This is a genomic window from Lutibacter agarilyticus, from assembly GCF_900188235.1.
Classification (GTDB): Bacteria; Bacteroidota; Bacteroidia; order Flavobacteriales; family Flavobacteriaceae; genus Lutibacter; species Lutibacter agarilyticus.
Genome location: NZ_FZNT01000003.1, coordinates 173,014 through 288,356 on the forward strand (window position 1 = coordinate 173,014; position 115,343 = coordinate 288,356).

Below are 115,343 nucleotides of genomic sequence, written 5' to 3' on the forward strand. Positions count from 1 at the left end.
AGGTTAAATTGTTTTAAAAACCAAATAAAAGTTAGATATTTGCTTGCTTAAAATTTTATAAATGAAAAAATTATTATACTTATTTATTGTAGTTAGTTTAGTTATTTCTTGTGGCAAAAGTCACAAAGGCTCAATGCTTGTAAAGGGAAACATTGATGGTTTTAAAAAAGGAACCATTTATTTACAAAAATATGTTGACACCTTATTAGTATTTGTAGATTCTATTCAACTAAATGGTGAAAGTGACTTTATACTTGGTGATGATGTACAAAGTGCTGAGATTTATTACTTAGCTATTAATGAAGTTCCTAATGAAAGCATTCCATTTTTTGGAGAAAAAGGTGAAATTACCATTACTTCAAAGCTTCCAAAACTTGAATATTCAGCAAAAATAAGCGGTTCAAAAAATCAAGATTTATTTGATGACTACAAGGAAATGTCTTCTAAATTCCAAGACAAACAATTAGATAATATCAAAGCTAAATTTGAAGCTCAAAAAGAGAACGATGAAAAACTGCTGGTTGAACTTGAAAAAAATGAAAACAGCTTATTAAAACGTAGATATTTGTACACAGCTAATTTTGCAATGACACATCCAGATGCTGAAGTTTCGCCTTATTTAGCTATTACTGAATTATATTACGCCAATGTAAAATTATTAGACACTGTAAATAACTCACTTTCAAAAAGAGTTAAAACAACAAAATACGGTTTACAACTTGAAGAATTTATTCAAAATATTAAAAAATCAGAATAAGGAATTTTATTTCTTTTAACTTAAAAGCAGCTTAATTAAGCTGCTTTTTTTATTTTTAAAAATTATTGTAACAATTCAACTATTTTATCTACTTATACATTGAACCCAAAACAAACTTGTGACGAAAGACCTTGAACATAAATTTATAGCTGAATTTGAAAAAAATCAGAATATAATTCATAAAGTCTGTAGGATTTATACCAACAATCAAGATGCACACAATGATTTGTTTCAGGAAATTACCATACAACTTTGGAAAGCATATCCAAAATTTAGAGGTGATTCAAAATTAAGTACTTGGATGTACAGAATTGGCTTAAACACTGCCATAACACTGTATAGAAAATCTAAACGTACTATACAAACACAAGACTTTGACAGTGTTTTACACAGAATTCAAGCAACAGAATATGATGCCACTGAAGAGGAACAGCTAAAAATAATGTACAAAGCAATACATCAATTGTCTGATATTGATAAAGCACTAATTTTCTTGTATTTGGAAGATAAAAATTATACTGAAATATCTGAAACTCTCGGTATTTCTGAAGTGAATGCACGCGTGAAGATGAACAGAATTAAAACTCGCTTAAAAAAAATACTAAATCCGTAATTATGAAGGAATTAGATTTACTTAAAAAAGATTGGAATAAAAAGGAAACTAAGTTCCCTAAGCTTTCCTATAACGATATTTATAAATTAATTCATAAAAAATCGTCATCAATTGTAAAATGGATTTTTATTATATGTATCGCTGAACTTTTGTTTTGGACAGCACTTAATTTAGTAATACCCGAAAGTTACCTTGATATTTATGCAAAGTTTCATTTAAAGAAATTTTTATTGATTACACAGGTTTTACATTATGTAATTCTATTTGTATTTATCTTTTTGTTTTACAAAAACTTTAAAGGTATATGCGTAAATGATACTACGAACGATTTAATGAAAAACATTATAAAAACTCGTAGAACTGTTAATTGTTACGTATATTATAACATTATTTTATACGCTATCATTTCAATTGTATTTAATATTACGATGTTTTCTCAACCTGAAATTTTACTTGAAGTTATGAGTCCTAAAGATGTTGATGTGGACAGTAACACATTTATAAATGTACTTTTAATTGTACAAATAGCCACCTTTTTTATTATTTGTGGATTACTATGGCTTTATTATAGAATAATTTATGGAATTTTATTAAAACGCTTAAATAAAAATTATAAAGAATTAGAAAATTTAGATTTTTAAACCATAAAAAAAGTAACACCTCGGTGTTGGTTTTTTATGGTTTATTATTTCTTTGTTCTTAACTTAATACTCCACTCAAATTCATAAGCAGAAACCTGATCTCCTTGTGCATCAATGCCAAAAGATTTCATTTGAATAGTTTCCCCTTCACCTGTTTCAATAGTTCTTTTTAATGCTTCATCAATTAAATGACCATCAGCACAAGTAAATGTAATTCTACCAACAGCCTTTTTTGTAAAAGCACCCGAATGATTGGTTACCAACATTGAAATTTTCTGTCCACTTTCCTGAATTTTCTGAATTACAATAGTTCCAGTAGTTAATTCAGCAGCCATAGATTGCACTGCGAAATACATAGAATTAAATGGATTTTGATTAATCCATCTATATTTAACAGTTGCTACTGCTTTTTCAGCATCTAACTCTTTCAATCGTACTCCACATAAATAAGCTGATGGTAATTTAAACATTAAAAACCTATTCATTTTTTTAACTGTAATTTTCATAAGGCAATATCAAAACGTTAAATCATTAAAACCCTTAAAATTAATTGGTTATCACTTAATCCTTTATGAGGATTGCTATATTTCGTACTTCAAATTTACAATAAGTTTCTTGAAATTGGTTTTTTAAATGAACTCGAAGCACCTTGGTTTAACCATCTACAAAAAATACAATAAAAAAGCTCAGGATTGAATTTAATCTTGAGCTTTTTAAAAAATTACATTAATTATAACTTAAAACAAAAACATTCTTTTTTTAGGCCGAACAAGCTAGGTCAAAAATAAATCTACTACCAACAGCTAACTCACTCTCAACTCTAATATGACCATCATTTTGTGAAATAAACTCTTTACAAAGTACCAATCCTAAACCTGTTCCACTTTCATTATTAGTTCCTTTAGAACAAACGTTATGTTCAATTTTAAATAATTTATTCATTTGATCATAAGACATTCCAACTCCGGTATCTTTAATTTCAGTTTCAATTACTTTAATATTATTTATAAATTTCTCTTTTGAAGAAACAAATATTTGGCCACCTATTGGCGTAAATTTAATAGCATTTGAAATTAAATTTCGAATTACTGTAGATATCATTTTTTCATCTGCACACACAGGTAAGTTTTCATCAATATCATAAGCAACTTTAATATTTTTTGCTGATGCTTGCGGAATATGACCTTCAATATTGCTATTTAATAAACTGCTTAAATTACAATTTGTTTTTTCTGATCTTAAATTACCACCTTGCAGTCTTGACCAATCTAGAAGATTGTTCAAAATTTCAATAGAAAACTTGGAAGATTCATATATATAATGGACAAATTTCTTAATATCATCGTGCGCTAATTCATCTAAATCTTCGTGAAGTAATTCAGAAAAACCTATAACAGAAGACAATGGATTTTTTAAATCGTGGGATATAATTGAGAAAAATTTATCCTTTGTTTTGTTTTGATAAGCAAGCTCCTCAGTTTGAGTTTTTAACTTTATATGCGTGCCTATACGAGCCAGAAGCTCATTGCTATTAAATGGTTTTGTAACAAAATCTACTCCACCAACTTCAAAAGCTTTAGAAATACTTTGAGCATCGGTATTTGCAGTTAAAAATATAATTGGTATCGTTGCTAAAGACGCATTCTCTTTAATTTTTAAGCAGGTTTCAAACCCGTCCATTTCGGGCATTTGAATGTCTAATAAAATTAAATCTGGAATTGTTTTATCTAAAACGCTTAAAGCTTGTTTACCACTTTTTGCCATTCTAAGGTTATACCCTACTCCTTTTAATACTCCAGCAACAACTTTTAAATTGTTTGAATTATCATCTACGATCAATATAGTGTTATCATTTGTAGCCATAATATTAAGATTTTAACCAATTAATTAATTCATCGAACTCCATTTCTTTAATACAATCGTCTAGATGTTTAAATGTTTTATTTGTACTATTTTCTAGATCAATCAATAACTCTTCAAGCAATAAAAAATCGCCTTCTAGTGCTGCATTTATAAATTTTTCTTTTTCATCTTCTGAAATTTCAGAAGCTTCACCATAATGAATTTCAATTTTTTTCTTAATTTCATACTCAAATTTTACGCCACCTTTATCAACCATTTCAGCTAATAAATCAACAAAATTTACTGGCTTTTTTATAAAAACAGTTGCTCCTATTTCCATAACCTCTTGTTGTTCAGACTCCAAAGCACTGGCGCTTACTATAAAAATCTTTACATCATGGTCTCCTTTCATTTGCAATATTTGTCTTGTAGCTTCAATACCATTTAACACTGGCATTACTACATCCATTAATATAATATCAGGTTTCCATTTTTTATACAATTCAACAGCTTCTAGTCCATTTTCAGCCTGTTTAATATCAAAACCTAAAGGATTTAATTTTTGAAGTAAAATATCTCTGTTTTCAAAACGATCATCAACAACCGCTAGTTTTAAACCTTTCATTTCAGGAATTAAACTAACAACCTTTACATCTTCTGTTTCTTCAATATTTTCACTTTTTTTACTTTCTTTAAACCCAAATGTAAAACTAAACTCAGATCCTTCTCCATAAGTACTTTTAATAGTAATATCACCTTCCATTAGATTCGCAAATTTTTTACTTATTGCCAATCCTAATCCTGTTCCTCCACTAACTCTTGCACCTTTTTGAGCTTGTTCAAATGGTTTAAAAACATTTTCCTGTTCTTCTTCTAAAATACCTACACCACTATCTTTTACTGCAACATTAATAAAGTTATTTTTTAAAACATCAATCGTAATTCTTACAAAACCTTTTGAAGTAAATTTTAAAGCGTTTCCTATAAGATTAATTATTACTTGCCTTATTTTAGATTCATCAGCAAAAATATTTTCAGGGATATAATTCTTCGGAATTATATTTAATTCTATGTTTTTCTGTGCCGCTTTAAACTTAAAAAGTCCTTCTACTTCTTTAAGCATCACAGCAAAATTAAAATCAGCTTCTTTTAAAGTAATTCGTCCTGCTTCAATTTTAGACATATCCAGAATATCATTTATCAAAGCCAATAAATGCTCTCCACTTCTATTTATTGTTTGTAAATTTTCGTATTGAACTTTTGTTAAATTATCTCCGTCTTGTAACAACTGAGAATATCCTAAAATTGCATTTAAAGGAGTCCTAATTTCATGACTCATATTAGATAAGAAGATAGACTTTGAAAGATTTGCTGAAATGGCTGCATTCGTCGCTTTTTTTAATTTCTTTTCGTTTTCTAAACGCTCTGTAATATCTTCTGATGCGCCTAAAACACCTATTACCTCATTGTTATTATTAAAAAAAGGCAGTTTACTTGTTAAAACAATTTGTTTTTTATCAGGATGATTTATATACTCTGTATATTTTATTCTAGGCTGAGCACTCTGCATAATTTCAAGTTCATTTGCTCTAAATCGTTCTGCATCTTTTTTAAGATGTATTTCAAAATCTGTTTTACCAATAACATCATCTTCACTATCAAATCCCATTTCTGCTAAATACGCTTTATTACAACCTAAAAATTTTGATTCAGTATCTTTCCAAAAAATCCTAATTGGTATATTATCTAAAACTTTTCTTAAAACTTCTTTAGCAAGCGTAGCCTCGTTTGTTACTTTTCTTAACTTTTTTTCAGTAGCTTTTTGTAAAGTTACATCTTCTTTAATTGCCATATAATTTGTTACAACTCCTTCTTTATTTTTAATTGGAGTAATAGCAGCTCGTTCCCAATAAAGTTTTCCGCTCTTAGATTTATTTTGAAATTCACCCTTCCATACTTTTCCAGATGAAATAGTTTCCCACATATCAGCATAATATGTTGCTGGTTGTTTCCCTGAATTCAAAATTCGCGGATTAGCACCTAAAGCCTCTTCTTTTGTATAACCTGTTGACTCTGTAAACTTAGAATTTACATATTCAATGTTTCCTTTTATATCAGTAATAGCAATAGTATTTGAACTTTGCTCAACTGCTAATGAAAACTTTTTTAATTCAAGTATTTGTTTATTTTTTTCGATTGCAGAACTTATATAAGTTGAAACAAATTCTAGCAATTCAATATCTTGTTGATTGTATGCATTTTCATTATCATAACTTTGCACCACAATAGCTCCGATAACTTCATTTTCAACAATTAACGGAACACCTAACCATATTTTACAAGCTATTCCTACTAATTCTATTTCACCAGCGGCTTCTAGTTCCTTAAATTCTTTTAAGCCAACTAATAAAGGCTTTCTACTATTAATTACATAACCCGTTAATGTTTTAGTTACTGGAAACTCTTCATCAGCTTCTTCTCCTGAAATAAATGGTATTGAGATTGTTTCTTTGCCCTTGTTATAATAAGCAATATATGAATTAGAAACATCAATCAACTTACCTAATTCACTTATAATAAACCTATTGTAGCTCTTTAAATCTTCTTGTTTATAACCATTCTGAGAAATATTTAAAAGTACCTTTTGTATGTCACTTGCTTTTTTAATTTCGGTAACATCACGTACAATACCTTCATAGTATAAAAGTTCTCCATTAGTATCGGTTATGTTTTCACCATGATTTTCTACCCAAATAATAGAGCCATCTTTTTTATAAAGTCTGTGTCGAAATTTTTCGGATTCATAAAAATGATTTACAACCTCTTTTCTATCGTTATCATCAAAATAAAGTTCCTTTCTAATGTTTATTTTTAACAATTCTCCTTTTGAATTGTAACCTAACATTTTAACTAAAGCAGTGTTTACATTGATGAATTTTCCGTCGGGAGTACTTCTGTAAATTCCGTCTAAAGAATTATTAAAAAGGTTTTCATATTTTCTATCGTTATGCTGTAAGGCATAAATTGTTCGGTCTTGCTTTTTTATTAAAGCTACTAAATCATCTTTAGTTTGACATTCATTAAGGCTAGTAAGTGTACTCATGTTGGCAGTTTTGGGGTTTAGCACGCATACCGTTTAACTAAATATACATACCGTTTATTACACTAATCAAACCAAATATACAAATTATAATGTAAATACACAATTTAATTAAGATTATTTAGTCTTATAACATATTGCACTACGCTTAAATGTTAAATAAATGTTAAATACAAGTACTATGTGTTGCATACTACCTTCTTTTATCCATATATTTGTATAAGAAATTAGTAAAACTATAATTATGATAACTCAAAATGATAAAAATTACAGCTCAATTACACATTTAAGTGGTTTTGCGGGTTGGTTTTTTCCTTTCGGAAATATTATAGCTCCATTAATTATGTGGGCCGCTAAAAAAAATGAAAGTAACTATATTGATGCCCACGGAAAAGCAGCTATAAATTTTCAACTTAGTTTAATACTATATGGTTTTTTACTTGCAATTCTTATTTTACCAATTACTATTTTAACCTTAGGCCTAGGTTTGATAGCAATTATTATAGCTATAATTCCGGCAATTATTTTAAAAATTGTTTTAATTATTTCAGCAAGTATGAAAGCCAATAATGGCGAATATTATGATTATCCCTTTACAATTGAATTTATAAAATAATTCATGACTTTTAATTATTAAATATCAACTTATGAAGATAGAAAACACAAAAGCACAAATGCGAAAAGGAGTTTTGGAGTTTTGCATACTATCCATATTGCAACATGGTGATGCATATACTTCTGAAATTTTGTCGCAGCTTAAAGACGCAAAGTTATTAGTTGTTGAAGGCACTATTTATCCTTTACTAACTAGATTAAAAAATGCAGGACTACTCAGTTACCGGTGGGAAGAATCAACATCTGGACCACCAAGAAAATATTATCTATTAACTGAAACAGGCAACTTATTTTTAAAAGAATTAACCACAACTTGGAGTGAACTGGTTGAAGCAGTAAACCTAGTAACTACCACTAAACCATCTGAAAAATGAACAAAACAATAAATATAAACTTAGGAGGTATCTTCTTTCATATTGATGAAATAGCTTATCAAAAACTAAAACGCTATTTGGATGCCATTAGACGCTCTTTAAGTGACGATCCACAAGGTAGAGATGAAATTATTAATGATATTGAACATAGAATTGGTGAATTACTTTCAGAAAGAATTAAAGACGAGCGCCAGGTTGTTAATGAAAACGACATTGACGAAATCACTAAAATCATGGGAAAACCTGAAGATTATTTAGTTGATGAAGAAATTTTTGAAGATGAAACTGGTTATTATAAAACTAGAACTTCAAATAAAAAATTATACAGAGATGGTGAAGACAAATTTTTAGGTGGTGTATCATCTGGAATTGCGCATTATTTTGGTATTGATGCGCTTTGGGTACGCATTTTATGGATTGTATTAGTTGTTGCAGGGTTTGGTTCTGGAATACCTATTTATATATTACTTTGGATTTTAATACCTGAAGCTACTACAACTGCCGAAAAATTACAAATGAAAGGTGAAGCAGTAAATATTAGTAATATTGAAAAGAAAATTAGAGAAGAATTTAATGAGGTGACTTCACGTGTTAAAGACGGTGTAAATGATGTTACTGAGAAAGTAAAACGGTCAAACTTTAAAAAAAACGTAAGTAGCAAAAGTAAGTCGGGTTTAGATGAAATTATAGATGTTTTATCAAAAATAATTTTAACTATATTTAAAGTTTTCGGAAAGTTTATTGGCATTATTTTAATATTAATTGCCTCCCTAACATTAATCGGACTTATTTTTGGGATACTTTCTGTTGGAAGTATTGGTATTTTAGATTTCGGTCACGATTGGGTAGATTATCCACCGTTCTTTTTTGACTCTGTAATTCCTTCTTGGTTACTTATATTATTTACTTTTATTGCTGCTGGAATTCCTTTTGTAGTATTGTTTATGCTTGGGTTAAAAATACTATCAAGCAATATAAATTCTTTTAGTACAACCACAAAATTATCTTTATTAGGTGTTTGGATTATCGCTTTATTAGGCTTGGGTTTTGCCGGAATTAATTTCGCTACACAAAGGGCTTATGACGGTGTGTATAATGAAACACAAGAGCTACCAATAACAAGTATGGATACGTTGAAAATTAAAATGGTTGGTGCTGAAAATTTATCAAACAGAACAGAATTAAGACGTGAGTGGGGTTTTGAAACCGTGTATGATAACGACCAACAAAAACTATATTCAACAAAATTAAATGTGGATATTAAAACTACTGAAAAATTGGAAGCTTTTGTAAAAGTTAGAAAAGAGTCACAGGGGAACAATAGATTAAACGCAAATAATGACGCTGAAGCTATTGAATATCAATTCAATTTAAACGATAAAAATTTATTACTAAATGGGTACTTTTTATCAGATTTTAAAAATAAATTTAAAGATCAATTAGTAGACATCACTGTTTATTTACCAATTAATTCAGTGGTTTATTTAGACAGATCTACACGCACTTTTTTAGATGATGTTGACAATGTTCAAAATATTTACGATAGAGATATGCCAAAGCATTATTATAAAATGACTGAAAACGGGTTACAATGTTTAGACTGTGACGCAGCCATTTTTGGAGATGATTACAAAAAGAAGCATGAAAACTTTAATTTGAAAATTGATGAAGATGGTGTTGAAGTTAAAATTAATGCTAAGAACGGGAAAAGTGATGCTAAAGTGAAAATTGATGAAAACGGAATTATTATTCAATAGTTACAATTCAACCATAAAAAACAACAACTCAAACAATATTTTTATAAAAGCACACACTTGTAATATACATTTGAACTAACAAACAATTGAACCATGAAAACTTTAGTAAAAATTACAGTATTAATTACAACCTATTTAATCATCCTTTTCACAACGTCATCGTGTATGATGGATGGACTAACTGGAATAAAAGGAAGCAATAATGTTGTTTCTGAAGAAAGAAATATTAGTTCTAATTTTGAATCAATAAAGGTAGCGCAAGGTATAACGGTATATTTAACACAAGGGAATTCAACAGAAATTAACGTTGAAGCTGATGATAATATTATTGATTTACTAATAACAGAAGTGAAAAATAATGAGTTGAAAATATATTTTGAAAAAAACGTATACAGAGCAAAAGCACGAAATGTATATGTAACTGCAAAAGATATTTCACAAATAAAAACCTCTAGTGGCGCTCAAGTAAGATCCGAAAACACTCTACAAGCAACAATTTTAGATTTAGATGCAAGTAGTGGAAGTTCAATTAAAATTCGTGTAAATGCAAAAGAAATTAGAAGTCAAGCTTCTAGTGGTGCAAATCTAAAAATTGAAGGAAAAACAGCTGTATTTTCAGCAAAATCAAGCAGTGGAAGTTATATTAAAGCCAACGGTTTAAAAACAACAAATGCAAATGTGAAAGCTAGTAGCGGTGCAAATATGCATATAAACGTATCTGGGCAACTAACAGCAAAAGCTAGTAGTGGTGGCTCTATAAATTATGAAGGAAATCCTAAAGATATAGATAAAGACACTTCTTCAGGAGGCAGTATATCAAGCAACTAACTTAAAATAATTACTCCTTTAAAAAAAACCAGCTTCATACATTTAAGCTGGTTTTTTTTTGTTAATGTTATAATAATTTACATGAAATATGATAACTATCACTAAATTTGCATTACTGTTACTTATTTTTGCAGTTAACAATCATTTTAAATTAAAGTTATGAGCAATAAACCTCAAACTCATTCATTTCATATACCAGTAATGGGGCTAGCATACACTGTTGATAGTCCAATTAAAGTTGCCAAATATGGTATTTCATCAGTAATTTCAATTGTTGATGATTTTTTAATTGAAAAAATGAATGAATATTATTCGAATAAATTTAAGCTTCCATATAACGAAATTTCAACTAAAGTAGAAGACTACAGAGCAAAAAGAATCACCTCGTATTTAAATACGGTTGATACTATTGTAAAACAAAAATTCGAAAACCTTAAAAAAAGTTACGAAGATAAAAGTGGAGAATTAGAAAAATACATTGAAATGTTACCTGATTTTTCTGAGTTGAAACAAAATTTTAAAAAGAAGTTTGAAAATTACAATCTTAAAGAAGATGCTATTCACTGGATCAATAACAACCTAAAAGCAGGAAGTATTGATGTGAATATTATGACTAAATTAGATAAAGCTAATTATAGTAAAAACGAACAACTTCCAACAGAATTTAATGACGCACATGCCGCTTTAAGAGGATTTGCAAACAGTAATTTAGAATCTTCAATTATATTATCAGCAGGAATGAATCCTAGATTATATAGCTATTTTGAAAATTTTGAAGACTTTTTTCCTAACGAAAATAATTACTTGAAAAAGAAAATTATTTTAAAAGTGAGCGATTATCGTTCAGCGTTAATTCAAGGTAAATTTTTAGCAAAAAAAGGATTATGGGTTTCTGAATATCGTATTGAATCTGGATTAAATTGTGGTGGTCATGCCTTTGCATCTGATGGCTATTTATTAGGTCCTATTTTAGAGGAATTTAAAAACCATAAAGAAGCATTAATTAAAGATGTTCATACTATTTTAACTAGTGCGTTAGAATCTAAAGGGAAATCAGTTCCAACTGAACCTCTAAATTTAGATATCACAGTGCAAGGTGGTGTAGGTACTTCAGATGAACACGAGTTTTTGTTTAAAAAATATAATGTAGACTCTGTTGGTTGGGGAACACCTTTTTTATTGGTTCCTGAAGCTACTACTGTTGATTCACAAACAAGAAAAACATTAAGTGTTGCTAAAGAAAAAGATTTATACCTTAGTAATGTTTCGCCGTTGGGTGTTCCATTTAATAGTTTAAATGGAAATACAAATGATATTATTAGAAATGTAAGAATTGCTGCTGATAAATCTGGAAGTTCTTGTCCAAAAAAGTTTTTAGCACTTTGCTTAGATGAAAATGGAAGACCGCTTTGTACTGCTTCTAAAAAATATCAATCAAAAAAATTAGAAGAATTAAAGTCTGAAAATTTAGAAACTGAAGAATTTGCAAAACAAAAAGAGTTAATTACTGATAAAACTTGCTTATGTGAAGGTTTAGCTAACGCAGCATTCATCGATTATAATATTGAGAAAAAAGGGGAAGATCAAGGTGTTGCTATTTGTCCTGGACCTAATATGGCATATTTTGATAAGGAGTTATCATTAAAAGAAATGATTCAGCATATTTACGGGAAAACAAATGTGATTTCTCATAAAAACAGACCTCATATGTTTATTAAAGAGCTAGACATGTATGTTGATTATTTCTCTAATAAAGTTCATGAAGTTAAAGGTGCTTACAATTTAAAACAGCAAAAGTATTTAAAAACTTTTCAGAAAAATATGGTTGAAGGTATTGAATACTATCAACAGCTATTTTCTACATTTGAATTTAATAAGGAATCTTTATTAAATGATTTAAATCGTTTGAAAGACGATTTTTTGACTATTCAAATTCCTGTTTTTGAAAAAGCTTAAAACTAAAAAAGGTCTTTCATTTCTGAAAGACCTTTTTTATACCTATAAATTAAACTAATGATCACCGCAGTGAAAATTTGCAAGTGTTTTATTTTCTAATATTTTAAGTGTACTATCTCTAACCTCTGCCATTAAAATATTTAAGCTACAACGCTCTTCACTAGTACAGTCATCACATTTTTGATAATAGTTTAAACTAACGCAAGGCAACATGGCTATTGGCCCTTCTAACATTCTAATAATAGATGATATTTTAATATCCTCAGGCTGCTTTAGTAAGTAATAGCCGCCACCCTTTCCTTTTTTCGAAGCAAGAATTCCACTTTTCTTTAAAGTTAATAATATACTTTCTAAAAATTTCTTAGATATATTCTCTGATTCTGAAATTTCAGAAATCAAAACTGGCGTATGCTGTTCCTGTCTAGCTAAGTAACTTAAGGCTTTTAAGCCGTATTTTGTTTTTTTTGAAAGCATCCCTAAATTTACAACTTTTTGAATATTTTTTATACTCTTTTTGGTAAAAAAACTTCAGCCATCATACAACGTGCACTTCCTCCTCCACAAGCTTCAATCGTATCTAAAGAACTTGAAATAATTTTACAATGCTTTTCTATCGCATTAATTTGTTGTGTAGTTAAACTTTCATAAGCTGAGTTAGACATAACAAGAAATCGCTCATCATTTGCTCCTAAAACTTGTAACATATTTCCTGCAAAATTGGTTACTTGTTTTTCAGAAATAGCAATAATTTCCTTTCCGTCTTCTTTCAAATTTTTAACTACGTTTTTACGTTCCTTTTTATCATCAATACACTCTAAACAAATAACAGCAAAAGTTTCAGCCAAACACATCATTACATTGGTGTGGTAAATTGGAAGTCGTTCATTATTTACGGTTTGATACGCTACAAACGTAATTGGAGTATATTCAAAATCTTCACAAAACTCAATAAATAAATCTTCATCAGCTCTTGGTGATAATGCACAATAAGCCTTATCATTTTGTCTATCTAATAATAAACTTCCTGTACCCTCTAAAAATAATTCTTCAGATTCTGCCGAAGTATAATCAATTACATTTTCAATAGCAAACCCTTCTTCTTCTATACGATCTAAAATTTCTTCTCGCCTTTCTAAGCGTCTATTCTCAGCAAACATAGGGTATAAACCAACATCCCCGCTTTCGTGAAAGGAAATCCAATTATTAGGAAAAATAGAGTCTGGTGTATCTGTTTCTTTTGTATCGCTTACTACAATAACATTCACTCCAAAACTTCTTAGTTTATCAACATAAGTATCAAATTCTTGTAAAGCTTTAAATTGAACAGATTCTGGAGTTAAAGTATCTAAAACCTTTTGATAATAATTATTCACAGCTGTTTGTTCATTCATTCTAAATGAAACTGGTCGAATCATTAATATGGTATTGGTAACTTGTTTCATAAATTAATCTCTTACTAGTGGCATTGTTGAACACCTTAATAAACCTTCTTGTTTTCCTATTTCAGCATACGGAATTTCTTCAACTATAAACCCTTGTTCCCTTAACCAATTATTTAATCGTGTAAAATTTTGTTCAGAAACTACCACTTCAGGTGAAATAGAAAAAACATTAGAAAACATTTGATACATTTCATCTGCAGTAATATGAAATAAATTTTCAACTCCAAAAAGGTTTACTAAAAACTGATAATCTTCTTCATTTTTAAAACCTTCTTTATGAATAATGGCTTTGTTTTTTCCCACTGGTTGAAAACAACAATCTAAGTGTAATGCGTTTATTTTAGCATTGGTGTTTGATTTTACCAAATCAAATTCCTTCACTATTTTATTTGGAAACAAATCTTTAATAAAATTTACACCTTTCATATTTGTTCTGGCTGTAATAATATCAGCATAATCATGGCCTTTATAAGTACCAATAAAAATATAGTTATTCCACAACATAACATCACCTCCTTCAAAATGAACATCATCAGTTGTAGTTATTACATTTGATGCATCAACTTGGTCTATTACGTATTTAATTGCTTCAACTTCTTTCTCTCTGTCAGGAAGTATATTTGAGATAATTAATTTATCTTCAACCACAAATGCAATATCTCGTGAAAATATTTGATTGTAATTCTCAATAATACTTGGCCTATATACTTTAACATTGTATTTTTCAAATACCTTATTAAATGCTTCCATTTCTATATACATATCCTCTTCGGAGGGATAAGTTCCTGCCTTAATATTCTCAATTGATTTTGGATCATAAGCATCCTCTATTTTAGGAATAGGTCCACTACTTGTTGCGGTTCCTAAAACTACGGCTCTTAAGCGAGAAGTTTCATCTTGAACATTTAATTTTATCATATATATATAATATTAGCTTGTAAAAATAGCAAAACCCCATAAATTAATATGAGGTTTTCTTATTATATTAATATACTATAATAACCTTATCTTTCTTCTACAGGAACAAAAGCTCTTTCTGTAGCACCAATATATAATTGTCTTGGTCTTCCAATAGGCTCTTTGTTTAATCTCATTTCTCTCCATTGAGCAATCCAACCTGGTAAGCGTCCTAAAGCAAACATAACTGTAAACATAGGCACTGGAATACCAATTGCTCTATAAATAATACCAGAATAGAAATCTACATTTGGATATAAGTTTCTTTCTTTAAAATATTCATCACTTAAAGCAACTTCTGCTAATCCCCTAGCAATATCTAAAACTGGATCATCAATTCCCAAATCATTTAAAACTTCTTCAGCAGCTACTTTAATAATATTAGCTCTAGGATCAAAGTTTTTATAAACTCTATGCCCAAACCCCATTAAACGGAATGGATCATTTTTATCTTTCGCTTTATCAATATACTTTTGATAATCACCACCATCAGCTTTAATATCTTCTAACATTTCAATAACAGCTTGGTTAGCTCCTCCATGAAGACGTCCCCAAAGTGCAGAAATACCTGCAGAAATTGAGGCAAATAAACCAGCGTGAGATGAACCTGCAATTCTAACTGTAGATGTAGAACAATTTTGTTCGTGATCTGCATGTAAAATAAGTAACTTATCTAAAGCATTTACAATTACTGGATTCATTACATATTTTTCAACAGGAGATTCAAACATCATTTTCATGAAATTTTCAACATACCCTAAAGTATTGTCTCCATATGCTAATGGTAAGCCTTCTTCTTTTCTATATGCCCAAGAAACCAATACAGGAAATTTTCCAAGAATTTTACAGATTGCATTGTACATATCAGATTCAGAACTTACTTCTACACTTTGTGGGTTAAAAGCCGTAAGTGCACTTGTTAAAGCAGATAATACACCCATTGGATGTGCCGTTTTAGGAAATCCATCTAGAATTTTCTTAACATCGGCATCTACTAAAGATTTACTCTGAATGTCTTTATGAAATTTTTTCTTTTGCTCAGAAGTTGGTAATTCACCAAAAATCAATAAAAATATAACCTCTATAAAATCTGATTTATCAGCAAGTTCCTCAATTGTGTATCCTCTATATCTTAAAATACCTTTCTCTCCATCTAAAAAAGTAATAGCACTTTCACAAGAACTAGTATTTTTAAAACCAGCATCTAAAGTGGTAATACCACCTGTTACTGATCTAAGTGTTTTAATATCAATAGAAAGTTCATTCTCAGAACCTTTTTTAATTGGAAATTCATATCTTTTTCCATCAATTTCTAAAACTGCTGTTTTTGACATATTTTATCAGTGAATTTAGTTATTAGCTTAGTGTTTCATTCTAAGCGAATTTAATAATTTTTGAACTATTTTAAAAGTTTTTTAAATAATGTTTGGTAAATATGTATATATTGTTACAAACGCAAAAAAGCCGAGATAAAATCTCGGCTTTTTATATATTCAGTATGAATTATAGCATTAAATTTTGAATGCCTTAGCTTGAGGATAATAAGCTACGCTTCCTAACTCTTCTTCAATTCTTAATAACTGGTTATATTTCGCCATTCTATCAGAACGAGAAGCAGAACCTGTCTTAATTTGACCACAATTTAACGCAACAGCTAAATCAGCAATTGTGTTATCTTCTGTTTCACCTGAACGGTGAGACATAACAGAAGTATACCCCGCATTGTGTGCCATATTTACAGCGGCAATAGTTTCAGTTAAAGTTCCAATTTGGTTTACTTTAATTAAAATTGAATTTGCAATCTTGTTTTCGATACCTCTTGATAAACGCTCAACATTGGTTACAAATAAATCATCACCTACTAATTGAACTTTATCTCCAATTTTTTCAGTTAAAGATTTCCATCCTTCCCAATCGTTTTCATCCATACCATCTTCAATAGAAATAATTGGATATTTAGCAGATAATTCAGCTAAATATTCAGCTTGTTCTTCTGAAGTTCTTATTACACCTTTATCTCCTTCAAATTTTGTGTAATCGTATTTTCCATCAACAAAAAATTCTGCTGCTGCACAATCTAAAGCTAATTTCACTTCTTCACCTGGTTTGTAACCTGCATTTTCAATTGCTTTTAATACAGTTTCAATAGCATCTTCAGTACCATCAAAAGTTGGAGCAAATCCACCTTCATCACCAACTGCAGTACTTAAACCACGTGCGTGAATTAATGCTTTTAAGTTATGGAAAATTTCAGAACCCATTTTAATAGCTTCAGTAAAGTTTTTTGCCATAATTGGCATAACCATAAATTCTTGAAAAGCAATAGGAGCATCAGAGTGAGAACCTCCATTAATAATGTTCATCATTGGAACAGGTAAAGTGTTTCCACTTACTCCACCAACATAACGGTATAATGGTAATTCTAATTCATTTGCCGCTGCTTTTGCAACTGCTAATGAAACACCTAAAATAGCATTTGCTCCTAATTTAGATTTATTTGCAGTACCATCTAATTCGATCATAGTTTGATCAATCAAATTTTGTTCAAAAACTGAATAACCTACAATCTCTTCAGCAATAATTTCATTTACATTTTTAACAGCAGTTAAAACACCTTTCCCCATATAATCACTTCCACCATCACGTAACTCAACAGCTTCGTGTTCTCCAGTTGAAGCTCCTGATGGTACAGCTGCTCTTCCTAAAATTCCGTTTTCAGTTACTACATCAACTTCTACAGTTGGGTTTCCTCTTGAATCAAATATTTGACGTGCATGAACACTTAAAATCATACTCATTTTCTTATTGTTTTTAAATTATTATTCTCAGTCAAAGTTACGAATAAAAAGGTAAAATCATCTCAGAAATTTCATCTTTTATACGATAACGTTTTCGGTTTTATTATCTAAAAAAAAAGCCATTAACTTACTTAGTTAGTGGCTTTTAAATTTATTTTTTTACTTTTTGAATGTTCGCTATAAACTGATCAAACAAATAAGATGAATCATGTGGTCCTGGACTAGCCTCAGGATGATATTGTACTGAAAAACAGTTTTTATTTTTCATTTGCATACCAGCCAATGTATCGTCATTTAAATGTATATGTGTAATTTCAAAATCAGGGTGCTTCTCAACATCTTCTTTATTGACCACAAAACCATGATTTTGTGAAGTTACTTCTCCTTTCCCTGTCAACATATTTTTTACAGGATGATTAATTCCTCTATGTCCATTATGCATTTTGAAGGTTGAAATTCCGTTAGCTAATGCAATTACCTGATGTCCTAAACAAATACCAAATAACGGTAAATCCCGTTTTATTATTTCATTAGCTACTTCTTGTGCTTCTTTTAATGGATTTGGGTCTCCAGGTCCGTTTGATAAAAAGTAACCATCAGGATTGAAAGCTTCTAATTCTTCAAAACTTGAGTTGTAAGGGAATACTTTTATGTAACAACCTCTTTTAGCTAAGTTTCTTAAAATATTCTTCTTAATTCCTATATCCAGTGCTGAAATTTTAATAGGGGCATCTTCTTCTCCAAAAAAGTAAGGCTCTTTAGTAGATACTTTTGAAGCTAACTCTAACCCGTTCATTTCAGGAATGGATTTTAATTCTTCTTTTAAAGCTTCAATATCTGTATTTGTAGATATCACAGCATTCATAGCTCCTTTATCTCTAATATAACTAACAACAGCTCTTGTATCAATATCTGAAATTGCTAACAAATTTTCCTTTTCAAAGAAATTTTCTAATGAATCCTGCGCGTTTTCTCTTGAATAATTAAAACTGAAATTTTTACAAACCAATCCTGAAATTTTAATGGAATCAGATTCCATTTCATCATTATTGATTCCGTAATTTCCAATGTGTGCATTGGTAGTTAACATTAATTGCCCAAAATAAGAAGGATCAGTAAAAACTTCCTGATAACCTGTCATACCTGTATTGTAACAAATCTCTCCAAATGCTGTTCCATCGGTCCCAATAGATTTTCCTTCAAAAATTGTTCCGTCTGCTAAAAGTAAAATCGCTTTTTTACGTTTTGAATATTTCATAAATAAACTTATAACTTGTTCTTATTTTTTTTAGTTTTCAAATATAAAAAAAAGGATAAACTAAAAATAGTTTATCCTTTAATGTTATTAACGAATTATCATTAATTCTAATCTTATTTTTCTTCTGTTGACTCTTCTGTTTCAACAACTGGTGTCTCCACTTTTTTTGCTTTACCTCTACGGGTTGTTTTCTTTTTCTTAGCACCATTAGGGTTGTAAGTAGTATTGTAATCAACTAGTTCAACCATAGCCATAGGAGCATTATCTCCTTGACGGTTTCCTAATTTAATAATACGAACATATCCACCTGGTCTATCAGCAACTTTTACAGAAACTTCTTTAAATAATTCTGTAACCGCGTATTTATTTCTTAAATAACTAAAAACAACTCTACGATTGTGTGTTGTATCGTCTTTAGATTTTGTAATTAGAGGCTCAACAAATTGACGTAAAGCTTTCGCTTTAGCAACCGTTGTATTAATACGCTTGTGCTCAATTAATGAACAAGCCATATTAGCAAACATTGCTTTTCTGTGCGCAGTTTGTCTTCCTAAATGATTAAATTTCTTTCCGTGTCTCATCTGTCTTTATATCTTATCTTAACTAAAGTATCCTTTAATTAATCTTTGTCTAATTTATATTTACTTAAATCCATACCAAAGTTTAAACCTTTATTGTGAACTAATTCATCTAATTCAGTTAAAGATTTTTTACCAAAATTACGGAACTTCATCAAGTCGTTTTTATTGAACGATACTAAGTCTCCTAAAGTATCAACTTCTGCAGCTTTTAAACAGTTTAGTGCTCTTACAGATAAATCCATATCCACTAGTTTTGTTTTAAGCAACTGTCTCATATGTAAAGATTCTTCATCATATGTTTCAGTTTGTGCAATCTCATCAGCTTCTAATGTAATACGCTCATCAGAGAACAACATAAAGTGGTGAATTAAGATTTTTGCAGCTTCAGTTAATGCATCTTTTGGAGCAATTGATCCGTCAGTAGTAATATCAAATACTAATTTTTCATAATCAGTTTTTTGTTCTACACGGAAATTTTCAACAGCATATTTTACATTCTTAATAGGTGTAAAAATTGAGTCGGTAAAAATTGTTCCTAAAGCAACTCCAGATTTTTTATTTTCCTCAGCAGGTACAAATCCTCTACCTTTTTCAATTGTAATTTCAAAATCTAATGTTACAGATTTTTCCATATTACAAATTACTAGGTCGTGATTTAACACTTGAAATCCTGAAATATATTTTTGTAAATCTCCAGCAGTTAATTGTTCTTGATTAGAAATAGAAATATTTACAGTTTCTCTATCTGAATCTTCAATTTGCTTTTTAAAACGTACTTGCTTTAAATTTAAAATGATTTCAGTTACATCTTCAACAACACCTTTTACAGTAGAAAATTCGTGGTCAATACCTTCAATACGAAGCGATGTTATTGCAAACCCTTCTAGTGAAGATAATAATACTCTTCTTAAAGCATTACCAATTGTTAAACCAAATCCTGGTTCTAACGGTCTAAATTCGAATCTACCTTCAAAGTCAGTAGAATCAATCATTATCACTTTATCGGGTTTTTGAAAATTTAAAATTGCCATAATTAAATTGGTATCTTTAAAATTATTTAGAGTATAACTCTACGATTAATTGTTCCTTAATATTTTCAGGAATTTGTAGTCTTTCAGGAACACTTACAAAATTACCTTGTTTGGTATCTGCATTCCAAGTAAGCCATTCGTAAACTTCATTTCTATTCGCTAATGAAGCTTCGATAGTAACTAATGATTTTGACTTTTCTCTTACAGCAACAACATCTCCAGCATTTAAAGAATAAGAAGGTATGTTTACTAATTCACCATTTACAGTTATATGACGGTGAGATACTAATTGACGAGCAGCACTACGAGATGGTGCAATTCCTAATCTGTATACAACATTATCTAAACGAGATTCACAAAGTTGTAATAAAATTTCACCTGTAACTCCTGTTGAAGCAGATGCAGTTTTAAATAAATTTGAAAATTGTCTCTCTAAAATACCGTAAGTATATTTTGCTTTTTGCTTTTCAGCTAATTGGATAGCGTATTCAGATTTTTTTCCTCTACGTCTATTGTTTCCGTGTTGTCCTGGAGGATAATTTCTTTTTTCAAAAGATTTATCTTCTCCAAAAATTGCTTCGCCAAATTTACGAGCAATTTTAGTTTTTGGTCCTGTATATCTTGCCATTTCTTTTTATTATATAATAGGGATTATGAATTAAGGCTTAATCCTTCGATAATCAAATTCCTATCGGTTAAAATTTAATTAATTATACTCTTCTTCTTTTTGGAGGTCTACAACCGTTATGCGGCATAGGTGTAACGTCAATAATTTCTGAAACCTCAATTCCTAAATTGTGAATTGATCTGATTGCAGATTCTCTTCCATTACCTGGTCCTTTTACATATACTTTTACTTTTCTCATACCTGCTTCATGTGCAACTCGTGCACAATCTTCTGCAGCTAATTGAGCAGCATAAGGAGTGTTCTTTTTAGAACCTCTAAATCCCATTTTACCCGCTGATGACCAAGAAATTACATCACCTTTTTTATTAGTTAGTGATATAATAATGTTGTTGAATGAAGCTGTAATGTGTGCTTCACCAACTGCCTCAACAATAACTTTACGTTTTTTAGTACTTGCTTTCGCCATATTCTTTAGTTTTTAGTTGTTAGTTTTTAGTTGTTAGAATCCTAAACATTTCTATTTCGAACAGATTCATCTAACTTCTAATTACTAGGTGACTAACGCCTATTTTTATTATTTAGTTGCTTTTTTCTTATTTGCTACAGTCTTACGCTTACCTTTTCTAGTTCTAGAATTGTTTTTTGTTCTTTGACCTCTTAAAGGTAATCCTGATCTGTGACGAATTCCACGGTAACATCCAATATCCATTAAACGTTTGATGCTTAATTGAATTTCTGAACGTAATTCACCTTCTATTGTCAATTCACCAACTTGTTCACGAATTGAGTGAATTTCATCATCAGTCCAATCTTGAACTTTTGTACTTTCGTCAACTTTTGCCGCAGCTAAAATTTCTTTAGCTCTGCTTTTTCCAATTCCAAAAATATATGTTAATGCAATAACACCTCTTTTATTTTTAGGAATATCAATACCTGCTATTCTTGCCATAATTATCCTTGTCTTTGTTTAAATCTAGGATTCTTTTTATTGATTACATATAATCTGCCTTTTCTGCGCACAATCTTGCACTCGGCACTTCTCTTTTTTACTGATGTTCTAACTTTCATCCGTTTATACTTTAATATCTATAAGTAATTCTTGCTTTTGTTAAATCATATGGACTCATTTCAAGTTTCACTTTATCACCAGGTAATAATTTAATATAATGCATACGCATTTTACCTGAAATATGAGCTGTTACTATATGTCCGTTCTCCAACTCTACACGAAACATTGCATTAGACAACGCTTCTGTAATAGTTCCGTCTTGTTGTATTGCTGGTTGTTTTGCCATTATGCTACTGATTTTCTTTTAGTTCCTTTTTTCATTAAACCGTCGTAATGACGATTTAATAAGTGCGAGTTAATTTGCTGTATAGTATCTATTGCAACACCAACCATAATTAACAACGATGTACCCCCGTAAAATAATGCCCAAGATTGTGTTAATCCAAACTTAACAACAATAGCTGGTAAAATTGCAACTAATGCCAAAAATAAAGATCCTGGGAAAGTAATTAATGATAAAATTCTATCTAATAAATCACCTGTATCTTTTCCAGGTCTAATACCAGGAATAAAACCACCACTTCTTTTTAAATCATCAGCCATCTTGTTAGTAGGTATTGTAATTGCGGTGTAAAAATAACTAAAAATAATTATTAAAAACGCAAATAGTAAATTATACCATACTCCAAACATATTTGTAAACTCAATTCCTATTGCTTTTATAGTATTATTATCTGAACTAGCTAATAAAGCTGGCGCAAACATAATAGCCTGAGCAAATATAATTGGCATTACACCCGATGAATTTAATTTTAAAGGAATATAATCTCTAGCTCCTGAAGCAACATTTTTTATTGTACCAGCAACTGTTTTTCTTGCATACTGAACTGGAATTCTACGAACCGCAGTTACAAGATATACACAAACTAAGATTACAATAAACCATAGAATTACTTCTAACAGAATCATTATCATTCCTCCATTAGATGCAGTTACCTTAGATACTACTTCTTGAATAAATGAAGCTGGAAAACGAGCAATAATTCCAATCATAATTAATAATGAAATACCATTCCCTATACCTTTATCTGTAATTTTTTCACCTAGCCACATCGCAAAGATTGTGCCTGCAGTTAAAATTACCATAGAAGTAATCCAAAACATAGTTCCACTAATGTAGAAGGCTGATGAAGGAATTAATTGGTAAATATTAGTAATATATGCTGGTCCTTGAACCATTGTAATTGCAATTGTTAACCAACGTGTAATTTGGTTTATCTTTTTTCTACCGCTTTCACCGTCTTTTTGTAATTTTTGTAGATATGGAACTGCAATCCCCATCAACTGCACCACAATAGATGCAGAAATGTACGGCATAATACCCAAAGCTACAATTGAAGCTTGAGCAAATGCACCTCCAGTAAACATATCTAAAATACTTAAAATTCCTCCTCCGCTAGTTTGATTTTTTAAAGCAGCCTGTGCTACAGTAATATCAATACCTGGAAGTGGAACTTGAGCAGCAAAGCGATAAATAGCCATAAAACCAAGTGTCAATAAAATCTTATTTCTAAGTTCTTCTATTGTCCAAATGTCTTTAATGGTTTGTATGAAGTTTTTCATCTATAATAAATTATAACGTTTCAGCTGTACCTCCAGCATTTTCAATTGCAGCTTTTGCAGTTGCCGTATATTTGTGAACAGTTACATTCAATTTTGCTTTTAACTCACCATTTCCTAATATTTTTACTAGGTCATTTTTACGAGCTAAACGATTTTCAACTAAAACATCAAATGTTACTGTATCAGTAATTTTGTTATTGTCAACTAATTCTTGTAATTTATGTAAGTTTACACCAACATATTCTTTACGGTTGATATTAGTAAAACCAAATTTAGGTACACGTCTTTGTAAAGGCATTTGACCTCCTTCAAATCCAACTTTTCTTGAATATCCAGAACGAGATTTAGCTCCTTTATGTCCTCTTGTAGCGGTTCCACCTTTTCCAGATCCTTGACCTCTACCTATACGCTTTCCTTGCGTTTTAACCGATCCTGCAGCAGGTTTTAAGTTATTTAATGTCATCTTATATAAAATGTTATTTAACTTCTTCTACAGAAATTAAGTGTTTAACTGTATTTACCATTCCAAGGATAGACGGAGTAGCCTCATGTTCAACCACTTGATTCAACTTACGTAAACCTAGAGCTTCCAAAGTTCTTTTTTGGTTCTGAGGACGTCTAATTTGACTTTTTACTTGTGTTACTTTTATTTTTGCCATCGCTCCTTGTTTTATCCTTTAAATACTTTTTCTAAAGAAATTCCTCTTTCTTTAGCAATCATACTAGCACTACGCAATTGTAATAAAGCATCAAAAGTAGCTTTTACAACGTTGTGTGGGTTTGAAGATCCTTGAGATTTTGAAAGTACATCATGTACTCCTACTGAATCAAGTACCGCACGTACTGCACCACCCGCAATAACTCCTGTACCGTGTGAAGCTGGCTTTAAAAACACTTTTGCTCCACCAAATTTACCTTTTTGTTCGTGAGGTAAAGTTTGTTTAATAATAGGAATTCTTACTAAGTTTTTCTTTGCGTCTTCAATTGCTTTAGCAATTGCTGAAGCAACATCTTTAGATTTACCTAATCCGTGTCCAACTACACCATTTCCATCTCCTACTACAACAATAGCTGAAAATCCAAATGCTCTACCCCCTTTTGTTACTTTAGTAACTCTTTGTACACCTACTAAGTGATCTTGAAGTTCTAAACCGCTAGGTTTTACTCTTTCTACGTTTTTGTATTTATGATACATAATTTACTAAAATTTTAAACCTGCTTCTCTTGCAGCGTCTGCTAGAGCTTTTACTCTACCGTGATACAAAAATCCATTTCTATCAAATGCAACATTTTCTAAACCAGCCTTTATTGCTTTATCAGCAATAGCTTTACCAACAGTGTTAGCAACTTCTAATTTTGAACCTGTAGCTTCTATTTCTTTATCTCTTGATGATGCAGCAACTAATGTAGTTCCTGTATTGTCATCTACTAATTGAGCGTAAATTTCTTTGTTACTTCTAAAAACCGATAATCTAGGTTTTGTAGCTGTTCCAAAAGCGATTTTTCTAATTCTACGCTTAATTCTTTGTCTTCTCTCAAGCTTTGATAATGCCATAATACTTATATATTATTATGCAGATTTACCTGCTTTTCTTCTTAATTCTTCTCCTACAAATTTAACTCCTTTTCCTTTGTATGGTTCTGGTTTACGCATAGAACGAATCTTAGCGGCAACAGCTCCAACAAGTTGTTTATCAAATGAAGTTAATTTAATAATTGGGTTTTTCCCTTTTTCAGATATTGTTTCTACTTTTACTTCAGGAGCAACATCTAAGATAATATTGTGCGAGAAACCTAATGCTAAGTCTAAAACTTGACCTTGGTTACTTGCTCTATATCCTACACCAACTAATTCTAGTTCTTTAGTCCATCCTTTAGAAACACCTTCAATCATATTATTGAATAAAGCTCTGTATAAACCATGTTGTGCTCTATGGCTTTTACTTTCAGAAGGGCGTTCAACTATAACACTTCCCTCTTCAACCTTAACAGTAATATCATCTGTTAATTCTTGTGTTAGTTCACCTAACTTACCTTTTACAGTAATTACATTCTCATTAATTTCGAATGTAACACCTTCTGGCAATGTAATTGGATTTTTTCCTATTCTTGACATAATTCGTTTAATTCTTAATTAATATACGTAACATAAAACTTCACCACCAACATGAGCTTCACGAGCTTGTTTGTTAGTCATTACACCTCTAGATGTAGAAACTATTGCTATCCCTAATCCGTTTAATACACGTGGCATTTCATTTGCCCCAACATATTTACGTAATCCAGGTGTACTAATACGTTGTAATTTTTTAATTACTGACGCTTTAGTTGCTTTGTCATATTTTAAAGCTATTTTAATAGTTCCTTGGAACCCTGCATCTTCAAATTTATAACTTAAAATATAACCTTGATCAAATAAGATCTTAGTAATTTCTTTCGTAATTTTTGAAGCCGGAATTTCAACGACTCTATGGCTTGCCATAATGGCATTTCTAACTCTTGTTAGATAATCTGCGATCGGATCTGTAATCATTTTGATTTATTTATGGTTTTGGTTTTCAATATTTTATTGAACCTGAAACCTATTTAATTTTTTTACCAACTTGCTTTTCTAATACCAGGTATTAAGCCTTGATTAGCCATTTCACGAAATGTAACACGTGAAATACCAAACTGTCTCATATACCCTTTTGGTCTTCCTGTAAGTTTACAGCGATTGTGTAAACGAACTGGTGATGCATTTTTTGGTAGTTTTTGTAATGCTTCATAATCTCCAGCTTCTTTTAAAGCTTTACGTTTTTCAGCATACTTATCAACTAATTTTTGTCTTTTAACCTCACGGGCCTTCATTGATTCTTTAGCCATCCTTAGTTCTTTTTAAAAGGTAAACCTAGTTCCGTTAATAATGATTTTGCTTCTTTATCAGTAGCTGCAGATGTTACAAATGTAATATCCATACCTCCAATTTTGTTTACTTTATCAATATCAATTTCTGGGAAAATGATTTGTTCAGTAATACCTAAATTGTAGTTTCCTCTACCATCAAAACCATTTGCTTTGATTCCGCCGAAATCTCTTACACGAGGTAGAGATGCAGTAACCAATCTATCTAAAAATTCGTACATTTTTGTACCACGTAAAGTAACTTTTGCACCAATTGGTACACCTTTACGTAATTTAAAAGCTGCAACATCCTTTTTAGAAATTGTCGATACTGCTTGTTGACCAGAAATTGTAGTCAACTCATCAACAGCATAATCAATTAATTTCTTATCAGCTACAGCAGCACCAACTCCTTTACTAATTACAATTTTTTGTAATTTAGGAACTTGCATTACATTCTTGTAGCTAAATTCTTCAGTAAGAGCATTTATTACTCTACTATTATACTCTTCTTTAAGTCTTGGTATATAAGCCATAACTAAATTGCTTTATCAGATTTTTTTGAGAACCTAACTTTCTTATCTCCATCCATTCTATATCCAACTTTTACAGCTTCGCCATCTTCTAGCAACATTAAGTTTGAAATATGAATAGGTGCTTCCTTTTTTACAATTCCGCCTTGAGGATTTTGAGCACTAGGTTTTGTATGTTTAGATATCATATTAACACCTTCAACAATTGCTCTGTTTTTATTTAGAAAAATAGTAACTACTTTTCCTTCTTCTCCTTTATGGTCACCTGCCATTACTCTAACAGTATCTCCTGATTTTATCTTTAATTTCATCTCTCAACTAATTTATTAAAGCACTTCAGGTGCTAATGATACAATTTTCATAAATTGTTTTTCACGAAGTTCTCTAGCAACTGGACCAAATACACGAGTTCCTTTCATGTCTTCAGTATCAGCATTTAACAATACACAAGCATTGTCATCAAAACGAATATAAGATCCGTCTTTTCTTCTAATTTCTTTCTTCGTTCTAACAACTACCGCTCTAGAAACTTGACCTTTTTTAACAGTCCCGTTTGGAGTAGCATCTTTAATTGCTACTACAATTTTATCTCCAATAGAAGCGTAACGTTTTTTAGTTCCCCCTAACACACGTATAACTAAAACTTCTTTAGCTCCCGTGTTATCTGCTACTCTTAATCTTGATTCTGTTTGTAACATAATTATTTAGCTCTTTCTAGGATTTCTACTAATCTCCAACGTTTTGATTTACTCATTGGACGAGTTTCCATTATTCTAACAGTATCTCCAATATTGCAATCATTTGTCTCATCGTGTGCAACATATTTCTTAGTGCTTAACACGAATTTTCCGTACATAGGGTGTTTCACTTTTTTCACTTCAGCAACAACAATAGATTTCTCCATTTTGTTACTAGAAACTATACCTATTCTCTCTTTTCTAAGATTTCTTTTTTCCATCTTTACTGAATACAATTATTGTACTTCTCTTTTTGTTAATTCTGTAGCTAAACGCGCTACAGTTCTTCTAATTGCTCTCAATTGCATTGGAGTTTCCAATGGTGAAATTGCATGAGCCATTTTTAGATCAGTATAACTCTTTTTAAAACTTCCAAGTTTTTCTTGTAACTCTTCAGTTGATAATTCTATAATTTCAGATTGTTTCATTTTCTTAATCGGTTATTAAGCGTTATCAAAATCTCTAGCTACAACAAACTTTGTTTTCACAGGAAGTTTTTGTGCTGCTAAACGTAAAGCTTCTTTTGCTACGTGAGCTGGTACACCACCTACTTCAAACATAATTCTTCCAGGTTTCACTACTGCAACGAAATATTCAGGAGCACCTTTACCTTTACCCATACGTACTTCTAATGGTTTTTTGGTAATAGGCTTGTCTGGAAATATTTTAATCCATAGTTGACCTTCTCTTTTCATATGACGCGTTGCTGCAATACGAGCTGCCTCAATTTGTCTTGAAGTAAGTAGGTTTTGATCTAAAGATTTGATACCAAACGTTCCATTGGAAAGCTGGTGTCCTCTTTGAGAATTCCCAGTCATATTCCCTTTCGCCTTCTGTACTTTACGATATTTAACTCTCTTTGGCTGTAACATTTTTAATTTCTAAATTTTAAAAATTTATTTTCTTCTACGATTTTGTGGTCTTTTTGAGTTACCTCCTCTATCATTACCGCCCTTTCCTTGTTTTTTAGAAAGACCAACTAGTGGAGACAATTCTCTTTTACCATAAACTTCGCCTTTCATAATCCACACTTTCACACCTAAGCGTCCGTATGTAGTATGAGCCTCAACAAGTGCATAATCAATATCAGCTCTAAAAGTAGAAAGAGGAATTCTACCTTCTTTGTAATGCTCAGAACGTGCCATCTCAGCACCGTTTAAACGACCTGAAATTTGAACTTTAATACCTTCAGCATTCATACGCATTGTTGCAGCAATTGCCATTTTTATCGCTCTTCTGTATGAGATTCTATTCTCAATTTGACGGGCAATACTAGCACCTACTAAACGTGCGTCTAACTCTGGACGTTTAATTTCAAAAATGTTGATCTGAACTTCTTTCCCTGTAATTTTCTTAAGCTCTTCTTTTAACTTGTCTACCTCTTGTCCACCTTTCCCGATAATAATACCTGGTCTAGCAGTAGTGATAGTAACGGTTACAAGTCTAAGCGTACGCTCAATAATTACCGATGAAACACTTGCTTTTGATAATCTGGCATGAATATACCTTCTTATCTTATCATCTTCAGCAATTTTATCTCCGTAGTTTTTTCCACCATACCAGTTAGATTCCCATCCTCTGATAATTCCTAAACGATTTCCTATTGGATTTGTTTTCTGTCCCATTTCTACTTATGATTGATTGCTAACGTTTTTACTTCCTAAGATTAAAGTCACGTGATTAGAACGTTTTCTAATTCTGTGTGCACGACCTTGTGGTGCTGGTCTTAATCTTTTTAACATACTTGCGCTGTCTACAAAAATTTCTTTTACATATAAATCAGCATCCTCAATATTTGAGTCTTCATTTTTTGCTTGCCAGTTTGCAATGGCACTCAATAATAATTTCTCTAAATTAATTGACGCTTCTTTAACATTAAATTTTAAGATTTGTAAAGCTTTTTCAACTTCAACACCTCTTACTAAATCTGCAACTAAACGCATTTTTCTTGGTGACGTAGGACAACCAGTAAGTTTAGCAAAAGCTACTTGCTTTTTCTCCTCTTTAATCTGTTGTGCTCTTAATTTTTTTCGAACTCCCATGACCTACTATTTTTTACCTTTATTTTTCGCACCTGCGTGTCCTCTATAAGAACGTGTTGGTGAAAATTCTCCATACTTATGACCTACCATATTCTCTGTAACATATACTGGTACGAATTGACGACCATTATGAACAGCAACAGTTTGCCCTACACTATCTGGCGTAATCATAGAGGCTCTAGACCACGTTTTGATTACCGATTTCTTTCCTGACTCTACATTCCCTTGTATTTTTTTCTCTAAATTAAGAGATACGAAAGGTCCTTTTTTTAATGAACGTGCCATATTATCAATTATTTTTTTCTACGTTCTATAATATACTTATTACTCGCCTTGGTCTTAGATCTAGTCTTAAATCCTTTAGCAGGAATACCGTTTCTAGATCTTGGATGTCCTCCTGAAGATTTACCTTCACCACCACCCATTGGGTGATCGACTGGATTCATAACCACTGGTCTCGTTCTAGGTCTTCTTCCTAACCAACGAGTTCTACCAGCTTTACCTGAAACTAATAATTGGTGATCTGAATTAGACACAACACCTACTGTAGCTGAACAAGTAACAAGAATTAATCTTGTTTCACCTGATGGCAACTTCACAGTAGCATATTTCCCTTCTCTCGCCATTAACTGCGCAAATGAACCTGCACTACGAGCCATTACAGCTCCTTGTCCAGGATGCAATTCAATACAAGAGATAGTAGTTCCTAAAGGAATTTCACTTAACAACATCGTATTTCCTACATCAGGAGTTGCTCCTTTTCCAGAAATTACAGTTTGACCAACCTTTAATCCATTTTGAGCAATGATATATCTTTTCTCACCATCAACATAGTTTAATAAAGCTATGAATGCGGTACGATTAGGATCATACTCAATTGTTTTAACTGTTGCAGGAATACCGTCTTTATTTCTTTTGAAATCAATAATACGGTACTGTTTTTTATGACCACCACCTAAGTAGCGCATTGTCATTTTTCCTGAGTTGTTTCGACCTCCAGATCTTTTTTTCGAAGCAAGTAAACTTTTCTCCGGCTTATCAGTAGTGATGGTGTCGAACCCATTTACTACTCTAAAACGCTGACCTGGTGTTATTGGTTTTAATTTTCTAACTGACATTTTTATCTTTTCTTAGATATTGCTGTAAAAATCAATATTTTCTCCTTCTGCTAACTGAACTATTGCTTTTTTATAAGCTCCTTTCATTGCTTGTACAATTCCACTCTTAGTGTATTTTGTATTTCTTTGAACAGGGTAATTCATTGTTCTAACGCTTTCAATTGTAACACCATAGGCTTTCTCTACAGCATTTTTAATTTCAACTTTGTTAGCTTTTTTGTTTACAACAAACGCATAACGATTATATAATTCGCTATCATTTGTCGCTTTTTCCGTTATAATAGGTTTTATTAAAATATTCATATGCTCTACCTATTTACTTAAATTTGACTCAATTCCTTCTAAAGATCCTTCTGAAAGGATTACTTTGTTTGCATTTAACAATTCGTAAGTACTTAAACCTGTGTTAATTACGGTTTTAGCTCTTTTTAAATTGCGCGATGACAAATATACATTATTATTTGACTCTGCCAACACAAATAATGTTTTTTTGCTTTCTAAACCAAACGCCTCTAAAACAGCAGTAAAGTTTTTTGTTTTTGGAGATTCAAACTCAAAATTTTCAACAACAATAATATTGCTTTCTTTTGCTTGAATACTTAAGGCAGATCTACGAGCCAATCTTTTTAAATTTTTATTTAATTTAAAAGAGTGATCTTGCGGTCTAGGACCAAAAATACGTCCACCACCTCTAAAAACACCAGACTTAATACTACCCGCACGAGCAGTACCTGTTCCTTTTTGCTTCTTGATTTTTCTAGTACTACCAGAAATTTCAGCACGTTCTTTAGATTTGCTAGTTCCTTGTCTTTTATTAGCCAAAAACTGTTTTACATCTAAGTAAACAGCGTGATCGTTTGGCTCAATTCCAAATACAGCATCAGAAAGTTCAACTGTTCTTCCTGTATCTTTTCCTTGTATGTCTAAAACTGATACTTTCATTATTTCTGAATAATTACATAAGCGTTTTTATGACCAGGAACTGCTCCCTTAACCACAAGTAAGTTCTTTTCAGTAACTACTTTTAAAACTCTTAAATTTTGAACTGTAACTTTTTTTCCTCCCATTCTTCCTGCCATACGCATTCCTTTGAATACTCTAGCTGGATAAGATGCAGCACCAATTGACCCTGGCGCTCTTAAACGATTATGTTGACCGTGAGTAGCTTGACCTACACCGGCAAACCCGTGACGTTTTACAACACCTTGAAATCCTTTACCTTTTGAAGTTGCTGATACATCAACAAATTCACCTTCAGTAAATACTTCAACTGTTAGTTGATCACCTAATTTGTAATCCTCATCATAACCTTGAAATTCAACGACTTTTCTTTTGGCAGTGGTTCCAGCTTTTTTAAAGTGACCATCTAAAGCTTTATTAGAGCTTTTTGCCTTTTTGTCATCGAAACCTAATTGAAGAGCGCTATACCCATCAACTTCTTCGGTTCTGACTTGGGTGACTACACAAGGACCTGCTTCAATAACTGTACAAGGAATATTCTTCCCGTTTTCGTCAAAGATGCTGGTCATTCCGATTTTTCTTCCTATTAACCCAGACATTTCTATTTAATTTAATTAATTATTATTTTATTAATTCAAAAAAACAGGGTTGAAAATAATTCAACCCTGAATTTATTTTCTTATCGTTTTTCCTTCGTCAATCGCTCCGGACATGTTATTGAAAGCTAACTTTCAATATTAAAGTACTTATACTTTAATTTCTACCTCAACTCCGCTTGGTAATTCTAACTTCATTAAAGCATCAATAGTTTTAGATGATGAACTATAAATATCTAACAATCTTTTGTAAGAACTTAATTGGAATTGCTCACGTGATTTTTTGTTAACGTGTGGTGAACGTAATACTGTAAAAATCTTTTTATGAGTTGGTAATGGAATTGGTCCGTTTACTACTGCTCCCGTATTTTTTACCGTTTTAACGATTTTTTCAGCAGATTTATCTACTAAATTGTAATCGTACGATTTTAATTTTATTCTAATTTTTTGACTCATCGTTTATAATTTAGAGATTAACCTTTTGCTTTAGCTATAACTTCTTCTGCAATATTATTTGGACATTGCTCATAGTGTGAAAATTCCATTGAAGATGAAGCTCTACCTGATGATAATGTTCTTAATGTAGTTACATAACCAAACATTTCTGATAAAGGCACAGTTGCTTTAACAACTTTTGCACCAGCTCTATCATCCATTGCATTTACTTGACCTCTTCTTCTATTTAAATCTCCAACAATATCACCCATATTTTCTTCAGGTGTTACTACATCAATTTTCATAATTGGCTCCAAGATTACTGCTTTCGCTGCTTTAGCTGCCGCTTTATAACCTAATTTAGCTGCTAATTCGAAAGATAATTGATCTGAATCCACTGCGTGAAAAGAACCATCATATAATGTAATCTTCATGCTATCCATTTCAAATCCTGCTAATGGACCATTTTTCATAGCCATTTGGAATCCTTTTTCAATTGAAGGAACAAATTCTTTAGGTACATTACCACCTTTAATCTTATTTTCAAAGATTAAACCAGTTTCACCTTCAGCTACAGGCTCCATAATAAATTTAATATCAGCAAATTTACCACGTCCACCAGATTGTTTTTTATAAACTTCACGGTGATCAGCTTGCGCTGTAATAGCTTCTTTGTATTCTACTTGAGGCTGACCTTCGTTAACTTCAACTTTGAATTCACGCTTTAAACGATCTACAATAATTTCTAAGTGTAACTCACCCATTCCTGAAATAATTGTTTGACCTGAAGCTTCATCAGTTTTTGCTGTAAATGTTGGATCTTCTTCAGATAATTTACCTAAAGCCAATCCTAGTTTATCAACATCAGCCTTAGTTTTAGGTTCAACCGCAATACCAATTACTGGGTCTGGGAAATCCATAGATTCCAACACAATTGGATGCTTTTCATCACACATTGTATCTCCAGTTCTAATATCTTTAAAACCTACACCTGCACCAATATCTCCTGCTTCGATATAATCAATAGCATTTTGCTTATTAGAGTGCATTTGATAGATTCTTGAAATACGTTCTTTTTTACCAGAACGAGTATTCAATATATATGAACCTGCATCTAAACGACCAGAGTACGCTCTAAAGAATGCTAAACGACCAACAAAAGGGTCAGTAGCAATTTTAAATGCTAAAGCAGCAAAAGGCTCCTTTACATCTGGCTTACGAAGTTCTTCTTCTTCTGTTTTTGGGTTAGTTCCAACAACACCTTCTTTATCAGTTGGTGAAGGTAAATAACGACAAACAGCATCTAATAAGAACTGTACACCCTTATTTTTAAATGCAGAACCACAAACCATAGGAATGATAGACATATCCATTACAGCAGCACGCAATGCAGCGTGAATTTCATCTTCTGTAATAGAATTTTCATCTTCCATATATTTTTCTAAAAGCACTTCATCATAAGCAGCAACTTCTTCAATAAGTTTACCTCTTAATTCGTGAGCTTCCTCTTTTAAATCTTCAGGAATCTCAACAACATCAAAAGTAGCACCCATAGTATGATCGTGAAAAATAATCGCACGGTTTTTTACTAAATCTACTATTCCTTTGAAGTCATCTTCATCACCAATATTAATAACGATAGGCACTGCATTAGAACCTAACATTTCTTTAACTTGATTACAAACACCTAAAAAGTTAGATCCTTGACGGTCCATTTTATTAACGAAACCAATTCTTGGAACTTTATAATTATCAGCTAATCTCCAGTTAGTTTCAGATTGAGGTTCAACACCATCAACTGCACTAAACAAGAAAACTAACCCATCCAATACACGTAAAGAACGATTTACTTCAACCGTAAAATCAACGTGACCAGGAGTGTCAATTATATTAAAGTGATATCCTTTAGCATCACTTGTTGGCTCTCCGTTTTCAGTTGGAAACTGCCATTCACAGGTTGTAGCTGCAGAAGTAATTGTAATACCTCTTTCTTGCTCTTGCTCCATCCAGTCCATTGTTGCAGCACCATCGTGCACTTCACCAATTTTATGAGAAACACCTGTATAATAAAGAATACGCTCTGTACATGTTGTTTTACCAGCATCAATATGAGCAGCAATCCCTATATTTCTTGTATATTTTAAATCTCTTGCCATCTTTTACTTCTTAAAATCTAAGGTGAGAGAATGCTTTATTAGCATCAGCCATTTTGTGAACATCAATTCTTTTCTTAACAGCAGCACCTTCTTCTTTTGCAGCAGCTAATACTTCAGCAGCTAAACGCTGAGCCATTGATTTTTCATTTCTTTTTCTTGAATAGCTAATCAACCATTTGATAGCAATAGACACCTTACGGTCTGGTCTAATTTGCGATGGAATTTGGAATGTTGCACCACCAACTCTACGGCTACGAACCTCAACTTGTGGCATTACGTTACTTAACGCGTCTTTCCAAATCTCTAATGATGTTTTTTCTTCGTCTTGTTTCTTTGTTTCTACAATGTCTAACGCATCATAAAAAACTTTAAAAGCTACAGATTTTTTACCATCCCACATTAAGTTATTCACAAAACGTGTTACTAACTGATCGTTAAATTTTGGATCCGGTAAAAGAACTCTTTTTTTCGCCTTTCTTTTTCTCATGTCTTTACATTAAAGTTTTTAATTACTTTTTAGGTGCTTTTGTACCATACTTAGAGCGACGTTGTGTTCTTCCATCAACACCGGCTGTATCCAATGCTCCACGAACAATGTGATATCTAACTCCTGGTAAATCTTTAACCCTTCCACCTCTAACTAATACTATCGAGTGCTCTTGTAAATTATGTCCTTCTCCAGGGATGTAAGCATTTACTTCATTACCGTTAGTCAATCTTACCCTTGCTACTTTACGCATAGCTGAGTTAGGTTTCTTAGGTGTTGTAGTATAAACACGTGTACATACTCCTCTTCTTTGAGGACATGAATTTAGAGCTGCCGATTTACTCTTCTTAGTTATTTTGGTTCTTCCTTTTCGTACTAATTGCGAAATTGTTGGCATACTAAAATTTTGTTATAAATTATTTAATTTCTCTTAGGTCTTTTCTAAGAGTGCGCAAATGTACAAATAATTTATTGTTTTTCAAATATGTACATATTTTATTTTTTAAATTGATTATCCACTATTATATATGTATATTCACACCTTAATTATTTATATGTTGAAAAGCATCTTTAAATTTTTAATCTTCGGATTTATACTTTCTATTTCTTCTTTGAATTTATTTTCTCAAACTTTTGAGCTAATTATTGATGCAAACAAACCTAAAAACACTTCAGTTCTTAAAGAAATAAAATACACTAGGATTCATAAAAGTAAAAAAGAAGTTTTTGAAGAAATTGATAACATTTCAAGAAAACTTACAGCAAAGGGATATATAAATAATAAATACACCATTTCCAAAATTGACACAATTATAACAGCTCTATTTGAAATTCAAGAAAAAATAGAACTCATTCGCATTTATTATCCTGAAAATGCAGCAGAAATGGAGTTTATATCAAAATTAAGCATTAATTCAGAGCGCAATTATTTTGAAATACCGCTTTCTGAAGTAGAAAACACTTTAAAACATCTTATTTCTCATTATGAAAACAAAGGATATTCATTTACCAACATTTATTTAACTAACATTCTACAAAAGAAAAATAGACTAACCGCCGATTTAGTTTTAAACACTTCTAATAAAAGAACTATTGACAATATTATTTTTAAAGGCTATCCTGATTTTCCGAAAAAATACATTGAACATTATTTAAACATTGAGCCTGGCAAACCTTTCAATATAGAATCTTTAAGTAAATTGAATGATGATATCAACAAATTACCTTTTGTATCGCAAATTAAAAAACCTGAAGTTTTGTTTACCAAAGACTCTACAACATTATATGTATATATAAAAAAGAGACAAACAAGTAATTTTGATGGAATTATTGGTTTCTCAAATGAAGAAAACACAGGAAAATTAAAGTTTAATGGTTATTTGGATTTAAAGTTAAACAACATTTTAAATAAAGGCGAAACTTTTAATATTAATTGGGAAAACAGTCAACAAATAAACTCCTCATTAAAATTAACATTTAGCACACCTTATATCTTTAACAGTAAAATAAATGCGCTAGGTAGTTTTAATATTTTTAAACAAGACTCATCCTTCATAAATACAAAAGGAGTTGTTGAATTGGGTTACAATATAAACCAACAACATATATTAGGTGTAATTGGTATTAGTGAAAAATCTGATTTACCTTCAACCACTAACAACTCCAACAACATTTATAATTTTAGTAAAAATTCAATAGGAATCTCCTACTCCTTTGTTTTACTTGAAAAATCATTATACACCAATCAAAATAAACTAAGACTTAATGCTGAGTACTTTATTGGGAATCGAACAAATGACATTGAAAAAGAAAGACAAAATAACATTCAGCTTTTAGTTGAATATATGTTCCGCCTGAACACAAGAAATTCAATATTTATAAAAAACACCACCAAACTACTATACTCTAAAAGCATTTACGAAAATGAACTTTACAGAGTTGGCGGAATAAATTCCTTAAGAGGATTTAATGAAAACAGTATTTTCACCTCAAAATACAACATTACCAATTTAGAATACCAATACAGCGTAAATTACAACTCCTACCTTTATACTATTACCGATTTTGCACTTATCAACGATATTAATACAACTACCCAATTATACGGGATAGGATTAGGGTATTTCCTAAAAACAGATCAAATAATCTTAAATATAAGCTACGCCTTAGGAAAAAATTATAAATTACCGTTTAATTTGAATAATTCAAAAGTTCACATTAAATTAACATATCCATTTTAATTTCCTTAAAATAACAATATCATAATATCTATTTTTTTGGATATTCAACATCAAACCATCCATAAACAATCCTTATTTTTAACGTTTTTTAACATTTACTAAGAGATTAATAGCTAAAAGTTTGTTTTATTAACATATTATTAAGATTTTTGACGTAATTAATTCAAATAATTATATAATGAAAACAAAGTTTAATGGTTTTTTAACGCTTCTATTAGCGTTTATGGTGCAAATTACCTTTGCACAAGAAAAAACTGTTACCGGTAAGGTGTCCGACGCAAGTGGACCATTACCTGGAGTAACAGTAGTAGTCAAAGGTACCGATACAGGTACTCAAACAGATTTTGATGGTAACTATTCAATTAAAGCAAAAACTGGAGATGTTTTACAGTTTAGTTTCTTAGGAATGGATTCTCAAGAAAAAACAGTTAAAACTGCTAACGTCATCAGCATTGTTATGACTGAAAATGCTGAAATGCTAAACGAAGTTGTTGTAACAGCTTTTGGTAGCAAGAGACAAGCAAAATCTTTGGGTTATGCAACCACTAAAGTTAGCGGTGCTCAACTTGTTGAAGTAGCTCCTCAAAACCCTTTAGAAACTCTCTCTGGTAAAATTGCCGGTGTTGATATTTCTTCACCTGCCCAACCTGGAGCATCAACTAAAGTAATCTTTAGAGGTATTAGTTCTATTACTGGGTCAAACAGCCCTTTATACATTATAGATGGTTCACCTGTTAGTGATACTTCTTCAAGTAGTACTGGATCAACTAGTTCATTTGATGCTGGTACTGGTATTAATGATTTAGATCCAAACGTAATTCAAAGTGTTAACTTTTTAAAAGGTGCAGCTGCAACCGCTCTATATGGTTCTAGAGGTGCAAACGGAGTTATTGTTATTACTACTAAAAAAGGACGTAATAAACTAAATGTTAGTCTATCGTCTTCAGTTGAATTTCAAGAAGTATCAAGACTACCTCATTTCCAAAGTGACTTTGGTACAGGTTGGGCTGGTGTTTCTTACTCTAATGTTTCCGGTGAAGGACCTTTAGCTGCTAGTAATGAAAATGGTTCTTGGGGACCAGCTTTTAATGGAGAAGTTAGACCTTGGAGTAGAATTGTTAATAATCAACAATTAATTAAACCTTATGTTGCTTTAAGCGATAATATGAAAGATTTTTATGATACAGGTTTCTCTTACATTAATACAATTAACATTAATGGAGGTGGAGAAATGGCTGATGCATCTTTCACTTATACTAATAGTAATGCAGATGGTGTAATGCCAACAGATCAAGATAGTTTTGATAAACATAATATTGGTATTAATGCAGGCTTGAAATCTAAAAATGAAAAATTTAGTGTGCGTATAGCTGGTAACTATACTGCTAAAGAACAAAAAGCAGTTCCAACTGGACAAGGAGATGATGCAAGTTTTGGTAAATCATTAGTTCAGGAACTAATTCAAATGCCTAATGATATTAGTCTTGTTGACCTAGAAGATAGAGATAATATCTTTTACACACCTAGTTATTTTTACACACCATATGCTGCGAATCCATATACTACGTTAGAAAGTAATAATGTAGAAATACAAAAACACAGAGTTTATGGTAACACCAATTTAACTTATGATTTCACTGATGAATTCTCAGTTTCTTTCCAAGCAGCAACAGATGTTGATAATGAAACGGTTAAAAGATATGGAGCAATTATTGACTATATCCCTGGATCTCCACAAGATAATGCTGGTGCAAACGGTGTTGTAGGTGCAGTTCAAGAAAATAAATACACAACAATTCAGAATGACTTTTTCTTAAATTTAAATTGGAATAAACAAATTAATGAAGATTGGGGTGTTTCTGTATTAGCCGGAGGTAACTACAACGAACGTAAAGGTGACCAATTAAGTGTTACCGTAACTGATTTGGATTTACCAGATTATTATGAATTATCAAATTCAGCTTCTACACCAAGTTTAGGACAAAGTAATTATTTAAAAAGAGTAATTGGTCTTTATGCTCAAGCAGAAGTTTCTTGGAAAGACAGATACTTTGCTACAGTAACTGGTAGAAATGATATGTCTTCATCACTTCCAAGCGAGAACAATTCTTATTTCTACCCTTCTGTTTCTCTTGCTGCTGTTGTTGTTGAAAACAACGATATGTTTATTAAATTAAGAGGAAGTTGGGCTCGAATTGGAAATGACACTGGTTCTTACCAGGTATTTTCTACAGCTGGTCAAGCTTCGAACGATGGCTATTTTGGGCAAATTACTTACCCTTTTGGTAATGTAAACGGTTATGAAATTTATGGAAGAATTGAAAACCAAGAATTACAACCTGAAATTACAGATGAAATTGAATTTGGTTTTGATACTAGGTTTTTCCAAAACCGTTTAGCTTTAGATGTTTCATTATACAGCAGAAAAACTAAAGATTTAATTGTGAATCTTCCAGTTGCTCGTTCTACAGGTTACTCAACAGTTACCGGAAACTTTGTTGATTTAACAAATAAAGGTATTGAATTAGCTCTTACAGGAAAAGCAATAGCTAAAGATAACTTTAAATGGGATATTACTTACACTTTCACTAAAAACGACAATAATGTAGATAGAGTTGCAAGTGACGATGGTAAAATATCAATTTATAGTGCTTATGGAACTAATTTCTATGCTGAAGAAGGTAAACCAATGGGAGCTTTCTACGGACCTGCACCAGCCAAAACGGATTCTGGACAAATTATTGCAGATGCTGCAACTGGTTACTATACTTACTCAGGTGAAGAAGAATATCTAGGAAATGCTCAAAGAGATTTCATCATGGGATTACAAAATTCTTTCAAATATAAAAATTGGAGTTTAAATGTTGGAATGGACTGGAAAAAAGGTGGTATGATGTATTCTTACACAAAAAGACTAAGTCATTTTGTTGGTAATGGTATTGAAACTACTTATAACGGAAGAAATCCTTGGATAATTCCTAACTCAGTTGTTTCAGATGGAAACGGTGGTTATGTTGAAAACACAAAACAAGTAGAATTTGACGATGTAACTGCATTTTACAATGCATCACAAAATCAAGCAATTGAAGGTGAACATTTAATTGATAAATCATTTTTCAGAATTAGAGACGCTGTAATATCTTACGCATTCCCTTCTGAGATGATTCAACAGTCAGGATTCTTAAATTCTTTGGTTCTTTCTTTATATGGAAAAAACTTAGCATTATGGACTCCTGGAGAAAATCCATATGTTGACCCAGAAACTACTTCGTATGGTAGAGGTATAAGAAGTGAATTTGGTGAATTCGCTACAAATCCTGCACAAAGATCTTTTGGAGGAAGTGTTAAATTGACTTTTTAACTATTAAATTATAAACAATGAAAAAAACATATAACAAAATAGCTAGTTTATTATTAGCTAGTATATTTATCTTAATCTCTTGTGAAACTGATTTAGATATTAATAATGATCCAGATCTGTTATCACCAGATCAAGTACCTATGAACTCTGAATTACCTGCTGCAATAACAGGAATCGGTGCTTCAGCAGGTTCTTATTTAGCAATTGTAGGTGGATTTTGGAGTCAATATTGGACACAAAGTGCGGTTGCTAACCAGTACAAACTTATTGATGATTATACATTACCTGCTAGTTCAGGAATTGTAAACGGTACTTGGTCTTCTATGTATGATGCGTTAACTGATGTACGTAACATTAAAAGAATCGCTAAACTAAATGAGAATTGGAATTACTATTTAATTGCTACTAGTTTAGAAGTATATGCATCTCAAATTTTAGTTGATTTCTACGGTGAAATCCCTTATTCTGAAGCTAACAATACGGCAATTTTAAATCCAATTTTTGAAAGTGGTCCCGTTGTTTACGACCTTATGGTAGTAGATTTAAAAGAAGCTCTTGGGAAAGATTTATCTGCTTCTCCTATTGACGATGCTCCAGGAAATACCGATTTTATTTTTGGAGGAGATATGAATAAATGGAAACAGTTTGCAAATACATTATTGTTAAAAGTATTACTTAGACAATCTGAGGCTAATTCAGCATATGCTCAAACTCAAATTACATCATTAATCAATTCTGGTGCAATGTTTTTAAATTCTGATGCTGCTATTACTCAATTTGTAGATGAAGCTAGTAAAAGTAATCCACTTTTCGAAACTGACAGAAGACAATTAAATGTTGGAACTAATCTTAGAGCTAGTGCCACTTTAGGTTCTTTCTTAACCGTTAACAATGATCCTAGACAGCCACTCTTTTATGATGGTGAAAACTACCAATTACAAGGTGATTTTGATGAAGGCTCTTCAACATCATCTATTGTAGAATTATCTGCTACAGATCCTGTATATTTCATTTCGTTAGCTGAAAGTAAATTTTTACAAGCTGAAGCTGATGTTAGATATATGGGTGGAAATAAAGCTAAAGATTTATATGAAGAAGGCGTTATGGCTGCATTCAATCAATGGGAATTAGATGGAAGCTCTTTAGTTTCAGGTGTATATGCATATCCAGCTGGTTCGTTAGAACAAAATATCGAAGCAATTATTACTCAAAAATGGGTGTCTTGTTTCCCTGGAAATGGATTTGAAGCGTTTTTTGAACAAAACAGAACTGGCTACCCAAAAGTATCTTCAGTTCCTCAGGATGATCCATCTTATAATGCTGGTGATTTTTCCTATTCAGTAGAAGGTAAAACAGGTGGATTATTTCCAAAAAGACTTGTTTTCCCACAAGATGAACGTCAAAGAAACTCAAATGCTCCGGCTGCAAGTTCTTTAACCGACAATGTGTGGTATGATATTAATTAATTTAAAAATATAAAAATGAAATATTTAAATATAATTTTAACACTATTTGTAACTGTGTTGGTTTCTTGCTCTGTAGATAGTACTGGAGGCGTATCATCAGTAACAGATTATCCTATTATCACCTTAAACGGCGACGAAGTTGTTTATATTGAGCAAGGGTCGACTTACAATGAACAAGGGGCTATTGCAATGGAGGGTGAAAACGAAATTCCAACAGAAATTACTTATAGTTCTGGTTCATATTACGGAAATTCTGGAGTTGACACAAATACTCCTGACCAATACACTGTTTCTTACTCTGCTGTAAATGCAGATGGGTTTGCTGGTAATGCATTAAGAACGGTTTGGGTAGTTCCTGCAACAGGCGATTTAGTAAATTCAATTGAAGGTTTATACACTGCTGACGCGCAACGTGCACCAACATTTACTCCTAGTTCTCAATATCAAGATATGGAATATGTTATTATCACAAAAACTGGAGGAAATACTTATTCTATTACCCACGCAATTGGTGGTTACTATGATATGGGTAGAGGTTATGGTCCTGGGTACGCTGCTGCAGGTGCAATAATAACTGCAAATGACATTCCTTCTAATGATTTCTCTATATCACAAGCTGTTTTCCCTATTTGGGGGAATACTGTTGATGTTACAGAATTCACTGTAGATCCAACAACTAAAATGATTACATTTACAGGTGATGGTAACTTTGGAAATGGAACATTTAAAGTTCAATTAAAACAAGTTCAATTTTAAAAATACTTATTATGAAAATAAATAAATTAAAAAATATAACGAGTACCATAATGTTGTTCTTTGCACTTGCAACATTAACAACTTCTTGTGATGAAGTTGGCGATCTTGATGTTGGCGGTACTAACGTTGAAGCTATGTCTGGAGATTGGTGGATAATAGCTTTAGAACCAGATGGTGTTACTCCCGCTTATGGAGGTGATTACGAGCAGTTTTCTACATATAACACTGCGGCAAATGACAATGGCTTATGGATTAATGATTATGGACATTGGATGGAAATTCAAACTAAAGTAGTTGTAAATCTTAGTGATAAGACTTTTGCTGGAGTAGCAAATTCTCCTGAGGAAATTACAGGAGCTACTGTTTCAGTTAGCAATGGTAAAATTACTAGTAAAGATTATGTTACAGAAAGTAATACTACAGTTGATGCTATTGAATTTGAAGCTGAATTTAGTTGGGATCCAGGTGTTGTATACAAATTTATGGGACATAAAAGAACAGGATTTGCTGAAGATGAAAATCCTCACTATTCTAATTAATTATTATTGTAATTACAAGATTAAAAAATCCAGAGAAACTTTTCTCTGGATTTTTTTATTTAAACCAATAAATAACTCTTAAAAAACTTTAACGCATTTAGGTTTTCCATAATTTAAACAGAAATTATTATAATAATAGATTTTCCTTTTTTATACCAATCATTTGCAGCATGGAAAATGAAGCATCTAAAATATTTGGAATACGGGCTGTTATTGAAGCAATTAATGCTGGTACAACTATAAGTAAAGTATATTTACAAAAAGGATTAACTGGACATTTATTTTCAGAGTTAAACACACTTATAAAGTCGCATAACATAGCTAACAGTTACGTTCCTGTTGAGAAACTAAATCGGTTTTCAAAAAATAGTAATCACCAAGGGGTTGCTGCACAAATATCTCCTATTGAATTTTACGATTTAGACGAATTAATAAGTACTACTTTAGAGAAAAAAAGTGCGCCGCTATTTTTATTGTTAGATCAACTTTCTGATGTTCGAAACTTTGGTGCTATCATAAGAACTGCTGAATGTACAGGTGTTGATGGAATTGTAATTCAAAAGCAAGGAAATGCTCCTGTAAGTGCTGATACTATAAAAACATCGGCTGGAGCTGCTTTTAAAATACCTATTTGCAAAGTAGATCACATTAAAGATGCTATTTTTCAATTTCAAGCTTCTGATATACAAATAGTAGCTGCAACTGAAAAAACCGAAAACTTAATTTATAGTGGAGATATGAATAATTTCACTTATATAAGTGATAAATTTCATGAAGCAAATTTGGAAGGAATTATTCTTAGCTACGAAGAAGTTGAATTTTTACAAGCTGAAACAATTTGTAATACACTATAACAATGGTGTAAAAGCTTCTATTGAATAATGGACAGGAAGTGATGATGCTACTTATTTAGCAAAATCAACAGTTTCTTATAATGCAGCTAATTGGCCCGAAAGTATTGGAGTTCAAAAGTGGATTGCTATTTATGGTAAAGGTTTTAAAGCTTGGAATAGCAGAAGAATGTTGGATTACCCTGCAATGAATACTGATTCTGTATCTAACTTACCTGTACCTAGACGCTACCTTTACAGTAATGATGATGATGCTCAAATTAAAAAAGCTAATTAAGAGGCTGCTACATCTACGGTGGGTGGTGACGAATTAGATTCAAGAGTTTTTTGGGATATCAAAGGTATAGGTAATTAACATCCAAATAATTTATAAGCATTAAATTTAAATGTTTTATACAGCCCTTCTTACCTTTTCATTCATACTACAATATACATAAAGCACTAAAAAGAACAAGTAAACCTGAAACAGATGCTATTCAAAGAACACTCTTAAATTAAAATTATTTTGAGTTAGAAATTACGCAACAACTAATGCTAATCAAAAACAATACTGTTCTACCTAAATATTTATCAGAAATTTTAATAGAAAATAGCTCCACAAAACAATAAACATATTATATTATCTCTTTTTAAGATCATTTTCGCTTTAATTAAACTTAACAAAACGTTAAGAATCAAGCAGTCTATTCCAATAAAAAAGATACAATAAAAACCCTAACTTCATATTTTAACATTTTAATATTAAAAAAATATAAAATTAACGCAACCTTAACTATTTAATTTCATCTTATTATAGTTAACTTAGTACATATATATGTAAAAGTTGTTTCTGTAAATCACACACTTTTTTATATATTTACAACGAATTTAAACATAAATTTAACTCAAACAATTTACAATGAAAACAAAGTTTAATGGTTTTTTAACGCTTCTATTAGCGTTTATGGTGCAAATTACCTTTGCACAAGAAAAAACTGTTACCGGTAAAGTGTCCGACGCAAGTGGACCATTACCTGGAGTAACAGTAGTAGTCAAAGGTACCGATACAGGTACTCAAACAGATTTTGATGGTAACTATTCAATTAAAGCAAAAACTGGAGATGTTTTACAGTTTAGTTTCTTAGGAATGGATTCTCAAGAAAAAACAGTTAAAACTGCTAACGTCATCAGCATTGTTATGACTGAAAATGCTGAAATGCTAAACGAAGTTGTTGTAACAGCTTTTGGTAGCAAGAGACAAGCAAAATCTTTGGGTTATGCAACCACTAAAGTTAGCGGCGCTCAACTTGTTGAAGTAGCTCCTCAAAACCCTTTAGAAACTCTCTCTGGTAAAATTGCCGGTGTTGATATTTCTTCACCTGCCCAACCTGGAGCATCAACTAAAGTAATCTTTAGAGGTATTAGTTCTATTACTGGGTCAAACAGCCCTTTATACATTATAGATGGTTCACCTGTTAGTGATACTTCTTCAAGTAGTACTGGATCAACTAGTTCATTTGATGCTGGTACTGGTATTAATGATTTAGATCCAAACGTAATTCAAAGTGTTAACTTTTTAAAAGGTGCAGCTGCAACCGCTCTATATGGTTCTAGAGGTGCAAACGGAGTTATTGTTATTACTACTAAAAAAGGACGTAATAAACTAAATGTTAGTCTATCGTCTTCAGTTGAATTTCAAGAAGTATCAAGACTACCTCATTTCCAAAGTGACTTTGGTACAGGTTGGGCTGGTGTTTCTTACTCTAATGTTTCCGGTGAAGGACCTTTAGCTGCTAGTAATGAAAATGGTTCTTGGGGACCAGCTTTTAATGGAGAAGTTAGACCTTGGAGTAGAATTGTTAATAATCAACAATTAATTAAACCTTATGTTGCTTTAAGCGATAATATGAAAGATTTTTATGATACAGGTTTCTCTTACATTAATACAATTAACATTAATGGAGGTGGAGAAATGGCTGATGCATCTTTCACTTATACTAATAGTAATGCAGATGGTGTAATGCCAACAGATCAAGATAGTTTTGATAAACATAATATTGGTATTAATGCAGGCTTGAAATCTAAAAATGAAAAATTTAGTGTGCGTATAGCTGGTAACTATACTGCTAAAGAACAAAAAGCAGTTCCAACTGGACAAGGAGATGATGCAAGTTTTGGTAAATCATTAGTTCAGGAACTAATTCAAATGCCTAATGATATTAGTCTTGTTGACCTAGAAGATAGAGATAATATCTTTTACACACCTAGTTATTTTTACACACCATATGCTGCGAATCCATATACTACGTTAGAAAGTAATAATGTAGAAATACAAAAACACAGAGTTTATGGTAACACCAATTTAACTTATGATTTCACTGATGAATTCTCAGTTTCTTTCCAAGCAGCAACAGATGTTGATAATGAAACGGTTAAAAGATATGGAGCAATTATTGACTATATCCCTGGATCTCCACAAGATAATGCTGGTGCAAACGGTGTTGTAGGTGCAGTTCAAGAAAATAAATACACAACAATTCAGAATGACTTTTTCTTAAATTTAAATTGGAATAAACAAATTAATGAAGATTGGGGTGTTTCTGTATTAGCCGGAGGTAACTACAACGAACGTAAAGGTGACCAATTAAGTGTTACCGTAACTGATTTGGATTTACCAGATTATTATGAATTATCAAATTCAGCTTCTACACCAAGTTTAGGACAAAGTAATTATTTAAAAAGAGTAATTGGTCTTTATGCTCAAGCAGAAGTTTCTTGGAAAGACAGATACTTTGCTACAGTAACTGGTAGAAATGATATGTCTTCATCACTTCCAAGCGAGAACAATTCTTATTTCTACCCTTCTGTTTCTCTTGCTGCTGTTGTTGTTGAAAACAACGATATGTTTATTAAATTAAGAGGAAGTTGGGCTCGAATTGGAAATGACACTGGTTCTTACCAGGTATTTTCTACAGCTGGTCAAGCTTCGAACGATGGCTATTTTGGGCAAATTACTTACCCTTTTGGTAATGTAAACGGTTATGAAATTTATGGAAGAATTGAAAACCAAGAATTACAACCTGAAATTACAGATGAAATTGAATTTGGTTTTGATACTAGGTTTTTCCAAAACCGTTTAGCTTTAGATGTTTCATTATACAGCAGAAAAACTAAAGATTTAATTGTGAATCTTCCAGTTGCTCGTTCTACAGGTTACTCAACAGTTACCGGAAACTTTGTTGATTTAACAAATAAAGGTATTGAATTAGCTCTTACAGGAAAAGCAATAGCTAAAGATAACTTTAAATGGGATATTACTTACACTTTCACTAAAAACGACAATAATGTAGATAGAGTTGCAAGTGACGATGGTAAAATATCAATTTATAGTGCTTATGGAACTAATTTCTATGCTGAAGAAGGTAAACCAATGGGAGCTTTCTACGGACCTGCACCAGCCAAAACGGATTCTGGACAAATTATTGCAGATGCTGCAACTGGTTACTATACTTACTCAGGTGAAGAAGAATATCTAGGAAATGCTCAAAGAGATTTCATCATGGGATTACAAAATTCTTTCAAATATAAAAATTGGAGTTTAAATGTTGGAATGGACTGGAAAAAAGGTGGTATGATGTATTCTTACACAAAAAGACTAAGTCATTTTGTTGGTAATGGTATTGAAACTACTTATAACGGAAGAAATCCTTGGATAATTCCTAACTCAGTTGTTTCAGATGGAAACGGTGGTTATGTTGAAAACACAAAACAAGTAGAATTTGACGATGTAACTGCATTTTACAATGCATCACAAAATCAAGCAATTGAAGGTGAACATTTAATTGATAAATCATTTTTCAGAATTAGAGACGCTGTAATATCTTACGCATTCCCTTCTGAGATGATTCAACAGTCAGGATTCTTAAATTCTTTGGTTCTTTCTTTATATGGAAAAAACTTAGCATTATGGACTCCTGGAGAAAATCCATATGTTGACCCAGAAACTACTTCGTATGGTAGAGGTATAAGAAGTGAATTTGGTGAATTCGCTACAAATCCTGCACAAAGATCTTTTGGAGGAAGTGTTAAATTGACTTTTTAACTATTAAATTATAAACAATGAAAAAAACATATAACAAAATAGCTAGTTTATTATTAGCTAGTATATTTATCTTAATCTCTTGTGAAACTGATTTAGATATTAATAATGATCCAGATCTGTTATCACCAGATCAAGTACCTATGAACTCTGAATTACCTGCTGCAATAACAGGAATCGGTGCTTCAGCAGGTTCTTATTTAGCAATTGTAGGTGGATTTTGGAGTCAATATTGGACACAAAGTGCGGTTGCTAACCAGTACAAACTTATTGATGATTATACATTACCTGCTAGTTCAGGAATTGTAAACGGTACTTGGTCTTCTATGTATGATGCGTTAACTGATGTACGTAACATTAAAAGAATCGCTAAACTAAATGAGAATTGGAATTACTATTTAATTGCTACTAGTTTAGAAGTATATGCATCTCAAATTTTAGTTGATTTCTACGGTGAAATCCCTTATTCTGAAGCTAACAATACGGCAATTTTAAATCCAATTTTTGAAAGTGGTCCCGTTGTTTACGACCTTATGGTAGTAGATTTAAAAGAAGCTCTTGGGAAAGATTTATCTGCTTCTCCTATTGACGATGCTCCAGGAAATACCGATTTTATTTTTGGAGGAGATATGAATAAATGGAAACAGTTTGCAAATACATTATTGTTAAAAGTATTACTTAGACAATCTGAGGCTAATTCAGCATATGCTCAAACTCAAATTACATCATTAATCAATTCTGGTGCAATGTTTTTAAATTCTGATGCTGCTATTACTCAATTTGTAGATGAAGCTAGTAAAAGTAATCCACTTTTCGAAACTGACAGAAGACAATTAAATGTTGGAACTAATCTTAGAGCTAGTGCCACTTTAGGTTCTTTCTTAACCGTTAACAATGATCCTAGACAGCCACTCTTTTATGATGGTGAAAACTACCAATTACAAGGTGATTTTGATGAAGGCTCTTCAACATCATCTATTGTAGAATTATCTGCTACAGATCCTGTATATTTCATTTCGTTAGCTGAAAGTAAATTTTTACAAGCTGAAGCTGATGTTAGATATATGGGTGGAAATAAAGCTAAAGATTTATATGAAGAAGGCGTTATGGCTGCATTCAATCAATGGGAATTAGATGGAAGCTCTTTAGTTTCAGGTGTATATGCATATCCAGCTGGTTCGTTAGAACAAAATATCGAAGCAATTATTACTCAAAAATGGGTGTCTTGTTTCCCTGGAAATGGATTTGAAGCGTTTTTTGAACAAAACAGAACTGGCTACCCAAAAGTATCTTCAGTTCCTCAGGATGATCCATCTTATAATGCTGGTGATTTTTCCTATTCAGTAGAAGGTAAAACAGGTGGATTATTTCCAAAAAGACTTGTTTTCCCACAAGATGAACGTCAAAGAAACTCAAATGCTCCGGCTGCAAGTTCTTTAACCGACAATGTGTGGTATGATATTAATTAATTTAAAAATATAAAAATGAAATATTTAAATATAATTTTAACACTATTTGTAACTGTGTTGGTTTCTTGCTCTGTAGATAGTACTGGAGGCGTATCATCAGTAACAGATTATCCTATTATCACCTTAAACGGCGACGAAGTTGTTTATATTGAGCAAGGGTCGACTTACAATGAACAAGGGGCTATTGCAATGGAGGGTGAAAACGAAATTCCAACAGAAATTACTTATAGTTCTGGTTCATATTACGGAAATTCTGGAGTTGACACAAATACTCCTGACCAATACACTGTTTCTTACTCTGCTGTAAATGCAGATGGGTTTGCTGGTAATGCATTAAGAACGGTTTGGGTAGTTCCTGCAACAGGCGATTTAGTAAATTCAATTGAAGGTTTATACACTGCTGACGCGCAACGTGCACCAACATTTACTCCTAGTTCTCAATATCAAGATATGGAATATGTTATTATCACAAAAACTGGAGGAAATACTTATTCTATTACCCACGCAATTGGTGGTTACTATGATATGGGTAGAGGTTATGGTCCTGGGTACGCTGCTGCAGGTGCAATAATAACTGCAAATGACATTCCTTCTAATGATTTCTCTATATCACAAGCTGTTTTCCCTATTTGGGGGAATACTGTTGATGTTACAGAATTCACTGTAGATCCAACAACTAAAATGATTACATTTACAGGTGATGGTAACTTTGGAAATGGAACATTTAAAGTTCAATTAAAACAAGTTCAATTTTAAAAATACTTATTATGAAAATAAATAAATTAAAAAATATAACGAGTACCATAATGTTGTTCTTTGCACTTGCAACATTAACAACTTCTTGTGATGAAGTTGGCGATCTTGATGTTGGCGGTACTAACGTTGAAGCTATGTCTGGAGATTGGTGGATAATAGCTTTAGAACCAGATGGTGTTACTCCCGCTTATGGAGGTGATTACGAGCAGTTTTCTACATATAACACTGCGGCAAATGACAATGGCTTATGGATTAATGATTATGGACATTGGATGGAAATTCAAACTAAAGTAGTTGTAAATCTTAGTGATAAGACTTTTGCTGGAGTAGCAAATTCTCCTGAGGAAATTACAGGAGCTACTGTTTCAGTTAGCAATGGTAAAATTACTAGTAAAGATTATGTTACAGAAAGTAATACTACAGTTGATGCTATTGAATTTGAAGCTGAATTTAGTTGGGATCCAGGTGTTGTATACAAATTTATGGGACATAAAAGAACAGGATTTGCTGAAGATGAAAATCCTCACTATTCTAATTAATTATTATTGTAATTACAAGATTAAAAAATCCAGAGAAACTTTTCTCTGGATTTTTTTATTTAAACCAATAAATAACTCTTAAAAAACTTTAACGCATTTAGGTTTTCCATAATTTAAACAGAAATTATTATAATAATAGATTTTCCTTTTTTATACCTACATTTGCAGCATGGAAAATGAAGCATCTAAAATATTTGGAATACGGGCTGTTATTGAAGCAATTAATGCTGGTACAACTATAAGTAAGGTATATTTACAAAAAGGATTAACTGGACATTTATTTTCAGAGTTAAACACACTTATAAAGTCGCATAACATAGCTAACAGTTACGTTCCTGTTGAGAAACTAAATCGGTTTTCAAAAAATAGTAATCACCAAGGGGTTGCTGCACAAATATCTCCTATTGAATTTTACGATTTAGACGAATTAATAAGTACTACTTTAGAGAAAAAAAGTGCGCCGTTATTTTTATTGTTAGATCAACTTTCTGATGTTCGAAACTTTGGTGCTATCATAAGAACTGCTGAATGTACAGGTGTTGATGGAATTGTAATTCAAAAGCAAGGAAATGCTCCTGTGAGTGCTGATACTATAAAAACATCAGCTGGAGCTGCTTTTAAAATGCCTATTTGCAAAGTAGATCATATTAAAGATGCTATTTTTCAATTTCAAGCTTCTGATATACAAATAGTAGCTGCAACTGAAAAAACCGAAAACTTAATTTATGATATAGATTTAAAAGTCCCAACAGCCATTGTAATGGGATCTGAAGATAGAGGTATAAACCCTTCTATTTTAAAAATTGTAACTCACAAAGCGAAGTTACCATTGTTAGGAACTATTGAATCTTTAAACGTATCTGTTGCTTGTGGTGCTTTTTTATATGAAGCTACCAGACAACGCTTAAAATAAGACTCTAATATAAATTTCAAAAGTCGACCGACTTATAAAATAAGTTGCCCGACTTTTGAAATAAGTTGCCCGACTTTTGAAATAAGTTGCCCGACTTTTGAAATAAGTTGCCCGACTTTTGAAAAATGACGTTCGTCATTTTTATTTAAGACAATGTGCCTTCTTCGTCTTCGTTTGGTTCAGGTGGTGAATAATTTCCATTTTCATCAAATAAACTCTCAAACTCTTCATTTTTTGTGTATTCGAATGTTTCAGGCTGGGGACCTAAATTTCGAAACAAAATGGCGAAAACCAAGCCTACTATAAAACCTGATAAATGCCCTTCCCACGAAATGCGTTCTTCTACCGGAAATATATACCAAATCATACTTCCATATAAAAAAACAACCGCCAAAGACAAGGCTATTAAACGATAAAATTTTCTGAAAATACCACTAAAAAAAATAAAACTAACCAACATATACACCATACCACTCGCCCCAATATGATACGATGGACGTGCAAATGACCAGGTTAATAAGCCAGTGACCAGTAAGCCAATGATAAGCACCTTATTGGCTATTTTACTATAAAAATAATACAAACTCCACAGCATAGCTAACAACGGAATTGAGTTGTTAAATAAATGCTTGATATCACTATGAATAAACGGTGAGAAAATAACTCCTCTTAAACCTTTAAACGTTTGTGGGTAAATACCAAATTTATTGAAGTTGAATCCGAACTGAATTTCAATAAAATATAGAAACCATATTACAACAACTGCTATAACAGGAATGTATAATGATTTTGATTGAAATGAAAACTGAGTATCAGACATATTACAAACATACAATTTATTCTGAAGTGGTAAAAAAACAAAGTTAACAGGTTATAAAAACCTGTTAACTCTAAAGACTTCAACGTTGCGTTAGGGATTGCAGCGGTATCCTTTTTTGGGAATGCAACGAAGTGGAATTCCTAAAAAAGATTTAGCGAAAAGCCCGACACAAATGCAATGCAGTGTAACGCCCAAAACAATATTATTACTATTTTTACCGTATGAATGAACCTTTAGCAGAACGGATAAGGCCTAAAAATTTAGATGATTATATAAGCCAACAGCATTTGGTTGGTAAAACGGGGGCGTTAACGCAGCATATTAAACGTGGCATTATACCGTCGTTAATTTTGTGGGGGCCACCGGGAATTGGCAAAACCACTTTGGCTAATATTATTGCACAAGAATCTAAACGTCCGTTTTATACCTTAAGCGCTATTAGTTCGGGTGTTAAAGATGTGCGTGATGTAATACAAAAGGCAAAACAAAGCGGCGGTTTATTTACTACTAAAAACCCGATTTTATTTATTGATGAGATTCATAGATTTAGCAAATCGCAACAAGATTCTTTATTAGGCGCTGTTGAAAAAGGATGGGTAACTTTAATTGGTGCGACTACTGAAAATCCAAGTTTTGAGGTGATACCTGCTCTACTCTCTAGATGCCAAGTGTATATTTTAAATTCGTTTAGTAAAACTGATTTAGAGGCGTTACTGCAACGTGCTTTAAATGAAGATGAGCTAATTTCTAAAAAGGAAATTGAAATAAAAGAGACGGATGCTTTGCTTAGAATTTCGGGTGGTGATGCGCGTAAGTTGCTAAATATTTTTGAATTGGTGGTGAATTCTGAAGATGAACCTATTGTGATTAACAATGAAATGGTGCTTTCGAAAGTTCAAAAAAACACTGCTTTTTACGATAAAACTGGCGAACAACATTATGATATTATTTCGGCTTTTATAAAATCGATACGGGGAAGCGATCCAAATGCGGCTGTTTATTGGCTGGCAAGGATGATTGAAGGTGGCGAAGATGCCAAATTTATTGCCCGAAGATTGTTAATTTTAGCTTCAGAAGATATTGGGAATGCAAATCCTACAGCGTTAATTTTAGCAAATAACACGTTTCAGGCTGTAACAACTATTGGTTTTCCTGAATCGCGCATAATTTTAAGTCAGTGTGCTGTGTATTTAGCAAGTTCACCTAAAAGTAATGCCTCTTACGAGGCTATTGGAAGCGCAATTGCATTGGTTAAAGAAACAGGTGACTTATCTGTTCCTTTAGCATTAAGAAACGCTCCTACAAAGCTTATGAAAGAATTAGATTATGGAAAGGAATATAAATATTCTCATAATTACGAAAACAACTTTGTTGCGCAAGAGTTTTTACCAAAAGAAATTGAAAACACAAAACTATTTAATCCGGGAAATAATCCTAGAGAAAATAGTTTGAGAGAATTTTTAAAAAAACGCTGGAAAACGAAGTACAATTATTAGTTTATCCTTTTATAAATTTTAATACCCGATTTTGAATCTATTTTAAGGTTTCCACTTTCATCGATTTCCAATAGTTGTGTTTGCTTAAAACCTGTTTTTTTCACCATAAAAATAGTTGGCTTTGAAGTTGTGTAAATTTCAGCAAATTCAAAATCTTCATCACCTCCTACAACTTTGTAATCGTTTCCTTTTTTTGAAATCACACATTCACCCCACATATCAATAAAATAAGTACCTTCAATAGTATAAGCTTTTGCTGCTTTATCTGGTTTGGATTCTTTAATTTCTTTAGCCTCTTTTTTTGGCACAACAACAGGAATTGCTGCAACTGCAACAGGAGCTGAAGCTTCTTTTACAGCTTTAACTTCAACTTCACTCTTTGTTTCAGCAATTTCTTCTTTAACAGCAGTTTCAACAGGTGATACAGCTACAACTTGCTCTTCTGCAGATTCAGCAACAACAGCTTCAATAGCTGTAATTTCTTCGGTAGTTTCACCTTCAACCTCTTCATCTAATTCTTGAATATTTACAAAAGCATTTCTTATAGCTTGATGATACCCTTTTTTATAGTCCTTTATTTTAGACCTTCCTTCAGGTGTTGTATAAATTACTTTGTTATAACAATCTACCAAACTAATAGTTACTTTTGTTGACAACATTCCAGACTCATCATTAACAATCGCTTTTAATGCAGCACAAGCGTTTAAAGCCAATTCTTCAGGAAAACTCTCATCACTAAAAAAAACGATGAATTCTTCTTTTTCAAATAAAAATTTTGTGAGTGAATTAATTTGGTGTTGGTCTTCTCTTTTTTGAAATTCGTATTGTTTTGGAACAATTATATATTTATAATCTTTTATTGATTTTTGCGCAAATAGTGTTGAGCTAGCTAAAATAATAAGACAAAATGTAGAAAATGTGCGTAACATAAATTAAACCTATTTAGAATTGTTATGAATTTTGTAAATGTACTACTATTTATTGTAAAAAATAAAGTTGATACCAACTTGAATACTCGTGCTTTTGGTATTGTACAAATTATTTAAGTACAATAAATTATCAGCCAACAGGTATAAATTGAACGGTCCAAATTGTGTGGAAATTCCTGCTCCTAAATTTGAAAATGAATATGCATCGGCAGTATAGGAAACCTTTGCTTGAAAATGTTTACTAAACCAACGTTCATAAAATAATGTAGCAGCTACATACGAATGCACAGACCCAACTGCTGAAAACAATTGAACCCCTACTTTGTTTGAATATTTCCCTGGTCGTGTTTCAAATCTACAATCATCATATTCTTTTCCGAAGGAATAATCAATTGCTCCATTCAATTTCATTGGCCTAGTTGAAATATAATTTGTATTTAAAGTATCTACCACAACATCTTCCTCAAACCTATCTTTTAAATCATTCCAATAATCTTCTGGATTCTCTAAATCAAACCCCAAGTTAAAACCATCTACTTTAAAATCGCCTTTCACAGTATACGATTCAACATCTTTAGTATAGTAAATAAAACCAATATCTTGAGCGCTTCCACTTAATGTCCATTGTTTTTTAAAATGATAGGTGAAACCGAGGTCAACACCTACTCCATAATTTCCGCTAAAAAATAGTTTTTTGATATAGTCTGATGGTTCTACATTATCATAATCATCCAATACAATTCCCGAAGTTTGAATTAGCACATCAACATTTTCTAGTTCTTGTTGATATAAATTATCAACACCTTTATTTGTAACTAAAGCTCCTTTATTTCCTTTACTACTGGCGTTTAAAACTCCTGAATATAATTTGAACCTACCTCCTACTTGCCATTTATCAGTTATTTTTTTTGAAATTCCAACGTGATAAACCCCTAATAGTTCAGCTCTTGCTGTAAGTTTACTAATTGCATAATTTCTATTGACATCGGTATTCCCTTCATAAGCCAAGTCTATAAGATCTCTTGGAGTTTTCACTAATGCATTTGACTCTTGGTAATACCCAAAACTTACATACGTTGTTTTGTTTAAACCAAAACCTGCACTTATAACTTCAAGCTGCTGTGTAAGTTCAAAAAATTCAGACTTCCCAAATTTATTAACTACGTCATCTATTTTTGTGTTGATATCTATTCCATCGTCAGCAAAAACATCATAGGCTGAAAACCCTGAAAAACCTCCATGTAAACTTACTTGTGAAAATAACGGAAAGCCAATATAAAACTTGTTTTCAACTTCAGCACCTGGATTCAGCATTAAAGTTTGCGGAAGACCAGCAAAATTGTACAAAACTTGTTTATTTTGGGCGAATGATTTTAATGAAAACAGTACGATTATTATCAAAATGAATGTTCTCATATCGTCTTGTATCTTAAAAATAATTCAACCGATGATTTAAATTCTACATAAGAATCATCGCCAGGTAAAATTACACTACCATCGTCACTAGGACGTAATTCTAAAAAGAACGCAAAAAATTCTGTTTCAAAAATATAATGAAGATCTTCAGTTGGGATTTCAATAATTGTAATTAATTCGTTTGAATTTGCAGGAATTACAATTGGATCTAGCTCATAAATAGGGTTTTGATTCACATCAAAAAAAACAATTTGTGCATTAAAATTTCTATTGAATACATTGGTTGTTTGTATGGTAAATTCAACTTTTTCTAGATGCTTTTGCGGAACGTCTTTTAAAGGGGCTTTAACAATATCTAACTGTAAGGGTACTTCGGTATTTACTGAGTCTAAAAAATCTGGAGCATATAATTCAAAATACACAAGTGTAATAAGGTAACTGGGCGTAATTTCAACAGCATCAACCTGATCAAAGTCAACATTTTTAGTACAACTAAAAGTAGTGATTAGTAACAAAATGATGGTGCTTAATTTTAAGGGTTTCATAAATATAAAAACAGTAGTTTTTTGGGTTTATTATTTTATAAGTAGTTTTTAATTTCGATTAAATTTGAAACCGATTTTATACTTTCGGAAACAGACTCATTGTTGAAATTACAGTAAATAACATCAAAACCTGCATTTTTAGCGCCCATAATATCAGCTTCCCAATTGTCACCAATCATAACAGACTCGGTTGATTTTGCATTTGTTTTCTCTAACGCATATTCAAAAATAATTGGATTTGGTTTTTTTACTCCAACATCTTCTGAAGTAATTATAGTTTTAAAATATTTTGTTAAATCTGATTTTTCAATTTTCTTGTATTGCACTTCATTAAAACCATTGGTTATAATGTGCAACTCGTAATTAGGAAATAAATGGGCTAAAATATCATGAGCGCCATCAAACAACAAATTACTATCGGGTAACACTTCAATATAATCAACCGCTAAATTATTGATAACCTCATCTTTAATCTTAAAATTAATTTTATCGAATGTATCTTTCAACCTTCCAAATCGTAAGGCTTCCTTAGAAACTCTTTCTTCCCTATAAAGTTTCCAGTATTTTTGGTTTATGTTTCTATAATAATTTAAAAACTTATCTATATTAACATGAACGTTATTTTTATTAAAAATTGTACGAAAAGCAATATCAGAATTTGTTTCAAAATCCCAAAGCGTGTGATCTAAATCGAAAAATATGTGGTTTATTTTCATTTTTTAAAAATATAAATATAATCTATACTTAAAAAACTATTTTAGCGTTTATATTTGTTACTTAATTTCTCCTTTTTCTCTTGAGTAAAAAACTTCATATATTATTTTTAAGTGGTTGGTATCCTTCTCGTGTTTTACCATCTAATGGTAATTTTGTTCAAAGGCATGCCGAGGCTGTTGCAACTAAACATAAAGTAACGCTTGTTCATGTAGTTACTGATGAAAACATTAACAAGAAAGAGATTGTTGAAAAAACCATAAACAATGTTTTCACAAAAATTGTTTATGTTCCTAAAGTTTCGAATAGCTTTTTTAAATTTTTATTTTTTTTAAAAACCTATTTAAATGAAATTAACGCTATTGAATCATTTGATTTAACCCATCTAAACATTACGTTTCCGAAAGGAATTATAGCTTTATATGTTAAGTTCTTCAAAAAGAAACCTTATATAATTTCAGAACATTGGAGTGTTTTTTTACCTGAAGACAAAGCTAAGTTATCTTTTGGCAAAAAAATGATTACAAAATTTATTGTAGCAAATGCTAAATATGTAATTTGTGTTTCTAATTCCTTGAAAATTGAAATGCTAAAAGCTGGTTATAAAGGAAATTATAAGGTAATTGGTAATATTGTAAATACTAAATTATTTTTTCCAAAACCCAAAAAAAACCAATTATTTGAAATTGTTCATATTTCAACTTTTAATGAAGAGTCAAAAAATATTAGTGGAATTTTATCAACTATAAAAAAGCTTTCAGAAATTAGGTCTGATTTTATTTTTAAGATTATTGGTAATACTAACAATTCTGAATTATTAGAAACTATTAAAGAACTTAATATTCCTTCAAACCTAATTAAGGTTGAAGGGTTTAAACCTCCTTCTGAAATTGCAACAATATTGCAAAAAGCAAACCTTTACATTTCATTTAGTAATTATGAAACGTTTGGAATTGTTATGATTGAAGCTTTAGCTTGTGGAACACCTGTAATTTCGACTAATACAGGGATATTAATTGAGATGAAAACTAAGAAATTTATATCAATTATACCTAAAAACAATAAAGAGGCTTTATTGCAATCTATAATCAATTTTTTAAATTGTGATACCAATTTTGATCTGCAACAAATGCACCAATTAATTGAAGATAAATTTAGTTCTAAAAAAATTATTGAAGCATACAACCAACTATATACTAGTGTGCTTTCATCTAATAAAAAATTAATAATATAATGTGTGGAATTGCAGGTATTATAAACCTTACCAAACCGGCACCAAATTCTTTGGAACTTTTTGCCATGACAAAAAGTATGGTTAATAGAGGTCCTGATGATGAAGGATATATGCTTTTCAACGAGGCTTCAATTCCTTTTTATGGAAATGATACTATCCTAAAAAAACACCAACATATTGATAATGCAATAAGCCATCATTTTAAAGTTGGCTTTGGTTTTAGACAACTAAAAATTATTGATTTAAGCAATAATAGTCATCAACCAATGTGTGATATAGATCAGAAATATTGGATTATTTTTAATGGTGAGATTTATAATTACAAAGAAATTAAAAGTGAACTTATTAGTATTGGATATCAATTTTTCTCAAACTCAGATACTGAAGTTATTTTAAACTCTTATAGAGAATGGGGTAAAAAGGCGCTCAATAAATTTAATGGGATGTTTGCCTTTTCTATTTTTGACAGCGTTAAAAATGAGTTATTTATAGCACGTGATAGAATGGGTATAAAACCACTTTATTTTTACCATACTACTCATAAATTTATTTTTGGCAGCACTATAAAATCTATTATCGATTCAAAACTATACACTCCAGCAATTAATTGGGAAGGATTAACTCAAAACTTCCGTTTTTCAATAGCACAAAGACCTACTACCTGTTTTAAAAATATTACTGCATTAGAACCTGCTCATTATTTAAAAATTGATTTAAATACCAATATAATAATAAAAGAACAATATTGGGAAATTCCTGTAAATTCACAAAATTTTGATTTAACCGAAAAACAATCTAAAGATCTTATTGAAGAAAGTTTAATTAAAGCTGTAAACTACCGATTGAATGCTGATGTTGAGGTTGGAACATTTATGAGTGGTGGAATAGATTCTACAACTATTTCAGTAATTGCCTCTAAAACAAACCCCTTAATTAAAACATTAACACTTGGGTTTACAGAGTTTAAAGATTTTAACGAAATTAAAGAAGCTACTGAAACTGCAACTCTTAATAATTTAAATCATAAAATAACCTATACCAATGCATCTGATATTTTAACCAATATAGATCAAATTATTACTACCTATGAAGAACCTTATTTTGCGTTATCTGCGAATTTTATTTTAGCTAAAATTGCCGCTAACAATCATTTAAAAGTTGTTTTAAATGGTCTTGGAGGTGATGAATTATTTGGGGGATATGATGTTTATAATAAACTACCACTTTGGAATAAACTAAAAATGTATAAACACTTCATAAAATTATTACCAAATATGCATCCTAAAATTAGTAAAGCAATTGATATTTCAGGATATACTACTATTGGAGAATTCTATGCGCACTATTACACAAATTACAATGATTATAGCATCTCTAAATTATTTAACACACCCGTTAAGTCTACCCAAAATACAATTGCAGATACTTATAACCCAAACGGCTTAAGTTTTACTGACAATTTTGAAGCCTTAAACTTTTATAATTTAAAATCATACATTAGTAATCACCAAATGAGAACAACAGATCATTGTGCAATGCATTTCTCTTTTGAAGGACGATTTCCTATGTTAGATCATAATTTTATTGAAGCCTCTTTTAAAATTCCAACTAAGTACAAAGTTAAAAACAACATTCAAAAATATGTTTTAAAAGAACTATCAAAAAAATACATTGCTCCTAGCTGTTTAGCTATGCATAAAAAAGGGTTAAGTCTGCCTATAAAACATTGGATTTCGAATGATTTAAAAGATTTTACATTGGATCATATTCAAAAATTAAAAACTAGACACCTTTTTAATAATAATGAGATTGATGAAATTTTAACATCGAATGATGCCTACAAAATATGGCAACTTGTTTCAACTGAATTATGGATTGATAAATTTATCTCAACAAAGTGAAGCATAGTCTCGACTTTATAAATGGGTTTCTAAGTAGAGCAGGTAGCTTTGTATTTAGCGCATCTGTAATTTCAAAAGGTCTTTCATTTTTAGCCTCTTGGGTTGCTATAAAATTAATTCCGAACAAAGATTTAGGAGCTGTAATATATGCTTTTCAAATTATTGCTTTTATAATTCCCATAGCTGGTTTTGGTTTAGAACAAGGGCTTCTTAGATATGGAGCATTACTAAAATCAACTATCGAAAAAAATAAACTTTTTACTTACACATTAAAATATGGAATACTTATTAGTTTAATTTTAGCTGGATTAATAATATTTGTTACTTTTTTTATTGACTTTAATTTAGAGAAAACTAAATACTATTTAATATTTTTATCTCTAGCACTCACCACTCATTATATATTAGGAGTCATAAAAATTAAGACACTTTTAGACAAAAAAAACAAGCTATATTCTTTTATTGAATTAACTTATAATTTATTATTTGTATTGTTAGTATTTGTATTAAGTTACTTCTTTAAAGAATTAGGTTACGCAATAGCTCTAATAATTACTCCATTAATAGCGTCTTTATTATTTATTCATAAATTAACTTTTAAATGGAATGAATCTGTAAATAATGGAAGTACAAATTTTGCTTTTTGGAAATATGGTTTTTTTGCAAGCCTTTCAAATGTAACTACACAACTTCTTATTTCTATTGATATTATTTTAATTGGAAGTATTTTAAACAATCTTGAATTAGTTACTGCTTTTAAATATATTTCTATAATTCCGTTCAGCTTTCTTTTTTTATCTCAGGCTGTTATGACTACAGATTTTGTTAATTTAACTGAAAAAATTAACGATAAGGAATACATTATTAATTATATTAAAAATTATATAAAACTTTTTACGTTAATAAGTTTAGGATGCCTGCTATTTATCTATTTTTCAGGAAGCTATATTTTAACTTTTTTTGAGAAAGATTATTCACAATATGCAACAACCCTACTTATTTTAACAATTGGTATTTCTGGAATTTTGATTATACGAGGGCTTTTTGGAAATTTACTTTCATCTATAGGAAAAGCGCATTTAAACTTTATTACCACTACTATCGCTATTGCATTAAATTTGGCTTTAAATTATTTCTTAATTCCTAAATATGGCATTAATGGTGCTGCAATAACCTCAGCATTTCTAATGTGGTTTACAGGTATTTTGTCCTGTTTATTTTTCTTTTATTATTTTAATAAAAAAAGGACATTTTAACTACTATATATTTTTCCTTTGTTCTCCCAAAACTTTTATAAAATTCAGCAACTCCTTCAATCATTGAGCCTTCAAAATCTAATACTAAATCCTTATTTTGATATTGACCAATTAAAGTAGATATTAACAATGTTGGTAATCCTTTTTCTTTAGCCTTTATTGTTGCAATAGGCAATAAATACGTTATTCTATTGATTTCTTTCAACCAAACTAAACCTGCAATTAATTTTTTACTTTCTCTAATTCCCCAAATACAAACACGTTCATTATTACTATTTAATAAATTCTTTATTATTGTTATTTGGTCTTGACCTAATTGATAGTTTTTTTGTGTATTCAAATAAAAATCTAAAAATTCTTCTGAACTAATTTCTTCATCAACAATAGAATTTAATTTTAGCGTTTTCTTTAAAACCCGCTTCCTATTCTTATTAAACCCCTTATAAATCTCTTCATAAGGCTTATTTAAAGAAAGTATATAATTTACCCTTTCCGTTAAATTTTTATGTTGAAATTTATTTTCAGAATTAAACTGAATTGTAACTTTTTTAAACTTTCTTGGTATAGCTTTTATAAATTTTAATACAAGATCTTCGGAAGTTTTTATAGCTGAAAAAACACCTAATTGCTGTGTCCAAGCTGGTGGATATATATACTTAATAAAATATTTTTGTCGCCAAGGCAACGGCATTACCGCTTCATAATCATTTAAAATTAAGGCATCCCAATTATCAGCTACACTATCTAAATACCAACTGTACGCATAAATACGTGAGTTGATAGCTGATTGAACACAAGCATCATATTTTTGAATATCTAGTTGATTTCGTTTTAAATAATGAATCATACTAGCCTATCACCATTTTTTTGTAAATTTCGCTCCAGCCTTCCCAACCATTTGTTTCACTTAAAGTTTCATTGTGAAAAAGCGATACAAATGTTCCGTTTACACTTTTAACCGTGTCTTTTAATTCTAAAATTTTAGCCAAGCTTTCTTTACTATTTAAATTCATCCCATCTCTTAAGGTTACATCCATCAAAACGAAAGGTATAATTTTTAAAGGTGTTTGAATTTCAAAATCTAAATCGTAAAAATAAAACGGCGTACAGGTACTTGCCCTAAATCCAACGCGTTTGGCATATCCCATTGTATAATCTTCTTCAATATCTAAATCAATTAAATATTGATAAGTTTCGGGAATACTTAACCTTAAATAATGCTGCCTTGAAAATTTAATAGGTGTATTGGTGATGTTTTCTAACCGTTGTTTTTCTTTTTTAATTTTATCTAAATCCTTATATGAAAAATACGAAGGATGCATTCCTATTTTAGCGTAATCTCCAACCGATTTAATCAACGATTGAAACCTACTGTTTGATGCTGAAATATTTTTATCATACGTTGTATAATCGCCTAACAAAAAGAAAAATAAGGTTTTTACTTGGTGTTCTTTTTTTATGCTTAATAACTCTTTAAACGTATTAAATGGATCTTGCTTAAGATTTAATATTGCTAAAAAACGATTCCAAAAATTCACAAATCTAAAACCAACAATATCCTTTAAAAATCCACCAATGGTTCTCACAACTCCTTTATGTTTAAAAGAGTAAGCCGCATCAACATCTATGGTTGAAATAAGTTCGAAGGTTTTTGATTTATATTCATAATTTGGAAACTTTTCTTTTAGTGCTTCTAAAAATTTTAAGGCCCAAATATCAATCACTGGCTGTTCTAAAAATCCGTTTTTAAAGGCAATACTTTCTTCCGCAGGAAATCGTTCATGAAAATCTTGTACGTGCGGTAAATATTCTTCATATCTACTTATTAAGTAAAAGCCCGCGGCAAAAATATCAAACGGAATACTGGAGGCTTCGCCTGCAGCAAAAAAACAAGGTACTTCGTCCCATTTTAAAATGTTAATATCAATATCATTTATTCCTTGGTCAAATAAAAGATCATTACTTCTTATAAAAAATTCAGAAGCTAATGGTGATTTTGAATAGGTTATTTTTGGACCGCTATGCGCAACAAACTTATCAATTTTTGTAGTAAAAGTAACTTCAATTTGAAGTATTCGAACAAAAAAATGTTTAAAAATATAAGTTAATCGTGGTGTAATTTTATGAGTATAAACTAATAACATAGATATTTAACTGTTGCTTTACATTAAACTTTCATCAGCAAAGCTAAAATAAGCATTTTCTGTAATAATTAAATGATCTAGCACTTTTATATCTAAGGTATCTCCTGCTAATTTTAATTTGGCAGTAATAGATTTATCAGCCACACTTGGTTGCAGTTTTCCTGACGGATGATTGTGACACAATATAATGGCTGTTGCAAACAAATCAATCGCTTTTTTAAATACCAACCGTACATCTACCAAGGTGCCTGTTAATCCTCCTTTACTAGATTGCTCTTTAAACAATACTTTATTTGAATTATTTAAATAAATAATCCAAAATTCTTCGTGCTGTAATTCACCAATTAAGGGTTGCATAATTTCAAAAACGGCCTTGCTACTAGTTATTTTTGGAACAACCAAAGCTTCCTCTAATCGTCTTCTTCTACCTAATTCTAATGCGGTAATTATGGAAATTGCTTTTGCTTCACCAATACCTTTAAATTTAATCAAATCAGAAACAGTTAGCTTCCCTAATCTATTTAAATTGTTTTCTATTGAATTTAATATTCTTTTTGATAAGTCTACAGCACTTTCATTTCTATTTCCTGAACCAATTAAAATAGCAATTAATTCGGCATCAGAAAGTGCTGTTTTACCTTTGAGTACTAGTTTTTCTCTAGGCCTATCATCTTCAGCCCAAGCCTTAATGGAAAGGGATTTATTTTCATATTTCATAACTTTTTTTATCAAATATACTAGTATTCAACAACTTAAAAAAACACAAATTATGTATCCAAACAAAATAATTATTTAAAACTTCAAAATTAATATAGTTTGTTATTGATATTTATTTAAAATAGTAGTACTACATATTACTTAATCAATCAGTTAGCTAATTAACACTTTGTTGTGATTTAAAATAAATTTACTATTTACAAATAAGAATAATATCTTTGCATAAATATTTCTATACATGAAAATTATAATTGCAGGTGCAGGAGACGTTGGTTTTCACTTAGCAAAACTGCTTTCTTTTGAATCTCAAGACATCTTTTTAATTGACACTGACTCTGAAAAACTTGATTATGCAAGTAATCATATAGATGTTATAACAAAAAAAGGTGATGCTACTTCAATAAAATTATTAAAAGATGTAAATATTGATCAGGCCGATATTTTTTTAGCGGTTACTGAATCTCAAAACACCAATTTCACAACCGCAGTTTTAGCTAAAAAATTAGGCGCTAAAAAAACAATAGCACGTATTTCTAATCACGAATTTACACAAAACTCTGAAATTGATTTTTCTGAAATAGGTATTGATTATATGATTTCTCCAGGTGAATTAGCCGCCGATGAAATTCTAATGCTGTTGAATCAATCCGCTTTTAATGATACCATTCAATTTGAAAATGGAACGTTAAATATTTTAGGAAGTACCTTAGAATATAAATCGCCACTTATAAATCTAACTGTAAGAGAAGCACGAGAAAAATTTTCAGATATTGATTTTATAACCATTGCTATTAAACCCGACAACACTAGTGAAACTATAATTCCGAGAGGAGACACTGTTTATAATGCTGATGATCAAATTTATTTTTCTACACCAAAAGAAAGTATCAAAAGTCTTTACAAATTAATGGGTAAAACTCAATTTGGAGTAAAAGATGTGATGATTTTAGGTGGTGGAAAAATAGGGGTAAAAGCAGCACGTAGTTTATGTGATAATAAATTCAATATTAAATTAATTGAAATAAATAAACAACGCGCCAAAGACATTGCTGAAAAATTGCCAAATGCCTTAGTTATAAAAGGTGACGGAAGAAATGTTGAACTTTTAGAAGAAGAAAGTATTACTGAAATGGATGCTTTTATAGCAGTAACTGGTAATTCTGAAACCAACATTATGTCGTGTTTGGTTGCAAAATCTAAAGGCGTTAAAAAAACCATTGCCTTGGTTGAAAATATGGATTATATCAATATTTCGCAAACTATTGGTATTGATACTTTAATTAATAAAAAACTACTTGCTGCAAGTGCTATTTTTAAACACGTACGTAAAGGTGATGTATTAAAATTGGCCAACTTACACAATGTAGATGCTGAAGTTTTAGAATTTAGGGTTAAAGAAAATTCACCTGTTACAAAACGTTTGGTAAGAGATATAAAATTGACTAAAAAAGCTGTTTTTGGAGGTGTTATAAGAAATGGTATTGCACATATGACTTTTGGAGATTTTCAAATTTTAGCGGGTGATAAAGCGGTTGTATTCTGTCTTCCAGAAGCTATTCATAAAGTTGAGAAACTATTTAACTAAACATGAAAAACCTTAATTTCAAAATTATACTTAGCTTTTTAGGCTTAACTTCATTAATGAATGGTGCTTTTATGTTAGTAGCAGCACCTTTTAGTTGGTATCATCAAGAATCTGAATTTTCAGGAATTGTTTTAGCCGGAATAACAACTATGATTTTAGGGGGGCTGTTATGGCTTTTTAACAGAACCGACAATAAACATTTAGGTAAAAAAGAAGGATATATTATTGTTACCTTTGGTTGGTTAATGTTATCTTTTACAGGAACACTACCTTATGTTTTCACAGGAGCTATCCCTAGTTTTACAGATGCTTTTTTTGAAACTATTTCAGGTTACTCTACAACAGGTTCTTCAATTTTAACTGATATTGAATCTATGCCAAAAGGAATTTTATTTTGGCGAAGTGCTACCCATTGGATTGGTGGAATGGGTATTATTGTGCTTACAATTGCTATTTTACCTTTATTAGGAATTGGAGGAATGCAGCTTTTTATGGCTGAAGCTCCGGGTCCATCGGCTGATAAAATGCACCCTAGAATTACCGAAACAGCAAAACGCTTGTGGGGTATTTATTTTATGCTAACCATTATAGAATTTTTTCTTTTGAAAATTGCAGGTATGACTTGGTTTGACGCCATAAACCACGCCATGGCAACTATGAGTACAGGTGGTTTTTCAACAAAAAATGCGAGTATTGCTCACTACAATGCAAACCCACTCATTCAATACATTATTATTTCTTTTATGTTTATTGCAGGTGCTAACTTTGTACTTACCTATTTTGCATTAAAAGGTAAAATTAGCCGTGTTTTTAAAAGTGAAGAATTTAGATATTACTTTTTTGGGTCATTGGGGGTAATTTTATTAATTACCTTTTTTATTGTGAATCATCAAGATCCAAATTTGATTACAAGCATTCATCATCCTAAAGTTTGGGGAGCAACAGAAAGTGCTTTTAGACACGCAGCATTTTCAGTAGTTTCAGTAGTAACAACAACAGGTTTTGTTTCTGCAGATTTCACTATGTGGAGCGCTATGGCTACCACCGTAATGTTTTCGTTATTTTTTATTGGAGGCTCAGCGGGTTCTACAAGTGGAGGTGTAAAAATTGTACGTCATATAGTTATGATAAAGAGTAGTTTTTATGAATTTAAAAAACTATTGCATCCCAATGCTATTATCCCTGTTCGTTATGACGGGGGAAGCGTACCTAAAACCATCATTTACAACATCTTGTCTTTCTTTGTTTTGTATATGCTAATTTTCATCGTTAGTAGCATTATATTGAGCCTTTTTGGACTAGATTTTGAATCGGCTATTGGAGCAACGGCTTCTTCTTTAGGAAACATAGGTCCTGCTATTGGTTCGGTAAGTCCAGTTGATAATTTTTCACACTTATCAATACCCGCTAAATGGTTTTGTTCATTTTTAATGCTAATTGGTAGATTAGAATTATTTACCGTATTAATTTTATTAACACCTTTCTTCTGGAAGAAAAACTAAATCAATTCTTTAAATTTATTAAAATCTAAACCACCATAGTTTCCTGAACTCATTAATAACAACGCTGTATTTTCAAAATTTTGTTTGAATAAAAATTCTTTAAAATCAGTTGGATTTGTATAAATAATTAAGTCTTCTCTATTAAAGGCCTCTTTTATTTGTTGTTCAGTAACTTTTTCTAATTTTTTAATTTCTACTGAATGAGGAGAATAAAATACAACTGCCACATCAGCTTTATCTAATGCACCTTCGTATTCTTTTAAAAAATCGGCATTTAAACTACTATAAGTATGTAATTCCAAGCAAGCTAATAGCTGCCTTTCATTGTATTGATTTTTAACTGCTATTGTAGTTGCTTCAACTTTACTTGGTGAATGTGCAAAATCTTTAAAAACTACTGTCGACTTATTTTCTGTTATTTTTTCTAAACGTTTACTTGCTCCTTTAAAACTAGCAATGGCTTCGTAAAACTCTTCTTCACCTACTCCCATATGCTGACAAATCCATTTTGCTCCCGCTAAGTTTTGTAAATTATGTTCGCCAAAAATTTCTAAAGGCAGCTGCCCTTCAAAAGTATCAATATAAGTTACTCCATCTACAATTTTATAAGTAGGTGTTGTATAAGGGTATTTCTTAATAGGGTTTTGAGATGATTCAACTACATTTTTCAATGTTTCATCTTCTTCATTATAAACCATAATCCCCCCATCTGTCAATGAATTTGTGAAAATTGAAAACTGTTCTACATAATTTTCAAATGTTGGAAACACATTGATATGATCCCAAGCAATACCGCTTAACAATGCAATATTTGGTTTGTATAAATGAAATTTTGGGCGCATATCTATTGGACTAGATAAATACTCATCACCTTCCAACACAATAAACTCGTTAGAAGCTGTTAAGTGCACCATTGTATCAAATCCATCTAACTGAGCACCAACCATATAATCTACTTCAATTTCATGATAATTTAATACATGTAATATCATAGATGTAATGGTAGTTTTTCCGTGTGAACCACCAATAACAACGCGTGTTTTATCTTTAGATTGCTCGTACAAAAACTCAGGGTATGAATATATTTTAAGCCCTAATTCTTGAGCTTTTAACAACTCAACATTATCTGGTTTTGCATGCATTCCTAAAATAACAGCATCTAAATCTGTAGTAATTTTATCAGGAAACCAACCAAATTCTTGAGGTAACAAGCCACAGTTATCAAGTCGAGATTTTGATGGTTCAAAAATGGTATCATCACTTCCTGTAATTACATATCCTTTTTGAAATAATGCAAGCGCTAAATTATGCATTGCACTACCTCCAATGGCTATAAAATGTATTTTCATTAAATTCTTTGTTTAATAAAACCAAATGTAAGTAAACTATTAAACTTACAAAAAACAATCAGACTTTCTTTTTTACAGCTATAACCTATGGTTTCGCTTAATAAACAATGAAATACACGAAGGTTTCAATAAAATTTATTACATTTATTCTTAAATTATATTTGCTATATTAAAACCTCATTATTTAATCAAACTTTATTAAATGGAAAAATTACTGTTTTCATTACCCAAAAAAGTAATATTACTCGCTTTTTTGTCTTTTTTTATTTTTCAGCACAACTCCTTTTCGCAATGCGTTATTGCTAACCCTGTACAAGAATTCTGTGCAAGTGAACATAAAACAGTTGCCGATTTAGAAGTTACAACAGGGATTAACGTTGTTTGGTTTGATGCCTTAAATGGTGGGAATCAATACGAACCCTCTGATCCTATTGTAGATGGAAATTCGTATTATGCATTAGACATAGACCCTAGCTGTACCGACCCAACAAGAATTGAGGTAACAGTTATTATTTATGGTGAACCTCCTACAAACGTTGATGTTTTTGTTGGGAAATGTGCTAGTGAACAATCAACAATAAACGATTTATCTGCCGATGGTATAGACATAAAATGGTTTGATGCTCAAACTGGAGGAACCGAATTACCAACTTCTACAGAATTACAAGACGGTCAAACATACTGGGTGCAACAAACTGAAAATGGCTGTACAAGTGAACGGTTGCCAACTACAGTTAGTTTAATTGACCCTGCCACCCCAACCATACAAAATGTGCAATCATTTTGTTCAACACAAAACGCCACAGTTGCTGATTTAGAAGCTAATGAAAGTAATATTGTTTGGTATAGCTCAGAAAATTCAACTACACCTTTAAACACATTAACACCGCTTATTAATGGTGAAGATTATTGGGCTTCACAAATTATTTTTCCATGTGAAAGTACCGTGAGAATGCAAACAACCGTAGTTATTGATACGGTATCAGATGCTGGAACTGAAGGGTCTTACAGCGAATGTGAACTAAATTTAACAACTACTAATTTATTTAGTCTTTTAGGAGGAACCCCTGATAATACAGGTGTATGGTCTGGTCCAAGTACACTTTCTGGTGATTACTTAGGAACTTTTGATCCAGGAGTCAATACCGAGGGAACTTATACGTATACGGTTGCTAGTAGCCTAGGCGTTTGTCCTGATGCAACTTCAAATGTAGAAGTAATAATCTTAAAAGTTGTACCTCCTACTACTTCATCCACAACTCAAACATTTTGCGAAATAGATGATCCAACTGTAGGTAGTTTATTGGCTGCAGGAGTTAATATTCAATGGTACGATACTGACACTTCTACAACACCACTAAATTTATCTGATGCATTAATAAATGGAGAAGATTATTACGCAACCCAAACTGAAGCAAATGGGTGTGAAAGCACCTCTAGATTAAAGGTAACAGCAAGTATTATAACTCCATTACCACCTACAACTTCAAATGCAACACAAACATTTTGTGAAATTGACAACCCAACTATTGCTAGTTTAAATGCTGTTGGAACAACGATTCAATGGTATGATACTGAAACTACAACAACTCCTTTAAATTTAACCGACACTATAATAGACGGTGAAGATTATTGGGCTACTCAAACTGAAGCTTCGGGCTGTGAAAGTGTATCTAGACTTGTAATTACAGCTAGTGTAATAGCTCCGTTACCACCTACAGCTTCACAAACAAACCAAACATTTTGTGAAATTGACAATCCAACGGTTGCTAGTTTAAATGCTGTTGGAACAACGATTCAATGGTATGATACTGAAACTTCAACAACACCTTTAAATTTAACCGACACTATAATAGACGGTGAAGATTATTGGGCTACACAAACTGAAGTTGATGGTTGTGAAAGTAAAACACGTTTGCAAGTAACTGCTACTATTGAAACACCTTTAGCTCCAACAATTTCTGAAGCCAATCAAACTTTTTGTGAAATAGACAACCCAACTATTGCTAGCTTAAATGCTAGTGGAACTTCTATTCAATGGTATGCTACTGAAACTTCAACAACAGTTTTAAATACAACAGATATTTTAGTTGAACAAACTTATTGGGCCTCTCAAACTGATGCTTCTGGATGTGAAAGTGCAACTAGATCTATTGTAACCGTAACAATAACAGCTCCGTTAGCACCTATAACTTCGGAAGCTACACAAACATTTTGCGAAATAGACAATCCAACTATTGCAAGTTTAAATGCTATTGGAACAACCATTCAATGGTATGCTACTGAAACTTCAACAACACCTTTAAATTTAACCGACACTTTAATAGACGGTGAAGATTATTGGGCTACTCAAACTGAAGCTTCGGGCTGTGAAAGTACTGCTAGATTAGTTGTAAATGCAGTTGTATTAGCTCCTTTAGCCCCTACAACTACAAACACAATACAAACTTTTTGTGAAATTGATGCAGCTACTGTCGCCGATTTAAACGCTACAGGCTCAGGAATTTTATGGTATGCTTCTGAAACTTCAACTACCGCTTTAGATTCAACTGAACTTTTAATTGATGGTGAAGATTATTGGGCTACTCAAACTGACGCTATTGGCTGTGAAAGTGCTTTAAGATTAGTGGTAAATGTAAATATTGTGGTTGAATTACCTCCTACTACTTCTGAAACAACTCAAACTTTTTGTGAAATTGAAAATGCAACTATTAGCGATTTAAGTGTTGTAGGAAATAACATCCAATGGTACGATTCTGAAACTTCAACTACTCCTTTAGATACTTCTGAAGTACTAGTTAATGGTGAAGATTATTGGGCAACACAAAATGCTGCTTCAAATTGTGAAAGCGCATTAAGATTAGTTGTTACAACTACAATTATTTCAACACCGCCACCAACAACTTCAGCAACAAATCAATCATTTTGCATGAATGACTTTGCTCCTGATTCGCCTACAATTGCAGATTTAGCAATTTCTGGAGATGGAATTCAATGGTATGCTACTGAAACTTCAACAACAGTTTTAAATACAACAGATATTTTAGTTGATGGACAAACTTATTGGGCCTCTCAAACTGATGCTTCTGGATGTGAAAGTGCAACTAGAATTTCTATAACTGCAACTGTTACTAATACACCAATTGCTACAACTTCAAATGCCTCTCAAACTTTTTGCGCTGCAAATAATCCAACAATAGCAGATATAGATGTTACAGGTGATACAATTATTTGGTTTGATACTGAAACCTCAACAACACCTTTATCAACTTCTGAAACATTGGTAGACGGAGAAGATTATTGGGCATTAAATACTAATGGAACTACAGGATGCGAAAGTAGTGATCGATTACAAATTACTTCAACAATTATTGAAGTACCTGCTCCAATTATTGAAAATACTACGCAATCTTTTTGTGAAGTTTCTAATCCTACAATTGCAGATTTAGTTTCTCAAGACACTGTTGAATGGTTCACTTCAGAAACAGCTACAACTCCTTTAACCACTTCAGATCTACTAACTAACAACACTGTTTATTGGGCTTCAGCTGTAAACGCTATAGGTTGTAATAGTTCAGTAAAAATAGCGGTTACCGTAATTCTAAATAATCCTGGCACACCTGTTTTAGATAATTTGGGTGACGAATTCTGTAAAATTAACAATCCAACTTTAGACGATTTAAACAATAGAGTTACACCTGTTAATAATGGTACAATTATTTGGTATGCAGATTACCCTAACGGAACTCCATTAAGTTTATCTGAATATTTAATTGATAGTGAAACTTATTATGCTGTTGAGACTGATAGTAATGGTTGTGAAAGTGTTACTCCCTTAGATGTTACCGTGGACTTAGAAGCTTGTGACGAATATGACATTGTAACTTATGATGGATTTTCTCCTAATGGCGATGGTGTAAATGACACCTTTAAAATTGAAAATCTTCGAGTTTTATATACTGATTTTAAAGTTGAATTTTTCAACCGTTGGGGAACTAAAGTATATACCGCTGATGCTAATAGAGAAGACTGGAACGGACGTTTAAAAGGCAATGGTGAATATGTTACTTCAGGTGTTTATTATTTCGTTATTTATTTTAATAAGGACAACCGTAAACCATTACAAGACAGACTTTACTTAAGCAGATAATTATAAAAAAATATAGCACTCCAAAAAAACACACATGAGAAAATTACTCTTACAGTTTATTACACTTCTTTCAATCACGGCAATGTGGTCACAACAAGAAGTACAATACACACAGTACATGTACAATATGAGTACCATAAACCCCGCCTATACAACAGGAAATATTGGTATCTATAATTTAGGTGCACTTTACAGAACACAATGGGTTGGTGTAACCGGAGCACCAAAATCGGCAAACCTTTTTGCACACACTCCAATTAACGAAAATATTGAAGTTGGACTTACCTATGTAAATGATAATATTGGAGATATTGTAAAAGAGAATAATATTTTCGCCGATTTTGCTTACAAACTTAATTTGGAAGAATTTGGCTATTTGTCTTTTGGTTTAAAAGCCGGAATGAGCTTTTTTAATGTTGACTTTACAAACTTAGATTTAGAATCTGGTAGTATGTTTATAGATCCTAATTTTTCTGAAAACATCAATCAATCTAATTTTAATGTAGGTGTTGGAGCGTATTATAATACCGACAACTACTATGTTGGATTTTCTATTCCTTTTTTACTGAAGTCTGATCATTCTATAAGCGAAAGTGGCGACTATCAAAACATTCAAAAACCTCACTTTTATTTAACTGGAGGGTATGTTTTTGATATTAATGAAGCCTTTAAATTAAAACCTAGCTTGATGGCTAAAGCTGTTAATGGCGCTCCAATTTCATTAGATTTAAACGCCAATGTTTTATATGAAAATCGTTTAGAATTTGGTCTTGGATATAGAATTAATGACGGATTAATTGGAATGATTAACTTTGGAATAACACCTGAACTTCGTTTAGGATATGCTTATGATTACACGCTTTCTAACCTTGATGCATTTAGCTCAGGATCGCACGAGTTCTTTTTGTTATATAATTTAGATAGTTTTAATTTCAATAGAGGGTTTGATAAATCTCCTAGATTCTTTTAAAAAAGCTTTCACACATGAAAAAAATATTTATTACACTTTTTATAGTTACTATTTCAACACAAATTTTAAGTGCACAAAATTTAAAACGTGCCAATAGTTTGTTTGAAAGAAGAGCCTATATGGATGCCGCTGAATTGTACGAACAAGAAGATCCAAAATCACAAGAGGTTTATGAAAAATTAGGCGATTGTTATTATTACAATTCTGAAATGAAACTAGCAGCCCTTAATTATAAAATTTTAGCAACTCATTATAGTGAAACCATAAAACCAAGCTATATATACAAATATTCACAAGCTTTAAAAGGTACAGGTAACATTGAGGAAGCAGATAAATGGCAGCAAAAATATTACGCTGCAACAAATAAAACTGCTGCTGAAAATATAGAAACTAAAGCTTTTTTTGAAGCACTAAACAGTACTATTGACAGACCATATATTATAAAAAAATTGAATGCAAATTCTGAACATTCTAATTTTGGAACTGCTTTTTATTTAGATACCATTGTTTTTTCTTCATCAAGAGAAAACGGAAATGTTTACGGTTGGAACAAACAGCCATATTTAGATTTATTTAAGGCTACTCCAAATGCTTCGGGTGAGTTAGAAAATATCATGCCATTTTCAAAAAACATAAATACAAAAATGCATGAATCTAATGCTGTATTTACAAAAGATGGTAAAACCATGTATTTTACACGTAATAATTATTTGGATGGTAAAAAAGGAAAGGATGACAAAAAAATTACACATTTAAAAATTTACAAGGCTGAGTTTATAAATAATGAATGGACTAACATTACAGAACTTCCTTTTAACAGTGATAATTACTCAACTGAACATCCAGCATTAAGCCCTGATGAAAAGCAATTGTATTTCTCTTCAGATATGCCAGGAAGTATTGGTTCTTTTGATTTGTATGTAGTAAACATAAATAGCGATGGAACCTATGGAACTCCTAAAAATTTAGGTACAGAAATTAACACCGAACTAAGAGAACAATTTCCGTTTATTAGTAGTATAAACAACTTATACTTTGCTTCAGATGGACATTTTGGAATGGGTGGTTTAGATATTTTTAAAAGTGAAATTAGTGTTAACGGCTTTTCAAAACCAACTAATTTAAGCAACATTATAAACAGTAATTTAGATGATTTCGGTTTTATAATTAATGAAGAAAAGGAAATTGGTTATTTCTCATCAAACAGAGATAATGCTAATGGTATTGATGACATTTACAGTTTTACGCAACTTAAAAAATATTACGTAAAAGGGCTTGTAAAAAACAAAACTAACAACGCATTACTACCTAATGCAACCGTAACTTTAATAGATTCAGAAAACAATACAGTTTCTGAAATTGTGGTTGGTGATGATGCTGCCTATACACTTGAAATTAATCCGAATTCAACATATAGCATACGAGGATCTAAAAAATCTTACAATCCTTCAATGGTAAAATTCTCTTCAGATGCGAAAGGAAATATCAATAAAGACATTGCATTATTATTAGAATCTTACGAAGATGCTGAAAAGAAAATTGTTGAAGAAAACGGAAAAATCCAAATCAAAATAAATCCAATCTACTTTGATTTTGACAGATGGAATATTCGCGAAGATGCCGCCTTAGAATTAGACAATGTAGTAGAAGTTATGAAAAAATACCCTACTATGAAAATTGAAATTGGTGCACATACAGATAGCAGAGGACCTGAAGAATACAACCGTAATTTATCTGATAAAAGAGCAAATTCAGTTAGAGAATATCTAGTAAGTCAGGGTATTGCTACTGAAAATGTAAAATCTGTTGGTTATGGTGAAAGTCAACCTTTAAACCACTGTGTTAGAGAAGGTATTTGTAAAGAAAAAGAATACGATATTAACAGACGCTGTGAGTTTATTATTGTAAATTAATTAAAAAGAGTCGCTTTAAAAGCGGCTTTTTTTTATAAAAACAATTCAACAATTATATAAGCTTCAAAATACTTTCATTAAATTTAGGTACGACTTTTGTTATGAAACAAATAAGAACTTATTACTATGAAAAAAATCATCACCCTTCTCATTTCAATTGTATTTATTTTACAAAACACACAAGCACAAAAAAGCACAAAGTACTATGAAAAATCTTGGAAAGAAGTACAGCAATTTGAACTAGAAAACTTGCCGAAATCGGCTTTAATAATTGTTGATGAAATATATTCAAAAGCTAAAAAAGAAGAAAATTCAACACAAACCATAAAAGCAATTATTTATAAATCTAAGTTTGCTTTAACTCTTGAAGAAGAGGCGCAACTCTCTATTATAAATTCATTAAAAAAAGAAATTTCTGAAGCTAAATTTCCAACGAAAAATATTTTACAAAGTGTATTGGCAAATTTATATTGGCAGTACTTTCAACAAAATAGGTACAAATTTTACAAAAGAACAAAAAATACTGAAAAAATAGATAGTACCGATTTTAGGACTTGGGATTTAAACACAATTTTCACAGAAATACATACGCAATACCAACACTCATTAGAAAATGGGTTGGTTTCACAACTAACAAAATTAAAAACCATTGATGCGCTTTTAACTACTCAAAAAGACAGCAAAAAATACCGTCCAACATTGTTTGACTTTTTAAGTCATAATGCCTTAGATTTCTACAAAACAAATGAAACTCATATTACAGTTCCAAGTTATAAATTTGAACTTAACGATCCTCAGTTAATAGCCAACTTTAATACGTTTTCGTCCTATAAAATAAAAACTAAAGACACTTTATCATTACAATTAAATGCTCTTGCTATCTATAAAAAGCTAATTAGTTTTCACAAAAAAGGAAAAAACAACGATGCCTTAATTGCCATTGACCTAGAACGCTTAGAATTTGTAAAAAACAATGCTGTTTTCAAAAACAAAGATTCATTATATGTAACATCTCTAATTGATTTAAAAAATGAATTTTCAACCATTCCTTCTTCAACTTTAATTGATTTTAACATAGCAACTGAATATCATAAACTAGGTAACGATTTTGTTGCCGGAAGTACTACTAAAAATCAATTTAAACGAGTTGAAGCCATAAAAATTTGTAACGAGGCAATTGCAAAATTCCCTGAAAGTTTAGGTGCAAAAAAATGCACTGTTTTAAAACAACAAATTGAACACATTTCGCTTCAACTAACTGCTGAAGAGAATATACCAAGCAACAGCCACTCTAAAATATTAGTAAATTATAAAAACATCAACAAACTTTATTTTAATATTTACGAAGTAACTCCTAAACAAAAAAATAAGTTTTATGGGACTTATAATGATGAAGAAAAAATAGGGATAATAAAGGGGTTTAAACTTGTAAATAACTTTAAACAAGTTTTAAAAACTGAAAACGACTTTCAAAATCACACTACAGAAGTTGTAATTCCACCGTTAGAAAATGGGCAATATTTAATTATTGCTTCAGAAGAAAAATCTGTTGAAAACAATAAGTTATACGCATCAACTTTTATACAAGCAACCAATTTTGCTATTACTGAAAATTATAAAAACAATATGTATACTTACCAAGTTGTAGACAGAAATACAGGTAAACCATTTGCTTATGCAAATGTTAATTTTAAAAACTATAATACAAGTAGATATAATAAAACCATTAATGAAGATTTTATTACAGATGCTAAAGGCCAACTACAATTTACAACGAATCATTATCATAGAAATGTACTTATTACAGTGAAAAAGGATAGTGAAAAAGGAATTTTTGGCGACTACTACATAATCAAATATAGAAATACCAGAACTAAAGATAAAAAAACCATAATCACTCCTTTTTTATTTACCGATAGAAGTATTTATAGACCCGGTCAAACTGTATTTTTTAAAGGAATATTTGTAAAAAATGTAAAAGAAGATGCTGAAACCTACGCAAATAAAGACGTTAAAGTAAGTTTATACAATGCCAATAGAGAAAAGATAAAAGAGCTAAAATTAAACACCAATGAATTTGGCGCTATAAATGGAGCATTTATACTACCTAATAATGGTTTATTAGGTAGGTATTCAATTTTATTAGAGGTTCCAGATTGGCGAACCAAGTCTTTTTATTTTTCAGTTGAAGAATACAAACGGCCAAAATTTGAAACAACATTTAAACCAATTACTGCAGAATACAAAGTAAATGATACAGTAACAATACAAGGAAATGCAATAGCTTTTACAGGATCTACAATTTCAAATGCAAAAGTCACCTATAGAGTTCAAAGAAAAGTAGAATATCCAAGGTGGTATTATTGGAACACTCCAAATTATATGACTGCTAACTCTCAGGAAATTACCTTTGGAGAAACAACAACCGATGAACAAGGTAATTATGATATTCAATTTAAAGCAATTCCAGATAGTAGTGTAAATAAAGAAAACTTACCTATTTTTAATTATGAAATTTCAGCTGATGTAACAGATATTAATGGCGAAACCCACAGCACAACTTCAACCATAAAAGTAGGATATCATGCATTGGTTGCAACTATAAAAATGCCAGAAAAATTAGACAAAACACAGTCTAAAAATACCATTACAATTGAAACCAAAAATTTAAACGGAGAATTAGTTTCTGCAAACGGAACGCTTAAAATATATAAATTACAAGCACCTCAAAATGTGCTTAGAAAACGACCTTGGAAAGCACCTGATTACAAACTACTTTCTGAAGAAGAGTTTTCAACTAAATTTCCTCATGAGTCCTTTTCAAATAATGACAATCCTTCAACTTGGAAAAAAGGTGTATTGGAATTTTCGAACAATTTTGACACCTCAAAAAATACAGAGATACAACTTCCTAAAATTCAAAATTGGACTTCTGGAAGGTATATTGTTGAATTAAACACCAACGATAAATTTGGACAACTAGTTACCGAAAAGAAAACTTTCACCGTTTTTAGTGAAAATGATAAAACCATTTCAGACAATAAACTCTTTACAATTTCAACCAACAAAGCTAGTTATAAACCTTTAGAAAATGTAAATCTATCTATTGGCTCAGCTTCTAAAGACTTATATGTAACTATTGATGTTGAGAAGAATAAGAAAGTAATAAGCACACAAATTATTCATTTAAACAATGAAATAAAAGAGATTGAAATTCCTGTTACTGAAAAAGATTTAGGTGGTTTTGCAATTCATTATAGCTATACAAATTATAATTCGTTTGAAAGTAATACGATTACAGTTTCGGTTCCTTATCCTTCAAAAGAATTAACTATTGAAACACTTTCATTTAGAGATAAATTGCAACCTAGCAGTAATGAAACTTGGAGTTTTAAAATAAAAGGTTCAAAAGGTGAAAAAATTGCAGCGGAACTTTTGGCTAGTATGTACGATGCTTCTTTAGATCAATTTAAACCACATAGCTGGGATTTTAAGCCAATACAGCACCAATACTATTCTTCTTCAAACAGAAGAAGCGCACGCAATAGTTTTGACCAAACCTCTTTTAGCGTTCGAAATATTCCTTACTTAGACAACTCTATAAATAACACACAATACTACGATCAGTTTAATTGGTTCGGATTTAGTTTTAGAAATAATTGGCAAATTCGCCATCAATATTTAGAAAGTATTCGTGAGCCAATAATTACAAAAACAACCTACGACGCTTCAAAAGAAAAGGGTTTTGTTTATGGTACCGTATATGACAGTGATAGCCAACCATTACCCGGAGTTTCTATTTTAATTAAAGGCACTTCCACAGGTGTAAGCACAGATTTTGATGGAAACTTTAAGATTGCCGCAACTAAAGGAAATGTACTTATCTTCACCTATATTGGTTTTGAGTCATCAAGTATAAAAATTTCAAAAAATAACATTTACAAAATTGTTTTAAGTGAAAGTAGCGCTTCTTTAGATGAAGTTATTGTGGTTGGTTATGGAACATCTAAAAGAAGAGACAGAACAGGGTCTGTTGTTGAAATTGTTGAAGAAGATGAGGAAATAGTTGAAGATGTGGCCTTTTATTCGGAAAGAAAAGCGTCAGAAGTAAATGGTAATGCTGAAATTAAAATAAGAGGATTAAGTTCTATAGCCAATACCAATCAATTAATTATTGTTGATGGTGTTATTTATGAAGGCTCGTTAGAATCTATCGAATCCGACAATATTGCTTCTATAAATATTCTAAAAGACGCAGCTGCAACTGCTTTATATGGAGCAAAGGCTGCAAACGGAGTCATAATCATATCAACCAAAAGTGGTCAAGAAAAAGTTCAAAAGGAATTAGCTAATGTAAAAGCCCGGAAAAACTTTAACGAAACTGCTTTTTTCTATCCAAATTTAAGAACGGATGAAAAAGGAGTTATTAGCTTCAATTTTACAATGCCAGAAGCTTTAACACGTTGGAAATTTCAATTATTGGCACATACAAAAGAATTGGCAACAGCAACAAAAACACTCACAACGGTCACTCAAAAAGAATTGATGGTATTACCTAACCCGCCACGTTTTTTACGCGAAAGTGATGAAATTGTGTTTTCAAGTAAAGTTTCAAATTTATCTGACAACCCATTAAATGGCGTTGCTCAACTAGTTTTAACCGATGCCATTACAGGGAAAGAAATAACTAAAGAACTTTTGAAAAACACCACTTCGACTCCGCTCAGTGGCCTACAAAATTTCACAGTAAACGCTAAAGGAAATACCAATGTAAATTGGACGCTAACTATTCCACATAATGTGCAGGCTGTTCAGTATAAAATTGTGGCAAAAGCTGGTGATTTTTCAGATGGAGAGCAAAATGTATTACCCGTTTTATCAAACAGAATGCTGGTTACTGAAACCTTGCCTATGTGGGTTCGCAGCAACCAAACCAAAACTTTTACGCTAGATAAACTTTTAAATATCGCTTCGACTCCGCTCAGCGACCGAACGCTAAAGAATCATAAATTAACGTTAGAAATAACTTCTAATCCGGCGTGGTATGCAGTTCAAAGTTTACCTTATTTAATGGAATATCCGTATGAATGTGCCGAGCAAACTTTTGCTCGTTTTTATGCAAATTCATTGGCGAGCCATATTGCTAATTCAAATCCACGAATTCAAGAAGTATTTAATCTTTGGAAAACAAGTGATGCGTTGATTTCTAACTTGGAAAAAAATGAGGAACTAAAATCTATCATTATTCAAGAAACTCCTTGGTTACGCGATGCTCAAAACGAAAACGAACAAAAAAAGAGAATTGGCTTATTATTCGATTTAAATAAGATGAAAAATGAGCAAGAAACTGCTTTAAACAAGCTAAAACAATTACAATTTAATGATGGTGGCTTTCCTTGGTTTAAAGGAAGTAGAACACCTAATAGATACATTACACAGCATATTGCAGCTAGTTACGGACATTTAAAACAACTTTGGTCATTGAGCAGAGTAGAAATGACAAATAATGATGCTCAAAAAATGATAGAAAAAGCTGTACAATTTTTAGATAATAAGATTCTTGAAGATTACAACAATCTATTAAAACAAGCCAAAAAAATAAGAGACGAAGCAAAAACAAAAGCAGCTGGAATTGAAGCTGAAAAAGCATATTTAGCAAAAAAACAATTGAATAATACTCAATTGCATTATTTATATATGCGCAGTTTTTACAAGGAAGTTGAAATTTCTTCAAAAGTTCAAAAAGCAGTAGCTTATTACACCACACAATCTGCTACTTATTGGAAAGAATTCAACCTCTACTCAAAAGGATTGATTGCTTTAATTCAACATAGAAATAGTACTAATACCATTGCTTCAAAAATAGTAGCATCTTTAAAAGAAAACAGTATTACCAATGAAGAAATGGGAATGTATTGGAAAGAAAATACCGCTAGTTGGTATTGGTATCAATCGCCTATTGAAACGCAAGCTTTACTAATTGAAGTGTTTTCAGAAATTGAAAATGATATTGCAACTGTTGACGAGTTAAAAGTGTGGTTATTGAAAAATAAACAAACTACACAATGGAAAACTACCAAAGCAACTACAGAAGCTGTGTATGCTTTATTATTGCAAGGAAGCGATTGGTTATCTGTAAATGAATCTGTTGAAGTAACTGTTGGAACTAAAAAAATTGAACCTTCAAAATTAGAAAATGTACAAGTTGAAGCCGGAACAGGTTATTATAAAACTTCTTGGAATTCTTCGGAAATTACTTCGGAAATGGCAAAAATAACCATTTCTAAAAAAGATGAAGGCATTGCTTGGGGTGGTTTGTATTGGCAATATTTTGAAGATTTAGACAAAATAACTTCAGCTGAAACTCCGTTGAAATTATCGAAAAAATTATTTATAAAATCGAATTCTGATACTGGTAAAATTCTTACTGAAATCACCGAAGCATCAAACTTAAAACTAGGCGATTTAATTACCGTAAGAATTGAATTAAAAGTAGATAGACCAATGGAGTACGTACATTTAAAAGATATGCGAGCTAGTGGTTTAGAACCTATTAATGTGTTATCTAGCTACAAATGGCAAGATGGATTGGGTTATTATGAAAGCACTAAAGATGCTTCAACCAACTTTTTTATGGAACGTTTACCTAAAGGTGTGTATGTTTTTGAATACGATTTACGTGTAAACAATGCTGGTAATTTTAGCAACGGAATTACAACCATACAAAGTATGTATGCGCCTGAATTTAGCAGCCATAGTGAAGGTGTTAGAATTAAAGTTGGGAATTAGTTGTTGATTGTAGGTTAGAATAATTTCGTTATGCTGAACCTCATCATAAATAGCATAGAGTTAAGATGAGTACCAGAAATAAATTCAGGTGCTCATTGCTACTTCAATTCATTTTATACGCTTATTTGTATTTTATCAATTCAACTTTAAAAACTACCTTTGCAAAAAAACGAAAACAATGGATTTAAATCTGATTCCAAAGATAAAGCACACTGATAGTAACAACTTTTTTTTATTGGCAGGACCTTGCGCTATTGAAGGCGAAGAAATGGCGTTACGCATTGCTGAACACATTTTAAAAGTAACCAATAAGCTACAAATTCCGTTTATTTTTAAAGGAAGTTTTAAAAAAGCCAACAGAAGTAGAATTGATAGTTTTACTGGAATTGGAGATGAAAAAGCATTGAAAGTTTTACGTAAAGTTTCTGAGACATTTAACGTACCAACGGTTACTGATATTCATACCAATGAAGATGCTGAAAAAGCTGCTCAGTACGTTGATGTTTTGCAAATACCTGCATTTTTAGTTCGTCAAACCGATTTAGTGGTTGCTGCTGCAAAAACTGGAAAAGTAGTGAATTTAAAAAAAGGACAATTTATGAGTCCGGGAGCAATGAAACACGCGGTACAAAAAGTAAAAGATGCTGGTAATGATAAAGCTTGGATTACCGATAGAGGAACCATGTTTGGCTACCAAGATATGATTGTTGATTTTAGAGGAATTCCTGAAATGCAACAATTTGCGCCAACTATTTTAGACATTACACACTCTTTACAACAACCAAATCAAACAAGCGGAGTTACTGGTGGAAGACCTGATATGATTGAAACTATTGCCAGAGCTGGTGTTGTTGTTGGTGTAGACGGATTATTTTTAGAGACTCATTTTGATCCTTCAACTGCAAAAAGTGATGGTGCAAATATGTTAGATTTACAATATTTAGAAGGTTTACTAACCAATTTAACTGCAATAAGAAAAACAATTAATAGCTTTTAGCTTTTGGCTTAAAAAAAATCCCTGTAAACATAAATTTACAGGGATTTTTTATTATTAAATTTTAAGTTTTATCCACATTTAGTGTCTCCACAGTTTTTACATTTTAAACAACCTTCTTCATAAATTAATCCTTCAGGATCTCCACAAGAAGCACATTTTTTATCTGCAGCTTGCGTACCATCTAACACAAATTGTTTCAAAGTACGAGCAATACCATTTTTCCAAGTATTAATATTGGTATCGTACATGTTTAAATTATTTACCAAGTCAACTACATAAGGAATTGGCATTCCGTGACGTAACACACCCGAAATTAATTTAGCATAATTCCAGTATTCTTTATCAAAAGTTCTAGACAAACCTTCTAAAGTTACTTTATAGCCTTGTTTATCTGCAAATTGAAAATCGTAACGTGTATTTCCATCTTCATCTTTATTTTTAATTACCCAACCTTCTTCTAACCAAGTTGGTAATAAAAATGCATCCTCTAATTTCCCTGTAAATATTTCGTAAGGTCTATTATTAATTAAACCTACAACTGCTACCCATTTATCGTAATCATTTTGAAAACGAACTACTTTCGCTTCAATTTTCTTTGGTCTTTTAGGGAAAATAGTTTCAGCAAAACAATCTCCTAGTTTTTTCTCTTTCGATTTTTCATCACTTGCAACTAAAATTCCGCTTCTAGAACCATCTCTATACACTGTAATTCCTTTCAATCCTTTTTTCCAAGATTCAATATAAATATCACCTACCAAATCAACAGAAACATCTTTAGCTAAGTTAATTGTAGAACTAATTGAGTGCGTAGTATATTTTTGCACCAAGGCCTGCATTTCAACACGTTTCTTCCAATCAATTTCAGGGGCTGTTGCTCCAGCATACGGACTATTATTTATGTCTGTTTCTCCAGTAACTTCCATCCATTGCTTTAATTTGTTGTGGTATACTTCAAATTCTTCAAAAGCATCTCCCATATCATCAACATAAGCAACTTTGGCATTTGTATCGTCTTGATTAACTTTTCTTCTACGTTTGTATGATAATAAGAACACTGGTTCGATTCCTGATGAAGTTTGAGCCAACATACTTAAACTACCTGTTGGAGCTACCGTACTTATGGAAATATTTCTTCTTCCGTATTTCATCATTCTTTCATATACGTCAGGGAAATCTGTTTCTACCATTTGTACAAATTCAGAATACTTTTCAATATCAGTATTAAAAACTTCAAATTTACCTCTTGTAATAGCCATATCAATACTACTATCAAACTCACCTCTCAGCTTCGTTTTCATAATTTCATCAACTACTGCTATAGCTTCATCAGTATCAAATTTCTTTCCTAAAGCAGCCATTGCATCAGCTAAAGCAGTAAATCCTAAGCCTGTTCTTCTTCCTTTTTTACCTGTTTTGTATAATAATTTCCAGGTATCAATTTCAACTTGTTTGATACTGTCTGGTTCTTTATCATGCATTATTTTGTTGAAAATTTTATCAACAGCTTCTAACTCTAAATCTACTAAATCATCCATTAATCGTTGAGATTCATAAACTACCTTATAGAATTTTTTAAAATCAAACGTAGCCTCTTTAGAGAAAGGTTTATCTACAAAACTAAATAAGTTAACAGCTATTAAACGACAGCTATCACCACCTTGCATTGCAATTTCTGAACAAGGGTTTGTTGAGCTATTTTTAAAACCAGGATATATTGAAGATGTTGAATAATAATGCTGACGATCCCAGAAAATTAATCCAGGTTCAGCTGTATTATGCGCACATTTTATAATAGTATCCCATAATTCTTTTGCTTTTATGGTTTTTGTATAGGTTGGTTTTTTACTTTCTATTGGCCAACGTAGTGTATAATCATCGTCGTTAACAACAGCAATCATAAATTCATCAGACAAACGTAAAGAAATATTTGCGCCTGTAATTTTTGATAAATCTTGTTTTATAGTTACAAACTCTTCAATGTCTGGATGAGCAATATCCATTGTTAACATTAGCGCTCCTCTTCTACCGTTTTGAGCAACTTCACGAGTTGTATTTGAAAAGCGATCCATAAACGAAACTGCTCCTGTTGTAGTTCCTGCTGAATTTGATACTTGTGCGCCTCTTGGTCTTAAATTAGATAAATCAACTCCTACACCGCATCTTCTTTTAAATAATTGTGCTAATTGTTCATCTGTATGAAAAATTCCCCCATAAGAATCATAAACAGGTGGAACAACCACACAGTTTGATAAAGAAGCAATTACATTTTTATTTCCTAAAGAAGACATTACACTACCTTGTGGAATTACATATTTAAAGTCTTTAAATAAATCATAAATCCCATCTTCCGTTAAAAGTTCACGAGTTTTTCCGTATTCAGAAAGGCCTTCAACACTTTTTTCATTGCCAATATATTTTTCTTCGACCCTCCCAAACTCAGCAGCCATTCTTTTGTGCATTTGATCAGGCGTATTTTCTAAAAATTCACCTTTTTTAGTTTTCACGGCATATTTATTCATCCACGTAGTTGCAGCTAACTCATCTCCATTAAAATAAGCTAAACAACTCTCTAATACTTCATTATATTCATAAATTTTCGGGAACACTAATTCTTCTGTCATTTTATTACTAGTTTAAAAGTTCATTTTTTTCAGTTATTAAAATTATTGAATAAATAAACCTATTTGGTCTTTTACATGAATTAGTAATTAACATTTTTATGTTGAAAAGTTATTTGTTTCAAAAAAAATGACTTACTTTGTATTTCAAAGTACTTTACAATGAGTGAAAAAGACTATTTACAAGACCTTACAGAAATTAAATCGATTATGAATAAATCAACTCGGTTTATCTCCTTGAGTGGTTTATCTGGAATTTTGGCAGGAATCTATGCATTACTAGGTGCAACTCTTGGAAATTATTTAATTAATTCGTATCAGTCCGCTTACGGACCAGCAGCTTTTTTACCTATATCGTATTTTGAATTATTATTAGTTGCCGTTGCGGGATTAGTTTTGCTTTTTTCAATATTAACTGCTTATTTTTTAACTAAAAAAAAAGCAAGTAAGAACAATGAAAAAATATGGAGTACGAGTTCTAAAAGATTACTTCAACATTTTATGATTCCGCTAATAACTGGAGGGTTGTTCTGTTTTATTTTATATCAAAATAGTTTAATTGGATTAATTGCGCCAAGCACCTTAATTTTTTACGGATTAGCCTGCATAAATGCAAGTAAATATACTATTGGAACAATTAAATATTTAGGCATTACTGAAGTTATAATTGGATTAATTTCAACACAATTTATTGGGTATGGTTTGTATTTTTGGGCATTGGGTTTTGGTGTATGCCACATTGTATATGGCATAGTAATGTACCGTAAATACGATAAGTAAAATTTTTAATGAAAGATATTCTTAAAAATATAAATAAAGCGTTTGACAATAAGGTTCGTTTGGGAATTATGGCGGCTTTAATGGTGAATGATTATTTAGATTTTAACTCCTTAAAAGAAATTTTAGGGGTAACAGATGGCAACTTAGCTAGCCATATAAAAGCGTTGGAAAAAGTAACCTATATTAAAATTGAGAAACAATTTATTGGAAAAAAGCCTAACACTAAATACAGCATTACAAAACTTGGAAAACTAGAATTTAAAAAGCATATAACTGCTTTAGAAAAATTAATAAATAATAACTAAATTTTTTTATACTTACACTTTGTAATTCAAAGTACTTTTAAAATAGTAAATTATGGAAACACAAAAAAGCAAATTTTCGAACTGGGTGAAAAACTCAATTTCTGCACGTATGATTATGATTGGTATACTTATATTAATTTTATTAATTCCGCTTTCATATATTGAAGCTTTAATAAATGAACGTGCTGAAAGGCAAGAATCGGTAGTACAAGAAATTAACACGAAATGGGGAAACGAAGTATTACTTTATGGGCCAATTTTAAAAGTTCCTTACAAAACCTATTCTGAAAAAATCTTAACGAATAGCGAAACTAAAAAAGTAACTACTGAAACTATTGAACATATTAATTACGCTTATTTTTTCCCTAATGAATTAACCATTTCAAGTGAAATAAATCCAGAAGTTAAAAAGCGTGGTATTTATAAAACATCTGTATATAAAAGTTCCATGAAATTAAATGGTAATTTTATAAAACCTAACTTTAATAGTATTGAAACTAAAGACAAGGATGTTTTATGGGATAAAGCAACTATTATTATAAAAACCTCAAATTTAAAAGGGATTAACAACCAAGTTGAAATAACTTTGAATGATACTAATTATAATTTTGTTCCGAAATATGAAGCACAAGAAAAGAACTTTTACCAATCCGAATTACAATTACACAAACTTGAAACTAACTATTTAAAGAAAGAGTTTTCAGCTTCTAAAACAAATCATAATTTCGCTATAAAAATCGCAGTTAGCGGCAGTAAACAATTTACAATAATTCCTATTGGAAAAGAAACTAGTTTAAATGTGCAATCTAATTGGAAAACAGCAAACTTTATAGGTAGTTTTTTACCTCAAAACTCAGATAAAATATCTGAACAAGGCTTTAATGCTAATTGGAAAGTATTACATATTAACCGACCTTTTTCTCAAGAATATTTTAAGAGTTTACCCGATTTAAAAGAATATGCTTTTGGTGTTAACTTTATGATTCCAGTTGATGAATATCAAAAAAGTCAACGTTCTGCAAAATATGGTTTTCTAGTCATAGCATTAACATTTTTATTCTTCTTCTTAATTCAAAGTATCAGTAAAATTCCCATTCATCCATTTCAATATTTAATGATTGGCGTTGCGTTAACAATGTTTTACACCTTGTTAATTTCAATTTCAGAACATAGTAACTTCTTAAATGCCTATTTAATATCAGGCAGCTCTGTTATCTTATTAATTGTTTTATATTCAAAAAGTATTTTAAAAACTTTAAAGTTTCCATTATTTATAGGACTTTCTTTAACGGCTTTATACACCTTTATTTATGTAATTATTCAGCTAGAAAATTACGCTTTATTAGTTGGTAGTATAGGATTGTTCCTAATTTTATCAATAGTAATGTACACTTCAAGAAAAATTGATTGGAATTAATTCAACTACTCTTAAAATTATATAAAAACGGAATGCTATTGAAATAATTATAATTTAAATTTCAGTAGCATTTTGTAATTATAAATTACTTAATTTAGAATCTATAATGGTTAATTTAAAAAGTCTAACTATTTTTTTATTGCTATTAATTACCTAAATACTTATAGCTGTTTACGTTAAAAGTGGATTTATCAGAAATAATTTTGGTGATTATTTAGTAGTACTTATGCTCTATTATTTTTTTAGAAGTTTTATGAATTTAAAACCTATTTACATTGCATTGTTAACATTGTGCATTGCTTATACCGTAGAATTTCTTCAACTTATTAATGTCATAGAAATTTTAAACTTAGAACAGCATACTATTACAAAGATAATTTTAGGCACTACATTTAGTATGCACGATATAATAGCATACACGCTAGGTTTTTTAACTATAGTCTTAATTGAAAAAATTAATACGTTCGTAGCTTTCTAACCAAATCTTCTAAACCATTTAACTGAAGTTCGTAAACCAACCGTAATTGATCTCCTAGTTTCCCTTTAGGAAAACCTTTATTGTTATACCAAACAATATAATGCTCTGGTAAATCAATTAAATATTTTCCTTTAAACTTTCCGTATGGCATTTTTGCATTTGCCAAAATCTCTAATAAATGCTGCTGATTATTCTCCATCAACAAAATCTTGTAAATAGCTAAAACGCTCGGTTAACTTTCCATTTTGAGTCATTCTTGCCCGGTGTAAAACGCCATCCTTATCATTATTGAAAAATGCTGGAATTACATGTTCTGAAAAGCTTTTACCAAAACCTTCTGAAGCATCTTTTGGCAATTCACAAGGTAAATTATCAACTGCCATCACCGCAATGGCTTTAGGGGTTTTATAATCCACTTCTTGTTCAGTTTCTGCTAAATACCCATAAATTGGATCGGCAATTGTTGAAGGTCTAATGGTTGAAGCCACTGGCCCATCAATATCACAACTAATATCAGCCACCACTTTTATATTAAAATTTGGTGATTTAGCATCTTCGCGTGTAAAAATATAAGGTGAACCGTTTCCGAAGAAATGACAAGCAATATAGATATCTGACACTTTGGCAAAACGCATAAAGTCACTTACATAATCAGATGGATTGTTGAAAAAATCTTCTTTATTAATTATTGTGCCATCTTTTCGTTTATTGTAATCTAGCACATCAATTTGTACATAAACAGGCTCTTTAAATTCTTGGCTTAAATATGCTTCAACCGAAACTTCTCTTAGTCCCATACCGTCTAACATTTCTTTTGCTCCATTACCTACACGTCCTTTACCTGTGAGTACAATTTTTATGTTTGGTAATTTAATTTCCTTTAACTCATTAATTAACATTTGTTGATCGTGTAATACTTCAGCTTTGGGTAAATTAAATATCTTAAATTTTAATCCATACGTTCTAAAAGCATTGTAAGCCCCTACAATACCAGCGTATCTTCCAAAAGCAACCAAACGTACATTGTTTTTATTTACAATTACTTCGTGATCGTATAATTCAATATTTTTGGCCAATACTTCTTTCAATAAACTTCGATTATATGCTTGCTTTTTGATGGTATGCGAAAAGAAAAAATATTTTTTATTGGGAATTAATTTTTCATTTAGCACTTCTTTTACACCTAATAACACATCACAATCTGACACATCATTTGTCACTTCAATTCCTTTAGCAGCATACTCATTATCAGAAAAAACTCGAATATCAGAACTCTCCACTTTTATTTCAAGGTCTGGAAATTTCTTAAGTAATTGTACACACTCATTTGGTGGCAAAACAACACGTTTGTCTGGCGGCATTTTCCATTCTTTAATGATTCCTATCTTCATATTATAATTGGTATAAAATTTGCAACTAAGATATTGTGAATTAAAGGAACTCACAAATAATTAATTTGAGAGATTTTTTTATACATTTGCCTTCCTTCTTAGGAAATAGTTCATTGATTTAATGGGGACGACTGGTTTTGACTGCAAGGTCAATTAAACTGGAAGCATGTCGAGTAATGAAATAGCACTCGTAAATCTCAATTTCAACTTTTTAAACGGCGAAGATAACTACGCTTTAGCTGCTTAATCCGAATTATAGTAGGATGAGCCTCGGCACACTAGGTGTGCAAGCTAAATGTCCACTGATAGCCTTGGTTAACGGCGATCAATATTAGGGCATCGTAAAAGTTAACATAGAAATACTATTGTTTCGTTAGTATTTTGAAACTTAAGAAACTAAGTTTAAAGTGGGCGGTTTTCGGTCAGCTTTAGATCTACAATTAAACGAAAACTAAGCATGTAGAAACCACTTTGGTTGCTTGTTTGGACCCGGGTTCGATTCCCGGCGTCTCCACTATTTTAAATGAATTTAAAAGCAAAAAGAGGCAATCAACTCCATATCAGCAATTTAAAAACCCACCAAAGATAACCAAAAGTAATCAAACGCATTGTTTTAGTACCAATATAATCTCATTTTTTAGTTCAAATATTTTGGGTACTGGTTTTTTTTTCTAAATTTACACTAATAAAAAATTAGAAATGAAAAAGACCTTTAACATAATATTCTTCATTAAAAAAGATAGAATACCAAAAAACGGAGATTACAACATATTTTGCAGAGTACGACTTGGAGTACAAAAATTCTCATTCTCAACAAAAATCACAACAAAAATTGAAAACTGGGACACCACATCTAATAGAGTTACTGGTAGAAATAATGTTGCTAATAAAACAAATAATGAATTAGCAAGTGTCAGCTCAGCTATCAATAAAATTCATGACAGATTTAGAATAGAAGAGAAAGCATACACATTAAATGACATCAAGAATGAATATTTAGGTTTAAATAAAAGAGATCATTTTCTTATTGAAACCTACTCTAAACACATTGAAAAAGTTAAATCAATGCTTGGAAAAGAATACTCTATAAGCACTTGGAAAAAATACAAAACCACAAAAACACACTTAACAAATTACTTAGAACGCAATTACAACAAAGAGGATATTTCTTTCAAGGAATTAGATTACAACTTTATATTTGAGTTTGATTATTACTTACAATCAAATGATATTGCGCAAAACTCACGTGGGAAATATATAAATAACGTAAAACAACTAATAAATATCGCCCTATCTAATGATTGGATAACAATCAATCCATTCAGAAATTTCAAAGTCAAAATTACTCCTCCAGACAGAGAGTTTTTAACCAGCAATGAACTCTTAGAAATATACAATAAAGAGTTTGAAATAGATAGACTTGAACAAATAAAAGATGCGTTTCTATTTTGTTGCTATACTGGACTAGCGTATATAGACGTTAAAAACTTATTCATAAAAGACATTACCATAGGAGAAGATGGAAATAAATGGATACGGAAAAACAGAACTAAGACGAATACCCTCTCTCGAATACCATTACTTCCGATACCAGAAAATATTATTGAAAAATACAATGAACATCCATTAAGAACAATAAAAGGCCACATATTACCACTCCCAAGCAATCAAAAAACAAATGCTTACTTAAAAGAAATTGCTGCTATCTGTAAAATTAAAAAAAACCTAACCTTTCATATGGCACGACACACATTTGCCACAACTATAACATTAACAAACGGTGTTCCAATTGAAACTGTCAGCAAAATGCTTGGACATAAAGACTTAAAAACAACACAACACTATGCTAAAATATTAGATAAAAAAATCAGTAATGATATGATGGATTTAAAAAACAAACTAGGATAAACTTACTTTCATTTTTTTGTACAGCCACAAAACAATAAACGAAAACGCTCCCTAATTTACCCCAACACCTTAATAATGCAAAGAAAATCAATTAAAACTTGTTTAGAAAAACAGTTTAATTCCATTATAAAAAAGGCTCGAAAAAAAGCTGAATTAGATTTTGAAAACTTACTAAAAACAACAATGTTATTAGATGATTTTGAAACATTTAAGTTCTTTTATAAAGAAAACTTTAAACTGGAAAATAAAATCCAAAAACAAAGCCCTACTTATTACGCAGAGCGTCATCCACATCTATCGTTTAACCTCTACTGGAACAAAACTTATCTTTTAGGCATTAAGCAAGATGAAAAACTTTTTGACGGTATCTATTCTATCAACCTTAAACATAAAGTACAAATTGCAATAAATAAGTACAACAACTTAATACCTAAGCTAACTTATAACGGTTTTTTAGAAGGTCAAAAATGCAAATATTTTTCACAATACGAACATCGCAAACATATAGACCAGGAAGATTACGACAATATTCGTAGATGGCAAATAGATAATCTTATTTCTTTAGTCGAAAGCAATGTTAGTATTGCTATAGAAAGAATACAAAAATGCACTTTAAATCATAAAGAAATTTCTTCCTTTTATACTAATGAATTAAATATAATAAACAACATTTTAAATTTGCCATTCAAATTTAAAAACACATTAATTAAATACATCTCTCAACTCAGTTTCATCAACTATAATGAAGTTAAGAACTTTGATGAAGGTCAAATTATTAAGAGTATTAATTTAATATTAAATAAAAGATTTAACGAAAGTGTTTACGACATAGAGTACTTTAGATCTAAAAAAAGCAAAAAAGAATGTTTTTTACCAGATGAAGATATCTTGATACATTTAATCTTTAAAATTAAATATTTGTTGCAAAATCAACTAAAAAAAGGAATTAGTCAAGACAAATACATTACTATAAACTACAAACATGAGCTTCTCAACGCTATTAATGAAGCAAAAAATGAAGCAAATGAAATAATTACCAAGCACAAAATTGATAACAATTCCAATTCGAAGGAAAAGTCTATAAATTACCTAAAGGACAATTTATTTGAAACTTATAGACACCAGTATATGTCATTCAAAAACAAAGAATATTTCGTTTATTCTCCTGATAATGAATTTGATAATTTACTCACCTATTTTAGTATAAATATTTTTTTTGATAACAAACTTGATTATTGGGTTAAAGAAATAAAAACAATAGTTAAAATTTACAATGTTTTAGTTAATTCTTATAAGCTACTTAAAGAAATTGACAAAGACTCAGATGGGTTTGATCCAAACATCACAAACAACCACAACAAACTTAATACCAGGTTTTTAATAGAAAAATTAATAATCAATAAAAAGAATTATAAATTGATGGAAGAAGCGGAAGTTGATTTAATCAACTATCTGATACTCCCCTCTATTCCTGAGGAATTTTATTATCTTAATTTAAAAGATACATATGATAATGTGTTTTATGAAACTTTCAAAATGTTTCAGGAGATAATCGACAAGGTAGATCCATCAAAACAAAATATTTTCCTTCAAGAGTTATTAAAAGAATTAAAACTCGAAAAAATTGATGATAAACTAGAAAAATCCCTCGAGAGCACTAACTCTATTTACATTGATTCTCTTATAGATTTTTTACAAGTTCAGTTAGATCATATCAGAGACTCAACAAATTACAATTCACCCCTGACATTAATAAACACCAAAAAAAGCATAAAAAAAGGAGGTAAATCCTTTACATATATTCACTATAAAAATCGAATAAGTCAGATACTCGATTTGATGATTTTTTTAAAAAAAGAGGAATTTATAACTGAGCAAACAGAAATCAAACATTTTAGAAGAATTTTTAGTGGAGAAGAAGTGGAAGTGAAAATTGTTTGGAGAGGAAAAATATCAGCGCTTAGTTATTTCATTAAATATTTGCATAATCATTCTAAAAAAGTTGAATATTTAAAACAGGAACATTGGGAGGTAACCATTGATTGCTTTGTTATGGAAGACAACGAGCCACTAGACAGAAATAAACTAAGAAGAGCGAAAAAACCTGCCAATCATGAATTAATCGAGAAAGCTGTTAATCTAATATAATCTACTCTACACTTAAATATTTAAAATAAATTTTTTTCTATTTTAAAAAGCCAGCCCATCAATGCTGGCTTTTTTTCATGTCTTCTTATACTCCACACTCCACTCTACCCTTAAGGTGTAGAGCGTTTTTGAACTACAATAAGCGCTTATTTCGCTATCAGAAATTAAGTTTAATCTAAATTATTTTTTAATGAATGCAATTATTTTAGAAAAAGGAGAGTACAACAAATTAGTTCAATTAGTTTATGAAATCAAACAGGATTTGAATGAAAAATCACAATCTCTAGAAGGCGCCTTCGTAGACAATAAACAATTTTTAAAGCTAATGAGTATTAGCGCACGAACAGCTCAAACTTGGCGATCTGAAGGAGTTATAGCCTATTCCCAAATAGGTAATAAAATATATTACCAAATGAGTGATGTAACAAAACTACTAGATAAAAATCATAATGAGTCTTTTAAAAACAATAACTATTAACAAACTAAGAACATGAAAAATACAACAAAAATAAATTTTAGAATCCCAGAATATCTTAAAGAAAAAATTGAACACTTAAGTGAACAGAATAATATATCAACATCCAAAATGGCTAGAAAAATGATTGAAGATTATGATGAAAATATTATGGCTGAAGATGAAAAGGACTCACAAATATGGAAACACGAAATTGTACAACTTGTCTCCTGGCTTTATCGAAAAAGATTGGATCCAAAGGCTTGTGATGATGATTATGATGATCTCATAGCTGCTGTATATAGAGTTATAGATTCAAAATATTTAAGTTTAGAAATAAAACATGAATTTTCAAAGGTTGAAGAAGAATTAAATACAGTTTTGGACTTACCTTCTTATGATCATTATTACTTTCAATTTGCAATAGACACGAACCCCAATAAATTTAATTTCAAATTATTAGAGAACTTTATAAATGAACCAATAATAGGACAAACATACGAGGTATATAGGAGTTAATTTATAAATGAACGGTATAGAGATAACTTTAAAAACAATATAGTCACTATGTAATACTGTATTACATAGTGACACAAATTAAACACCTATTTTAAATGAGCATAGAAACAATAGAAGGAATTGAAGATAATATAGATAATCTGGTACTTTCAAATAAAGAAAGATCACTTTCAATGCTATACGACATTATAAATCAGCTTCCAACCGGATATTCTGATATGATTAACCAAACTTTTAAACATAAAAGAGTTCCAAAAGAATATTTATTAACCTCTATACTTTATACAATTAGCACTTCTATTGGATTGACTTTTTTTATTAAAGCCTTGGGATATAAAAATTATGCAAACCTTTACTTCACACTTATAGGAAGCAGAGGTGACACAAAATCTGAAGCTATGAAAATTGCTATTGATCCATTAAAGGATATTGATGACATGGATTATGATCTATACAAAGAAGATCTTAAAAATTGTAATGAAGATTCAAATGAACCCGAAAGAAAACAACTATTAATTCAAAATGCTTCTATTGAAGCTGTTCATAAAATACATTCAGAAAACCCCAACTCAGTTGGCATTTCAATTGATGAAATTTATTCTTTAATTGAGAAAATGGGTAATTCTTCAAGTAGAGATGGTGTTGCTTGGAGAACTTTTTTTTTGGAAGGATATACGAATGGACATGTTGATATATCAAGAAAAACAACAAAAAGTTTTAGAATTAAAGAAACATACCCAACCCTGTTAGGAGGTCTACAACATCAATTTATTCCTAAGTTATTTGCCAATGGGAACTTAGAAAGCGGATTCATTGACAGACAACTATTCACTCCAAAACTCACCAAAAATAACGAGCTATCAAGAGGTCAAATTTCTTTTGAGGTTATAGACACCTACAATAGATCCATATTGAATATAATAGCCTACAAAAGACAGAGTGAGAAACCTGAAGAGCTAACAAAACAATTTAAAATTGAACTGTCAAAAGAGGCGGAAGATAAGTTATTTGATTATTCTCAAAATCTCATATTTAAACAACAGAATGCTGAACCAATTATAAAAGAGTATATGTCTAAAATGCAAATCTCCATTCATAAGTTTTGCTTATTGGCACATATGATGAAAAAATCTATTGATTCGGATTTTAGATCAATCTTAGAGCTTGAAACTGTTGAGTTAGCTATTAAGTTCAATGAGTTTTACTTTATAAATTTTAAAATCATAATTGAAGAAAATCTATCTCAATCTGATAAAGAACCAACACTAGAGCAAATAATAAAACTTGCTAAAAAAAATAACGCTTCTCAAAAGGCAGTTGCTGAAGTTACAGGGTTTCATAAAGGAACTATCTCAAAAAAATGGCCTAAGGGAGTAAGTAACCAGCAACTGGCAACTTCAAACACCCTCAAAAATACAGGATAAACACCTTACATAAAGATAATTACAGTTTAGTTATTAATATTAAAAAGTTGCCAGTTGTCAGTTGTGAAAAATAATTTAATTAAAATAGAACAAAAATTTCAGTTTAGTAATAAACGAAACCTGAATCTAATAACACCATGCTGTAATAAATCCAATAAGAACGGTAAGTTTGTAAACTATAGGGAACTTCCTGAAATTTATGGTTATTGTCATTCGTGTGGTAAAGCTAACTTACCACCCAGCCTCTATAAAGATGAAAAAGGTGTAGAATATATATGGAATGATGTAAAAAAGTGTTTTGAACCTATTGTATCACACATGTATTACAAAGATGTATTACAAGTGTATCACAACAGTGTGATACAACGTGATACAATAATCAAAAATAGCGTGATACAATGTAATACAGCTGTCGATAATAAAGAGAAAACTATAAAATATGTACCAAAAAGCATTGTATTACGGTGTTTTAATCAAACTCCAGAAAACAATTTGATGTATTACATACGTAATACATATGGTAATACAAATGCAAACAGAATAAAAGAACTGTATTACATAGGTACAAATAAAGATGGAGGCACCGTATTTTGGAATATAAACAATCAAGGTAAAACACAAAAAGCTAAAGTTTCGTATTACAATTTAAAAGGCAAAAGATGTAATCAATTTAGAGTTCCTTACAAAAATGAAGATGGGTATTACAGTTGTTTGTTTGGAGCACATTTAATTGATCTTCTTGAAAACAAACAAAAAGTCATCATTTTAGTTGAAAGCGAAAAAACAGCAATTATTGGCGCTATTCATTTACCTAAATATATCTGGCTCTCTTATGGAGGAATAAATGGCTTAACTAAAGAAAAATTAAATGTTTTAATTGGTCGTAAAATTCTTATCATTCCAGATATGAGTAAAAATGCAGTTGAAATAATGAATAAAAAAATCTCATCCTTAACTCAGTTAGGCATAGATGTAAATATATGGGACATGACAAATGGTAAAACCGATAGGCAATTAAAAGAAGAAGGCTGGTATAATTGTGATTTGGAAGATGTTTTTAGAACTTTTTAAATCTTGCTTAGGTTAAAACAAAAACCCACCTCTCTTTTTAAAAAAAAGATAAAGGTGGGTAAAAAAATTGCTATAAAAAACAAAGCACAACAAAAAGATGTAACAGGTATTACATGGTTTAATAAAGGAACTGTTTCAAAAGCAAGGAATAATAGTAAGAGCAACTGGCAACTTCAACAACAGTTGAAAACCCAACTTAACAGCCTCTAAAACAAGATATTTAGTAATCTTTAAGTTAATAACAAAAGTTGCCAGTTATGAAGAAACATATAATAAAGTTGAACAAAATTTTGAGTATAAACATAAAAGGAATGTTTCTTTAATTACACCTTGCTGTAATAAGCCGAATAAGGACGGTGAATTTTTAAATTATAATCACTTCCCTGACAGATATGGTTTCTGCCATTCGTGTGGAAAAACTTCACGTTCTCCTCGCCTATATAAAGATGAAAAAAGCAATGAATATACTTGGAATGATCTAAAAAAAAAATTGAACGACTTGTATCACAATTGTACTACAATGAAAATGAAATGTATCACAAAAGTGTAATACAACGTAATACAATTATCGACAATAGTGTAATACAATTAGTTTGTGACACTATCCCGTAAAGTGTGTAAACTTATTTATAGGGTTCAATTTATCAAAGTTGAACCCTATTTTCAAATAAAGTCATAAATTGGTTTAAAATGATTCCCCAGTTATGAATTGGCATAGTCCATTTTTTTGTAACTTCACCAAGCGCCAAATACACTGATTTTTTCACAGCTTCATCCGTTGGAAATGACAGTTTATTTTTGGTATATTTTCTAATCTTTCCATTTAAGTTTTCAATAAGATTTGTAGTGTAAATAATGCGTCTTATTTCCACAGGAAAATCCAGAAAAGCTGTAAGTTCATCCCAATTTTTGAACCAAGAATCTACAGCGTAAGAGTATTTACTATTCCATTTTAATTTAAAGTCTTCCAATGCAGCTCTTGTTGCTTGTTGGTTTGGAGCAGTATAGATATATTTCAAGTCTTTGGTAAACTCCTTTTTATCTTTCCAAACTACATATCTTGCAGAGTTTCTGATTTGATGTACAACACAGATTTGTTTGGTTGAATTGGGGAAAACCTGCGTAATTGTATCGGTAAATCCGTTCAAATTATCGGTAACGGTAATTAAAATGTCCTGAACACCTCTGGTCTTTAAATCTGTTAAAACAGACATCCAGAAAGCAGCACTTTCATTCTTACCAAGCCTCTTTCTCCGCTAAAAACCCTGGATCAATTGATTTACTGTTTTTTATTTTTTTAAATACAAAACGAAAGTGACTGATTTGAAGTAATATTATTCTCTTAAACTTAAACCATATCTATTACCGTCAACAGTAATACTCATTTCTGATTTATTTCAAAACCAAATTTCAATAGAAAAGGAATCACTAGAAATTAACATTTTTGTATTTTTTAGAAAATCATCACCAAACTCACCCCAAATAATAATTTCAGTTTGGACGGGACTTTTTTTATATTTTTATTTTACTCTATTCCAGTACTTTAGTGTTTAATAATTCTTTTTTGTACCGTGTTTTGTTCCGCAAACTCTTAGATAAAATTTTAGAGTTAAATTTTACTTTGGAGGTTATTGTTTAAACATTTTTTGAAAACTAACACCTTCTTCATTAATTATTTTTACCAAATAGACTCCTGCTCTCAGATGCCCTAATTCAATCTTCCCTCTTTCATAATTTGTTTTAGATAAGACAAGACTACCTTGAATGTTATAAAATAAAACTTGAGACTTCTCTTTTAATCCTTCAACAAAAACTGCATCAATTGAAGGATTAGGATAAAGATTCACCCCTTCCAATAATTCAAAATTTCCCAAACCTAAGGTAGCACCTGAATTATCAAAATTATCATCAAAAATTTGTGTACCTGGTTCATTGGTACAGTCTGCTGTTGCAAAAGCTGATGATCCACAAGCTGTAAAGGTTTGATCTAAAAATGTAGCGTCCGTTTCAAACGTAACTTGAGAAGGTTTTGCATAATCTAAATATTGTATTTTTATATGAAATAACTTACTTAGTGTTACTGTCACATTATTAGTATCCATGCTCCCTGAACTCAAACTCTGCTGAAAACTTAATGACACCCTCGAAGTTGTATTATCATTTTGTATGAAATCCTTATATATTGGCAATAAATTTACAGCTCCTAAAATATAACCAGCTGGCTGAGTATATTCAATTTTTGAATTGGCTGAGACATTTTCTCCAAAAGCCTCCGTATTATAATTTAAATATAATTGCCCTGAACCTAATTTAAAATCTGTATCTGTACTTATCATTACATCTACTTCATAATAATCATTGGTTCCATCGTTCGTGTTTTGTGCATTTTCAAAACTAAAATATATCTGCTGAGCATTTACATTTAACGTTGTTATGATAACTACAATTAATAAAGTAAGTAATTTTTTTGCTCTTTTTGTGTAAAATTGTTTCATATTTTTTTTTTAAAACTGTTGCCCTCTTCCTAGGTTTGCGTTAATAATATTATTGATATCTGTGTTTTGAATTTGACCATTCATATCTAAATCAGCATTGGAATACCCCGATCCACCCAATTGTAAAACGATGTTAGATATATCCGTATTTTGAACTTGTCCATTACTATCGTAATCTCCTCCAATCAATGTTAGATTATTGGATACATTCAATACAGCATTACTTCCTCCTTGAATTAAGGATACATCTGTTGTAAAATCAACACTTAATGGAGTAGATGAAAGAAAAAGTGATGTAGATGAAAGTATTCCTAAATGGTTTCTATGATTAATCGCTACGTAATAATCATCAGCATTAACATTATATGACAAGACTGAAACTCCATCAACAGCAACAATATCACCATCCCGCTGTATCAATCCAGATTTACCCGAAATAACAGTTTCGTTATTCAAAGCATCACGAAGTTCTATCCATACCCAATCTACAATATCATCTTTAACTAATCCTAATCCAGAGATTCCGCCTGTATTAAATACATTTGGATTTACAACCACAGCATCACTATATGGACTCGTTGTTGGTAAATTACTAAGACGTAAATCATCATTCATTAAATCTGGTATAGACGGATTTGAAAATGGCCCTTGTAAAAACATTTTTAATCCTAAACTCACTTTATCCACAAGTGTCAATTCCCCTATTTCTAATGCTGAACTATTAATATCGGCGTTGCTTGTATCACTTATAATTACATTAGAAAAATTAAATTTATAATTACCTAATCCCACATTACCAGCAATGCTAATAGGAAGTTGAATTATTGACTCTCCTCCTACACTTATTGATGAACTACTTAGTGTGTACAAAATAACCCTATAACTTGTTCCTCCAATACTTGAAGCTGCAACATCAAACCCTTCAGCTCTTCCAACAGCACTAACATTTGCAATATCCAAAGTAAAATCAATTGGTAATTCAACATCAAACTGAACCCCTCTAGCAAGATCCTTATTCTTTAGTAAAATTTGACACATATTGGTTTCATTACGATACACTTCCTGATTTTTGACCATCACATAGTTTGGTGAAAATGCAGATGCCTGTACCGAAAGGGTATTCTGTTCAGTTAGTCCATTGTTTTTAAATGAAATGGCTTCCTCAAAATCACCAACCTCCAAAGGGGTATAATCCAAATTCACATCCTGATAAGATCCAACTGGAATAGTTAAAGGTAACTGAATATCCAAACTCAACTCTGAATTATCATAAACTACTTCATCAATTAATAATGATGCATTTCCTGTATTAGTCAATCTCAAAGAAGTTTGCTGTGTTTTTGTAATTGGCACACTCCCAAAATTAATATTTAAAGGGGTTATTGATAGATTAGGTGAATTTATTTGAATAGATCCACTATATGAATTTGAAAGAATATTTTCTTGAGCAATATTCGTTAAAATAGCATTTGACACATTCAATCCAAAATATCCAGAGCTAACAGTTGGTTTTAATTTAAAGCTAAATAATTCTCCCGAATTTCCTGTGAAATTTTTGTTTGAAGGTGAATACCCTATAAAACGAAGTGTATTTCCATCAATTAAATTTACACCTATTAAATGATCATCAAATCTACTTGTTTCTATAATTGAATTAGGTACGTATTCAATTCCCTCTGGAAGTGTAATATCAAATTGAAATCCCGTAAAATCTTCCATATTGTCAACACTGACAGGTATTTCAATTTCCGAATTTATTTCTGCAGAACCACCTCCAATTCTTATAGTGTTTACGGCATAAACAACTGCATTTAAAATAACTTTTTGAGCGCCTCGAACTAAATCAGGATCATTATTTACAAAACTTAATTCTTTAGACCCATTAAATTTTGTTGAAGTATCAATCGAGACAGCTAAATAAGTTGTTGAATGGGCTGGGATATCAATGGGAAAACCTCCTTGAATACTAAAAGGAAAAACATCATTTATACCTGTAATTTCTAAAGGCTGATTCCCAGAATTTCGTATAGGTAAACTCCTTGTCTGATTCGACCCTAATAAAACGCTTCCAAAATAAACCTGACTTTCTAACACCTCCATTTTTGGCCCCAAAACGGTTATCACTCCATTTTGAATAGTTGAAGAAATAGAACCTGCTGATGAAGATGAAAAATCAACATTTGAAAGTGTAAAAGGATAATCTCCCGAATTGTTTTTAGATTTTAACTTTAATAACATTAAACCTCCCGAGTTCCCTATAATATTTAATGTGGTAAAATTATAAATAAGGACTCTAACAACTCCTTCTGATATTGAATTTAAACCTAATGAATGATTTGCACCTCTACTGGTTAAACTATGCCCAGTTAATAGTTCAAATTCATTCGCATTGTAATTTATATCAAATTGAATTGCAGCTATTCCATCGGTGTTTTCCAATGAAATAGCCAATTCAAATTCCGTAGCGGTAGTTACTCCTTTAGTTTCAACAGAAAGCACATTCTGAGACAGAATACTATTTGAAAAACCAAGAAAAAGTACCGTAATTAGAAATATCTTTATTTTCACAATTACTTTCTTATTATTATTTGTTTAACTTCTTTTTCTTTTATTTCTCCCTGCTTAAATGCTTCTATAACTAGAAAATAAACACCATCATTTAAAAACTCCAAATTAATAGGATTTACTCCCTGACCCAATGAACTTTTAATTTTGTCACTCGACCAAACCATAACTCCATTTAAATTGTATGCTCTTATAAGTAATAAATCTCTTTCTTCAGGTAAATAATGATATAAAGTCATAAATCCATTTGAAGGATTAGGACCTAATTTAAAAGATTCTGTTGGTGTAATTAGCTCATTAAAGTCAAACTTAACCGCCAATTTCATTCCTTTTGGTGTACCTGCTGCAGATTTTTCAACATCTAAACTAACCTCATTATTATCAAATTTGGTCAATAATTTTGTTATTCCAGGTTCAATTGATATTCCTGAAAAACTATATATCATTATTGTTTGATCTGCTTCTTTACTGAAGTTTAATCGATCAAAATTGGATAATTCTTGAGAAAGATCATAATCAAAATCAGTATCAAATACCAACTGCATTCCTGCTATGGCTTCGTTTGAAGAAACATACAAATCATTTCCTTCCCAATAAAATAAAGCATCATCTATTGGAATATTAGAATAGTAATTCCATTCGTCTTTTGAATTATTATTTTTACTAGCTGGAGATAAAATAATATCAACCGTTCCAACGATATCTAATATATCCACTACTTCATCATTATTAACATCGGCGGCTTTAAATACAAATGGAATTGGATTAAGACCTAAAATATAATTTACATTTAGCACTAGATCAGTCACAGTCACCTTTTCATCTCCATTACTATCTCCTAATAATGCATTCACCGAGCAACCATTTTGATCAACAGCATCTCCTTTTGGAGTGTTTGGACATATATCCAAACTATTTTCAATACCATCTCCATCACTATCAGAGTCTATACCTGTTGCTGTAACCTTAAATTGAACAGGAGTTGTAAATTCTGAACCTGAATAAGATGCATCAACTGCCTGAACCGACCAGTAATAAGTTCCTTCAGGTAAACTTAATTTCCATTTTAAATTGTGTTCTACATTTCCTTTTTCAGCATCTTTTTTAACGCCATTTGAATTTGAATTTGAAGACATTACATCTTCACCTCCTGGTGTAGTTCCAATTTTAATAGCATATGTTAATCCAACACTAGGTGTATGATCATCAGTTGCCGGGTTCCAAGAAAATTCTAATGGAATATCAACTGAGCCATCAGTTCCCTCTAAAAATACTATATCATTTACTACTGGAACAGACGGAGCATTATTAACAACAAATTCAGTTATTGTAGCTGAACTCTTAGCAGAACTTTTCCCTGCGTATTTAGGTCTTTTCCCAGCTGGTTTACCTAATACTTCCGCAGATTGATTTCTAACATTTATATAGGTTCTAAAAATATTGCCTCCATTTGTTTCTGCACTTTTACCTGCAATTACAAAATCTAAATCACCATCTCCATCCAAATCACCAAATTCTACTTCAGCTTTTATAATATCGCTTACGTCAAATGCACTTTCAACATATGTTTTTGTAGCAGCATCATATTCACTTAGCTTAGTGATATCTCCAATTCCTTCAAAAGTTCCTGAATACAACAAATCAGTATATCCATCTCCATCAAAATCTCCTAAATCAATTTTCCCATCTCTCATTGGCGACAGACCATTTGCTAGCCTTGGCCATTCCGAGATACCTTCATTTAATTTGTTCATGTAAATTTCAAAAACATCACTTACTTTACTTTCTCCAGTGAATACGGCATCTAAATCGCCATCTCCATCAAAATCAATTAAATCAGTTGTCCCATTTTTAACAGCAACTAAATTATTAGTGGTTTTTTGTAAGGTAAATTCACCGCCCAATTCCGTTACATTTTCGTAAATAAAACTTTGTATACCAGTTGAAGCGTTAAAACCACTTATGATGAAATCAATATCCTGGTCATTATCGATATCCCCCAAATCATAAGAGGCATATTGTAATGGGTCTATTTGACTAGAAACATCATCTAAATTAAATGTACTTGTTACAGGATTGTACTCATATAAATAAAGTTTAGGAACCCCTGAAATGGAACTACTAGACATTCCAACTAAAAATATTTCGGCTTGCCCATCATTATTTAAATCAATTATCTTAGCCTTTGCCTTGTACAAACCATTTCCAACATTCCTTGGAGAGTATCCAGAACCATTACTTAAATATATTTTTAATTGATAATTGGAATTAACCCAATGATTGATTAAAATATCAGCAACTCCATCCCCATTAATATCACCTACTTCACTATTTGTAATACTATTAATATAGCCAAATGGATTTGAATTTTCTTTTATTAATTGCTTTCCATCAAATTTTAGTAATTGAGTCTCAGAACCCGTTTCTGAACCATAAATTACATCTAAATCGTTATCATTATCAACATCTCCCAATTTTAAAACAGGGTCAGCAACTCCTTGAACACTTCTATCAACAATACCTCCCTGATTTAAAATTTTCCACTCATAGACTAAGGTAAATGAATCTTCATCTGAAAACTCACTGCCTTTTAATCCTGGATCTACTGCTTGAACTGACCAATAATAATTTCCAGGGTCTAACTGCATATCATAAAAATTTGTATAAATAGGTGGCGCTTTTGAAATAAGCCTAATACCTGTTGTTAAATCACTCTCTGTATTCGATAACTCTGTTCCTCCTGGGGTTGTACCAACTCTAATTACATATCCTAAATTGGTAGCATAATCATCTGATGGTAAATCCCATTTAAAACGTATTTTTCCATTCCCTAAATCTTCAGCTACTAAACCTGATATTTGGGCTGGTGCTGCATTTTTCTTATTTGCAATTTCAGTTTCATACAATAAGGTTTCTGCTCCACTAGACCCAATTCCTGTTAAAAATAAATCTAAATCGCCATCCATATCATAATCTACCCATGTCGCAGTAGACTCTCTCAGTCCTTTTAATTCAATTTCAGAATCAACAAAACCATTAGAATTTTGCTTAAATAATTTTGTAACTGGTACTCCTTCCTGACTTTCACCAGTTAAAACAACATCATAATTCCCGTCATTATTATAATCTGCTATTGAAATATCTCCATTTTTCAATTTTGGAAATAAACTTTCTATGTTTGAGTAATAATAATCTGAATTTAGAGTATTCGTATAAAGCTGTGTACTCCCATTACTATCTTCTCCACTTGAAATAATTACAAGCTCATTTTGAGCATCATTTATTTTTGCAACTTCAATAGATGAATTTTTCAATCTTAATTCTTCATATAACTGCCAATTACTATTTGTATTTGTTGTTCTTATATACGAATTTAAGATGTAACCACCGCTTGGGTTTCCTGAACTATTTTGTCCATTGTAAATAATGTCATTATCCCCATCTAAATCTAAATCTACTATTTTAAGATCTCCATTGATAAACCCTTCATGATTAAATAGCAACTCTTTTTCGAAATTATTTGAAGTGTCTTCTTTGTAATATACATCAAACACATAATTATTTGCTGCATCTTGACCAGCAATAGCCAAATCAATATCACCATCATTATCTAAATCACCCCAAGCCATTTTAGTAGAGAATAATTTTGGTAATCCATAACCATTAGTAGGTTCAAAATAGGTACCTCCATTATTCATATAAACTTTTGTTTGAGGTGCTGAACCATCAAAACCAGAAACTACCAAATCTATCCAACCATCTTTATTTAAATCTACCCAAGTGATATCACCACCATATAGTTTCGCGAAATTTTGATTGGTATCTACAAATTCTCCATCTACATTTTCATATAATAAAGTAACAGCTCCTAATATATTACTTTGCCCCATTATGGCAACATCTTTATCGCCATCTCGGTCATAATCTCCCCAGGAAACAGCTCCTTCAGACAAGCCCATAAAAGGACTACTTTTAAGCGCTAATGTTTTTGTGTTATCTAATAAAGTTACAGATAAATCTTCAACCTCCGTTAAAATAGCATTTTGTGTTCCTGTTTTCTTTATAACAATATATTCATCACCTTCCTCATTTAACTCATCTTCAATACCCGACAAGGTAAGTGAACCTTCAGTATCACCAGCTTTCACAATTACTTGTAAACTTGCTTCATATTTTTGGACACGATGATTACTATAATCTGATACATAAATATTACCTATTGCATCAACCGTAAAATTATAGGCATTATTAAATTGGTTTGCTTCAGAACCATATCCATTTCCTCCTGCCACAACAATACCTGAAGTTATACTTGCTGGGTATTTTAGAACACTTTGACTATTTTGATCTAACACATAAATGTTTTCATTTAAATCAATATGTATATCAGTAGGATAGTTAATGCCAGCGATTACCGTTTCTCCTTCTATAGCATTTGGGGCCCATTTTTGGATTCGATTATTATTCGTATCTGCTACATAAATATTTCCATCGCCATCTACAAAAACTGCTTGAGGACTAGATAATTGATTGTTTCCATTACCAGCCTCATTTCCACCTGCAACTGTAATTCCTTCAATTGCTCCAGGCTCCCATTTTTGTATACGGTGATTATTTGTATCAGCAACAAATATATTACCCATCTCGTCTATATAAAAACCTTGTGGGTAAGCTAATTGATTATCGGCAGTTCCATGTGAATTTCCACCCGCAACCACTTCTCCAGATGAAGCTCCCGGAATCCACTTGGTAACGCGATTTTCATATATTTCTAATGCGTATATATTTCCATTTACATCTACAAAAACATCAATTGGATTACCACTAGTAATTACTATTTCACCTTCTGTAGCCCCAGGTATCCATTTTTTAATATTTCCATTAGAATGATCTGCAATATATACATTACCCATAGCATCAACAAAAACACCTCTTGGATTGTATAATTGATTTGCTGCATTTCCATAACTATTTCCACCGGCCACTGTGCTTATTTCTACAGGTGTATTTCTTTTAAAATCGCCATCATAAATTGCTGTTCCAATAGATTCCAAGCTAACCATAACATCTTTTGAGCTTGCATAATCTAAGGTTGCAATAATATTGAAGGTTTCATGTTCTGCAATAACATCTGTAGATGTAGTAATTACCACATTAGGATCATCATCACTTTCTAGTAATAAAGTTGCTTTATCTACTAAAGCTGTTGCATTGGTAATTGTATTTACTTTAAAGACAATACTGTCTAAAACCTCCACTAGGACATCATCTAAATCTTTTGTTGAAATTGTTAATGTTCCTTTAGAACTATTTGCAGGAATAGCGATTGTTGTACTACTCACCACATAATCTGTAGTTTCTATAGCACTCCCTTCTAGTGTAAATGTGACAGCTACATCTTTAGCTGAAACACTTGATACTGTAGCCGTAAGTGTGACATCTGTATCAGAATTTTCAGTAATTTTTTCTTCACTAAACGTAAATGCCACTGTTGGTGGTTCGTTTATATCTGTTAATGTAACAGCTATTGGATCTGCACTTCCTAAAACAGCATTACTAGCAGTGGTATTTAAAATAATTGTTTCATCCAATTCATCTCGAGTATCTTCTATTCCTGAAACAGTTAATTCTGCAGTTGTTTCACCCGATTTAATTATTATTTGTGGTGAAATATCATATTTTTGAATACGTGAATTCTCTGAATCTGACACATAAATATTACCGGTTGTATCAACAATAAAATTATATGGATATGCTAATTGATTCTCTGCCGAACCAGAACCATTTCCTCCAGCAACCACAACACCCGTATCCATTCCTAACTCAAATTTTTTGATAAGACTGTTATTAGGGCTTACTATATAAATAGCGCCATTGTCATTTACATAAATATCTGTTGGATAATTAAAATTACTTATAATGGTTTCTCCTTTTGTTGAGTTATTACCCCATTTCTGTACTCGATTATTTTCTGAATCTGCAATGTATATATTTCCTTCAGAATCTATAGAAACTGCATTTGGATAACTTAACTGATTTGCAGCATTACCTTGCCCATTTCCTCCAGCTACCGTTATTCCTTCTGCAGCACCAGGCTCCCATTTTTGTATTCGTTGGTTATCAGAATCTGCTATATAAATATTTCCAACTTCATCCACGAAGAAGCCTGTAGGATTTCTCAATTGGTTGGAATCTGAGCCATAATCATTCCCTCCTGCCACAACAATACCAGTGGTATCACCTAAAACAAATTTACGAACTTGATGAAGACCTCTCTCTAACACATAAATTGCCCCTTCTTCATCCACATAAACATCTATTGGATCACTAACTCCATTTATAATTACTTCTCCTTGAGTTGCTCCTTTATTCCATTTTTTAATCCTACTATAACCAGCTTCTGTAATATACATATTTCCTGTCGCATCTACAAAAACACCTCTGGGGTTATATAACTGATTATTAGCACTTCCTCTTCCGTTACCACCAGCTACTGTACTAATTCTAATTACTGAATTACTTGTAAAATCTGTATCGTACTTTGCTTCACCTACAGATTCTAAATCTATAACAACATCTTTAGAGATTGGTGCATCTATGGTTGCTGTAATTGTAAAACTTTCATTTTCTCCAATAGTTGTTGCAGAAATAGCCAATGTAATAATTGGGTCGTTTACATTTTCAATATTTAGTGTAATTTGCTGTTCACCATCTTCAGAAGCATTCACCACACTTTCAATAGCTACAACAATAGTTTCGTCAAATTCTACTAAGGCATCAGTAAGTACTGTAACTTCAGCTGTACTGCTTAAAGAGCCTGCAGGAATTGTTATTGTATTTGAAGAAATTGTATAATCTGTGTCTAAAGTTGCAGTACCTGTTGTAGTTAAATTCACAGTGGTGTCATAAGGCAACACTGTTTCCATAGCTGCCGTAATTATAATTACACCAACTTCTTCGTTTACTAATTCTTCTGCTACACTTAAGGATACTTTTGGTTCTTTAGCTAAAGAAAACCAACTTTCAAAACCTTCTATTTGGTCGTCTACACCATCCGCAGTTGTTGTATACGCTGTTAAAGCATATTCTGTGTCAATTAATCCTCCGACTAAAGTATAGGTGTTCACATTTCCTAAATCAATTACATTTGAATATGACAAACCAGTAGGATCTCCATAATATAATTTATAACCTATAACACTTGTTTCACTATTTGGTGTCCAAGTTAAAACAACATCACTTCCTGATGGTACTTTCGCTATATTTAATGGTGGAGAAATTACGGTAGAAGTTGTGGTGTTTGGAATACTAAGAATTGGAGTAAATGTTACAATTCCTATATTTGAAAAAACATCATCTGGACTATGATAAATTAAGTCTTCAACTTCCAATTCATCAATTGTTCCCCAATAATTATTGGTCGCTGTTATGTTATTATTATTTTGATTGTTTAATGCATATTCTTTATTTTTAGTGAAATTGTTATTTTGAAAATCAAAAACACCATAGGTTCCTGTTACTTTTATACCTGTTGTGTTATTAGTAATAATAGAGTTTGAAATTGTACTTTGATAATTATTGTAATCATATATTTCAACTCCCGTTCCTGCTCCTCTTCCAGTTATCAACGTATTTGTGATGGTCGCTTTCCTAGAATATACTCCTTGAATATCCATTTCCTGACCTTCCATTCCTTGATATGTTTCCGTACCATCAAAAGAAATTACTGAGTTTGATATTTCAACATCATTTTGAGGAAGGTTTAAAGGTGAATCAACTAAAATTGTTTTATTAATAGAGATATCACCTTCATATCCTGAAAAATTCGAATTGTAAATTTTAGACCCATCAATTAAAAAACTAGACTGGTACCATTCACCATAAATTTTAAAACTTGATGAAGCAAAATGAGAATTATATATTTTAACTCCACGAGAGTATGGAAAATCAATTATTGAACTGTTTATTACACAACTTCTTAAAGTAATAAAATCTGAATAGTTATAACCTTGTAATGAACAAGAGTTGAAAATAGAATTTTCAATATTTAATTCAGCTGAATTCCAAATCCCTTTTGTAGCAACTCCTGTATTGGTAAATGTACAATTGTTTACATTTAAAGAATTGGTGTTTTTTATTTCGTCTTGAATATTAGAAGATTCATCCGCCAATTGTATAGCTCGTTGAGGACCAGTAAAGTCAACATAATTTATAGAACTATTATTTAAATTAGCACTTTGAAATAAAATCATACTTGTTGAACCAACAGTACTATTCCCATTAAACGTTACATGACTTAAATCCGTACCGTTGATGTTAATATTACCATTCACTACGATCTTACGATCACCCATAAAATTAACTTCTACATCAGGTTCTATAGTTAAGGTAGCTCCTGCACTAATTTGGGTGTGCCCTACAATCGTGTAAGGATTGTTTACTGCTCTCCAAGTTGTATTTGTAGAGATTACTCCCGAGATATCACGAATTTCAACAATGTCGTTAATGGTAATAGTGAAAGTATCACTAAAAACATCAGTACCATCATTGGTTTCTACTCTTATCTCATAGGAATCCTTGGTTTCAAAATCAAAAACTTCATTGGTTAATAATTTATCTCCTGAAATGGTAAAACTAGTATTGTCTGTATCTCCGTCTCCAGCTACTAATGAATAGGTAAAATTAGATGAGTCAACATCTGTTGAAGTAAGGCTTCCTATTTCTGTTCCAATATTTAAATCTTCATCAATTGTTAATGAGGATAAAGCAATAGCTGTTGGTGTATCGTTAATATCATTAACTGTAATCGTGAAAGTATCACTAAAAACATCTGTTCCATCACTGGTTTCTACTCGTATCTTGTAAGATACTTTGGTTTCAAAATCAAAAGATGCTGCGGTTAATAGTTTATCTCCAGAGATAGTAAAACTTGTATTGTCGGTATCTCCTGTCCCTGTTACTAATGTATAAGTAAAAGTATCTGCTACATCAGCATCGGTAGTTGTAAAGGTTCCTACTTCTGTGTCAATGGCTAAATTTTCATCTATCGTTAATACAGATAAAGCAATTGCTGTTGGGGCTTGGTTTTCAAAAACATCATTAACTGTAATAGTAAAGGTGTCACTAAATATTCCACCATTCCCATCATTAGTTTCTATTCTTATCTCGTAAGAATCCTTGGTTTCAAAATCAAAAACTTCTTTGGTTAACAATTGATCTTCTGAAATAGTGAAACTTGTATTATCAGTATCTCCTGCTCCTGCTACTAAGGTATAAGTAAAGGTATCTGATCCATCAACTGGAAATGAAGTAAGTGTTGCTACCGCTGTTCCAATGGCTAAATTTTCGTCAACCTTTTCAACTGACAGAACGATTACTGCTGGTAACTGGTTTTCAAAAACATCATTTACTGTAATAGTAAAGGTGTCACTAAAAGTAGCTGTTCCATCATTGGTTTCTACTCGAATCTCGTAAGAATCCTTAGTTTCAAAATCAAAAGATTCAGCTGTTAATAGTTTGTCTCCTGAAATAGTGAAACTGGCATTGTCGGCATCTCCTGTTCCAACTACTAACGTATAAGTAAAAGTATCTGAAACATCAGCATCGGTAGTGGTAAAGGCTCCTACTTCTGTTCCAATATCTAAATTTTCATCAACTGTTAATGCCGATAAAGCAATTGCTGTTGGTGAATCGTTAATATCATTAACTGTAATCGTAAAGGTGTCACTAAATGTTCCGCCGTTACTGTCATCCGTTTCTATCCTAATGTCATAAGTTGCTTTGGTTTCAAAATCAAAAGATTCAGCTGTTAATAGTTTGTCTCCTGAGATTGTAAAACTGGCATTGTCTGTACTTCCATCACCTACAACCAATTCATATGTAAAAGTATCTGACCCATCAACTGGCGCTGAAGTAAGTGTTGCTACTTCTGTTCCAACTATTGAATTTTCATCAACTGTTGAAGCTGATAATGCAATCGCTGTGGGTGTTTGGTTTTCAAAAATATCGTTTACAGAAATGGTAAAGGTGTTACTAAATATTCCTCCATTACCATCATTCGTTTCTATTCTTATTTCATAAGATGTCTTGGTTTCAAAATCAAAAGATTCAGCAGTCAATAATTGGTCACCTGATATTGTGAAACTAGCATTGTCTGTATCTCCTGTTCCTGAAATTAAGGCATACGTAAAAGTGTCGGATACATCAGCGTCCGTTGTAGTTAAAACGCCTACTTCTGTGTCAATGGCTAAATTTTCATCAACTGTTAATGCAGATAAAGTAATTGCTGTTGGTACTTCATTTTGGGCAAAAACTGAAGAAGGAAATGTGAAAATTGAGAATACTAAAAAAAGTAATAATTTTTTCATAATTAATTATTTTAAGAAATGATAAGGCATAGCAGAAATACAATTATTTACACATCGTAATTTGAGTATAAAATTATTGTTTCGTTTTAAAATGATTTTAAATGGTTCAGAATTGAACTTAAAAGATAGTCTATCCCAATTACTGAAATAAATAAATTGAAACAATAGGGTTAATTCGAGTAGTTTTTTTTTCATAAAGCGATTTTTGGGGGATGTAACTATATTTCAATCAATAAAGGTAATTTTAATTT

Annotated in this window: 98 protein-coding genes, 1 other RNA gene and 2 pseudogenes (1 of these 101 running past the window's edge); 44 read left to right on the top strand and 57 right to left on the bottom strand. The window is 31.2% G+C overall.

The genetic code is table 11. The features are described from left to right. The 4 genes from CHB67_RS05780 to CHB67_RS05795 form a co-directional block, all read left to right on the top strand. A protein-coding gene (locus tag CHB67_RS05780; protein WP_089380815.1) for a DUF819 family protein crosses the window boundary here: on the top strand, positions 1-7 show its final stretch. The gene continues 1,295 nt to the left of window position 1, outside the view; only the last 7 of its 1,302 coding nucleotides appear in the window; its start codon lies off the left edge, out of view; its stop codon occupies positions 5-7. A gap of 54 nt (positions 8-61) precedes the next feature. Further along, positions 62-757 carry a DUF4369 domain-containing protein gene (locus CHB67_RS05785; RefSeq protein ID WP_089380816.1) on the top strand — a complete coding sequence of 232 codons (696 nt, stop codon included), beginning with the start codon at positions 62-64 and terminating at the stop codon, positions 755-757. A 118-nt stretch (positions 758-875) separates the two neighbouring features. Further along, positions 876-1,370 carry an RNA polymerase sigma factor gene (locus CHB67_RS05790; RefSeq protein WP_089380817.1) on the top strand — a complete coding sequence of 165 codons (495 nt, stop codon included), beginning with the start codon at positions 876-878 and terminating at the stop codon, positions 1,368-1,370. 2 nt (positions 1,371-1,372) lie between these two features. Next, on the top strand, positions 1,373-2,011 hold the full coding sequence (locus CHB67_RS05795; protein WP_089380818.1) for a hypothetical protein: 639 nt from the start codon (positions 1,373-1,375) through the stop codon (positions 2,009-2,011). A gap of 44 nt (positions 2,012-2,055) precedes the next feature. Here CHB67_RS05795 and CHB67_RS05800 read toward each other — a convergent pair whose 3' ends face one another. The 3 genes from CHB67_RS05800 to CHB67_RS05810 form a co-directional block, all read right to left on the bottom strand. Further along, positions 2,056-2,517, bottom strand: a complete 462-nt coding sequence (locus tag CHB67_RS05800) for a DUF4442 domain-containing protein (RefSeq protein ID WP_089380819.1) — start codon at positions 2,515-2,517, stop codon at positions 2,056-2,058. A gap of 253 nt (positions 2,518-2,770) precedes the next feature. After that, positions 2,771-3,874: a hybrid sensor histidine kinase/response regulator gene (locus tag CHB67_RS05805; RefSeq protein WP_089380820.1), complete on the bottom strand. Its 1,104-nt coding sequence runs from the start codon at positions 3,872-3,874 to the stop codon at positions 2,771-2,773. Between the two features lie 4 nt (positions 3,875-3,878). Beyond that, complete coding sequence (locus CHB67_RS05810) at positions 3,879-6,956, bottom strand: PAS domain S-box protein (protein ID WP_089380821.1); 3,078 nt, start codon at positions 6,954-6,956, stop codon at positions 3,879-3,881. A 241-nt stretch (positions 6,957-7,197) separates the two neighbouring features. Here CHB67_RS05810 and CHB67_RS05815 point away from each other — a divergent pair, with 241 nt between their 5' ends. The 5 genes from CHB67_RS05815 (at position 7,198) to CHB67_RS05835 (ending at position 12,483) form a co-directional block, all read left to right on the top strand. Then, on the top strand, positions 7,198-7,569 hold the full coding sequence (locus CHB67_RS05815) for a DUF4870 domain-containing protein (RefSeq protein WP_089380822.1): 372 nt from the start codon (positions 7,198-7,200) through the stop codon (positions 7,567-7,569). Between the two features lie 31 nt (positions 7,570-7,600). After that, positions 7,601-7,942: a PadR family transcriptional regulator gene (locus tag CHB67_RS05820; RefSeq protein ID WP_089380823.1), complete on the top strand. Its 342-nt coding sequence runs from the start codon at positions 7,601-7,603 to the stop codon at positions 7,940-7,942. Then, positions 7,939-9,699, top strand: a complete 1,761-nt coding sequence (locus tag CHB67_RS05825; RefSeq protein WP_089380824.1) for a PspC domain-containing protein — start codon at positions 7,939-7,941, stop codon at positions 9,697-9,699. The genes CHB67_RS05820 and CHB67_RS05825 overlap by 4 nt, the downstream gene beginning before the upstream one ends. A gap of 93 nt (positions 9,700-9,792) precedes the next feature. Next, positions 9,793-10,527, top strand: a complete 735-nt coding sequence (locus CHB67_RS05830) for a head GIN domain-containing protein (RefSeq protein WP_089380825.1) — start codon at positions 9,793-9,795, stop codon at positions 10,525-10,527. A 159-nt stretch (positions 10,528-10,686) separates the two neighbouring features. Then, entirely contained in the window at positions 10,687-12,483 is a 1,797-nt protein-coding gene (locus CHB67_RS05835; protein WP_089380826.1) for a hypothetical protein, read from the top strand. 54 nt (positions 12,484-12,537) lie between these two features. Here CHB67_RS05835 and CHB67_RS05840 read toward each other — a convergent pair whose 3' ends face one another. From CHB67_RS05840 to rpsL, 38 genes are all read right to left on the bottom strand, one after another. Beyond that, entirely contained in the window at positions 12,538-12,957 is a 420-nt protein-coding gene (locus CHB67_RS05840) for an RrF2 family transcriptional regulator (protein ID WP_089380827.1), read from the bottom strand. A 29-nt stretch (positions 12,958-12,986) separates the two neighbouring features. After that, a complete protein-coding gene (gene ctlX, locus CHB67_RS05845) occupies positions 12,987-13,925 on the bottom strand; it encodes a citrulline utilization hydrolase CtlX (RefSeq protein WP_089380828.1) in 939 nt (312 codons plus the stop codon). Positions 13,926-13,928: 3 nt separating this feature from the next. Continuing rightward, on the bottom strand, positions 13,929-14,843 hold the full coding sequence (locus CHB67_RS05850; RefSeq protein ID WP_089380829.1) for a dimethylarginine dimethylaminohydrolase family protein: 915 nt from the start codon (positions 14,841-14,843) through the stop codon (positions 13,929-13,931). A gap of 86 nt (positions 14,844-14,929) precedes the next feature. Beyond that, positions 14,930-16,216, bottom strand: a complete 1,287-nt coding sequence (locus CHB67_RS05855) for a citrate synthase (RefSeq protein ID WP_089380830.1) — start codon at positions 16,214-16,216, stop codon at positions 14,930-14,932. Positions 16,217-16,393: 177 nt separating this feature from the next. Beyond that, on the bottom strand, positions 16,394-17,680 hold the full coding sequence (gene eno / locus CHB67_RS05860; protein WP_089380831.1) for a phosphopyruvate hydratase: 1,287 nt from the start codon (positions 17,678-17,680) through the stop codon (positions 16,394-16,396). Between the two features lie 151 nt (positions 17,681-17,831). Continuing rightward, on the bottom strand, positions 17,832-18,938 hold the full coding sequence (carA, locus tag CHB67_RS05865) for a glutamine-hydrolyzing carbamoyl-phosphate synthase small subunit (protein WP_089380832.1): 1,107 nt from the start codon (positions 18,936-18,938) through the stop codon (positions 17,832-17,834). A 113-nt stretch (positions 18,939-19,051) separates the two neighbouring features. Beyond that, positions 19,052-19,519: a 50S ribosomal protein L17 gene (rplQ, locus tag CHB67_RS05870; RefSeq protein WP_089380833.1), complete on the bottom strand. Its 468-nt coding sequence runs from the start codon at positions 19,517-19,519 to the stop codon at positions 19,052-19,054. A 38-nt stretch (positions 19,520-19,557) separates the two neighbouring features. Beyond that, a complete protein-coding gene (locus CHB67_RS05875) occupies positions 19,558-20,550 on the bottom strand; it encodes a DNA-directed RNA polymerase subunit alpha (RefSeq protein WP_089380834.1) in 993 nt (330 codons plus the stop codon). A gap of 22 nt (positions 20,551-20,572) precedes the next feature. After that, positions 20,573-21,178, bottom strand: coding sequence for a 30S ribosomal protein S4 (gene rpsD, locus CHB67_RS05880; protein WP_089380835.1), 606 nt, complete (start codon positions 21,176-21,178; stop codon positions 20,573-20,575). Positions 21,179-21,260: 82 nt separating this feature from the next. Next, complete coding sequence (gene rpsK / locus CHB67_RS05885; protein ID WP_089380836.1) at positions 21,261-21,644, bottom strand: 30S ribosomal protein S11; 384 nt, start codon at positions 21,642-21,644, stop codon at positions 21,261-21,263. 108 nt (positions 21,645-21,752) lie between these two features. Further along, complete coding sequence (gene rpsM, locus CHB67_RS05890; RefSeq protein WP_089380837.1) at positions 21,753-22,127, bottom strand: 30S ribosomal protein S13; 375 nt, start codon at positions 22,125-22,127, stop codon at positions 21,753-21,755. 2 nt (positions 22,128-22,129) lie between these two features. Continuing rightward, entirely contained in the window at positions 22,130-22,246 is a 117-nt protein-coding gene (ykgO, locus tag CHB67_RS05895; protein WP_081932050.1) for a type B 50S ribosomal protein L36, read from the bottom strand. A gap of 11 nt (positions 22,247-22,257) precedes the next feature. Continuing rightward, positions 22,258-22,473, bottom strand: coding sequence for a translation initiation factor IF-1 (gene infA / locus CHB67_RS05900; protein WP_068206835.1), 216 nt, complete (start codon positions 22,471-22,473; stop codon positions 22,258-22,260). Continuing rightward, positions 22,473-23,810: a preprotein translocase subunit SecY gene (gene secY, locus CHB67_RS05905; RefSeq protein ID WP_089380838.1), complete on the bottom strand. Its 1,338-nt coding sequence runs from the start codon at positions 23,808-23,810 to the stop codon at positions 22,473-22,475. Before secY ends, infA begins: the two co-directional genes overlap by 1 nt. Before the next feature lie 10 nt (positions 23,811-23,820). Further along, positions 23,821-24,273, bottom strand: a complete 453-nt coding sequence (gene rplO / locus CHB67_RS05910; RefSeq protein ID WP_089380839.1) for a 50S ribosomal protein L15 — start codon at positions 24,271-24,273, stop codon at positions 23,821-23,823. A gap of 13 nt (positions 24,274-24,286) precedes the next feature. Then, complete coding sequence (rpmD, locus tag CHB67_RS05915; RefSeq protein ID WP_089380840.1) at positions 24,287-24,469, bottom strand: 50S ribosomal protein L30; 183 nt, start codon at positions 24,467-24,469, stop codon at positions 24,287-24,289. Between the two features lie 11 nt (positions 24,470-24,480). Next, the gene (gene rpsE, locus CHB67_RS05920) at positions 24,481-25,005 is read right to left on the bottom strand and encodes a 30S ribosomal protein S5 (protein ID WP_089380841.1); all 525 of its coding nucleotides are present in this window, start codon (positions 25,003-25,005) and stop codon (positions 24,481-24,483) included. Positions 25,006-25,011: 6 nt separating this feature from the next. Beyond that, positions 25,012-25,365 carry a 50S ribosomal protein L18 gene (rplR, locus tag CHB67_RS05925; protein ID WP_089380842.1) on the bottom strand — a complete coding sequence of 118 codons (354 nt, stop codon included), beginning with the start codon at positions 25,363-25,365 and terminating at the stop codon, positions 25,012-25,014. A 15-nt stretch (positions 25,366-25,380) separates the two neighbouring features. Beyond that, a complete protein-coding gene (gene rplF / locus CHB67_RS05930) occupies positions 25,381-25,926 on the bottom strand; it encodes a 50S ribosomal protein L6 (RefSeq protein WP_089380843.1) in 546 nt (181 codons plus the stop codon). An 18-nt stretch (positions 25,927-25,944) separates the two neighbouring features. Further along, the gene (gene rpsH / locus CHB67_RS05935; protein ID WP_089380844.1) at positions 25,945-26,343 is read right to left on the bottom strand and encodes a 30S ribosomal protein S8; all 399 of its coding nucleotides are present in this window, start codon (positions 26,341-26,343) and stop codon (positions 25,945-25,947) included. A 62-nt stretch (positions 26,344-26,405) separates the two neighbouring features. Further along, the gene (gene rpsN, locus CHB67_RS05940; RefSeq protein ID WP_089380845.1) at positions 26,406-26,675 is read right to left on the bottom strand and encodes a 30S ribosomal protein S14; all 270 of its coding nucleotides are present in this window, start codon (positions 26,673-26,675) and stop codon (positions 26,406-26,408) included. 2 nt (positions 26,676-26,677) lie between these two features. Beyond that, a complete protein-coding gene (gene rplE / locus CHB67_RS05945; RefSeq protein WP_089380846.1) occupies positions 26,678-27,229 on the bottom strand; it encodes a 50S ribosomal protein L5 in 552 nt (183 codons plus the stop codon). A gap of 2 nt (positions 27,230-27,231) precedes the next feature. Beyond that, positions 27,232-27,537, bottom strand: coding sequence for a 50S ribosomal protein L24 (gene rplX / locus CHB67_RS05950; protein WP_089380847.1), 306 nt, complete (start codon positions 27,535-27,537; stop codon positions 27,232-27,234). Positions 27,538-27,552: 15 nt separating this feature from the next. Continuing rightward, positions 27,553-27,924: a 50S ribosomal protein L14 gene (gene rplN / locus CHB67_RS05955; RefSeq protein ID WP_089380848.1), complete on the bottom strand. Its 372-nt coding sequence runs from the start codon at positions 27,922-27,924 to the stop codon at positions 27,553-27,555. 2 nt (positions 27,925-27,926) lie between these two features. Continuing rightward, the gene (gene rpsQ / locus CHB67_RS05960) at positions 27,927-28,184 is read right to left on the bottom strand and encodes a 30S ribosomal protein S17 (protein WP_089380849.1); all 258 of its coding nucleotides are present in this window, start codon (positions 28,182-28,184) and stop codon (positions 27,927-27,929) included. Positions 28,185-28,199: 15 nt separating this feature from the next. Continuing rightward, positions 28,200-28,391 carry a 50S ribosomal protein L29 gene (rpmC, locus tag CHB67_RS05965; RefSeq protein WP_089380850.1) on the bottom strand — a complete coding sequence of 64 codons (192 nt, stop codon included), beginning with the start codon at positions 28,389-28,391 and terminating at the stop codon, positions 28,200-28,202. A gap of 15 nt (positions 28,392-28,406) precedes the next feature. After that, positions 28,407-28,835, bottom strand: coding sequence for a 50S ribosomal protein L16 (gene rplP, locus CHB67_RS05970; RefSeq protein ID WP_089380851.1), 429 nt, complete (start codon positions 28,833-28,835; stop codon positions 28,407-28,409). Between the two features lie 24 nt (positions 28,836-28,859). Then, complete coding sequence (gene rpsC, locus CHB67_RS05975) at positions 28,860-29,588, bottom strand: 30S ribosomal protein S3 (protein ID WP_089380852.1); 729 nt, start codon at positions 29,586-29,588, stop codon at positions 28,860-28,862. Positions 29,589-29,594: 6 nt separating this feature from the next. Further along, a complete protein-coding gene (rplV, locus tag CHB67_RS05980; protein WP_089380853.1) occupies positions 29,595-30,005 on the bottom strand; it encodes a 50S ribosomal protein L22 in 411 nt (136 codons plus the stop codon). 6 nt (positions 30,006-30,011) lie between these two features. After that, positions 30,012-30,290, bottom strand: a complete 279-nt coding sequence (rpsS, locus tag CHB67_RS05985; protein ID WP_089380854.1) for a 30S ribosomal protein S19 — start codon at positions 30,288-30,290, stop codon at positions 30,012-30,014. 8 nt (positions 30,291-30,298) lie between these two features. Next, positions 30,299-31,123, bottom strand: coding sequence for a 50S ribosomal protein L2 (gene rplB / locus CHB67_RS05990; protein WP_089380855.1), 825 nt, complete (start codon positions 31,121-31,123; stop codon positions 30,299-30,301). A 12-nt stretch (positions 31,124-31,135) separates the two neighbouring features. Next, a complete protein-coding gene (gene rplW / locus CHB67_RS05995; RefSeq protein WP_089380856.1) occupies positions 31,136-31,426 on the bottom strand; it encodes a 50S ribosomal protein L23 in 291 nt (96 codons plus the stop codon). 9 nt (positions 31,427-31,435) lie between these two features. Then, positions 31,436-32,065, bottom strand: coding sequence for a 50S ribosomal protein L4 (gene rplD / locus CHB67_RS06000; RefSeq protein ID WP_089380857.1), 630 nt, complete (start codon positions 32,063-32,065; stop codon positions 31,436-31,438). Next, positions 32,065-32,682 (bottom strand): 50S ribosomal protein L3, encoded by a 618-nt coding sequence (rplC, locus tag CHB67_RS06005; protein WP_089380858.1) that lies wholly within the window; start codon positions 32,680-32,682, stop codon positions 32,065-32,067. The genes rplD and rplC overlap by 1 nt, the downstream gene beginning before the upstream one ends. 147 nt (positions 32,683-32,829) lie before the next feature. After that, positions 32,830-33,135 carry a 30S ribosomal protein S10 gene (gene rpsJ / locus CHB67_RS06010; RefSeq protein WP_070237956.1) on the bottom strand — a complete coding sequence of 102 codons (306 nt, stop codon included), beginning with the start codon at positions 33,133-33,135 and terminating at the stop codon, positions 32,830-32,832. A gap of 17 nt (positions 33,136-33,152) precedes the next feature. Continuing rightward, positions 33,153-35,270, bottom strand: a complete 2,118-nt coding sequence (gene fusA, locus CHB67_RS06015; RefSeq protein WP_089380859.1) for an elongation factor G — start codon at positions 35,268-35,270, stop codon at positions 33,153-33,155. 10 nt (positions 35,271-35,280) lie between these two features. Continuing rightward, positions 35,281-35,757 carry a 30S ribosomal protein S7 gene (gene rpsG / locus CHB67_RS06020; protein ID WP_089380860.1) on the bottom strand — a complete coding sequence of 159 codons (477 nt, stop codon included), beginning with the start codon at positions 35,755-35,757 and terminating at the stop codon, positions 35,281-35,283. Between the two features lie 22 nt (positions 35,758-35,779). Further along, positions 35,780-36,154, bottom strand: a complete 375-nt coding sequence (gene rpsL / locus CHB67_RS06025) for a 30S ribosomal protein S12 (RefSeq protein WP_068206887.1) — start codon at positions 36,152-36,154, stop codon at positions 35,780-35,782. Positions 36,155-36,284: 130 nt separating this feature from the next. Here rpsL and CHB67_RS06030 point away from each other — a divergent pair, with 130 nt between their 5' ends. The 12 genes and pseudogenes from CHB67_RS06030 to rlmB all read left to right on the top strand — a co-directional run bounded on the left by CHB67_RS06030 (position 36,285) and on the right by rlmB (position 52,725). Further along, a complete protein-coding gene (locus CHB67_RS06030) occupies positions 36,285-37,997 on the top strand; it encodes a POTRA domain-containing protein (protein WP_089380861.1) in 1,713 nt (570 codons plus the stop codon). A gap of 178 nt (positions 37,998-38,175) precedes the next feature. Next, on the top strand, positions 38,176-41,358 hold the full coding sequence (locus tag CHB67_RS06035; protein ID WP_089380862.1) for a SusC/RagA family TonB-linked outer membrane protein: 3,183 nt from the start codon (positions 38,176-38,178) through the stop codon (positions 41,356-41,358). A gap of 17 nt (positions 41,359-41,375) precedes the next feature. After that, the gene (locus tag CHB67_RS06040; protein WP_089380863.1) at positions 41,376-42,824 is read left to right on the top strand and encodes a SusD/RagB family nutrient-binding outer membrane lipoprotein; all 1,449 of its coding nucleotides are present in this window, start codon (positions 41,376-41,378) and stop codon (positions 42,822-42,824) included. A 15-nt stretch (positions 42,825-42,839) separates the two neighbouring features. Then, a complete protein-coding gene (locus tag CHB67_RS06045) occupies positions 42,840-43,580 on the top strand; it encodes a BT_2262 family domain-containing protein (RefSeq protein WP_089380864.1) in 741 nt (246 codons plus the stop codon). 11 nt (positions 43,581-43,591) lie between these two features. Beyond that, entirely contained in the window at positions 43,592-44,119 is a 528-nt protein-coding gene (locus CHB67_RS06050; protein WP_089380865.1) for a lipid-binding protein, read from the top strand. 170 nt (positions 44,120-44,289) lie between these two features. Beyond that, positions 44,290-44,973 (top strand): TrmH family RNA methyltransferase, encoded by a 684-nt coding sequence (locus CHB67_RS06055; RefSeq protein WP_089380866.1) that lies wholly within the window; start codon positions 44,290-44,292, stop codon positions 44,971-44,973. 49 nt (positions 44,974-45,022) lie between these two features. Beyond that, a pseudogene (locus CHB67_RS17180) lies at positions 45,023-45,247 on the top strand (SusD/RagB family nutrient-binding outer membrane lipoprotein); the annotation flags it as partial. A gap of 621 nt (positions 45,248-45,868) precedes the next feature. Continuing rightward, on the top strand, positions 45,869-49,051 hold the full coding sequence (locus CHB67_RS06060; protein WP_089380862.1) for a SusC/RagA family TonB-linked outer membrane protein: 3,183 nt from the start codon (positions 45,869-45,871) through the stop codon (positions 49,049-49,051). A gap of 17 nt (positions 49,052-49,068) precedes the next feature. Then, on the top strand, positions 49,069-50,517 hold the full coding sequence (locus tag CHB67_RS06065) for a SusD/RagB family nutrient-binding outer membrane lipoprotein (protein ID WP_089380863.1): 1,449 nt from the start codon (positions 49,069-49,071) through the stop codon (positions 50,515-50,517). A gap of 15 nt (positions 50,518-50,532) precedes the next feature. Continuing rightward, positions 50,533-51,273: a BT_2262 family domain-containing protein gene (locus tag CHB67_RS06070; RefSeq protein ID WP_089380864.1), complete on the top strand. Its 741-nt coding sequence runs from the start codon at positions 50,533-50,535 to the stop codon at positions 51,271-51,273. Between the two features lie 11 nt (positions 51,274-51,284). Further along, entirely contained in the window at positions 51,285-51,812 is a 528-nt protein-coding gene (locus tag CHB67_RS06075; RefSeq protein ID WP_089380865.1) for a lipid-binding protein, read from the top strand. A gap of 169 nt (positions 51,813-51,981) precedes the next feature. Next, the gene (gene rlmB / locus CHB67_RS06080; protein WP_089380867.1) at positions 51,982-52,725 is read left to right on the top strand and encodes a 23S rRNA (guanosine(2251)-2'-O)-methyltransferase RlmB; all 744 of its coding nucleotides are present in this window, start codon (positions 51,982-51,984) and stop codon (positions 52,723-52,725) included. Positions 52,726-52,870: 145 nt separating this feature from the next. Here rlmB and CHB67_RS06085 read toward each other — a convergent pair whose 3' ends face one another. After that, on the bottom strand, positions 52,871-53,545 hold the full coding sequence (locus tag CHB67_RS06085) for a rhomboid family intramembrane serine protease (protein ID WP_089380868.1): 675 nt from the start codon (positions 53,543-53,545) through the stop codon (positions 52,871-52,873). Positions 53,546-53,766: 221 nt separating this feature from the next. On the opposite strand from CHB67_RS06085, the gene CHB67_RS06090 reads away from it, so the two are divergent. Further along, positions 53,767-55,041 carry a replication-associated recombination protein A gene (locus tag CHB67_RS06090; RefSeq protein ID WP_089380869.1) on the top strand — a complete coding sequence of 425 codons (1,275 nt, stop codon included), beginning with the start codon at positions 53,767-53,769 and terminating at the stop codon, positions 55,039-55,041. Here the strand turns inward: CHB67_RS06090 and CHB67_RS06095 are convergent. From CHB67_RS06095 to CHB67_RS06110, 4 genes are read right to left on the bottom strand one after another with little or no spacing between them, the layout of a single operon-like run. Continuing rightward, positions 55,038-55,970: a hypothetical protein gene (locus CHB67_RS06095; protein ID WP_089380870.1), complete on the bottom strand. Its 933-nt coding sequence runs from the start codon at positions 55,968-55,970 to the stop codon at positions 55,038-55,040. The two genes, CHB67_RS06090 and CHB67_RS06095, sit on opposite strands and share 4 nt — an antisense overlap. Before the next feature lie 45 nt (positions 55,971-56,015). Continuing rightward, positions 56,016-57,386, bottom strand: coding sequence for a DUF5723 family protein (locus CHB67_RS06100; protein ID WP_141119682.1), 1,371 nt, complete (start codon positions 57,384-57,386; stop codon positions 56,016-56,018). Further along, on the bottom strand, positions 57,383-57,931 hold the full coding sequence (locus CHB67_RS06105) for a hypothetical protein (RefSeq protein WP_089380872.1): 549 nt from the start codon (positions 57,929-57,931) through the stop codon (positions 57,383-57,385). The genes CHB67_RS06100 and CHB67_RS06105 overlap by 4 nt, the downstream gene beginning before the upstream one ends. Positions 57,932-57,966: 35 nt before the next feature. Beyond that, entirely contained in the window at positions 57,967-58,647 is a 681-nt protein-coding gene (locus CHB67_RS06110; protein ID WP_089380873.1) for a YjjG family noncanonical pyrimidine nucleotidase, read from the bottom strand. 80 nt (positions 58,648-58,727) lie between these two features. Here CHB67_RS06110 and CHB67_RS06115 point away from each other — a divergent pair, with 80 nt between their 5' ends. Genes CHB67_RS06115 through CHB67_RS06125 form a run of 3 tightly spaced genes read left to right on the top strand, consistent with a single transcriptional unit; the run spans position 58,728 to position 63,036 of the window. Then, complete coding sequence (locus CHB67_RS06115) at positions 58,728-59,879, top strand: glycosyltransferase family 4 protein (protein WP_089380874.1); 1,152 nt, start codon at positions 58,728-58,730, stop codon at positions 59,877-59,879. After that, complete coding sequence (gene asnB / locus CHB67_RS06120; protein ID WP_089380875.1) at positions 59,879-61,780, top strand: asparagine synthase (glutamine-hydrolyzing); 1,902 nt, start codon at positions 59,879-59,881, stop codon at positions 61,778-61,780. The genes CHB67_RS06115 and asnB overlap by 1 nt, the downstream gene beginning before the upstream one ends. After that, the gene (locus CHB67_RS06125) at positions 61,777-63,036 is read left to right on the top strand and encodes an MATE family efflux transporter (protein ID WP_089380876.1); all 1,260 of its coding nucleotides are present in this window, start codon (positions 61,777-61,779) and stop codon (positions 63,034-63,036) included. Before asnB ends, CHB67_RS06125 begins: the two co-directional genes overlap by 4 nt. On the opposite strand, the gene CHB67_RS06130 is transcribed toward CHB67_RS06125, so the two are convergent. Genes CHB67_RS06130 through radC form a run of 3 tightly spaced genes read right to left on the bottom strand, consistent with a single transcriptional unit; the run spans position 63,014 to position 65,897 of the window. Beyond that, positions 63,014-63,883, bottom strand: coding sequence for a hypothetical protein (locus CHB67_RS06130; RefSeq protein WP_089380877.1), 870 nt, complete (start codon positions 63,881-63,883; stop codon positions 63,014-63,016). The genes CHB67_RS06125 and CHB67_RS06130 overlap by 23 nt on opposite strands. 1 nt (position 63,884) lies before the next feature. After that, positions 63,885-65,180: a polysaccharide deacetylase family protein gene (locus CHB67_RS06135; RefSeq protein WP_089380878.1), complete on the bottom strand. Its 1,296-nt coding sequence runs from the start codon at positions 65,178-65,180 to the stop codon at positions 63,885-63,887. Between the two features lie 18 nt (positions 65,181-65,198). Beyond that, positions 65,199-65,897: a RadC family protein gene (gene radC, locus CHB67_RS06140; protein WP_089380879.1), complete on the bottom strand. Its 699-nt coding sequence runs from the start codon at positions 65,895-65,897 to the stop codon at positions 65,199-65,201. A 238-nt stretch (positions 65,898-66,135) separates the two neighbouring features. Between radC and trkA the strand changes: the two genes are divergently transcribed. Both trkA and CHB67_RS06150 read left to right on the top strand, forming a co-directional pair. Next, positions 66,136-67,482: a Trk system potassium transporter TrkA gene (gene trkA, locus CHB67_RS06145; protein WP_089380880.1), complete on the top strand. Its 1,347-nt coding sequence runs from the start codon at positions 66,136-66,138 to the stop codon at positions 67,480-67,482. 2 nt (positions 67,483-67,484) lie between these two features. After that, positions 67,485-68,984 (top strand): TrkH family potassium uptake protein, encoded by a 1,500-nt coding sequence (locus CHB67_RS06150; protein ID WP_089380881.1) that lies wholly within the window; start codon positions 67,485-67,487, stop codon positions 68,982-68,984. On the opposite strand, the gene CHB67_RS06155 is transcribed toward CHB67_RS06150, so the two are convergent. Further along, positions 68,981-70,333 (bottom strand): UDP-N-acetylmuramate--L-alanine ligase, encoded by a 1,353-nt coding sequence (locus CHB67_RS06155; protein WP_089380882.1) that lies wholly within the window; start codon positions 70,331-70,333, stop codon positions 68,981-68,983. The genes CHB67_RS06150 and CHB67_RS06155 overlap by 4 nt on opposite strands. A gap of 202 nt (positions 70,334-70,535) precedes the next feature. On the opposite strand from CHB67_RS06155, the gene CHB67_RS06160 reads away from it, so the two are divergent. The 5 genes from CHB67_RS06160 (at position 70,536) to kdsA (ending at position 85,152) form a co-directional block, all read left to right on the top strand. After that, positions 70,536-74,483 (top strand): Ig-like domain-containing protein, encoded by a 3,948-nt coding sequence (locus CHB67_RS06160; RefSeq protein WP_089380883.1) that lies wholly within the window; start codon positions 70,536-70,538, stop codon positions 74,481-74,483. A gap of 34 nt (positions 74,484-74,517) precedes the next feature. Continuing rightward, positions 74,518-75,453, top strand: a complete 936-nt coding sequence (locus CHB67_RS06165) for a PorP/SprF family type IX secretion system membrane protein (RefSeq protein ID WP_089380884.1) — start codon at positions 74,518-74,520, stop codon at positions 75,451-75,453. Between the two features lie 14 nt (positions 75,454-75,467). Beyond that, positions 75,468-77,366: an OmpA family protein gene (locus tag CHB67_RS06170; protein WP_089380885.1), complete on the top strand. Its 1,899-nt coding sequence runs from the start codon at positions 75,468-75,470 to the stop codon at positions 77,364-77,366. Between the two features lie 126 nt (positions 77,367-77,492). After that, on the top strand, positions 77,493-84,155 hold the full coding sequence (locus CHB67_RS06175; protein ID WP_089380886.1) for an alpha-2-macroglobulin family protein: 6,663 nt from the start codon (positions 77,493-77,495) through the stop codon (positions 84,153-84,155). 178 nt (positions 84,156-84,333) lie between these two features. After that, the gene (gene kdsA / locus CHB67_RS06180; protein ID WP_089380887.1) at positions 84,334-85,152 is read left to right on the top strand and encodes a 3-deoxy-8-phosphooctulonate synthase; all 819 of its coding nucleotides are present in this window, start codon (positions 84,334-84,336) and stop codon (positions 85,150-85,152) included. A 68-nt stretch (positions 85,153-85,220) separates the two neighbouring features. Here the strand turns inward: kdsA and CHB67_RS06185 are convergent, their stop codons facing one another. Next, positions 85,221-87,773, bottom strand: coding sequence for an adenosylcobalamin-dependent ribonucleoside-diphosphate reductase (locus CHB67_RS06185; RefSeq protein WP_089380888.1), 2,553 nt, complete (start codon positions 87,771-87,773; stop codon positions 85,221-85,223). A gap of 159 nt (positions 87,774-87,932) precedes the next feature. On the opposite strand from CHB67_RS06185, the gene CHB67_RS06190 reads away from it, so the two are divergent. The 4 genes from CHB67_RS06190 to CHB67_RS17465 all read left to right on the top strand — a co-directional run bounded on the left by CHB67_RS06190 (position 87,933) and on the right by CHB67_RS17465 (position 90,750). Beyond that, on the top strand, positions 87,933-88,550 hold the full coding sequence (locus tag CHB67_RS06190; RefSeq protein WP_089380889.1) for a hypothetical protein: 618 nt from the start codon (positions 87,933-87,935) through the stop codon (positions 88,548-88,550). 8 nt (positions 88,551-88,558) lie between these two features. Then, complete coding sequence (locus CHB67_RS06195) at positions 88,559-88,855, top strand: winged helix-turn-helix domain-containing protein (protein ID WP_089380890.1); 297 nt, start codon at positions 88,559-88,561, stop codon at positions 88,853-88,855. Positions 88,856-88,907: 52 nt separating this feature from the next. Beyond that, complete coding sequence (gene creD, locus CHB67_RS06200; protein WP_089380891.1) at positions 88,908-90,272, top strand: cell envelope integrity protein CreD; 1,365 nt, start codon at positions 88,908-88,910, stop codon at positions 90,270-90,272. Between the two features lie 190 nt (positions 90,273-90,462). Further along, positions 90,463-90,750, top strand: coding sequence for a ribosomal maturation YjgA family protein (locus CHB67_RS17465; protein ID WP_394335357.1), 288 nt, complete (start codon positions 90,463-90,465; stop codon positions 90,748-90,750). Here the strand turns inward: CHB67_RS17465 and CHB67_RS06210 are convergent. Both CHB67_RS06210 and CHB67_RS06215 read right to left on the bottom strand, forming a co-directional pair. Then, positions 90,728-90,949, bottom strand: a complete 222-nt coding sequence (locus tag CHB67_RS06210) for a DUF3820 family protein (RefSeq protein ID WP_089380893.1) — start codon at positions 90,947-90,949, stop codon at positions 90,728-90,730. The genes CHB67_RS17465 and CHB67_RS06210 overlap by 23 nt on opposite strands. After that, on the bottom strand, positions 90,939-92,141 hold the full coding sequence (locus CHB67_RS06215; protein WP_089380894.1) for an NAD(P)-dependent oxidoreductase: 1,203 nt from the start codon (positions 92,139-92,141) through the stop codon (positions 90,939-90,941). Before CHB67_RS06215 ends, CHB67_RS06210 begins: the two co-directional genes overlap by 11 nt. 123 nt (positions 92,142-92,264) lie before the next feature. Here CHB67_RS06215 and ssrA point away from each other — a divergent pair. The 8 genes from ssrA (at position 92,265) to CHB67_RS17190 (ending at position 99,875) form a co-directional block, all read left to right on the top strand. Further along, positions 92,265-92,658, top strand: a transfer-messenger RNA (tmRNA) gene (ssrA, locus tag CHB67_RS06220). Positions 92,659-92,840: 182 nt separating this feature from the next. Next, positions 92,841-94,049: a site-specific integrase gene (locus tag CHB67_RS06225; RefSeq protein ID WP_089380895.1), complete on the top strand. Its 1,209-nt coding sequence runs from the start codon at positions 92,841-92,843 to the stop codon at positions 94,047-94,049. A 75-nt stretch (positions 94,050-94,124) separates the two neighbouring features. Further along, positions 94,125-96,197: a hypothetical protein gene (locus tag CHB67_RS06230; protein ID WP_089380896.1), complete on the top strand. Its 2,073-nt coding sequence runs from the start codon at positions 94,125-94,127 to the stop codon at positions 96,195-96,197. Positions 96,198-96,387: 190 nt separating this feature from the next. Next, entirely contained in the window at positions 96,388-96,675 is a 288-nt protein-coding gene (locus tag CHB67_RS06235; protein WP_089380897.1) for a helix-turn-helix domain-containing protein, read from the top strand. A 12-nt stretch (positions 96,676-96,687) separates the two neighbouring features. Beyond that, positions 96,688-97,170: a hypothetical protein gene (locus CHB67_RS06240; protein ID WP_089380898.1), complete on the top strand. Its 483-nt coding sequence runs from the start codon at positions 96,688-96,690 to the stop codon at positions 97,168-97,170. Positions 97,171-97,265: 95 nt separating this feature from the next. Continuing rightward, positions 97,266-98,594, top strand: a complete 1,329-nt coding sequence (locus CHB67_RS06245; protein WP_089380899.1) for a DUF3987 domain-containing protein — start codon at positions 97,266-97,268, stop codon at positions 98,592-98,594. A 495-nt stretch (positions 98,595-99,089) separates the two neighbouring features. Beyond that, positions 99,090-99,665: a DUF6371 domain-containing protein gene (locus CHB67_RS17310; protein WP_141119683.1), complete on the top strand. Its 576-nt coding sequence runs from the start codon at positions 99,090-99,092 to the stop codon at positions 99,663-99,665. A gap of 54 nt (positions 99,666-99,719) precedes the next feature. Then, positions 99,720-99,875 (top strand): hypothetical protein, encoded by a 156-nt coding sequence (locus CHB67_RS17190; protein WP_176461227.1) that lies wholly within the window; start codon positions 99,720-99,722, stop codon positions 99,873-99,875. Positions 99,876-100,309: 434 nt separating this feature from the next. Here CHB67_RS17190 and CHB67_RS06260 read toward each other — a convergent pair. The 4 genes and pseudogenes from CHB67_RS06260 to CHB67_RS06275 form a co-directional block, all read right to left on the bottom strand. Next, positions 100,310-100,909 (bottom strand): annotated as a pseudogene (locus CHB67_RS06260) (IS256 family transposase); the annotation flags it as partial. Positions 100,910-101,293: 384 nt separating this feature from the next. Continuing rightward, positions 101,294-102,160 (bottom strand): T9SS type A sorting domain-containing protein, encoded by an 867-nt coding sequence (locus CHB67_RS06265; RefSeq protein ID WP_089380902.1) that lies wholly within the window; start codon positions 102,158-102,160, stop codon positions 101,294-101,296. A 9-nt stretch (positions 102,161-102,169) separates the two neighbouring features. Further along, the gene (locus CHB67_RS06270) at positions 102,170-104,728 is read right to left on the bottom strand and encodes a choice-of-anchor D domain-containing protein (RefSeq protein WP_141119684.1); all 2,559 of its coding nucleotides are present in this window, start codon (positions 104,726-104,728) and stop codon (positions 102,170-102,172) included. 2 nt (positions 104,729-104,730) lie between these two features. Beyond that, positions 104,731-115,092: an FG-GAP-like repeat-containing protein gene (locus CHB67_RS06275; protein WP_089380904.1), complete on the bottom strand. Its 10,362-nt coding sequence runs from the start codon at positions 115,090-115,092 to the stop codon at positions 104,731-104,733. Between the last annotated feature and the right edge of the window lie 251 nt (positions 115,093-115,343).

Bases quoted from the DNA above. Each gene is read 5' to 3' on its own strand.
- eno (WP_089380831.1), bottom strand. From the start codon at position 17,680: ATGAGTATGATTTTAAGTGTTCATGCACGTCAAATATTTGATTCAAGA.
- CHB67_RS06075 (WP_089380865.1), top strand. From the start codon at position 51,285: ATGAAAATAAATAAATTAAAAAATATAACGAGTACCATAATGTTGTTC.
- ctlX (WP_089380828.1), bottom strand. From the start codon at position 13,925: ATGAAACAAGTTACCAATACCATATTAATGATTCGACCAGTTTCATTT.
- rpsM (WP_089380837.1), bottom strand. From the start codon at position 22,127: ATGGCAAGAATAGCAGGTATTGATATTCCTAAAAATAAAAGAGGTGTT.
- rplP (WP_089380851.1), bottom strand. From the start codon at position 28,835: ATGTTACAGCCAAAGAGAGTTAAATATCGTAAAGTACAGAAGGCGAAA.
- CHB67_RS06275 (WP_089380904.1), bottom strand. From the start codon at position 115,092: ATGAAAAAATTATTACTTTTTTTAGTATTCTCAATTTTCACATTTCCT.
- rplC (WP_089380858.1), bottom strand. From the start codon at position 32,682: ATGTCTGGGTTAATAGGAAGAAAAATCGGAATGACCAGCATCTTTGAC.
- rplD (WP_089380857.1), bottom strand. From the start codon at position 32,065: ATGAAAGTATCAGTTTTAGACATACAAGGAAAAGATACAGGAAGAACA.
- CHB67_RS06155 (WP_089380882.1), bottom strand. From the start codon at position 70,333: ATGAAAATACATTTTATAGCCATTGGAGGTAGTGCAATGCATAATTTA.
- radC (WP_089380879.1), bottom strand. From the start codon at position 65,897: ATGAAATATGAAAATAAATCCCTTTCCATTAAGGCTTGGGCTGAAGAT.
- rplE (WP_089380846.1), bottom strand. From the start codon at position 27,229: ATGGCTTATATACCAAGACTTAAAGAAGAGTATAATAGTAGAGTAATA.
- CHB67_RS06210 (WP_089380893.1), bottom strand. From the start codon at position 90,949: ATGGAGAATAATCAGCAGCATTTATTAGAGATTTTGGCAAATGCAAAA.
- rpsH (WP_089380844.1), bottom strand. From the start codon at position 26,343: ATGATTACAGATCCGATCGCAGATTATCTAACAAGAGTTAGAAATGCC.
- CHB67_RS06055 (WP_089380866.1), top strand. From the start codon at position 44,290: ATGGAAAATGAAGCATCTAAAATATTTGGAATACGGGCTGTTATTGAA.
- CHB67_RS06065 (WP_089380863.1), top strand. From the start codon at position 49,069: ATGAAAAAAACATATAACAAAATAGCTAGTTTATTATTAGCTAGTATA.
- CHB67_RS06225 (WP_089380895.1), top strand. From the start codon at position 92,841: ATGAAAAAGACCTTTAACATAATATTCTTCATTAAAAAAGATAGAATA.
- CHB67_RS06185 (WP_089380888.1), bottom strand. From the start codon at position 87,773: ATGACAGAAGAATTAGTGTTCCCGAAAATTTATGAATATAATGAAGTA.
- rpsC (WP_089380852.1), bottom strand. From the start codon at position 29,588: ATGGGACAGAAAACAAATCCAATAGGAAATCGTTTAGGAATTATCAGA.
- CHB67_RS06240 (WP_089380898.1), top strand. From the start codon at position 96,688: ATGAAAAATACAACAAAAATAAATTTTAGAATCCCAGAATATCTTAAA.
- CHB67_RS05785 (WP_089380816.1), top strand. From the start codon at position 62: ATGAAAAAATTATTATACTTATTTATTGTAGTTAGTTTAGTTATTTCT.
- rpsQ (WP_089380849.1), bottom strand. From the start codon at position 28,184: ATGGAAAAAAGAAATCTTAGAAAAGAGAGAATAGGTATAGTTTCTAGT.
- rplV (WP_089380853.1), bottom strand. From the start codon at position 30,005: ATGGGAGTTCGAAAAAAATTAAGAGCACAACAGATTAAAGAGGAGAAA.
- CHB67_RS05850 (WP_089380829.1), bottom strand. From the start codon at position 14,843: ATGATAAAATTAAATGTTCAAGATGAAACTTCTCGCTTAAGAGCCGTA.
- CHB67_RS06095 (WP_089380870.1), bottom strand. From the start codon at position 55,970: ATGTTACGCACATTTTCTACATTTTGTCTTATTATTTTAGCTAGCTCA.
- CHB67_RS06030 (WP_089380861.1), top strand. From the start codon at position 36,285: ATGTATATTCACACCTTAATTATTTATATGTTGAAAAGCATCTTTAAA.
- rpsG (WP_089380860.1), bottom strand. From the start codon at position 35,757: ATGAGAAAAAGAAAGGCGAAAAAAAGAGTTCTTTTACCGGATCCAAAA.
- CHB67_RS05800 (WP_089380819.1), bottom strand. From the start codon at position 2,517: ATGAAAATTACAGTTAAAAAAATGAATAGGTTTTTAATGTTTAAATTA.
- rpmD (WP_089380840.1), bottom strand. From the start codon at position 24,469: ATGGCAAAAATAAAAGTAACACAAGTAAAAAGTCAAATTAGACGTCCT.
- CHB67_RS06230 (WP_089380896.1), top strand. From the start codon at position 94,125: ATGCAAAGAAAATCAATTAAAACTTGTTTAGAAAAACAGTTTAATTCC.
- CHB67_RS17310 (WP_141119683.1), top strand. From the start codon at position 99,090: ATGTATTACATACGTAATACATATGGTAATACAAATGCAAACAGAATA.
- rplW (WP_089380856.1), bottom strand. From the start codon at position 31,426: ATGAATATTTTAATAAAACCTATTATAACGGAAAAAGCGACAAATGAT.
- secY (WP_089380838.1), bottom strand. From the start codon at position 23,810: ATGAAAAACTTCATACAAACCATTAAAGACATTTGGACAATAGAAGAA.
- CHB67_RS05795 (WP_089380818.1), top strand. From the start codon at position 1,373: ATGAAGGAATTAGATTTACTTAAAAAAGATTGGAATAAAAAGGAAACT.
- CHB67_RS05805 (WP_089380820.1), bottom strand. From the start codon at position 3,874: ATGGCTACAAATGATAACACTATATTGATCGTAGATGATAATTCAAAC.
- CHB67_RS06170 (WP_089380885.1), top strand. From the start codon at position 75,468: ATGAAAAAAATATTTATTACACTTTTTATAGTTACTATTTCAACACAA.
- rpsD (WP_089380835.1), bottom strand. From the start codon at position 21,178: ATGGCAAGATATACAGGACCAAAAACTAAAATTGCTCGTAAATTTGGC.
- CHB67_RS06110 (WP_089380873.1), bottom strand. From the start codon at position 58,647: ATGAAAATAAACCACATATTTTTCGATTTAGATCACACGCTTTGGGAT.
- CHB67_RS05855 (WP_089380830.1), bottom strand. From the start codon at position 16,216: ATGTCAAAAACAGCAGTTTTAGAAATTGATGGAAAAAGATATGAATTT.
- rplN (WP_089380848.1), bottom strand. From the start codon at position 27,924: ATGTTACAAACAGAATCAAGATTAAGAGTAGCAGATAACACGGGAGCT.
- fusA (WP_089380859.1), bottom strand. From the start codon at position 35,270: ATGGCAAGAGATTTAAAATATACAAGAAATATAGGGATTGCTGCTCAT.
- CHB67_RS06215 (WP_089380894.1), bottom strand. From the start codon at position 92,141: ATGAAGATAGGAATCATTAAAGAATGGAAAATGCCGCCAGACAAACGT.
- rplR (WP_089380842.1), bottom strand. From the start codon at position 25,365: ATGGCATTATCAAAGCTTGAGAGAAGACAAAGAATTAAGCGTAGAATT.
- CHB67_RS05830 (WP_089380825.1), top strand. From the start codon at position 9,793: ATGAAAACTTTAGTAAAAATTACAGTATTAATTACAACCTATTTAATC.
- CHB67_RS06105 (WP_089380872.1), bottom strand. From the start codon at position 57,931: ATGAAACCCTTAAAATTAAGCACCATCATTTTGTTACTAATCACTACT.
- CHB67_RS06130 (WP_089380877.1), bottom strand. From the start codon at position 63,883: ATGATTCATTATTTAAAACGAAATCAACTAGATATTCAAAAATATGAT.
- rpsN (WP_089380845.1), bottom strand. From the start codon at position 26,675: ATGGCTAAAGAATCAATGAAGGCCCGTGAGGTTAAAAGACAAAAATTA.
- creD (WP_089380891.1), top strand. From the start codon at position 88,908: ATGGAAACACAAAAAAGCAAATTTTCGAACTGGGTGAAAAACTCAATT.
- CHB67_RS06245 (WP_089380899.1), top strand. From the start codon at position 97,266: ATGAGCATAGAAACAATAGAAGGAATTGAAGATAATATAGATAATCTG.
- rpsJ (WP_070237956.1), bottom strand. From the start codon at position 33,135: ATGAGTCAAAAAATTAGAATAAAATTAAAATCGTACGATTACAATTTA.
- trkA (WP_089380880.1), top strand. From the start codon at position 66,136: ATGAAAATTATAATTGCAGGTGCAGGAGACGTTGGTTTTCACTTAGCA.
- CHB67_RS06195 (WP_089380890.1), top strand. From the start codon at position 88,559: ATGAAAGATATTCTTAAAAATATAAATAAAGCGTTTGACAATAAGGTT.
- rpsS (WP_089380854.1), bottom strand. From the start codon at position 30,290: ATGGCACGTTCATTAAAAAAAGGACCTTTCGTATCTCTTAATTTAGAG.
- CHB67_RS05820 (WP_089380823.1), top strand. From the start codon at position 7,601: ATGAAGATAGAAAACACAAAAGCACAAATGCGAAAAGGAGTTTTGGAG.
- CHB67_RS05810 (WP_089380821.1), bottom strand. From the start codon at position 6,956: ATGAGTACACTTACTAGCCTTAATGAATGTCAAACTAAAGATGATTTA.
- rplF (WP_089380843.1), bottom strand. From the start codon at position 25,926: ATGTCAAGAATAGGAAAAAATCCAATTACATTGCCAGAAGGTGTTACA.
- infA (WP_068206835.1), bottom strand. From the start codon at position 22,473: ATGGCAAAACAACCAGCAATACAACAAGACGGAACTATTACAGAAGCG.
- asnB (WP_089380875.1), top strand. From the start codon at position 59,879: ATGTGTGGAATTGCAGGTATTATAAACCTTACCAAACCGGCACCAAAT.
- CHB67_RS05840 (WP_089380827.1), bottom strand. From the start codon at position 12,957: ATGCTTTCAAAAAAAACAAAATACGGCTTAAAAGCCTTAAGTTACTTA.
- CHB67_RS06040 (WP_089380863.1), top strand. From the start codon at position 41,376: ATGAAAAAAACATATAACAAAATAGCTAGTTTATTATTAGCTAGTATA.
- rpsK (WP_089380836.1), bottom strand. From the start codon at position 21,644: ATGGCGAAAGCAAGTACTAAAAAACGTAAAGTTATTGTTGAGGCAGTT.
- rpmC (WP_089380850.1), bottom strand. From the start codon at position 28,391: ATGAAACAATCTGAAATTATAGAATTATCAACTGAAGAGTTACAAGAA.
- rplQ (WP_089380833.1), bottom strand. From the start codon at position 19,519: ATGAGACACGGAAAGAAATTTAATCATTTAGGAAGACAAACTGCGCAC.
- rplB (WP_089380855.1), bottom strand. From the start codon at position 31,123: ATGTCAGTTAGAAAATTAAAACCAATAACACCAGGTCAGCGTTTTAGA.
- CHB67_RS06050 (WP_089380865.1), top strand. From the start codon at position 43,592: ATGAAAATAAATAAATTAAAAAATATAACGAGTACCATAATGTTGTTC.
- CHB67_RS06090 (WP_089380869.1), top strand. From the start codon at position 53,767: ATGAATGAACCTTTAGCAGAACGGATAAGGCCTAAAAATTTAGATGAT.
- CHB67_RS06070 (WP_089380864.1), top strand. From the start codon at position 50,533: ATGAAATATTTAAATATAATTTTAACACTATTTGTAACTGTGTTGGTT.
- CHB67_RS05815 (WP_089380822.1), top strand. From the start codon at position 7,198: ATGATAACTCAAAATGATAAAAATTACAGCTCAATTACACATTTAAGT.
- CHB67_RS06160 (WP_089380883.1), top strand. From the start codon at position 70,536: ATGGAAAAATTACTGTTTTCATTACCCAAAAAAGTAATATTACTCGCT.
- rplO (WP_089380839.1), bottom strand. From the start codon at position 24,273: ATGACATTAAATAACTTAAAACCTGCTGCAGGATCGGTTAAAACGCAA.
- CHB67_RS06085 (WP_089380868.1), bottom strand. From the start codon at position 53,545: ATGTCTGATACTCAGTTTTCATTTCAATCAAAATCATTATACATTCCT.
- rpsL (WP_068206887.1), bottom strand. From the start codon at position 36,154: ATGCCAACAATTTCGCAATTAGTACGAAAAGGAAGAACCAAAATAACT.
- CHB67_RS06060 (WP_089380862.1), top strand. From the start codon at position 45,869: ATGAAAACAAAGTTTAATGGTTTTTTAACGCTTCTATTAGCGTTTATG.
- CHB67_RS06045 (WP_089380864.1), top strand. From the start codon at position 42,840: ATGAAATATTTAAATATAATTTTAACACTATTTGTAACTGTGTTGGTT.
- CHB67_RS06150 (WP_089380881.1), top strand. From the start codon at position 67,485: ATGAAAAACCTTAATTTCAAAATTATACTTAGCTTTTTAGGCTTAACT.
- carA (WP_089380832.1), bottom strand. From the start codon at position 18,938: ATGAAATATTCAAAACGTAAAAAAGCGATTTTACTTTTAGCAGACGGA.
- ykgO (WP_081932050.1), bottom strand. From the start codon at position 22,246: ATGAAAGTTAGAACATCAGTAAAAAAGAGAAGTGCCGAGTGCAAGATT.
- CHB67_RS06165 (WP_089380884.1), top strand. From the start codon at position 74,518: ATGAGAAAATTACTCTTACAGTTTATTACACTTCTTTCAATCACGGCA.
- CHB67_RS05825 (WP_089380824.1), top strand. From the start codon at position 7,939: ATGAACAAAACAATAAATATAAACTTAGGAGGTATCTTCTTTCATATT.
- CHB67_RS06135 (WP_089380878.1), bottom strand. From the start codon at position 65,180: ATGTTATTAGTTTATACTCATAAAATTACACCACGATTAACTTATATT.
- CHB67_RS05875 (WP_089380834.1), bottom strand. From the start codon at position 20,550: ATGGCAATTTTAAATTTTCAAAAACCCGATAAAGTGATAATGATTGAT.
- CHB67_RS06190 (WP_089380889.1), top strand. From the start codon at position 87,933: ATGAGTGAAAAAGACTATTTACAAGACCTTACAGAAATTAAATCGATT.
- CHB67_RS06265 (WP_089380902.1), bottom strand. From the start codon at position 102,160: ATGAAACAATTTTACACAAAAAGAGCAAAAAAATTACTTACTTTATTA.
- CHB67_RS06175 (WP_089380886.1), top strand. From the start codon at position 77,493: ATGAAAAAAATCATCACCCTTCTCATTTCAATTGTATTTATTTTACAA.
- rlmB (WP_089380867.1), top strand. From the start codon at position 51,982: ATGGAAAATGAAGCATCTAAAATATTTGGAATACGGGCTGTTATTGAA.
- rpsE (WP_089380841.1), bottom strand. From the start codon at position 25,005: ATGTATCATAAATACAAAAACGTAGAAAGAGTAAAACCTAGCGGTTTA.
- CHB67_RS06035 (WP_089380862.1), top strand. From the start codon at position 38,176: ATGAAAACAAAGTTTAATGGTTTTTTAACGCTTCTATTAGCGTTTATG.
- CHB67_RS06100 (WP_141119682.1), bottom strand. From the start codon at position 57,386: ATGAGAACATTCATTTTGATAATAATCGTACTGTTTTCATTAAAATCA.
- kdsA (WP_089380887.1), top strand. From the start codon at position 84,334: ATGGATTTAAATCTGATTCCAAAGATAAAGCACACTGATAGTAACAAC.
- CHB67_RS06235 (WP_089380897.1), top strand. From the start codon at position 96,388: ATGAATGCAATTATTTTAGAAAAAGGAGAGTACAACAAATTAGTTCAA.
- rplX (WP_089380847.1), bottom strand. From the start codon at position 27,537: ATGAAATTAAAGATAAAATCAGGAGATACTGTTAGAGTAATGGCAGGT.
- CHB67_RS05835 (WP_089380826.1), top strand. From the start codon at position 10,687: ATGAGCAATAAACCTCAAACTCATTCATTTCATATACCAGTAATGGGG.